The 115,343-nt window shown below is 42.2% G+C and carries 93 protein-coding genes (2 of these 93 running past the window's edge); 60 read left to right on the plus strand and 33 right to left on the minus strand.

All coding sequences use genetic code 11. The annotated features are described in order from the left end of the window. The 7 genes from ACSSVW_RS08910 to ACSSVW_RS08940 all read left to right on the plus strand — a co-directional run. Positions 1–270 carry the end of a cellulose synthase subunit BcsC-related outer membrane protein gene (locus ACSSVW_RS08910; protein WP_454179171.1) on the plus strand. Its footprint begins 3,549 nt before the window's first position, so 270 of the gene's 3,819 nt are visible here — the last part of the coding sequence; its start codon lies beyond the left edge, outside the window; the stop codon is at positions 268–270. 225 nt (positions 271–495) lie between these two features. Further along, positions 496–1,926: a peptide MFS transporter gene (locus ACSSVW_RS08915; protein WP_075593749.1), complete on the plus strand. Its 1,431-nt coding sequence runs from the start codon at positions 496–498 to the stop codon at positions 1,924–1,926. 113 nt (positions 1,927–2,039) lie between these two features. After that, complete coding sequence (locus ACSSVW_RS08920) at positions 2,040–4,760, plus strand: metallophosphoesterase (RefSeq protein ID WP_454179172.1); 2,721 nt, start codon at positions 2,040–2,042, stop codon at positions 4,758–4,760. A 313-nt stretch (positions 4,761–5,073) separates the two neighbouring features. Next, a complete protein-coding gene (gene hppD, locus ACSSVW_RS08925) occupies positions 5,074–6,120 on the plus strand; it encodes a 4-hydroxyphenylpyruvate dioxygenase (protein WP_036969124.1) in 1,047 nt (348 codons plus the stop codon). A 143-nt stretch (positions 6,121–6,263) separates the two neighbouring features. Continuing rightward, a complete protein-coding gene (fahA, locus tag ACSSVW_RS08930) occupies positions 6,264–7,577 on the plus strand; it encodes a fumarylacetoacetase (protein WP_454179173.1) in 1,314 nt (437 codons plus the stop codon). A 140-nt stretch (positions 7,578–7,717) separates the two neighbouring features. Further along, on the plus strand, positions 7,718–8,869 hold the full coding sequence (locus tag ACSSVW_RS08935) for a M23 family metallopeptidase (RefSeq protein ID WP_454179174.1): 1,152 nt from the start codon (positions 7,718–7,720) through the stop codon (positions 8,867–8,869). Beyond that, on the plus strand, positions 8,859–9,344 hold the full coding sequence (locus ACSSVW_RS08940) for a bactofilin family protein (protein WP_182395172.1): 486 nt from the start codon (positions 8,859–8,861) through the stop codon (positions 9,342–9,344). Before ACSSVW_RS08935 ends, ACSSVW_RS08940 begins: the two co-directional genes overlap by 11 nt. Here ACSSVW_RS08940 and ACSSVW_RS08945 read toward each other — a convergent pair. Further along, positions 9,341–9,817, minus strand: coding sequence for a hotdog fold domain-containing protein (locus ACSSVW_RS08945; RefSeq protein WP_036966946.1), 477 nt, complete (start codon positions 9,815–9,817; stop codon positions 9,341–9,343). The two genes, ACSSVW_RS08940 and ACSSVW_RS08945, sit on opposite strands and share 4 nt — an antisense overlap. Before the next feature lie 183 nt (positions 9,818–10,000). On the opposite strand from ACSSVW_RS08945, the gene ACSSVW_RS08950 reads away from it, so the two are divergent. The 4 genes from ACSSVW_RS08950 (at position 10,001) to ACSSVW_RS08965 (ending at position 14,437) form a co-directional block, all read left to right on the plus strand. Further along, the gene (locus tag ACSSVW_RS08950; RefSeq protein WP_182395174.1) at positions 10,001–11,173 is read left to right on the plus strand and encodes a multidrug effflux MFS transporter; all 1,173 of its coding nucleotides are present in this window, start codon (positions 10,001–10,003) and stop codon (positions 11,171–11,173) included. Between the two features lie 222 nt (positions 11,174–11,395). Beyond that, positions 11,396–13,234 carry a S8 family serine peptidase gene (locus ACSSVW_RS08955; protein WP_036966941.1) on the plus strand — a complete coding sequence of 613 codons (1,839 nt, stop codon included), beginning with the start codon at positions 11,396–11,398 and terminating at the stop codon, positions 13,232–13,234. Between the two features lie 97 nt (positions 13,235–13,331). Then, positions 13,332–13,964 carry a LysE family translocator gene (locus tag ACSSVW_RS08960; protein WP_036966939.1) on the plus strand — a complete coding sequence of 211 codons (633 nt, stop codon included), beginning with the start codon at positions 13,332–13,334 and terminating at the stop codon, positions 13,962–13,964. Positions 13,965–13,972: 8 nt separating this feature from the next. Beyond that, positions 13,973–14,437 (plus strand): methylglyoxal synthase, encoded by a 465-nt coding sequence (locus tag ACSSVW_RS08965; protein WP_036966937.1) that lies wholly within the window; start codon positions 13,973–13,975, stop codon positions 14,435–14,437. A 19-nt stretch (positions 14,438–14,456) separates the two neighbouring features. Here the strand turns inward: ACSSVW_RS08965 and yegD are convergent, their stop codons facing one another. From yegD to ACSSVW_RS08995, 6 genes are all read right to left on the minus strand, one after another. After that, on the minus strand, positions 14,457–15,824 hold the full coding sequence (yegD, locus tag ACSSVW_RS08970) for a molecular chaperone (protein ID WP_454179175.1): 1,368 nt from the start codon (positions 15,822–15,824) through the stop codon (positions 14,457–14,459). Positions 15,825–15,896: 72 nt separating this feature from the next. After that, positions 15,897–16,742 carry a DNA ligase gene (locus ACSSVW_RS08975; RefSeq protein WP_454179176.1) on the minus strand — a complete coding sequence of 282 codons (846 nt, stop codon included), beginning with the start codon at positions 16,740–16,742 and terminating at the stop codon, positions 15,897–15,899. A 63-nt stretch (positions 16,743–16,805) separates the two neighbouring features. Continuing rightward, entirely contained in the window at positions 16,806–17,462 is a 657-nt protein-coding gene (locus tag ACSSVW_RS08980; protein WP_182395181.1) for an HAD family hydrolase, read from the minus strand. A 65-nt stretch (positions 17,463–17,527) separates the two neighbouring features. Next, positions 17,528–17,827: a hypothetical protein gene (locus tag ACSSVW_RS08985; protein WP_036966929.1), complete on the minus strand. Its 300-nt coding sequence runs from the start codon at positions 17,825–17,827 to the stop codon at positions 17,528–17,530. 109 nt (positions 17,828–17,936) lie between these two features. After that, positions 17,937–20,198 carry a TonB-dependent receptor gene (locus ACSSVW_RS08990; RefSeq protein WP_182395184.1) on the minus strand — a complete coding sequence of 754 codons (2,262 nt, stop codon included), beginning with the start codon at positions 20,196–20,198 and terminating at the stop codon, positions 17,937–17,939. A 368-nt stretch (positions 20,199–20,566) separates the two neighbouring features. After that, on the minus strand, positions 20,567–22,258 hold the full coding sequence (locus ACSSVW_RS08995; RefSeq protein WP_259369853.1) for a mechanosensitive ion channel family protein: 1,692 nt from the start codon (positions 22,256–22,258) through the stop codon (positions 20,567–20,569). 156 nt (positions 22,259–22,414) lie between these two features. Between ACSSVW_RS08995 and ACSSVW_RS09000 the strand changes: the two genes are divergently transcribed. Further along, the gene (locus ACSSVW_RS09000; protein ID WP_036966921.1) at positions 22,415–22,963 is read left to right on the plus strand and encodes an HdeD family acid-resistance protein; all 549 of its coding nucleotides are present in this window, start codon (positions 22,415–22,417) and stop codon (positions 22,961–22,963) included. A 30-nt stretch (positions 22,964–22,993) separates the two neighbouring features. Here ACSSVW_RS09000 and ACSSVW_RS09005 read toward each other — a convergent pair whose 3' ends face one another. Next, positions 22,994–23,863, minus strand: coding sequence for a mechanosensitive ion channel family protein (locus ACSSVW_RS09005; RefSeq protein WP_036966919.1), 870 nt, complete (start codon positions 23,861–23,863; stop codon positions 22,994–22,996). A gap of 183 nt (positions 23,864–24,046) precedes the next feature. Between ACSSVW_RS09005 and ACSSVW_RS09010 the strand changes: the two genes are divergently transcribed. The 6 genes from ACSSVW_RS09010 (at position 24,047) to ACSSVW_RS09035 (ending at position 31,224) form a co-directional block, all read left to right on the plus strand. Further along, on the plus strand, positions 24,047–24,256 hold the full coding sequence (locus ACSSVW_RS09010) for a hypothetical protein (RefSeq protein WP_036966917.1): 210 nt from the start codon (positions 24,047–24,049) through the stop codon (positions 24,254–24,256). Between the two features lie 213 nt (positions 24,257–24,469). Then, positions 24,470–26,602 carry a M3 family metallopeptidase gene (locus tag ACSSVW_RS09015; RefSeq protein WP_454179177.1) on the plus strand — a complete coding sequence of 711 codons (2,133 nt, stop codon included), beginning with the start codon at positions 24,470–24,472 and terminating at the stop codon, positions 26,600–26,602. 147 nt (positions 26,603–26,749) lie between these two features. Continuing rightward, positions 26,750–28,177, plus strand: a complete 1,428-nt coding sequence (locus ACSSVW_RS09020) for an amidohydrolase family protein (RefSeq protein ID WP_454179178.1) — start codon at positions 26,750–26,752, stop codon at positions 28,175–28,177. A 99-nt stretch (positions 28,178–28,276) separates the two neighbouring features. Continuing rightward, entirely contained in the window at positions 28,277–29,131 is an 855-nt protein-coding gene (locus ACSSVW_RS09025; RefSeq protein ID WP_417699760.1) for a carboxylate/amino acid/amine transporter, read from the plus strand. A gap of 38 nt (positions 29,132–29,169) precedes the next feature. Beyond that, entirely contained in the window at positions 29,170–30,399 is a 1,230-nt protein-coding gene (locus ACSSVW_RS09030; RefSeq protein WP_454179179.1) for a glycerophosphodiester phosphodiesterase family protein, read from the plus strand. An 87-nt stretch (positions 30,400–30,486) separates the two neighbouring features. Continuing rightward, positions 30,487–31,224 carry a dienelactone hydrolase family protein gene (locus ACSSVW_RS09035; protein WP_118844481.1) on the plus strand — a complete coding sequence of 246 codons (738 nt, stop codon included), beginning with the start codon at positions 30,487–30,489 and terminating at the stop codon, positions 31,222–31,224. 10 nt (positions 31,225–31,234) lie between these two features. Here ACSSVW_RS09035 and ACSSVW_RS09040 read toward each other — a convergent pair whose 3' ends face one another. Next, positions 31,235–32,146: a LysR family transcriptional regulator gene (locus ACSSVW_RS09040; RefSeq protein ID WP_118844482.1), complete on the minus strand. Its 912-nt coding sequence runs from the start codon at positions 32,144–32,146 to the stop codon at positions 31,235–31,237. A gap of 136 nt (positions 32,147–32,282) precedes the next feature. Between ACSSVW_RS09040 and ACSSVW_RS09045 the strand changes: the two genes are divergently transcribed. Both ACSSVW_RS09045 and ACSSVW_RS09050 read left to right on the plus strand, forming a co-directional pair. Continuing rightward, entirely contained in the window at positions 32,283–32,969 is a 687-nt protein-coding gene (locus ACSSVW_RS09045) for a type 1 glutamine amidotransferase domain-containing protein (protein ID WP_454179180.1), read from the plus strand. A 104-nt stretch (positions 32,970–33,073) separates the two neighbouring features. After that, positions 33,074–33,658, plus strand: coding sequence for a rhomboid family intramembrane serine protease (locus tag ACSSVW_RS09050; RefSeq protein WP_065978581.1), 585 nt, complete (start codon positions 33,074–33,076; stop codon positions 33,656–33,658). 18 nt (positions 33,659–33,676) lie between these two features. Here ACSSVW_RS09050 and ACSSVW_RS09055 read toward each other — a convergent pair whose 3' ends face one another. Together ACSSVW_RS09055 and ACSSVW_RS09060 are read right to left on the minus strand one after the other, a co-directional pair. Beyond that, entirely contained in the window at positions 33,677–34,696 is a 1,020-nt protein-coding gene (locus ACSSVW_RS09055; RefSeq protein WP_454179181.1) for an endonuclease/exonuclease/phosphatase family protein, read from the minus strand. After that, complete coding sequence (locus ACSSVW_RS09060; protein ID WP_036966888.1) at positions 34,683–35,078, minus strand: SpoIIAA family protein; 396 nt, start codon at positions 35,076–35,078, stop codon at positions 34,683–34,685. Before ACSSVW_RS09060 ends, ACSSVW_RS09055 begins: the two co-directional genes overlap by 14 nt. A 178-nt stretch (positions 35,079–35,256) precedes the next feature. On the opposite strand from ACSSVW_RS09060, the gene yghU reads away from it, so the two are divergent. From yghU to ACSSVW_RS09075, 3 genes are read left to right on the plus strand one after another with little or no spacing between them, the layout of a single operon-like run. Further along, positions 35,257–36,096, plus strand: coding sequence for a glutathione-dependent disulfide-bond oxidoreductase (yghU, locus tag ACSSVW_RS09065; RefSeq protein ID WP_036966885.1), 840 nt, complete (start codon positions 35,257–35,259; stop codon positions 36,094–36,096). Positions 36,097–36,151: 55 nt separating this feature from the next. Then, complete coding sequence (locus ACSSVW_RS09070; protein WP_454179182.1) at positions 36,152–37,450, plus strand: MFS transporter; 1,299 nt, start codon at positions 36,152–36,154, stop codon at positions 37,448–37,450. A 59-nt stretch (positions 37,451–37,509) separates the two neighbouring features. Next, complete coding sequence (locus ACSSVW_RS09075) at positions 37,510–37,893, plus strand: putative periplasmic lipoprotein (RefSeq protein ID WP_036966879.1); 384 nt, start codon at positions 37,510–37,512, stop codon at positions 37,891–37,893. A 26-nt stretch (positions 37,894–37,919) separates the two neighbouring features. Here ACSSVW_RS09075 and ACSSVW_RS09080 read toward each other — a convergent pair whose 3' ends face one another. After that, positions 37,920–39,845: an alpha/beta hydrolase family protein gene (locus ACSSVW_RS09080; protein ID WP_074988975.1), complete on the minus strand. Its 1,926-nt coding sequence runs from the start codon at positions 39,843–39,845 to the stop codon at positions 37,920–37,922. Between the two features lie 186 nt (positions 39,846–40,031). Here ACSSVW_RS09080 and ACSSVW_RS09085 point away from each other — a divergent pair, with 186 nt between their 5' ends. The 5 genes from ACSSVW_RS09085 to ACSSVW_RS09105 all read left to right on the plus strand — a co-directional run bounded on the left by ACSSVW_RS09085 (position 40,032) and on the right by ACSSVW_RS09105 (position 44,485). Next, positions 40,032–40,631 (plus strand): FMN-dependent NADH-azoreductase, encoded by a 600-nt coding sequence (locus ACSSVW_RS09085; protein ID WP_036966872.1) that lies wholly within the window; start codon positions 40,032–40,034, stop codon positions 40,629–40,631. 156 nt (positions 40,632–40,787) lie between these two features. Further along, complete coding sequence (locus ACSSVW_RS09090; protein WP_454179183.1) at positions 40,788–42,284, plus strand: FAD-binding domain-containing protein; 1,497 nt, start codon at positions 40,788–40,790, stop codon at positions 42,282–42,284. Then, positions 42,274–42,420, plus strand: a complete 147-nt coding sequence (locus ACSSVW_RS09095) for a DUF2256 domain-containing protein (protein ID WP_074988977.1) — start codon at positions 42,274–42,276, stop codon at positions 42,418–42,420. Before ACSSVW_RS09090 ends, ACSSVW_RS09095 begins: the two co-directional genes overlap by 11 nt. Positions 42,421–42,673: 253 nt before the next feature. After that, positions 42,674–43,816 (plus strand): N(5)-(carboxyethyl)ornithine synthase, encoded by a 1,143-nt coding sequence (locus ACSSVW_RS09100; RefSeq protein WP_454179184.1) that lies wholly within the window; start codon positions 42,674–42,676, stop codon positions 43,814–43,816. A gap of 240 nt (positions 43,817–44,056) precedes the next feature. Beyond that, entirely contained in the window at positions 44,057–44,485 is a 429-nt protein-coding gene (locus ACSSVW_RS09105) for an OsmC family protein (protein WP_454179185.1), read from the plus strand. A gap of 51 nt (positions 44,486–44,536) precedes the next feature. Here ACSSVW_RS09105 and ACSSVW_RS09110 read toward each other — a convergent pair whose 3' ends face one another. After that, positions 44,537–45,970, minus strand: a complete 1,434-nt coding sequence (locus ACSSVW_RS09110) for a dipeptidase (protein WP_230235588.1) — start codon at positions 45,968–45,970, stop codon at positions 44,537–44,539. A gap of 214 nt (positions 45,971–46,184) precedes the next feature. On the opposite strand from ACSSVW_RS09110, the gene ACSSVW_RS09115 reads away from it, so the two are divergent. Together ACSSVW_RS09115 and ACSSVW_RS09120 are read left to right on the plus strand one after the other, a co-directional pair. Continuing rightward, a complete protein-coding gene (locus ACSSVW_RS09115; RefSeq protein ID WP_074988980.1) occupies positions 46,185–46,325 on the plus strand; it encodes a DUF2986 domain-containing protein in 141 nt (46 codons plus the stop codon). Between the two features lie 231 nt (positions 46,326–46,556). Then, a complete protein-coding gene (locus ACSSVW_RS09120; RefSeq protein WP_065978586.1) occupies positions 46,557–47,414 on the plus strand; it encodes an AraC family transcriptional regulator in 858 nt (285 codons plus the stop codon). Positions 47,415–47,479: 65 nt separating this feature from the next. Here the strand turns inward: ACSSVW_RS09120 and ACSSVW_RS09125 are convergent, their stop codons facing one another. Together ACSSVW_RS09125 and ACSSVW_RS09130 are read right to left on the minus strand one after the other, a co-directional pair. After that, positions 47,480–49,612 (minus strand): TonB-dependent receptor plug domain-containing protein, encoded by a 2,133-nt coding sequence (locus ACSSVW_RS09125; protein WP_454179186.1) that lies wholly within the window; start codon positions 49,610–49,612, stop codon positions 47,480–47,482. Between the two features lie 118 nt (positions 49,613–49,730). Then, entirely contained in the window at positions 49,731–50,582 is an 852-nt protein-coding gene (locus ACSSVW_RS09130) for a universal stress protein (RefSeq protein WP_065978588.1), read from the minus strand. A gap of 250 nt (positions 50,583–50,832) precedes the next feature. Between ACSSVW_RS09130 and ACSSVW_RS09135 the strand changes: the two genes are divergently transcribed. From ACSSVW_RS09135 to ACSSVW_RS09160, 6 genes are all read left to right on the plus strand, one after another. Then, the gene (locus ACSSVW_RS09135) at positions 50,833–52,023 is read left to right on the plus strand and encodes an MFS transporter (RefSeq protein WP_036966850.1); all 1,191 of its coding nucleotides are present in this window, start codon (positions 50,833–50,835) and stop codon (positions 52,021–52,023) included. A gap of 316 nt (positions 52,024–52,339) precedes the next feature. After that, on the plus strand, positions 52,340–55,588 hold the full coding sequence (locus tag ACSSVW_RS09140) for an nSTAND1 domain-containing NTPase (RefSeq protein ID WP_454179187.1): 3,249 nt from the start codon (positions 52,340–52,342) through the stop codon (positions 55,586–55,588). Positions 55,589–55,611: 23 nt separating this feature from the next. Then, on the plus strand, positions 55,612–55,983 hold the full coding sequence (locus ACSSVW_RS09145; protein ID WP_454179188.1) for a DP-EP family protein: 372 nt from the start codon (positions 55,612–55,614) through the stop codon (positions 55,981–55,983). A 156-nt stretch (positions 55,984–56,139) separates the two neighbouring features. Then, on the plus strand, positions 56,140–57,120 hold the full coding sequence (locus ACSSVW_RS09150) for a diguanylate cyclase (RefSeq protein WP_454179189.1): 981 nt from the start codon (positions 56,140–56,142) through the stop codon (positions 57,118–57,120). Between the two features lie 136 nt (positions 57,121–57,256). After that, entirely contained in the window at positions 57,257–59,776 is a 2,520-nt protein-coding gene (locus ACSSVW_RS09155; protein ID WP_454179190.1) for a TonB-dependent receptor plug domain-containing protein, read from the plus strand. A 139-nt stretch (positions 59,777–59,915) separates the two neighbouring features. Then, positions 59,916–60,464 carry a hypothetical protein gene (locus tag ACSSVW_RS09160; RefSeq protein ID WP_421418619.1) on the plus strand — a complete coding sequence of 183 codons (549 nt, stop codon included), beginning with the start codon at positions 59,916–59,918 and terminating at the stop codon, positions 60,462–60,464. A gap of 3 nt (positions 60,465–60,467) precedes the next feature. Here ACSSVW_RS09160 and ACSSVW_RS09165 read toward each other — a convergent pair whose 3' ends face one another. The 4 genes from ACSSVW_RS09165 to ACSSVW_RS09180 form a co-directional block, all read right to left on the minus strand. Beyond that, positions 60,468–61,370 carry a tetratricopeptide repeat protein gene (locus ACSSVW_RS09165; protein ID WP_075593761.1) on the minus strand — a complete coding sequence of 301 codons (903 nt, stop codon included), beginning with the start codon at positions 61,368–61,370 and terminating at the stop codon, positions 60,468–60,470. 285 nt (positions 61,371–61,655) lie between these two features. After that, entirely contained in the window at positions 61,656–63,008 is a 1,353-nt protein-coding gene (locus ACSSVW_RS09170) for a magnesium transporter (protein WP_421418622.1), read from the minus strand. Positions 63,009–63,163: 155 nt separating this feature from the next. Beyond that, positions 63,164–64,162 carry a helix-turn-helix transcriptional regulator gene (locus ACSSVW_RS09175; RefSeq protein WP_118844492.1) on the minus strand — a complete coding sequence of 333 codons (999 nt, stop codon included), beginning with the start codon at positions 64,160–64,162 and terminating at the stop codon, positions 63,164–63,166. Then, positions 64,146–65,063: a GGDEF domain-containing protein gene (locus ACSSVW_RS09180; RefSeq protein ID WP_036966826.1), complete on the minus strand. Its 918-nt coding sequence runs from the start codon at positions 65,061–65,063 to the stop codon at positions 64,146–64,148. Before ACSSVW_RS09180 ends, ACSSVW_RS09175 begins: the two co-directional genes overlap by 17 nt. Before the next feature lie 284 nt (positions 65,064–65,347). On the opposite strand from ACSSVW_RS09180, the gene ACSSVW_RS09185 reads away from it, so the two are divergent. Together ACSSVW_RS09185 and ACSSVW_RS09190 are read left to right on the plus strand one after the other, a co-directional pair. Then, positions 65,348–67,648: a TonB-dependent receptor plug domain-containing protein gene (locus ACSSVW_RS09185; protein ID WP_454179191.1), complete on the plus strand. Its 2,301-nt coding sequence runs from the start codon at positions 65,348–65,350 to the stop codon at positions 67,646–67,648. Positions 67,649–67,706: 58 nt separating this feature from the next. Next, positions 67,707–69,632 carry a phytase gene (locus tag ACSSVW_RS09190; RefSeq protein WP_454179192.1) on the plus strand — a complete coding sequence of 642 codons (1,926 nt, stop codon included), beginning with the start codon at positions 67,707–67,709 and terminating at the stop codon, positions 69,630–69,632. Between the two features lie 78 nt (positions 69,633–69,710). Here the strand turns inward: ACSSVW_RS09190 and ACSSVW_RS09195 are convergent, their stop codons facing one another. From ACSSVW_RS09195 to ACSSVW_RS09205, 3 genes are all read right to left on the minus strand, one after another. Beyond that, the gene (locus tag ACSSVW_RS09195) at positions 69,711–71,291 is read right to left on the minus strand and encodes an L-lactate permease (protein ID WP_454179193.1); all 1,581 of its coding nucleotides are present in this window, start codon (positions 71,289–71,291) and stop codon (positions 69,711–69,713) included. A 78-nt stretch (positions 71,292–71,369) separates the two neighbouring features. Then, a complete protein-coding gene (locus ACSSVW_RS09200; protein WP_454179221.1) occupies positions 71,370–71,954 on the minus strand; it encodes a YqaA family protein in 585 nt (194 codons plus the stop codon). Between the two features lie 59 nt (positions 71,955–72,013). After that, the gene (locus tag ACSSVW_RS09205; protein ID WP_162898042.1) at positions 72,014–72,922 is read right to left on the minus strand and encodes a GGDEF domain-containing protein; all 909 of its coding nucleotides are present in this window, start codon (positions 72,920–72,922) and stop codon (positions 72,014–72,016) included. A gap of 236 nt (positions 72,923–73,158) precedes the next feature. Between ACSSVW_RS09205 and ACSSVW_RS09210 the strand changes: the two genes are divergently transcribed. After that, positions 73,159–74,391, plus strand: coding sequence for a TMEM143 family protein (locus ACSSVW_RS09210; RefSeq protein WP_036966811.1), 1,233 nt, complete (start codon positions 73,159–73,161; stop codon positions 74,389–74,391). Between the two features lie 80 nt (positions 74,392–74,471). After that, positions 74,472–76,511 (plus strand): prolyl oligopeptidase family serine peptidase, encoded by a 2,040-nt coding sequence (locus tag ACSSVW_RS09215; protein ID WP_454179194.1) that lies wholly within the window; start codon positions 74,472–74,474, stop codon positions 76,509–76,511. A gap of 35 nt (positions 76,512–76,546) precedes the next feature. Here ACSSVW_RS09215 and ACSSVW_RS09220 read toward each other — a convergent pair whose 3' ends face one another. After that, on the minus strand, positions 76,547–77,677 hold the full coding sequence (locus ACSSVW_RS09220) for an ROK family transcriptional regulator (RefSeq protein WP_454179195.1): 1,131 nt from the start codon (positions 77,675–77,677) through the stop codon (positions 76,547–76,549). A gap of 153 nt (positions 77,678–77,830) precedes the next feature. Between ACSSVW_RS09220 and fucP the strand changes: the two genes are divergently transcribed. From fucP to ACSSVW_RS09245, 5 genes are all read left to right on the plus strand, one after another. After that, a complete protein-coding gene (gene fucP / locus ACSSVW_RS09225) occupies positions 77,831–79,111 on the plus strand; it encodes an L-fucose:H+ symporter permease (RefSeq protein WP_454179196.1) in 1,281 nt (426 codons plus the stop codon). Between the two features lie 247 nt (positions 79,112–79,358). Next, complete coding sequence (locus ACSSVW_RS09230) at positions 79,359–79,664, plus strand: hypothetical protein (protein WP_075593808.1); 306 nt, start codon at positions 79,359–79,361, stop codon at positions 79,662–79,664. Then, complete coding sequence (locus tag ACSSVW_RS09235; protein WP_075593768.1) at positions 79,661–80,041, plus strand: hypothetical protein; 381 nt, start codon at positions 79,661–79,663, stop codon at positions 80,039–80,041. Before ACSSVW_RS09230 ends, ACSSVW_RS09235 begins: the two co-directional genes overlap by 4 nt. A gap of 257 nt (positions 80,042–80,298) precedes the next feature. Continuing rightward, positions 80,299–82,203, plus strand: coding sequence for a propionyl-CoA synthetase (locus ACSSVW_RS09240; RefSeq protein ID WP_454179222.1), 1,905 nt, complete (start codon positions 80,299–80,301; stop codon positions 82,201–82,203). Between the two features lie 182 nt (positions 82,204–82,385). Further along, on the plus strand, positions 82,386–82,955 hold the full coding sequence (locus tag ACSSVW_RS09245; protein ID WP_083202730.1) for a DUF2799 domain-containing protein: 570 nt from the start codon (positions 82,386–82,388) through the stop codon (positions 82,953–82,955). Here the strand turns inward: ACSSVW_RS09245 and ACSSVW_RS09250 are convergent. The 4 genes from ACSSVW_RS09250 to ACSSVW_RS09265 form a co-directional block, all read right to left on the minus strand. Beyond that, a complete protein-coding gene (locus ACSSVW_RS09250; RefSeq protein WP_454179197.1) occupies positions 82,941–84,623 on the minus strand; it encodes a diguanylate cyclase domain-containing protein in 1,683 nt (560 codons plus the stop codon). The genes ACSSVW_RS09245 and ACSSVW_RS09250 overlap by 15 nt on opposite strands. Positions 84,624–84,735: 112 nt before the next feature. Beyond that, entirely contained in the window at positions 84,736–86,052 is a 1,317-nt protein-coding gene (locus ACSSVW_RS09255; RefSeq protein ID WP_454179198.1) for a DASH family cryptochrome, read from the minus strand. A gap of 68 nt (positions 86,053–86,120) precedes the next feature. Next, positions 86,121–86,594 (minus strand): VOC family protein, encoded by a 474-nt coding sequence (locus tag ACSSVW_RS09260; protein ID WP_074988999.1) that lies wholly within the window; start codon positions 86,592–86,594, stop codon positions 86,121–86,123. A 124-nt stretch (positions 86,595–86,718) separates the two neighbouring features. After that, entirely contained in the window at positions 86,719–90,279 is a 3,561-nt protein-coding gene (locus tag ACSSVW_RS09265; protein WP_454179199.1) for an ImpA family metalloprotease, read from the minus strand. A 223-nt stretch (positions 90,280–90,502) separates the two neighbouring features. Here ACSSVW_RS09265 and ACSSVW_RS09270 point away from each other — a divergent pair, with 223 nt between their 5' ends. From ACSSVW_RS09270 to ACSSVW_RS09280, 3 genes are all read left to right on the plus strand, one after another. Beyond that, positions 90,503–91,327: an alpha/beta hydrolase gene (locus ACSSVW_RS09270; RefSeq protein WP_454179200.1), complete on the plus strand. Its 825-nt coding sequence runs from the start codon at positions 90,503–90,505 to the stop codon at positions 91,325–91,327. 461 nt (positions 91,328–91,788) lie between these two features. Beyond that, positions 91,789–94,158 (plus strand): TonB-dependent receptor domain-containing protein, encoded by a 2,370-nt coding sequence (locus tag ACSSVW_RS09275; protein WP_454179201.1) that lies wholly within the window; start codon positions 91,789–91,791, stop codon positions 94,156–94,158. 131 nt (positions 94,159–94,289) lie between these two features. Next, a complete protein-coding gene (locus ACSSVW_RS09280; RefSeq protein WP_417699793.1) occupies positions 94,290–95,198 on the plus strand; it encodes an alpha/beta fold hydrolase in 909 nt (302 codons plus the stop codon). Between the two features lie 48 nt (positions 95,199–95,246). Here ACSSVW_RS09280 and ACSSVW_RS09285 read toward each other — a convergent pair whose 3' ends face one another. The 3 genes from ACSSVW_RS09285 to ACSSVW_RS09295 all read right to left on the minus strand — a co-directional run bounded on the left by ACSSVW_RS09285 (position 95,247) and on the right by ACSSVW_RS09295 (position 99,011). Beyond that, positions 95,247–96,614 carry an alkaline phosphatase PhoX gene (locus ACSSVW_RS09285; protein ID WP_454179202.1) on the minus strand — a complete coding sequence of 456 codons (1,368 nt, stop codon included), beginning with the start codon at positions 96,612–96,614 and terminating at the stop codon, positions 95,247–95,249. Positions 96,615–96,939: 325 nt separating this feature from the next. After that, positions 96,940–98,106 (minus strand): GGDEF domain-containing protein, encoded by a 1,167-nt coding sequence (locus tag ACSSVW_RS09290; RefSeq protein WP_065978609.1) that lies wholly within the window; start codon positions 98,104–98,106, stop codon positions 96,940–96,942. A 455-nt stretch (positions 98,107–98,561) separates the two neighbouring features. Next, a complete protein-coding gene (locus ACSSVW_RS09295; RefSeq protein ID WP_454179223.1) occupies positions 98,562–99,011 on the minus strand; it encodes an Lrp/AsnC family transcriptional regulator in 450 nt (149 codons plus the stop codon). A 99-nt stretch (positions 99,012–99,110) separates the two neighbouring features. Here ACSSVW_RS09295 and ACSSVW_RS09300 point away from each other — a divergent pair, with 99 nt between their 5' ends. Beyond that, complete coding sequence (locus tag ACSSVW_RS09300; protein ID WP_074989061.1) at positions 99,111–99,701, plus strand: LysE family translocator; 591 nt, start codon at positions 99,111–99,113, stop codon at positions 99,699–99,701. A 31-nt stretch (positions 99,702–99,732) separates the two neighbouring features. On the opposite strand, the gene ACSSVW_RS09305 is transcribed toward ACSSVW_RS09300, so the two are convergent. Further along, positions 99,733–100,914 carry a hypothetical protein gene (locus tag ACSSVW_RS09305; RefSeq protein ID WP_421418659.1) on the minus strand — a complete coding sequence of 394 codons (1,182 nt, stop codon included), beginning with the start codon at positions 100,912–100,914 and terminating at the stop codon, positions 99,733–99,735. A gap of 33 nt (positions 100,915–100,947) precedes the next feature. Next, positions 100,948–102,138 (minus strand): ROK family transcriptional regulator, encoded by a 1,191-nt coding sequence (locus ACSSVW_RS09310; RefSeq protein ID WP_074989007.1) that lies wholly within the window; start codon positions 102,136–102,138, stop codon positions 100,948–100,950. Positions 102,139–102,407: 269 nt separating this feature from the next. On the opposite strand from ACSSVW_RS09310, the gene ACSSVW_RS09315 reads away from it, so the two are divergent. The 7 genes from ACSSVW_RS09315 to ACSSVW_RS09345 all read left to right on the plus strand — a co-directional run bounded on the left by ACSSVW_RS09315 (position 102,408) and on the right by ACSSVW_RS09345 (position 111,511). Continuing rightward, complete coding sequence (locus ACSSVW_RS09315) at positions 102,408–103,508, plus strand: substrate-binding domain-containing protein (RefSeq protein ID WP_454179203.1); 1,101 nt, start codon at positions 102,408–102,410, stop codon at positions 103,506–103,508. Positions 103,509–103,516: 8 nt separating this feature from the next. Further along, positions 103,517–104,485: an ABC transporter permease gene (locus ACSSVW_RS09320; RefSeq protein WP_118844501.1), complete on the plus strand. Its 969-nt coding sequence runs from the start codon at positions 103,517–103,519 to the stop codon at positions 104,483–104,485. Beyond that, entirely contained in the window at positions 104,478–105,251 is a 774-nt protein-coding gene (locus ACSSVW_RS09325; protein ID WP_074989010.1) for an ATP-binding cassette domain-containing protein, read from the plus strand. The genes ACSSVW_RS09320 and ACSSVW_RS09325 overlap by 8 nt, the downstream gene beginning before the upstream one ends. Positions 105,252–105,263: 12 nt before the next feature. Then, positions 105,264–106,862, plus strand: coding sequence for a glycoside hydrolase family 3 protein (locus tag ACSSVW_RS09330; RefSeq protein ID WP_454179204.1), 1,599 nt, complete (start codon positions 105,264–105,266; stop codon positions 106,860–106,862). 110 nt (positions 106,863–106,972) lie between these two features. Beyond that, complete coding sequence (locus ACSSVW_RS09335) at positions 106,973–109,549, plus strand: TonB-dependent receptor (protein ID WP_454179205.1); 2,577 nt, start codon at positions 106,973–106,975, stop codon at positions 109,547–109,549. A 236-nt stretch (positions 109,550–109,785) separates the two neighbouring features. Continuing rightward, positions 109,786–110,547: a hypothetical protein gene (locus tag ACSSVW_RS09340; protein ID WP_454179206.1), complete on the plus strand. Its 762-nt coding sequence runs from the start codon at positions 109,786–109,788 to the stop codon at positions 110,545–110,547. Positions 110,548–110,596: 49 nt separating this feature from the next. After that, a complete protein-coding gene (locus ACSSVW_RS09345) occupies positions 110,597–111,511 on the plus strand; it encodes a hypothetical protein (protein ID WP_454179207.1) in 915 nt (304 codons plus the stop codon). Between the two features lie 3 nt (positions 111,512–111,514). Here the strand turns inward: ACSSVW_RS09345 and ACSSVW_RS09350 are convergent, their stop codons facing one another. Then, a complete protein-coding gene (locus ACSSVW_RS09350) occupies positions 111,515–112,804 on the minus strand; it encodes a S8 family serine peptidase (protein ID WP_421418671.1) in 1,290 nt (429 codons plus the stop codon). A gap of 174 nt (positions 112,805–112,978) precedes the next feature. On the opposite strand from ACSSVW_RS09350, the gene ACSSVW_RS09355 reads away from it, so the two are divergent. The 4 genes from ACSSVW_RS09355 to ACSSVW_RS09370 form a co-directional block, all read left to right on the plus strand. After that, positions 112,979–113,470: an RNA polymerase sigma factor gene (locus tag ACSSVW_RS09355; protein WP_065978614.1), complete on the plus strand. Its 492-nt coding sequence runs from the start codon at positions 112,979–112,981 to the stop codon at positions 113,468–113,470. Further along, positions 113,470–114,165, plus strand: a complete 696-nt coding sequence (locus ACSSVW_RS09360; protein WP_421418673.1) for a hypothetical protein — start codon at positions 113,470–113,472, stop codon at positions 114,163–114,165. The genes ACSSVW_RS09355 and ACSSVW_RS09360 overlap by 1 nt, the downstream gene beginning before the upstream one ends. Positions 114,166–114,176: 11 nt before the next feature. Beyond that, positions 114,177–114,653, plus strand: a complete 477-nt coding sequence (locus tag ACSSVW_RS09365; RefSeq protein WP_180311016.1) for a CC0125/CC1285 family lipoprotein — start codon at positions 114,177–114,179, stop codon at positions 114,651–114,653. A 76-nt stretch (positions 114,654–114,729) separates the two neighbouring features. Further along, positions 114,730–115,343 carry the 5' portion of a GGDEF domain-containing protein gene (locus tag ACSSVW_RS09370; RefSeq protein WP_454179208.1) on the plus strand. 526 nt of this gene lie beyond the right edge of the window, so only the first 614 of its 1,140 coding nucleotides appear in the window; the start codon lies at positions 114,730–114,732; its stop codon lies off the right edge, out of view.

The raw sequence follows: 115,343 nt of genomic DNA on the forward strand, positions 1-115,343 counted from the left end.
TTGCAGGCTCAAGCACACGCGCAAACAGACGTAACCGGAGTGACGCCTATTTTTGAAGATGATAAAAGTAATGGGCTTTCTTATAACTTAGGAGCCAGTTTTGAATACCGTTTTACACCCCATTGGTTTTTTGGCGGATATTTAAATTTAGATCGTGCAGATTTTTACGAACCAAACTATGCACAGTTCTATTTTAGGTACTACTTTAAGCCGGTTTATAGTGAACTGACCTTCCCTGGAAAGCCCGTTGTACCTTACCAAAGCTACTAAACACTGGCCTATAACCCTTCCCCTGAACTGAAGGTCTATGTATACTGTAGCGCGCATGTAGCTAGGATAAGGGTGTGTCTCTTACCCTCAAGTTCATAACTTGAACAACAAACCATTATCTTAGCTGCATCACACACATGGCCGCCCGTTCAACAATAAAATACACAGAACGACCAATGCAAAAATAACAAGGCCTCAACAAAAACTTAAAGTTAGGAAGTAAATATGAGTTCATTACCTAAAGCAGGTGACTTTTTAGGGCATCCTAAGGGGTTATTCCTGTTGTTCGGCACAGAAATGTGGGAACGATTTGGTTATTACGGCATGCGTGCCATTTTAGTGCTGTACTTAGTTGCACTTGTTCAAGAAGGTGGTTTTGGTTGGTCAAATGCTGATGCATTGAGCCTTTACGGTACCTTCACTATGGCTGTTTATATTACGCCATTACTTGGTGGTTGGTTAGCTGATAACGTGCTAGGTCAGCGTAAAGCAATTATCCTAGGTGGTTTATTAATGGCTGCTGGCCATTTTACCATGGGTATTCCTCACAGCTATTTAGCAGGCCAAGAAGAAAACGTTTTCTATCTTGGTTTAACACTACTGTGTTTAGGTAATGGTTTATTTAAGCCAAACATCTCAACAATGGTAGGTGATCTATATAAAGAAGGTGATCAACGTCGTGATGGCGCGTTCACTATTTTCTACATGGGTATCAACTTAGGGGGTGCACTTGGTCCACTTATCGCTGGCTATGCTGCTGCATCAATGGGCTGGCAATGGGGCTTTGTAGTGGCAGGTATCGGTATGGTGATCTCTGTACTAATGCAACTTGCACTGAGCAACAAATACCTAGGCGATATCGGTGTGGTTCCTTCTGCTAAGCTTTCACAAGCACAATCAGAATCAAACACGAAAGAGCCACTGACTAAAGTGGAAACTGACCGTATTAAAGTTATCTTCACAATGAGTGTATTCAGTATCATCTTCTGGATGGGGTTTGAGCAAGCAGGTGGTCTTATGAACCTATTTGCCAACGACTACACTAACCGTATGCTATTTGACTTTGAAGTACCTGCATCTTGGTTCCAATCGTTAAACTCTATTTTCATCATTGTATTTGCACCGCTCGTTGCCATTATTTGGTTAAAACTTGATAAGCGTGAGCCTAACTCACCAGTTAAGTTTGCTATTGCACTTATCTTCTTAGCACTTGGCTTTATCACCATGATTTTGGCACTAATGACGCAAGGTCAAGGCGATAACCTGCAAATCAGCATGATGTGGCTCGTGTTATTTTACTTATTCCATACACTAGGTGAGCTATGTTTATCACCAATTGGTTTATCAATGGTAAGTAAACTAGCACCACTGCGTTTAGCGTCAATGCTTATGGGTATTTGGTTCCTGTGTACAGCTGTTGCAAACAAGATTGCAGGTTTCGTAGGTTCTTTCCTAGGCGAAGGCGAAGCGGCTGTTGAAAATGCAATGGGTATCTTTATTGGTTTAGGTGCGACAGCAATCATCTCTGCTGTCATCATGTACTTATTAAGCGATAAACTTGTTAAGTGGATGCACGGTGCTGAAGGTCAGCATGTGCCTCACACACAAGAACACATTCTTGCAGAAGAGCTAGAAGTGACTGCTGAAAAGCAATAATACGTTTCCCCACAGCGCCTGCTGTGGGGATTTTCTTTCTAAAGGCTACTTCCCCGTCCTCAATACTGATACTATAATCCAACGTTAATCGGTATATCGGCAAGGACGTTACATTGCGCTTTTTAATTCAACTGTCAGTTTTTTTAACTATTTCATTACTCGCAGCCTGCGGGGGTGACAAAACAACAAAAGAAACAGCAGTCCCCCCTACTCAAACCGGGTTAATTATTTCTGCCGATAATGGCTTAACTGAGCAGTTTGATAATGGCAAAGTCATTCTCACAGCCCCAAAGAATACCGTCACAACAGACACAACGTTCACGTATACATCAACAGCTGCGACACCTACCGATACTGACCAAGGCATTGTCTCTGCGCGCTATACATTCAGACCGAATAATGTGGTTTTTTCAGACCCACTAACCTTAGCGATTAAGCTACCAGAGCAACAAGCTGATGTTGCTTTTAGCATCGTAATTTTAAAAAATGAGCAATGGCAGCCCCTTACTACAATAAAAAATGACGATGACTTTGCAGTCAGTCAAATCACTGAGTTTGGCACATTTGCTTTAAAGTCGCGCAATGTGCCTGCGGTCAGTAAAACGATTGGTGAACAATGTGATGATAACGCAACATCACAAACCGTCCGCTTTATCCATGTAGCCGACTTACATGCCCGCTTTGGGTTTAAAGAGCAGCTTTTTAGTCGTATCCGCAGTTATTACGACAATGCAAAGCAAGCGAACCCAAACACCCTCTTTACAAATGGTGGGGATGACTATGAAAAAGGCACGGTTGCTGAACAAACATCGCAAGGCTTAGCTACAGTTGAAGCCATTAAAGCAATGGCATTTGATGTGAGGGTTATTGGTAATCACGATTACGCCTGGGGTCCTGAGCAATTACTTGATTTTGCCGATGACGATAATGCCATTGTGCTTGCCAGCAACACGGAATACGACGGTAATGCCGACAGTGAATTTGCAGCGGTTGATTTTTCAGTGGTAAAGGTAGGCTGTCTGCGTATTGTTTTTTTTGGCATGACTTCAGTGCCATGGAATGAGCTTGATAATCCGATTGAAGATGATCCAATTCCAGATTTTATTGCTAACTTCAAAATGAACTGGCAATGGCAGGAAGTGGCAGAGCAAATCGTTAATCAATATCGACAAGACGTAGACTACATGGTGATGGTAAGCCACCTTGGGGAAGGCACTGATACGCGTATTGCTACCACTGTATCTGGCATTGACTTAGTGCTCGGTGGGCACACCCATGGCGGCGAAAATTATCAAACTCTCGAAAACGGCAGTCTTGTAATTCAGCCAAACTTTTTTGCCCAAGGTCTAACCGATTTAACCTTAACCTTCGACCTTAAAGATAAAAGTATCACCGATGTTGATTACAATACGGTATCGACCAGCGACATAATGACAGTTAGCACAGACACAAAAACAGCAATAGACGAAATTATGGGCCGCTATGCCCCCGACGCCAATACCGAAATTGCTGTGTCTGAAAACTACCCAAGCGCGGAGGAAGTAGCCCTGCTCACAGCGAAAGCAACAAAACAACAATTTGCAGCTATTGATGCAGCCCTTTTTGATGCAAGCCAAGTACAAGATCGCTGGTTGCCCGGCACACTCACACAAGAAGATTTTCATGCCGCGTTTAAAGTTGAGCGCCAACCCTCAAATACATCAGGCTTCAATGCAATTTACCAAGTCAATGTCACAGGCGCTGAGCTTAAAGCCATGGTACAAAGCCAACCTGAGTGGGTTTACTTAGCCCCCGCGAGTATTGACGATGCTGCACAGTATCAAGTGGCACTTTTTAAAGGCCCTGCCCTCAATAGCACCTTATTCTTCCCGACTGTGCCAGCATTAGAGGCAAATTTATTGGCCGAAAGTTGGTGGATACTGGATAACTATGCCCGTTTTCGTACCAGCCAGTGTTTATATTTAGACACTGAGAATACACTGAGTGCCTGCGAAAATGAGGATGTAGTCACTGTCTGGAATTTTAATGATCCGAGCCAAGGGTTTAAAAGTGACTTAGGTCCCGCAACTCTTAACTTCTTCGACCCAGAACAACGTAATTGGGGAGAAGAAAACAGCCAATTTTCAACGACCAGCGCATTACAAATTGCTGATTTAAAAGACGGTATCTCAGGGGTATTAGCGTTTTCTCGGCACAGTCCAAGTCAAGGCTTACTACTAACAGCAAATAGTGCTGCCAATGGCGACTTTACCAATGACGGATTGATTGCCGATTACACACTCGTCATGGATTTACTGTGGCCTGAACAAAGCAGTCAACAATGGCGCGCTCTGTTACAAACCGATATCACCAATATAAGCGATGCCGACTTATATACGAATAAAGCTAACGCGATAGGTATTGCTACAACTGAGAGTGGTTACTTTGGTAACCTAAACGCTGGTGAGTGGCATCGCCTTGCTTTTGTATTCTATGCAGCGCCGACTAACGGAGCACTAAAAATTTACCTAGATGGTAAGCTTATCGGTGTGAAAGACGAAGGCGAAATAAACCAGCGCTGGGCGATTGATAAAGCAACCTTACTGCTGACCGATAATGACTATGAAACGGAGCCTGGGTATTTAAATGCGCTGCTGTTTGCAGGCCGAGCCATGACAGACAATGAAATAGCCACCTTAGGCGCAGCAAAACAACAATTGAATTATGTCCGTTCAACACGCATCTTAAATCACGTTGTTGAACGTCATTACCAAACGGCACCACAAATAATGAATAATCCGTGGTTACAGCAACGCAGTAAGTTTTTTAACAAACAACGCCAAAGTGTAAACTAATTAATACACACAAGCTAAATAAAAAGGCCAATATTGGCCTTTTTAACTCCTTTAAAAGAAGCATTTAAAGCATTTAAATTCAAAAGCTTAATAACAAAAAACAGTGTGCATCATGCGTCCTATTAAGCCTTTCTATTTGCTTAAGCCTAGGGTGATTGTTGAAATTAAAATCATTGTCCCATTTAATTTACAAAACACACCGTCGCTAAATAAGCCTCAGATCTTCCCCTTATCGGTTTTCTGGTTAATCATCCGCTCATTACACAACAATAACTTTTTTAGCGCAGTGCTTATAATTGCGGGAGTAATGACAATGAGCGAAGTAAATAATCCGTTAGGTTTAGTGGGCATTGAATTCACTGAATACGCAACACCTGATGCAGATTACATGGACAAAGTATTTACTGATTTTGGTTTCTCGAAACTCAAAAAATTCAAAGGTAAAGACATTGTTTACTATAACCAGCACGACATTCATTTCTTACTAAACAATGAGCGTGAAGGTTTCTCGGCCGAATTTGCTAAAAGCCACGGCCCAGCAATCTGTTCAATGGGTTGGCGTGTAGAGAATGCTCAAAAAGCATTTGAAGTAGCGGTTGAACGTGGCGCAAAACCTGCCACTGATTCAGCACACAAAGACTTACCTTACCCTGCAATTTACGGTATTGGTGACAGCTTAATCTACTTCATCGAACAATTTGGTGACAAAGGTTCAATCTATGAGTCTGATTTCGAAGACTTAGAAGAGCAAAACGTTGTTGAAGACAAGGGCTTCCTTCGTATCGACCATTTAACAAATAACGTCTACAAAGGCACCATGGAAACATGGGCTAACTTCTATAAAAATGTATTTGGTTTTACTGAAGTTCGCTATTTCGACATTAAAGGTCAAAAAACAGCGTTATTATCTTATGCACTTAAATCACCGTGCGGAACCTTCTCTATTCCAATCAACGAAGGTAAAGATAACAACAACAACCAAATCGATGAGTATCTAAATGAGTACAATGGTCCGGGTGTACAACACTTAGCATTCCTAACGAATGACCTAGTAGGTTCACTTGATAAGCTAGACCAATCAACAATTGCAACGCTAGATATCATCCCTGAGTACTACGACACCATTTTTGACCGTGTACCTTGGGTTAAAGAAGACAAAGAAAAAATCCGTGAGCACCAAATTCTTGTCGATAGCCAGAGCGAAAACTGCTACTTGTTACAAATCTTCTCGAAGAACCTTTTTGGTCCTATCTTTATTGAGATGATCCAACGTGTAGACGACGGTGGTTTTGGTGAAGGTAATTTCCAAGCATTGTTTGAGTCTATTGAACGTGATCAAGAGCGTCGTGGTGTAATCTAAACCACACGTAACCAAAAAAGCAGCGTGTTTAACACGCTGCTTTTTGTCGTTTTGATTTCTGTTTTCAACGTAACTGTTTAAATTGCGCAGATTGCCTCCATATCACTATCTAACACATCAGCGCGAACTAATAAGGAAAGAGTATGAGCCTAATTAACGAAACCCATGATATTAATTTAAAAAGCTGGGTGAGTTCAGCAAACGAAGCGAACTGTGACTTCCCGATTCAAAACTTACCATTCGCAGAAGTTCGTCGTAAAAACTCAGACGAAGCGTTTCGTGGTGCCGTTGCTATTGGCGATCAAGTAATTGATTTAGCGAAAGTGAATGAACTTGGTATCTTCTCAGGTGATGCACAGGTTGCTGTTGCAGCGGCTAGCAAAGCAACGCTTAATGAGTTTATGGGTTTAGGTCAGCAATACTGGTCTGCACTGCGTCATGCATTATCAAACGCACTTCGCGAAGGCGCCAAAGAGCAAGCTCAGCTTACTGACGCCCTCATTGCACAGGCTGATATAGAATTTGCACTGCCATGTCGCATTGGTGATTACACAGACTTTTATACCTCTATCTACCATGCAACGGCTGTCGGCAGCTTATTCCGTCCTGATAATCCTTTACTGCCTAACTATAAATGGGTACCCATTGGCTATCATGGTCGTTCTTCATCGATTGATGTATCAGGTCAAACATTCCACCGTCCAAATGGTCAAACAAAAGCACCTGACGCTGAAGTACCTTCATTTGGCCCGTGTAAACGCCTAGATTACGAATTAGAGCTCGGTATTTACTTAGGTAAAGGTAACGAGCTGGGCGATGCAATTACCATCGAAAACGCTGAAAACCATGTATTTGGTTTCTGTGTATTCAATGACTGGTCAGCACGTGACTTGCAAGCATGGGAATACCAACCTTTAGGTCCATTCCTTGCGAAAAACTTTGCATCAACTGTCTCACCATGGATTGTAACAACAGAAGCACTTGCACCCTATAGAACACAGTGGACGCGCGATGAAAATGATCCGCAACCAATGGACTACTTAGAATCGACGCACAACCGTGAATTTGGTGCATTCGATATTAAGATGGATGTGCAAATTGAAACTGAAAAAATGCGTAAAGAAGGTCACGCTCCAACGCTAGTTTCTAAATCAAGCTTCAAGCACTCATACTGGACAGTGGCACAAATGGTCACACACCACACGGTAAACGGCTGTAACTTCCAACCTGGTGACATGCTTGGTTCGGGTACGCAATCTGGCCCAGAGCACGAAGAAGCGGGTTCTTTATTAGAGCTTTCACGTGGTGGTAAAGAAAAAATCACACTTGAGAACGGTGAACAACGTACTTTCTTAGAAGATGGTGACAACGTTATTATGCGTGGCTGGTGTGAAAAAGAAGGTTTTGCACGTATTGGCTTCGGCAGAGTTGAAGGCACCGTATTACCTGCTAAATAGAAATACTTATCTATTTTCATAAACTAAGGGCATTTTTTGCCCTTTTTTTTGTACTTTTTTTAACTGAGTTACAATTTTTTGCTAGCTTTTTTAGTTCAGATTGCTATCTTAGCTCGGTTATTAGCCGATTTATGTACGCCATGTTAGTTAAACTTAAGTCTTTTTATCGCACGTTTTTTCCAGCTCGACAGCTGCTGATCCGTCAAAACGGCGAAGTAAAACACCTTATATTAGCACCTTGGGTACAATTAACGACTTTACTCGTCGTTTTAACCGCTCTTGTTTGGTTGAGCGTGTCAACATTACAAATCATTTCACAAGCTGACAAAATGTCTCAAATAGAGCAAACCCAGCTTAGCAAACAACAAGAATGGCAAAAGCAATACCAACAACAGCAAGCCATTTACACAAAACAACTTGAACAATTGGCGGTGTTAGAGCAAAAACAAGCTTTACTGCAAAGCATGATTGAGTCTTTACCTGAGTCAATGAACAAACCAGCATTAAATAATGAGGCTGAACCTATCCTACTGCCGATTCAAGAGAACGCAGACGAGTTTCATGCCCCATTAGAAGACGAGCAACTACCTGCACAGGCAAAACAATACGAAAGCGCCTCAATGCGCATTACACGCCTTAATAAGAGCTATGACTACACCTTCAATTTTTTAGAACAGCAAATTAAGCAACGCCACGAAGAGATTATCGCAATGCTTGAAGGGGCAGGATTAGACAGCGCTCTTGCTCGCAGTTCTGTAGCTGAAGATACCGACACAGCACAAGGGGGTCCGTTAGACTTATTTGATGAGTCTAAAATACCCAGTCAATTTTTGGCCATTGCAGACAAACTCTTGGCATTAAACAATTTAGAAAATTTATTAAGTGAACTACCGCAAACACTGCCTGCAGCCGATTACTATATTTCAAGCAGTTACGGTTTACGTAAAGATCCAATGAATGGCCGTCGCGCTTTTCATAAAGGAGTAGACCTGGCAGGTTGGCACAAAACAGAAATTTTTGCGCCTGCGGATGGCACCGTACTTCGCGCAGGTCGCAATGGCGGCTATGGTAATTTTATCGAGCTACAACATAAAAATGGCTTCGTAACACGCTTTGGTCACTTAAATAAAATTAAGGTGAAAAAAGGCCAAACAGTCACTAAAGACGATGTAATTGGTTTAATGGGTAGCACTGGTCGAAGCACCAGCACGCACCTACATTACGAAGTTTTAGTGAATGGTAAACATGTCAATCCAGTTAAAATAACAAAGGCGCTTTCTCGTGTTCGGTAAGAAAAAACAAGCAGCAACCAGCAGTAGCTCATCTTTAAAAAGAACCAACCACACTCCCTCTATCATTGCAGAAGATATGCGTTTGACGGGCTCACTCACCAGCCAAGGTGAAGTTCAACTTGATGGTCGAATTGAAGGTGATTTGCGTGTAAAGCATTTAGTGATTGGCCTAACCGGTATGATTGAAGGCATGATCGAAGCTGATAGCGTGGTCGTTAAAGGTAAAATTATTGGTTCGTTGATTGCAAACAAAGTGATGATTGAAAGTAGTGCCGAAGTGCATGGTGATGTCTTTCACGACACTTTAAGCATTGAAGCAGGTGCAATGATAGAAGGCAGCCTAAAACATCGACACGAAGAAGACAACGTTGCCCCTATTAAACCTGAAGCGAGCGAAGAAAGTACATCCTCGCTGCTAGTCGATGATGACAACGACTTGTCATTTGTTAATAAACAAGCCGCTGACAAGTCTTAACGCTTTTTAGCCGTTATATACATTGTAATGTCTGCGGTGAATACCAATTCATCGCGGCTGTTATACACCTTAACGGGTACAACTAAATCTTCTTTATCTAGCCATTGCCGAGGGAAATCTATCTCAGCCACTGCGCGCATATCACTATCCACTTTTGCTAAATAATTAACCGTCATACTTTTTGGGATCCAACGGTGCGTTTTAGCAGGTACGGTGGCATCAACCATTAGCCCTGCACATAATTCAGCAATATTACACTGAGCAATGGCATGTATCGTACCAATATGATTATGTATCGCACGGCGATTTTTAACCGTTGCACTGCAATAGCCCAATTTCAATTCATTGACGACAGGCTTTATTGAAGCAAAGTAAGGCGCTTTAAAACACACGGCTTTACTAAAAAGCCATTTTCCTTTTGGCAAAGACTGGCACTTCGACCAAATTTTTAACAGATTCGATTGTGAGCTCACGACATCTATCCAATTTTTTTATTAGAAATAAAAACTAACACATCAGACCAGATAGCGAAATGAAAATTTAAAGTAACCATTACTCGCGCAAACATAATGACAACGTATGTATCACACAATAACCCGCATCAACGCTTTTCTTTTCTTTAAGGGGCACATAAAATACCGTTTTAAGGAGAGCGAATGCAGTCACGCCAGCACAAAAACCCCAGTTTACTATTCATCTTAGGCCTTCTGGTTATCTTTAGCCCGTTAGCTATTGATATTTATTTACCGGCTTTTCCAACTATTGCAGACCAGTTTCATGCATCGGAGAAACAAGTACAACAAACCGTCGCAATTTTTATGCTGACCGTAGGACTTGGGCAGTTAATCGCAGGTCCTTTAGCAGATAAGTTTGGCCGTAAACCTGTCGCCATTGCAGGAGTAACTTTATATGGTTTGGCTGCGTATGGCGCTTACCTATCTCCTGACTTTACCAGTCTTATGATCGCAAGAGCACTGCAAGGCTTGGGCGCCTGTGCAACCTTTGTCGTGGCATTTGCCATAGTTAGAGACAGATTTGGCAGTGAGCGCAGCGGTCAGATAATTACTTACCTCAATGGTATCGTGTGTTTTATCCCTGCCCTCGCCCCTATTTTAGGTGCATGGTTAACGGTGCAATTTGGCTGGCGTATGAACTTTTTATTTATGGCTGCCTTTGCCCTCGCAGGCTTACTTATTACGCTAATACTTTATAAAGAAACACGCCCTGCCGACAGTGTATACAGTGGTCACATTCTTGATTTACGGCGCTTTATTCCCATAATCAGCACCCCTCTGTTTTTATTTCATAGCTTAATTTGTTTAGTGACTATGTCAGCAATTTTGGTGTTTGTAACCTTAGCACCCGGCTGGCTTATTACTGAATTAGGCGGTAGCGTCAGCGATTTTACTTTTTGGTTTACCTGTAACGCCGTGCTTAGCATTCTAGCTAGTTTCATAATGCCTTTGTATATAAAGCGACAACCTAAACGCGCATTAAAAATTGGCCTTATGTTATTAGTGCTCTCTGGCGGTTTAATGCTCATTTTAAGCCAGCAGCGTAGCGCTATTGCCCTCATGTTCCCCATGTTTATAGCTGCATTTGGCTTTGCATTAACTTTAGGGTCATCAGCCGGTAGAGCGTTAAGCTTATACCCAAAACAAGCGGGGACTGCATCTGCACTTATTGGTTTAATGCAAATGAGTGGCGCAAGTTTACTGGTGTTTATAACACAGTATTTAAACTTAGCTACGCCCGTTTTAATCGGTGTGCACTTCTTAATGCTTATACCCTTTGCTTATTTACTCTTAAAACATAAACACTTGTCATAGAGTTTAGTTCACATTCGTTACCAAATACGGGTAAATGAGAATAGTTATATTCTATTTACCCGTTTAGACTTCTCAATATAACATTAGGTTATAAAAGACCTGTTTCTAGAATTTTTTGTTCCGTTTTTATGGATAATTTTACTTGTACCCACGGTTTTATTAAATTATTGTTTAACCAAATTAACATTTAGTTAACTCAATAACACGTTTGGGATACGAAATATGAAAAAGAATAAATTAGCTTTAGCGTTAATCATCAGTGGTCTGTGTGCAGCAGGAACTGCACACGCAGCGAACGACCGTTATATCATCCAAGTAGACAACAATAAAAAAGGCGTGGTGAAAGCCCTTGCTAAAAAACTGGGTGGTGATATCAAAGTTGATGGTAATGGCTTTATTGCAGCACAATTTACTGGTCACGATTTAGCAAGCGTTAAAGGCTTACTTAATAACCCACATATTAAACTCATTGAAGAAGATCATAAACGTGTACCCATGGCGGTATACAATGATGATGCTGGCAATGCAATGCAGCAACAGTTAACTCCCTATGCAGTTTATCAGTCACAAGCTGATCAAGTAACTTTTGATGCCAATGCCGGTATGAAAGTGTGTGTCATTGACTCAGGCCTTGATGCATCAAACCCTGATTTTGTGTGGGGTAATATCACAGGTGATAACGATAGTGGCACAGGCAACTGGTTTGACAACGGCGGTCCTCACGGTACTCACGTAGCAGGCACTATTGGTGCTGCTGACAACAACCTAGGTGTTGTTGGTATGGCTCCGGGTGTTGCTATGCACATCATCAAAGTATTTAACGCTGAGGGATGGGGTTACTCGTCTGATCTAGCTCATGCAGCTGATTTATGTTCTCAAGCAGGCGCTAATATTATCAGCATGAGCCTAGGCGGTGGTGGCTCAAACAGCACAGAATCAAATGCATTCGCAAACTTCACAAACGCTGGCGGCCTTGTTGTAGCAGCAGCGGGTAATGATGGAAACAGTGTTCGTTCATACCCTGCTGGTTACCCATCAGTAATGATGGTAGGTGCTAACGATGCAAACAATCAAATTGCTGATTTCTCACAATTCCCAAGCTGTACGTCGGGCCGTGGTAAAAATGTAACGACTGACGAAACAATCTGTGTAGAAGTTACTGCGGGTGGTGTTGATACCTTATCTACATACCCTGCTGGCATGGCAACGGCTGCAAGCTTAACCGCGGATAATACCGGCTATGCTACGTCTGCAATGGAAAACTCAGGAAATGCTGCGGGCACGGCTTATTATATGGGCACAGCAGAAAGCGTTGATACAGCAGCATCAGGCAAAGTATGTATGATTGACCGTGGTGTCATTTCGTTCTACGACAAAGTGGCAAACTGTGAAAACTCTGGCGGTATTGGTGCAGTTATCATCAATAACGAAGCGGGTATGTTATACGGTACGTTAGGCGATACAAACAACACAAGCATTCCAGCCGTAGGCGCAGCACTTGAAGACCGTGCAGCTTTACTTGCAAGCACGAACATTAGCATTAACATTGGTACTAGCGATTACGGCTACATGAGCGGCACTTCAATGGCAACCCCTGCAGTTTCAGGTGTGGCAGCGCTGGTTTGGTCAAATCATCCACAATGTACTGGTACTGAAATCCGTGCTGCACTTAAAGCAACAGCCGAAGACCAAGGCGCTGCGGGTCACGACGTTTACTTCGGCCACGGTATTGTTAAAGCGGCTGCGGCTGATGCCTACCTAACAGCTAATGGCTGTGCGGGTGGTAATAACGGTGGCGGTACGACACCGGGTGGTGACGAAATTAGCTTATCAACATCAGGTTATAAATCAAAAGGTGTTGCGTATGTTGATCTTAGCTGGAATGGCGCAGCAACCAGTAATGTAGATATTTACCGTAACGGCAGCAAAGTAACGTCTGTAGCAAATAACAACAGTTACACAGACACAATTACAGCGAAAGGCGGCGGTTCTTACACTTATCAAGTATGTGAAGCACAAAGCACAACTGTTTGCTCAAACAATAGCACAGTCGCGTTCTAATACTTTCCCCAACCTCGATGAGCGGGCAACATTGCCCGCTTTTTCTTTTCTTGAAAACTTGTTAACATCAAGCACCTAGCTTTATTCACCTGTGCCAATGATCAATCCTGAGTTTTTACTGTCGTTTTTAGGCGCCAGTTTTTTAATCGCTATTGCCCCCGGTCCTTCTAACGCTTTTTTAATGGCACAAACCTTTGCTAATGGAAGAGCGGCAGGCTTGCAAAGCGCATTTGGTTTTGCGTTAGGCGGGGTTGTGCATACCTTTTTTGCTGTTATAGGTTTAACCGCTATTTTAAAAGCCTCTACAGTTGCTTATACCACTGTTCAATATTTAGGTGCTGCCTACCTGTGTTATTTAGGATTAACGACGTTAAAAGCAACGGTTAGTCAGCCTAATCCACAATGCGAAGATAAGCCCCATGTAAGCACCAGTAAAAAGCAGAATGTCATGTTTCAAGCCATGATGACCGAAGTGCTTAACCCAAAAGTTGCGTTGTTTTTTATTGCTTTTATACCGCAGTTTGTCGACCCAAGCTTATCGTCAACCACATTTCAGTTAGCATTTTTTGGATTACTCTATCCTCTTTTTGCTTTTCCTATCGACTGCACGTATATTTATTTCGGCGATAAGATAGCCAGTTACTTTCGTGATCACCCGCAAACCCAACTTTGGATTGATAGAATCACAGGACTGGTCTTTATTGCACTGGCAATTAACCTTCTAATATAAGAGCACTTATGGAACAAAAACAACAAGCCTTACCCGCCAAAAAAAATATTGCCCTTGTTGCCCATGATGGTAAAAAAGCAGCACTGAAAGCATGGTGTGAAAAACACAAAGCGATATTAAGTAAACACACCTTATATGGCACAGGTACAACAGGCCATTTAATAGAGCGTACAACAGGTCTTGAGGTTATTAAGCTGTTAAGTGGCCCAATGGGTGGAGATCAGCAACTAGGGGCTAAAATCGCTGAACACGAAGTGCATATGCTGGTATTTTTCTGGGATCCACTGGCTTCTCAACCTCACGACCCCGATGTAAAGGCGTTACTGCGTTTAGCTGCAGTGTGGAACATACCTGTAGCGTGTAATGAAGTCAGTGCAGATATGCTATTAAGCTCACCAATGATGGAAAGTGAGCTCAATCGTACGCTACCTGATTACGAGAAGTACTTAGCTACGCGCCAAGTAGCATTGTAATTTTTATCAATGAGCACATTTAGCGATAAAGCGTATGTGCCCATTTAGTTAATCCGGCTGTTACGCTGCCAAAATGGTCACCATTGAGCATATCAATATTTCCCAGATGTGTTTTTAAGGCTGCTTTAATTAATGGCGACTGGGCACTGCCTCCCGTTAAATAAATTACGTCGGGTGAAGTGCCGGCCTCTTGTATCGCCTGTTTAGCCAGTGCCACAATTTGGTTTATTGAATCTTCTACCGCTAAAGCTAAATCATTGAGCGTTAAACATTGACTCAACTCTGAATCTAAAAAGCTCAAATCAGTATTGAATGTGTCTGTTGATGAAAGTGCTATTTTTGCAGCCTCACCTTGCTGGACCAACTGGTGACCTTGCTTATTTTGCTGTAAATGAATTAAGCGCTTAAATAAATCAGGTTGCTGCACTTCGCGCAATTGCGTAAGAAGTTCTCGATGATGAGCGTCACTATAAAATTGGCTTTGCAGGTTCACATCATTAATTTTGCACGCTTGCCAAAATGGCTGATTTGGTAAAGGTAAGCCCGACTTAAACTCAGTGCCTAAGCCTAATAATGGCATTAAGCCATGAAAGCTCAGGGCGATGTCTAAGTCATTGCCCCCTACTCGTTTACCACTGTGTGCTAAAAAGTCATTGTCGCGACATTGATTTTGACGAAAGCCTGGGCCCATCTGCACAAATGAGCAATCACTGGTGCCCCCACCAATATCAACTACCAGTACTTTTTTATCAGCCTGTAGCGACGTTTCATAATCAATCCCCGCCGCCAGTGGCTCATATAAAAATGATACCTCTTTAAAACCTGCACGTTTTGCTGCTCGTTCTAAAATTCCCAGTGCCTGTTGGTTTGACTCTTCCCCGCCCACTGACTGAAAGTTTACAGGCCGACCAATCACTGTTTCAGTTAAGTTTTGCTGTAAAGACTGCTCTGCACGTTGCTTAATTTTTAAGATCATCGCTGTGGCTATGTCTTCAAAAAAGTTAATTTGACCTTGCTTTAAGCCGACTGCGCCAAAAAATGACTTGGGTGATTTAACAAAATAACCTTCTTCTGGAAATTGAACATACTCGCTAATTGCTTCACGACCAATAAATAAGGTTTCATCGCCGGTTTGAATATCTAAATCAGACTTCACACGAGGTATGGTATTGAGTAGCGCTTGGCGCTGTGCCTTAAATTCAGCTTCTTGATCGCTCCCTGTCAAATGTTTCGCAACAAAATCAACAACAAGTGCACTATGGTGGGTATATAACGTTGATGGTAAATAGTGTTTGCCCTGCTCAAGCGGCACCAATGATACTTGCTGCTCATTATTCATCACACCTATTGCACAATTAGAGCTTCCGTAATCAAAGCCTGCAAACATTCTATCACCTATACATCAACAAAAAGGCCGCGAAATTTACCATAGTCGCGGCCATTTTTGAATGCTTAAACGTTACAGCGGTACTCGCTCATGTAAAAAGCTCGCGAAACGTGGCAAACCATTTTTAGTAAATCCATGATATTTATAAGTAATGGTGCTACCTATCGCAGGAGGAAATTGCCGTTGCTTATCAGAAAACCCCGAACCTATTTTAAATTCAACACCCTCGGCATTGCGCACCTTAAGTGCACCTAACATATTTTTATACTTACCTTTGCCTGGAAAGTGAGCAACCACGACCGCTTCTGCATCAAGATAAGGCTTAAGCTTTAACAAAGCATCACTGCGACCCGCTTTATGTGTAGCTAAAGCAAGGTGCAACATTACGCCTTCAGCGCCCTTCGCAACAAGCTCATCCATAAATAAGCTTAGCTGATGGTTATCGGTAAACCGTCTTTGTTTGACTGCTCTGATATGCTCTGCGTTAATTAGCGTTACTAAGCCTGCGTAATTCTGATACCGCTGACTAAATGGCAACGTAGCATCAGGCATATCAAATACCTGATAACTTACTGTGTGCCACTCACTATCGTTCGGTTGATGTGTGCGAACAATCCCGCTAAGGTTGGCAAAATCTTGGCGTTTCGTCCACAACTCACCATCGAGCCAAACATCAGGCAATGGGGCTGTAAACCAAACGGGTGCATGGATGAGGTGACCATTACGAGTGACAAGTTTACTTCCTGTCCAAATGGCTCTTATACCGTCATACTTTTCGCTCACTAAGTAATCATTAATATTTACCTTGTCTGCATCATAAACATTAGCAAGGAGAACATCTGGGGTGACTGCTGCGGTGGATGAAAAACTGATAACGAGTAAAAACACAGACAGGTGCTTTTTAATAAAGGTAATCATAATTGCTTCCTTGCAGTAATTAATAACAACGTGACCATAATCGAGTAGTCACGTTTTCCTTTACTATAGTTTAGTTTGTACCCATTTGAAAACTTCTTGAAGATTTGCCATAACCGCGGCTGCTTTTGAAAAATCGTGTTCAACGGTAAAGTGATTAGGCACTGCAAACACACTAACATCAGCGTTATTTGCTGCTGTAACACCGGTAAATGTATCTTCAACAGCGATAGCCTCATCGGCATTAATATTCAGGCTTTTAAGGGCGAGTTGATAGGGTTCACCTGCAGGTTTAGGGTTTTTAACATCGTCTTTCGTGACAATACAATCAAACCAATCAAATATGCCATATCCCTTTAAAATCGGATACGCTTCATCTTTAGCACTTCCTGTTACTAAGGCCATTTTTAAACCACTTTCTTTAACTTGCTCAAGCACGTCTTTTGCGTGTGGCATTAAAGCCGGTAAGTTTGCACTCACAAAATGACCAAATGCAGTGTATTTCGCGTCTGTAAGCGCCTGAGGCGAAATAGTTAATTGATAGTTTTCAACCACTTCTTTCGCTGCCTCAAGGGTTGGCCTGCCCGAAAATCGCTGGCAAAAAGTGGCTTCATCATAGTGAACGCCAAACGGCGCTAAAATGTCATTCCAGATATTAAAATGCACACTTTCAGAGTCGACAAGTGTGCCATCCATATCAAACAATACTGCTTTTAAAGTCATCCTCATTCCTTTTACAGTCTAAAAGATAAAAGGTGCCATTTGGCACCTTCGATAAATATAATATGTTACTCAGTTAAACCAGCAGGTGGCTCTGCAAAAGCTTCTTCACCCGTTTCAACATCAACCAACTCATAGCCACGCTGCTTTCTAACCACTTTCAATATAGGTTTTGAAAAAGCGGTTTTTAAACGGTCTGCATCGGCTTCTAGTTCTTCAACAGTATGACCAAACGGTGCGGCACCTGTTTCAGACCAATTGGTCACTTTGCCATTGAGATTATATTCAACTTCGTGAATTTGATATTGTGCAGCCTCATCTTTAGTCGCTTCACAAAAAATGACACGGTAATTCCAAAATCCAGCCATGATAGTTCTCTTATAAATTAAGTTATAACCCGTACTTTATCAGTAACAAGAAGGTTTATAAACGAAAAAACCCGCTATAAAGCGGGTTTTAAAAACGTAACGTTGAAGCTTAGAAGAAGCTTACTTTAAACTCAGCACCAATATAACGCTCTTCGTTAACCATTGCTGTGTTGTTATTGAAGTCGATAGCACCGATTGATTGTTGCTCGTCGAACATGTTACGAACGAATGCAGATACTTCATATTCGTTATCGCCTTGCGCCCAAGCATAACCAGCACGTAAACCCACTTCTGTTAATGGCTTGCCTTCAAACTCAACTGACTCATATAAGAAGTAGTTGATTTCGCTACGGTAAGACACGTCAGCATACGTAAAGAACTCACCATCAGCAACTTCGCGGCTATAACGTAATGTTACGTTAGAGATCCACTCTGGCGCGTGTGGTAAGCTGTTACCATCGAGGATAGCTTGACCTGCGCTGTTTAGTGAGTTTGTTACTGTACACTGCGCACATACTGCTACCGATAAGTCTTTATCTTTAAGCTCTGTATTGTTGTAGCTTAAGTTAAAGGTTGCATTTAGGTTGTCAGTTAATACCCACTCAGTATCTAATTCAAAACCATAGCCAGTTGTTTTATCTGCATTTAGCAAGCGGTTGAAGTTCGCACCACCGCCCACAGCAGTTAACTGTTGGTCATCCATCGTGTAATAGAACACAGTTGCGTTAACACGACCTTGGCCGTCAAGTACATCTGACTTGATACCTGTTTCGAATGATGTCACCGTTTCAGACTCTGCAACCGTAACTTCATCACCGAATAAGATACGACCCTGGATACTAGGAGCACGGAAACTATTTGCAACACGCGCATACCAGTTAACGTCATCGTTAATCTTGTAGTTAGCAGACAAATCCCAGCTTACGTGGTCATCGCTTGGGTTCTGTGTAAGGAATAATGCACCACCACCAGCAGGGCTTAAAGTACGGTTTGCTGAGAATTCTTTTTCGTCATCTGAGTAACGAAGACCCGCTGTCACTTTTAAGTCATCAGTGATTGTGTAATCTAATGAACCAAATACCGCCCATGCTTTAGTGTCTTGCTGCTGAATAACATAACCGTTTAACTCACCAGGTGTAGCACCATAGGTATCATAGCTAAAGTTTTCGATTGTTAACGCTTCGTCAAAGTAGAAAACACCCACTTGAAAGTTTACATCACCCGCATAGTTGCTCGATAAACGAAGCTCTTGCGTATATTGGTCTTGGTCTGGAATGCCGTCAGCACTTTCAGAGTAGAACGGAATAAAACCTGGGCCCATATCTGGTAAATAGCTTGCACCGTAACCACCGTCGATGTCAGCACGTGAATAGATTTCAGCACTTTCCCATGCAGAAATTGACGTAAGTGTTAAATCATTAATGTCCCACTCAAGCTTTAAACTCGCACCTTGTGACTCAACTTGTTGAGTCGCACGAGAAGCCGCATCATGGTAAACAACATCGTGCTCAAAGCCATCAACTAAATCGTTAGTACCTGCTTTAATTGCGTTACCACGGAATGCGATTGGTTTACCATCCATATCACGAACATGGTAGTTGAATAAACCGGTGAAATCATTACCTTCATACAAGAACTGTACACGGGCTGCTTTTTCAGTGTAGCCACCAAGTACATCATTTTGCTCAAAACCTGGCGCACGATTATCAATGTAATCGTCTTTTTCTTGCCAGAGTACAGAAACACGTGTTGATAGACGATCTGTTAGGCCACCGCCAACAGCACCTTCAAAATCAACTGCGCCACGGCTACCGTAAGAAACTGAGCCATAACCTTCAAATTCTTGAGTTGGTTTAACGGTATCAAATTTAACAAGACCCGCTGGCGTGTTGCGACCGAACAGCGTACCTTGTGGGCCACGTAATACTTCTACACGAGCCACGTCAAATACAGGGAAACCTTTTAAGATTGCGTTTTCTTGAACAACTTCATCAACAACAAGTGATACTGGTTGAGAAGCGTTTAGGTCAAAGTCAGTGTTACCTAGACCACGAACATAAAAGCGTGGGAAAGAACGACCAAACGAAGATTCGATTGATAAGCTTGGAATTTTCGCATTCATAAAGCGAATATCCATACCTGCTGAGCTATAAGCATCTAAGTTGTCACCTTGCAGTGCAGATACTGCAACAGGCACTTCCTGTGCATTCTCTACACGCTTACGCGCGGTGATTTGAATGACTTCTAATTGGTTGCTTTTTACTGCAGGTGTTTCGTCTGCAGCAAGAGTTGAAAATGAAGTACCTGCTACTGCAGAGAACAACGTCGCATTAATTAGGGTTGCTAACGTAGATCTTTTCATTGCTTTCATGTCGGGTTTTAACCTTTTTAATGCACTCTTATTCAACGGTGATGATGTTGCGTCAATTCATTTGACGGGTTCGGCCAATTTTTCGCGCCTTGTAATAAGCTGCGCGGACCTCTTAATCGAGAGTGCAAAACGAGGTAAAGAGGCTGAACGAACGCTGACAATTATAACACTTTATGACACTTTTACTGCATTAAAAATGATAAATAAACAAGTTTTTTACAACAGTTAGCGACAACATCGACACATTTAGAGGATTTTATGCAAATATTTTTTATTTTAGCGGACATATGTCCTGTTCAATTAAATGCAAGAATGTGTATACATTATGCGCAAATGATAACGACTGTCATTTAAGCGTTCATTGTCCACTAATCGGTTACTCGCGCAAATTCTGGGTTAGCAAGCTCACAATGATGCTCGTTCAACAACCCCAAAATAGCCAAGTTCAACTCCTCAATTACTTCCATATAAAATGCAAAATCAACAGTCTCTACGTAGCTTAGTACATCAACTTGCAAAGCCCAAGGTGTAAAGCCTTTAAAGCGTACTCGACATGGCTCAAACGCTATGTGTTGATGTTTCTCTAATAACTCTCTCACTGCCTGCATGAAGCTTTCTAAGTTCTGCTTGGGTGTGTTTGCACTAAGCATCAGCTTTGGCCGATACGAAATACGCTCTCGCTCAGAAATATTTTCCAGTTGCATATCAACAAATTTAGCATTGGCCACATAGATAACAGAGCGGTCTAATGTACGAATACGCGTGGCTCTAAGCCCTATCTCTTCAATTGTTCCAAGGTGGCTGCCAAATTTACATAAGCTACCAATTTTGACCGGTGCCGAGATATATAAGGTAATTGCGCCTATAATATTTTCGACCGTTTTTTGTGCTGCAAGCGCAATTGCTAAGCCACCTATTCCTAAACCAGCCAATAACGTCGTCGCATTAAACCCCAAATTCTCAAACCACATAAACAGCACAATAATGACGATGCTGGTTTTAAGTACATTGCTTACAGGACGTAATAAGAACACTCCCTGTGGTTTATCTTGCATAATGAAGCGATTACTTAGCCTATGCTTGGCGATATCAACCGCTCTTAAGCATACCCATGCCCAAGCTATTAATAACACCGTTGCGCCATGAAATAGAGCCAGTACGGCAATGGTCACATTAGATTGATCACTTAACGATCGCGACATTAATACGGCCAGTAATAAACAAACAGGCCCGTTAATAAACCGTACTACATCTTTTTCGACTGGGACCTTTAAATGCGCAAGCACAAAGGTCACTATGCGCGTTAAAATGACTGCAACCACTAAAAATAACAAAAATGTGAATGCAAAATAAATCCACTGCCAGAGCATTACCCCTAAAAATTCGACATCAGGCAAGCGCTTATATAACCATTCACCCACTCGATTATATCCATACTCTTTCGTCAGTAAGGGGATTTGACTTACCGTTGCATTTGAAATTTTCCAAATACGGTTGCCTGTTTTTTCATCTGGCACGATTTGCAATAAAATTTGCACCTTGCCCTGTGATGTCGTGATCTCACCCACTAAGTCACGATAACTCGGTACACTTTCTTTTTGCTTTCCTTTTGGCTTATTACTTAAGCTATCAACATCAACCCATAAGGTTCGGTCGAGGACCACAGATAAGTTTTCGGCAAGTTGTGCCTTACCAATAGCTTCAACATCTTTCGGCAGATTACGATAATCGAGGTAAAAACTGGCACGTTCAAAGTCACGAGCACGGGTTGCTTTTAAATAACCTTGCATTGAACTTCGCGGGGTCATCCGAGAAAAGGCATCGAACGGTAATTCATCAGTCGGTTCAACTAACTTAGGATCAGGTTGTGAGGTAACGGCTTGTTGAGTTTGGTTCTCGGGTTTTGTTTCGGTGTGCTCTTCTTTATTGTCTTTATCGATAAGCGACTTAACGGTCACTTCGGGAGTTGTCGTTGCAGTCACAGGCTGCGAAAACAGTACCATGCAACACAGTAATAACCCAACTAGCTCTAGCGTAAACTTCTTAGCTATACTCTTCACACTTCTTTCCTTGTCCGAAAAACTTTAAACCATAGAAAAATTTATCTTTTTAAATTAGAGCATGCTTTCATTAACTGTACAAAAAATAATTAAATTTCTTTGCAAGCTGTATCTGAAATGTTAGTTATAGAGAGACTTAAGCAAAGGAAAATTATCATGCACATTTCAAATTCGCTGGTTCCACATTGGTCCTCCTTATTCATTCACGGTGTTATCGCTATTATTTTTGGTTTATGCGGCTGGCTTGCGCCTGAAGCATCCCTCGCCGTATTGATGTTTATTTTTGCTGCATACTTTTTTGTTGATGGCTCGATTAGAGCCTGGTTAGCGTTTGCTTCTAAAAAAGATAACCCGCTATGGTGGATGCTCCTCATAGGCGGTCTAATTTCTATTGCAGCAGCTTTAGTGACCTTATTTGCCCCCAATGTCACTGCGATTCTAATGCTTTATTTTATTGCAGCTTGGGCTATCGCTATTGGTGTCATTGAAATTGTCATTGCAAGTAAGCTACGTAAAGAAATAAGCAATGAATGGCTTTTGATTGGCAGTGGGGTTATCTCAATTGTTTTTGGTGGCTACCTTATGTTTAATCCGGGTGCCGGTATCATTACATTACTATGGCTCGTTGCAAGCTATGCGATTGTGTTTGGACTCATCATGGTGCTTCTGTCGTTTAAACTTAAAAAACTGCATGAGGCAACGTAAAAAAAGCGGCAAATGCCGCTTTTCTTATTGTTATTTTGAATGTGTTCTTTTCAAGGCTATCTGCCCATCAATATGAATATCGCGCTGTGGGAAAGCTATCGTTACATTATGCTCAGCAAAAATTTTATAAATGCTAAAGCGTAATTCACTGCGTACCTGACGAAGCGGCGCTTCAGACTCAGCACACACCCAAAATATTGCACTAAACGTGAGTGAACTGTCAGCAAAGTCATCGAACAATACTGACGAGGCTGGTTTTTTTAAAATAGCAGGATGCTCATCTAGCACTTGCTTAATCAGCCTTTCAACTAACACCACATCAGAGCCATATGCAACACCCACGTTTACCGATGAACGCGCATTACGGTCAATCAACGTCCAGTTAGTGACTGTGTTTTCGAGCAATTGACTATTTGGTACCAACATATGCACGCCATCATTGCGACGAATACGAGTTGAACGGGTATTAATTGTCTCAACCACGCCTTTTGCATCACCCACTTCTAAGAAGTCACCGATTCTAATCGGGCGTTCCCACATGAGTATCCAGCCACTAATAAAGTTGTTAATGATATTTTGTGCACCAAAACCGACGCCAATGGCTATCGCACCAGAGACAAATGCAAATGCCGTTAACGGAATATTCAGTACCTCAAGTGAAGTAAACACAAGCACTGCGATGGTAACAACAAGGTAAATACGGGTGAATAAATGAACTGTGTCTGGCCCTAGGTTTTTTGCCAACAGTGCTTTTTTAATTAATCGACCTATCCATGTGACCACAAACCACATTAAAAACAGCACCAAAGGTACTTGAATAACTTTTAGCACAGTGATTTGTACATCGTTATATGTAAACAAAACAAACGATAATGCAGATTGCAAATCAGCAAGGGTCATAAATGAACATTCCTAGTAAAAAGTCGTGTTTGATTCAGTTGTCACTAAGTTTAACACGGCATAATAGATGAAATCTTAGTAAATTCTAAGATCTTTATGCGCAAAAAGCGCTATTTATTAACTCTTTTAGACCATAAGTGCTATATACATAGTGAAAGCTTTTAATAGCATGAGGAGAGCACAATGTCACAAATGACACTTACACAAAAACTTGCAACATTACAGCCACTCGTTGACTTAAACCTTTTTGAATCAAGTCTAGAGTATCGCAACCGCATTTTGAACTTACTTGCCGAACAAGAACACTCATTAGCATTAATTAACAAAGAGTTCGGCAACGCCATGCCAGAAAATTTTGGTTCAGAGAAAAAGTTTGTCTTAGGTTACAACTAACTTATGGCACGCTTTAAAGCATCCATCAATATGGGACAGCGTATACCACTTTTTATCTAGCGAGCCATCACACTAATTGATGGCTTTTTTAGCGCCACCCACACCAAATCGACTAATTATTTCTAAAAAACGAAAAATAAAAGATAAATATTATTATTTGGCATCAAAAATTTGATAGATTATGGAAAATTTATCCACATTATTGGAGCCATCATGCGTAAGACCCTAATAGCCACCACCGTTGCTAGTGTATTTTTATTATCAGCTTGTAGTCCAGAGCAAGCTAACACACAAAGTCAACCTATTGTTGAAACACAAAAAAAGAATACTGAGTCTATATTTTTCAAGCCGAGCCCTTTGCAATATATGGCTCCTGAGTTTGATAAAATATCAACAAACGACTACGAACCTGCATTTGAAGCAGGTATTGCCAAGCAAAAAGCTGAAATCTTAAAGATTGCCAATAACCCAGAGCCTGCAACATTTGAAAATACACTCGTTGCAATGGAGTTATCAGGTGAGCTATTAGATCGCGTATCCGATGCCTTTTTTAACTTATCTGGATTAATTTCTGACAGCGAGTACCAACGCATTGACGCTAAAATGGCGCCAATTTTATCTGCTCATACCGACGATATTTATCTAAACCAAGCGCTCTTCAATCGTGTGCAAGCTATCTACGACAATGCAGAAAACCTCAGTGCTGAAGACAAACATTTAGTCGATTTTTATTTTAAAAAGTTTATCAACGCGGGCGCTAAACTAAACGAAGCAGACAAAGTAAGAATGCGTGAAATCAACGCTGAACTTGCAAAACTTTCAACCGAGTTTTCACAAAATCTCTTAAAATCGTTCAAAGAAGATGTAATTTTAGTCACAGATAAAAGCGAACTTGCTGGTTTATCTGACGGTGAAATTGCAAGCCTTGCAGCCGCGGCTGACAAAGCGGGTAAAGAAGGTTATGTGATCACACTGGTGAACACCACTCGCCAACCTATTTTACAAAGCCTTGAAAATCGTAAACTGCGTGAAAAAATTTGGACTACATCTGCAAATCGTGCGCAAGCAACAAACGGCCCTATTATTCTCAAGGAAACCAAATTGCGCGCTGAAAAAGCGGCATTACTTGGTTTCAAAGATTGGGCTTCTTATGTATTGACGATGCGAATGGCGAAAACGCCAGAAAATGTATACGGTATTTTAGATGACTTAGCACCAAAGGCAGTTGCTAAAGCCGAAGCGGAAGCGGAGCAAATTCAACAGGTAATCAATAAATCAGGTGAAACGTTTGCTCTACAACCTTGGGATTGGGCATTTTATGCAGAAAAAGTACGTCAAGAAAAGTACGACTTAGACCCAGCTTTAGTTAAGCCTTACTTTGAAATGCAATCAGTGATCCACGATGGCTTGTTCTTTGCCATGAATAAACTCTATGGTATCACCTTTAAAGAGCGTAAAGATTTGCCTGTATATCACGAAGACGTCACGGTGTTCGAAGTATTCAATGAAGATGGCAGTGCCATTGGCCTATTTTACATGGATCCATATGCACGTGAAGGCAAACGAGGGGGTGCATGGATGAGTGCCTATGTAGGTCAAAGTGGTTTAAAAGGCACCAAGCCTGTCATCTACAACGCGCAAAATATCCCCAAACCTGCAGAAGGCCAACCAACACTGATGACCTTCTCTGAGGTGACAACTTTATTTCATGAGTTTGGTCACGCTGCTCATGGTTTATTCTCTGACGTAAAATACCCAAGTTTGGCGGGGACAAAAACGTCTCGTGACTTTGTCGAATTCCCATCACAAGCAAACGAAGACTGGAATGTTGAGCCGACAGTACTTGCGAACTATGCCAAGCACTACAAAACAGGTGAGCCAATTCCAAAAGAGTTACTTGCAAAAGTACTTGAGTCACAAAAGTTCAACCAAGGCTTCGATACAACTGAGTATTTAGCTGCGGCACTCCTTGATATGGAATGGCACTCATTCGGTGTTGATGCCGATATCACAGACGTACAAAAGTTTGAACATGATGCGTTAGACAAACATGGTATTGCGTACTACCCCGTGCCGCCGCGCTATAAATCTTGCTACTTCAGCCACACTTTTGCCGGTGGTTACTCAGCAGGTTACTACGCTTATCTTTGGACTGAAGTATTCGCTGCAGATGCATTCACTCATATGACTGAAAAAGGCGGCTTAACTCGCGAAAACGGTGATCACTTCCGTAAAGAGATTTTATCTAAAGGTAATAGCCGCGACTTAATGCAAAGCTACATTGAATTTCGTGGTCAAAAGCCAACAACCGACGCGTTATTAAAGCGTCGTGGCTTAGTTGAATAACCACAATGTTGTTTAGAGTATGAGGGGCACCCCTCATACTTTTTAAGTATTAATTGATTTTTCACCCCGCTTTTACTCCTATTCATCTCAAAGCAATTGTCAGTTAACTCGTTTTTGCTAATCTCAAAGAAAAACATAAGTTCACACATGAAAAACCCTTTACTTTTAGGACTTTGCTCAGCTTTAGCTGCATGCTCATCAATCCCAGATGAGCACGCCGACATTGTTATCGATAACGCTCAGATCATTGATATGCGCACTGGAGAAATCGCAGCAAACCAATCACTGGCTATTCGTGATGGCATTATCATACAACGCAGTAACCAGCCACTGAGTGCCCAATATCAAAGTTCAACGTTTATAGATGCAAAAGGTCAGTATGTCATGCCGGGTCTTTGGGATATGCATGTCCATTTTGGCGGTGGTGAAAAGCTCATAGAAGAAAACAAACAATTACTCCCCCTTTATTTAGCCCACGGCGTGACAACGGTGCGTGATGCTGCGGCTGATCTGAGTGAGTCAGTTCTCAGTTGGCGTGAACAAGTCAAACAAGGTCAGTTAGTCGGCCCAACTATTTTTACATCAGGCCCCAAACTTGAAGGAAAAGGCTCTATTTGGCCCGGCGACTTAGAAGTTGAGACGACTGAAGAAATGCACGCAGCAATGGATTTGCTAGACACCATGAATGTCGACTTTATCAAAATTACCGACAGTGCATTAACGCCTGAGCTTTATCTAAAGGCAGTAAAAGAGGTTAAAAAACGGGGTTACCAAATTTCAGGTCATATCCCGTTTTCGTTGTCTGTGACTGATGTCTCCAAGGCAGGTCTTGATGCCATCGAGCATATGACTTACATGCTAAAAGCAGCGGCTAAAAACGAAGCGGATATTTCAGCCAAAGTAGCCTCTAAAGAACTCACCTATCGCACCGCGCTGCCTATTATTACCGCTCAATTTGATGAATCTACAGCCAGAGAAAAGTTTACGGTACTCGCTAGCAACGACACAGCGGTTGTGCCTACTTTAATTGGTGGCAAGATCACCGCCTATCTCGATGAAGATAATCATCAGCAAGACGCTTTTTTAAATTACATTGGCAAGGGCTTAAAAGCGACCTACCAATGGCGTGTAGACAGAGCTAATAAAGATACCCCTGAACAAATCATTCAGCGAAAAGCTCGCTTCACAAAAACGGCACAATTGTTACCACTGGCACAACAAGCGGGTGTAAGCATTATTGCAGGCACCGATGCAGGCTTTTTAAATTCGTTTATCTATCCTGGGCTTTCTTTACACCAAGAGTTAGCAATCTTTACTGATTATGGTCTTACACCGTTGCAAACACTTCAATCAGCAACACTTGCAGGGCCTAAATTTTTAAATAAACAGAAACAGTATGGGGCACTTACCAAAGGTAAAGTGGCCGACATCATTTTGCTTTCACAAAATCCCCTAACAGATATTCGAAACACCAAAACGCTTAGCGGTGTGATCAGTCATAACACATTTTACGACCGTAATGCTTTGGATAGATTAAAACAGCAAGCAAAAGCGTTCGTGGCAAACCAACCCTAACCCCCCCCATTGCCCATGGCTGCGTATTATTGTCATGGGCAATTTTAATTCTTTGTTATCTCATATACACTGCCCCTTTTATAACAAAACTAAAACAACATGACTTACTTATTCGCTGTTACCCTTCTGTGGGCCTTTTCATTTAGTCTTATTGGCGTGTATTTAGCAGGGCAAGTAGATGCGTGGTTTAGTGTGTTAATGCGAATAGGCTTAGCAACGTGCGTGTTCTTACCCTTTTTACAATGGCGAAAAACCCCTAAAGCCTTAGCACTAAAGCTCATGGCAATAGGCGCGGTACAGCTTGGTGTCATGTACAGCTTTTATTACCATTCGTTTTTGTACCTCAGTGTGCCAGAGGTACTACTATTCACGGTAATGACGCCGCTTTACATCACCTTATTAAACGATTTGCTTGAAAAACGTTTTAATGCCAAATTTTTATTCGCCGCAATGCTGGCTATTTTGGGAGCCGTCGCCATACGTTACGAAGGCGTTGATGAGAACTACCTCATTGGTATGTTAATGGTTCAGGCTGCTAATATTTGCTTTGCTACCGGGCAAGTAACCTACAAACGTTTGATGCAAGATGAGCAACACCCTCACTCTCGGGTGTTTGCTTGGTTCTTTATTGGTGCCCTAATTGTTGCACTGATTTGTTACGGTTTGTTTGGCGATACCAGCAAGCTGCCCACCACAACGACACAATGGGGCGTACTCATTTACTTAGGCACGATTGCCTCTGGGCTTGGCTACTTTGCATGGAATAAAGGCGCAACTATTGTGAATGTTGGCGCGCTTGCGGTGATGAATAACCTACTGATCCCAGCAGGGATAATAGTTAACATTGTTATTTGGAATCGTGATGCCGATATCACCAAGCTTGCCATCGGCGCGGCGATTATCTTATTAGCACTTATTATAAATCAGAAACTTAATAAAACTGCCATGGAGTAATGATAAGCTAAACTCTATTCGATTAGAGGGATGCTGTTATGCGCGCATTTGTTTTATGTTGTTTAGTGTTCATTATTCAAGGCTGTAAGAATCTGCCTGTAGATCAGGTGGTACAAGTTGGCGCTAGGCCTTACTATTTAATCGACAATATGCCTGATGGGCCGTTAAAGCAGCAACTTGCTGCATGTGGCAATGGCCCTTTTTACAAAACTGATTTTGTCATTGGTCATCGCGGTGCCCCCATGCAGTTTCCTGAGCATAGTAAAGAGTCATATTTAGCCGCAGCAAGAATGGGGGCTGGCGTACTTGAATGTGACGTTGCCTTTACCAAAGATAAGCAACTCGTGTGTCGTCATTCACAATGTGATTTACACACCACTACCAACATTTTAGCTATTCCAGAACTCGCTGCAAAATGCAGCCAACCTTTTACCCCGGCCAAAGATGGCCAACCTGCTCAGGCTAAATGCTGTACCAGCGATATCACCCAAGCAGAATTCTTAACGTTAAAAGCAAAAATGGATGGCGCCAATCCAAACGCCAAAACGGTTGCAGAATATTTGCAAGGGACGCCAAACTGGCGCACTGATTTATATGCAAACAGTGGCACAGTAATGACCCATCAGCAAAGCATTGCGCTGTTTAAAGAACTCGGTGTGAAAATGACCCCTGAGCTAAAAAGCCCAGCAGTTAGCATGCCCTTTGATGGTTTTAGCCAGCAAGATTACGCGCAAAAAATGCTTGATGAATATCAGGCCTTAGGCGTGAATAGCCAAGATGTTTATCCGCAATCATTTAATCTTAACGATGTGAAGTATTGGCTAAACAATCACCCTGAATTTGCAAACAACAGTATTTACCTTGATGGCCGAGATGAGCAAGCACACTTTAATGCTATGGATGAAACAAGCTGGCAGCCATCGATGCAGGCTCTGTATGACGATGGAGTACGCATTATTGCACCGCCAATGTGGATGCTATTAAGTCTTGATCAGTCAGGTAAAATCGTGCCCTCGCTTTATGCTATTAAAGCTAAACAAGCCGGACTGAACATCATTACTTGGAGTTTAGAGCGCTCAGGCCCATTAAATAATGGTGGTGGATATTATTACCAGTCGATTGCCCCTGTGATTAAACAAGATGGGCAAATGATGACTGTGATAGACGTCCTTGCTAAGCAAGTGGGTGTGATGGCTATTTTCTCTGATTGGCCTGCTACTCTTACCTATTACGCAAGCTGTATGCAGTACCCTGCCTCAAAGAATTAACTGAGCATCAATAAATTTCAAGGGCTTTTACTCGTCCAAAAGGTGGGGCTGAGGTATTATTGCTTAAACCGTTTTTAGAGGATTAACATGATTATTCAACACCATAGCCACGACATAGATACCCCAACAGGTCTGATGCGAACCAGCATTTACCGCCCAGCTGTCGAAGGCCAATTCCCATGTATTATTTTCTACTCTGAAATTTTTCAAGAAACAGCCCCCATTGCACGCTCTGCCGCTATGCTCGCAGGCCATGGTTTTATCGTGTTAGTGCCTGAGGTTTTTCATGAGTTAAACCCACTCGGCACGGTGCTTGCCTACGATGATGAAGGCAAAGATAAAGGCAATGCCGACAAATGGGCTAAACCACTTGAAAGCCACGACACTGATACCACAGCCCTTATCGCATTTGCCCGCGCGCAAGCGTATTGCACAGGCTATGTGGGAGCGATGGGTGTATGTATTGGTGGTCACCTTGCTTATCGTGCCGCACTGAATCCTGATATCAAAGCCGCATTTTGTTTATATGCAACAGACATACACAGTGACACATTGCCCGCACAATCAGGCAATAACTCGTTTGAGCGCATGGCAGATATACAAGGAGAAATTCACTTTATTTGGGGCAAACAAGACCCACATGTACCAAAAGAAGGCCGCCTTAAAATTTATCAACAAGCCGTTGCTACCGGAATTAATTACCAGTGGCAAGAAGTTAACGCACAACATGCATTTATGCGCGATGAGGGAGATCGTTACGACCCAGCTCTCGCTTTAACTATGTACCAACAAGCTGTTGCATTGTTTAATCGTACTTTGCGTTAACCCTGTTTGCTTAAATACCCATCGTGGCAACTTGATTAGCAAAATAATCCTTTAAGTAATCAAGCAATACTCGCAATTTTTTGCTTCCCGCAGCCCCCGGCGGGAAGACACCATACAATTCAATATCAGCCGATTTATACTCATCAAGCACGGTACGTAAAAGCCCGGCTTTTACTTTAGGCCACGCGTCATAAACAGGGATTTTTGCAAGACCATGCCCCGCTTCAACAAATGCCGTGCGCGCTGCGGCATTATTAGTGCTAATCCCGCCTTTAAGGGGAACATCAAAGCGACGCTTATCTTTTTCTAGGCTCAGTGTGGCGCTACTTCGCTGATACACAACCCAAGTATGGTTCGCTAAATCATCTATGCTTTCGGGCACTGGGTGCTTGGCAAAATAATCAACAGAGCCACATATACACGTTTTCATTGTTGCCAGTTTAGTTGCTTGTAAACTTGAATCAGCAAGCGCAATACCTCGGATAGCTAAATCTATCCCCTCTTTAATAATGTCGACAACGTCATCGCTTAGTTGCAGATCTATATCGATTTTTGGATACAAGCGTTTAAATTGTGCAAGCGCAGGCACAATAAGCTGCAAACCAGCATTCACTGGGCAACTGAGTTTTATCACCCCGACAGGTTCATTTTTTAAGTTTTCTAGATGCAAATTAGCCGCTTGGGCATGTTCAGCAATTGCGTGACAACGCTCATAATAGACTTTACCCGCTTCTGTTAAGGTCATAGTACGCGTTGAGCGGTTTAATAAGGTAAGCTGTAATTGCTGCTCTAGTTTCTTTAAATGATAACTCACCACAGCGCGCGAAAGACCCAGTTGCTCGGCTGCCTTCGTTAAACTCCCCTGCTGCACAATATGTGCAAATACCACCATACTTTTTAACTGTTCAAACGATACATTCATGGCATTCTCCTAAAACCTCGCTCGATTGTATCAATAATTAAACCAATGAAGTCAATTTTATCTGCGTTGTTAAACTTAGCTTTAACCCCTATAGTGATATCAACGCTATTCATTAAACAATTAACGAGGATTAATTATGTCAGCGAAGAAAATCTTAATGGTACTTACTTCACACGATGAATTAGGTGACACGGGTCATAAAACAGGGTTTTGGGTAGAAGAATTTGCAGCCCCTTATTATGCCTTTATTGATGCAGGCATCGACGTTACATTAGCATCTGTGAAAGGGGGGCAACCGCCTGTAGATCCAAATAGTGCCGCTCCTGATGCTGCAACAGAGGCAACTAAACGCTTTGAAGAAGACAGCGCCGCAAAAACCTTAATGGCAAACAGCAAACCGTTGAGCGAAATGAATGCCGATGAATTCGACGCTGTATTTTACCCAGGCGGCCATGGTCCGCTGTGGGATTTAGTCGATAACCAAGACTCTATTCGTTTAATTGAACAGTTTTTAAATTCTAATAAGCCTGTTGGTGCGGTATGTCATGCCAGTGCCGTCTTATTAAATGCCAAAAATGCCGAGGGTAAGTCGGTAGTATTTGACAAAAAAGTGACGGGGTTCAGTAACTCTGAAGAAGAGGCTGTACAACTAACGAATGTTGTACCACTTCTTGTTGAAGATGAACTCATTAAACAAGGTGGTCAATACCAAAAAACCGATGACTGGGGCGTGCTGGCTATCGAAGATGGGTTATTGATCACCGGTCAAAACCCAGCAAGCTCAGAACTTGCAGCTAAAAAACTACTTACTAAACTTGGCTAAAAACACGAGATAACAACCAGTAAACACCTTGCAAAACAAGGTGTTTACCTTCACTCTTAATACGTTATACTGATTCAGTCGAATTGATTTAAGAGCCTTCAACCATGACTGAAAAATCAGCTACTAAACTTCCCCCTATCAGCAGTAAACGGTTCGCTATTCTGGGCATAATGCTACTGTGTCTTGTACTACAAATTATCAATACACTGCCCGGTATAAACCTTAATGGCTTAGGTATCTTGCCTCGCCAACTATCGGGCCTTTCAGGCATATTTTTTGCCCCCTTTTTACACGGTGGCTGGGCACACCTTTTTAGTAATTTAGTGCCCTTTGCGATTCTCGCATGGTTAGTATGCCAATACAGTGTAAAACGCTTTTGGCTGGTATTTGTCAGTACTGCATTGCTTGGAGGATTGTTAGTGTGGATATTTGGCCGCAGCAATATACATGTGGGCTTAAGTGGCGTAATTTATGGCTTGTGGGGCTACTTAATTTGCTATGGTATTATGCATCGCTCATTCAAAGCGATTCTCATCAGTATTGCTGTCGTCATACTTTATAGTGGCTTAATTTGGGGTGTATTCCCGCAGCGTATTCATATCTCGTTCGAAAGCCACTTGTTCGGCGCTATTAGCGGTGCATTTATCGGTTATCTCTTTGCAAAGCGAGACAAACAGCATCTTCGATAATTTTGAGGAGTTATGAATTTAACTCCTTAATGCTAATGTAACCATTACCACACCGTGGTCGGTGCTTTGATCATCGTAGGCAAATTGTGGATTGATTAAGTGCTGATCATAGGTGTGATAGTCAATGACTTCGTAGAAGCTACCTTGAAAGCCTGCATCAAATTCTCTGGAAAGCAAAATGTAATCAAACACCGAACTGCTGCTACCAAAGTAATGGGTTGCCTCTCTCTCATTGTCCGTTACAACATGGCGTTGATAAAGTTGCCAACTATCTTGCAGCGCATACTTGGCGGTAAACGCTTTGCTATGTCGACTAGCGGTGAATCGCAATGAGTCAGTGATTAAATGGTTCAGTACGCCATCATGCAGTTCATTATTAAAATCTCCCATCACAATAACAGGATTGTCTGTCTGTGATCTGCGATTGATAATTTCAATTAATAATAACGCCGCTTCACTGCCCCTTTGTATGCTTGATGCCCAGCGCCCTGCTACTTGGTCTTTTAGCTGCAAAAGCAGATTTTGCTCCTCGGTTTTGCTGTTATCTTCAACGCTATTAAGCAGGCTACGCTTTGATTTAAAATGCACAACATAACAATCGACATAACCAATATGTGGCACATCTATCGTGGCGCGAATAATCCGACGACTGTAACAAAACTCCCCAACAAGTCCCATTTGCTGTGCATAGTGAGGGTCGGGTTCAACCTCAGTTAAAGCCATAATTTTATAGCGAGAAGCAATTGCAACAACCGGGTCTCGATATATAAACTCATCGATAACGCTCGGCTCATCAACCACCGCAAAGTGCGCATAGCCTGCATCGTTCACTTGCTGTTTTAATGCATCAATACTAAACACTTCTTGAAAGCCAATAATATCCGGTTGCTGATTTTGAAGATAATCAGCCAACCAACGCTGCTTCTTAGCCCATTGCTCAGCACTATAAATACGCTGAAAATCATAAAACGCATCGGGGGGTGCTAAATAATTGTATAAATTAAATGTCGCTACCTTTAATTGATTAGTTGCTGTCACTGATTACCTTTTCGTGCAACCATTCGGTTGCAATTATTGCATCTTCAAAATACTTCACTTCACCCGTTGTGAACCAATTACCCACTTTGCTGGCTACTTTTTGCCACTTTTTATTACCCAGTACCGCAACACGACAAAATTCCTTGTTGTGTTTCAGCCCTAATTTAAAGTCATCCCAAGCCGCTTGTAATTCCCACCCTTCCAGTTCTGTAATATCTACATATGCTCTAATTTTTGCGCGAGGCACTGCTTTAAGTGCATTATCCACTAAAGGGGTGAGCGTTTCGTAATCAGCGTGGGTAAGCTTACCAACGACTTTAAAAGTTAGGTAAAAGGTACTACCTATGCGCTCTAAACCAATGGCCAAACCGTGTTTTTTCATCTCATGCTCCTTAACAGTCGTCGACTTCGGTATTAAATTACTTTCAATTTAATTACTTAGGTACTTATTACACTCAGTAATAATGCTATTTTCTAACTCTACTTCCCTTGACTAGGTTGATCAACTAGGATGGTAATCTCGTAACAACATTCATTAAAGCACAATTTAGGGAGTTTCAATGAGTAATACCGACAGTTATACGCCACCTAAAGTGTGGCAATGGGACGCTGAAAATGGGGGTGAATGGGCTAAAACAAACCGTCCTGTAGCGGGTGCAACCCATGAACAAGACTTACCTGTTGGTAAGCATGCTTTGCAGCTGTACTCACTTGCGACACCAAACGGTCAAAAAGTGACAATTATGCTCGAAGAGCTATTAGAGCTTGGTATCGACGACGCTGATTATGATGCGTTCTTAATTAAAATAGCGGATGGCGATCAATTCTCTTCTGGCTTTGTTAGTGTCAACCCGAATTCAAAAATTCCAGCCTTAATGGATCATAGCACCACGCCAGTTACCCGCGTATTTGAATCGGGCGCTATTTTACAGTACTTAGCAGAAAAGTTTGATGCGCTTATTCCCAGCGACCATACCAGTAAAACAGAGTGCCGTAATTGGTTATTTTGGCAAATGGGTTCAGCACCCTACTTAGGCGGTGGTTTTGGCCATTTTTACAGTTATGCACCGTTTAAAATGCAATACCCTATTGACCGTTTCACCATGGAAGTAAAGCGCCAGTTAGATGTATTAAATCGTCACTTAAGTGATCATGATTACATGGCTGGTAGCGAATACTCCATTGCCGATATTGCTATTTGGCCATGGTACGGCAGTTTGGTACTGGGTTATTTATACGACGCTGCTGAGTTTTTAGATGTTGAGTCATACAGCCATGTATTACGCTGGGCAAAACAAATTGAACGTCGCCCTGCGGTTAAACGAGGTCGCCGTGTAAATCGCACGTGGGGTGATGAAGCTGAGCAACTTGTAGAACGCCACAGTAAGAACGATTTTTAACAGTGGGGCTGCTAAGCAGCCCTTTGCTACATAAATTCCTCTATCCGATTCAAAGATGAAAAAGCTCAGTAAAGAAGACATCTATCAAAGACTCAGCAATACCGAAGACGCGCGCGCCTGCAAGGCCATTGATGAGGCCGCGTGTAAGGTTGTGCCAGGTAACTTTATTACCCTTTTAGTGAGTCAACTTTTTAGTAAATTTGCCGATGCTCTGCTCAACCCAAAAGTAACCTTGCCTTGGTTATTACACAGCATTAATGTGCCCAGCAGCTTCATTGCGTGGCTAGTTCCTATTAGAGAGTCTGGCTCGATGTTGCCGCAACTTGCTATTGCCAACGTTATCCGCCAACTTAAAGTACGCAAGTGGGTGTGGGTTGTCGGCGCCATTGTGCAAGCATTATGCATTGTAGCAATGCTCATTACCGCATTAACCCTAACAGGAAGTAGTGCCGGGTATGCCATTCTCACTCTTTTAGTTGTGTTTAGCCTTGCTCGGGGCTTTAACTCTATTGCCGCTAAAGATGTACTTGGAAAAGTGATTCCCAAACAGCAACGTGGCAACATTAGTGGTCTTGCCGCCAGTTTTGCAGGCTTTGCGATACTTACGTTTGGTTTAGGCTTATGGTATTTACAAACGTTAGGCTACGAAAATGGTGTTTATGTTGCGTTGATGCTGGCAGCCCTCATGTGGATATTTGCTGCCCTGAGCTACAGTCGCATCAAAGAATATGAAGGGGCGACTGAAGGGGCTAAAAATGGTTTATTGCATGCGTTTAAGAAACTAAAGCTACTGTACGAAGATAAACAATTTGCCCACTTCATTGTTACGCGTGCTTTATTGCTTTGCTCTGCACTTAGCGCTCCTTTTTATATTGTTTTAGCCAGCGAACAGGCTTTTGATTTTTCTTTGCTTGCTACTTTTATGGCCCTTTCTGGGCTTGCGAGTCTCGTGTCAGCACCCATTTGGGGTAGGTTGAGTGACCTATCAAGTCGACGCGTTTTAATTTTTGCAGCCATGTTAGTCACTCTCAATGGCTTAGCCGTTTATTTAATCGCACACTTTAGCCCTGCAACCCTCCGTGAGTTTTGGCTTCTCCCGTTATGTTATTTTTTGCTCACTGTTGCTCATCAGGGAGTTCGTCTTGGTCGTAAAACGTACTTGGTAGATATGGCTGAAGGCAACAAACGAACCGATTATGTATCGGTAAGCAATACGGTGATCGGTCTTATATTATTGGCACTTGGGAGTGTAGGCTTACTAAATGCGTATTTAAGCACCGCAGAGCTGATTCTATTTTACAGTGTGCTGGGTATTGCTGGCGCTATCAGTGCTTGGTTTTTACCTGATGCCTAGACCCCGCCTCAAAAAAAACGCATAATCATGCCGTTTTTATTACATAAAAAGGATTTATCATGAAAAAGCTCTGCTTAGTACTTGCGGCTACACTTGTTTTATCAGCGTGCAGTACAAGTGTACCTATTCGTAACTTCGACAGTAACCCTGTCCCACAAACCGCCAATAAAACACACACTGCTGACAGCGTTAAAACAAATATTCTCAAAGCATGTATGAAACTTGGCTGGACATGTCGCGCGAGCGAAGACGGTAAAATATTAGGAAAGCTTGATATTAGAAAGCACCAGCTGCGTGTTGATATTAACTACAACGCCACTGAGTACTCAATTGATTACAAAGACTCGATCAACTTAGATTATGATGGCGATAAAATTCACCGCCAATACATTAACTGGGTTTCAAACTTAGTCAGAAATATTGATGCAGAGTTAGCTTATTAATAAAAAGGCGACCTAAGTCGCCTTTTTTAGTCGCTTTTTAAATGTTCATCAAAGAAATCTAAAAACGCTTTTAATGTTGTAATACGATAAGGCTGATGTGACAGATAATGATCTCCCTCTTCGAGTTCAATATACGTGACATTTTTTCCTTCATCGCTCAGCTCATCTTCCATTTCACGGCTATGATAAACAGGCACAACGTTATCGTCTGAACCATGCACGAGCAAAACTGGACGGTTAATTTGCTTTGCAAAATTAACCGGTGAGTATTTTGCCAACTCATCGTCGTCGGTACCAAATTGCTTACGCACAATTTCTTTATTTGTAAAGTAACGCGCTTTACTCACAATGCGTTCTAAATCGGTGACACCCGCAAAACTCGCGGCACATGTAAATGTTTCAGGATGCTTAACAACAGCCATCAACGCGGCGTAACCACCATAACTTGCGCCGCCGATGCAAATTTTATCTTTATTAGCGATACCTTGTGAAACTAACCAAAGAGCGGCATCTTGCAAATCATCTTGCATTTTTTTACCAAACCCTTGCACTGCAGCCATTTCAAATTCATGACCATACCCACTTGAGCCTCTAAAATTCGGTTGTAAAACGGCATACCCATTGTATGCAAGTAAAGCAGTCCAATAATCAAAACCTGAGTAGTCACGCGCCATAGGTCCCCCATGAGGGAATATAATTGTTGGTAACGTATCCCCTTCTTTATAGCCCACGGGCAAGGTTAAGTACCCTTCAATCGTTAAACCATCACGTGCCTTATAACTAATTTTTTCTTTCCCTGAATAAACACTGTCATCAATGTCTGGGTACGCGCTGGCGAACACGGTGAGTTCATTGGTGTCACGGTTACCAAGCATATATGTTCCCGTGCTTCCATCACCTGTCAGGTAAAGTACATATTGGCGCTGGTTTTCACTGGTATCGATTATATCAATATCAAACTTATCAGCCGGTAATACCGCACGCAGTGATGTATACAGCTTATTTAAATCGTCATCCCAATAACGGATCCCTTCTTCAATATTTGAATGAGTAAACCCTGCAACTTCGCCCGTCAGAGGAGAGTAAAAAATCCCTCCATCAAAGTCGTAATTATCATCACTAAAAACGAGCTCTTGCTTTTTCGTGGTTAAATCCATTTTAAATAATGCGTCATAGCCATTTTGAAGCGCTTTAAAATAGATAATATTGGGGTCTTTATCAAAGCCTAATATTGTCACACTCTCTTGGCTAAATGCTTTAAATTTGAATAATGAGCGGCGGTCTAATGAACCTTCGTCATACAGGAAATATTCAAATTCATCTTCATCCATTTTTCGAGCAATACGCACATTACCTTGACGGTCAGCTATCCAATCGGTCACTTTGCTGCGCTCGCGTTGAACTCTTTTCTTTCTCAGCGTGTTAAGATCGAGCTCATAGACTCCTGGTGTATTTGCTATTTCAAAGTCGCCTTGAATCAAGATTTTATCTTTTTTGTCAGGTAAAAAACTTATAACTTGATCAGCAAACTGGGGTTGGCGCTCATCACGTCCATAGTTAGGCTTAATGGCAAGCTTTGCTTTGCCTTTATCATTAATATTGTACGCATAAAGGCGAGTAGATGAATATTTAGGGCCGCCAATTTGACGTTGTATATAGCGTGCACCGAGAAGTAATACCTCATCGTTTGCCCACGTATACCAATCAAAGAAAATCGTATGATTATCAGCGCGAATAATGGGAACAGCTTCTTGTGTTTTGCGGTTGTACACCATTAACACCAGCTCACCTTTTATATTACGAATAAAGGATAAGTGCGTGCCACTTGGTGACAATTTAACCTGGCTGGTAGATCTTAATGAAGCAAATGATTCAACAGACAGTGACGGCTTTTCTTCTGCGCGAGCAGTCAAGCACAGTACTACAAAAATACTTAGCATTAAGTATTTCATATAAAAGTCCTTTTTTTAAAATTGTTAAATGAGCATAACATTAAGCATTTAAAAAATGCGAACAGAAATTATAGCAGCGTTGCAACCGTTCTATTAAAGCGAACGTATCACTCAATTTTTACCATTATTATTTCATTCATACCCTCATTATAATCGTAACATCAATTCAGTTTCTTAGGTGACATGATGAAAAAAGTACTTGTGTTAAATTCATCTTTAAATGGTGAACAAGGTAATTCGACTAAACTTAGCCAGCTATTTGTTGAGCAACTATCAAGCAAACAACAAATTGCTGTCACCACTCGCGATTTAAGCAACGATGCTATTGCTCACTTAACGCAAACAGAAATGGCAGCATGGATGACTGACGCTAACGAACGTAGCGACGAGCAAAAAGCACTGGCGGCTATCTCTGACGAGTTAATTGCAGAACTTACTGATAACGAATTAATTGTTATTGGTATGCCTATGTATAACTTTGGTATTCCATCAACATTCAAAGCATGGATTGACCGTATCGCACGCGCTGGTATTACGTTTAAATACACAGAGCAAGGCGCTGTCGGTTTGCTTGAAAACAAAAAAGTCGTTGTACTCGCTGCTCGTGGCGGTATATACCAAGGCACCGACATGGATACACAAACTAAATACTTAAAAGATGTACTTGGTTTTGTGGGTATCTCAGATATTAACTTTATCTATGCCGAAGGCTTAGCAATGCCTGGGGCAGAGCAAAGCTTGCAAGCTGCAGAGCAACAAATTAGTTCATTTACAGATAACCTGTAAAAAATGGAGCGGCCACGATGACAGTGGCCGCTTTTACTTTTAGTAAAAGCCATTCAATCGTACGCCTCCTCATAATCAACTATTTCTCTCCTTGAATAATCATATCTGCGTTCTCATACGTATCAATCACGTGTTCAAGCAATTAACTATCAAGCTATGCCCACTGCAGGGAAACAAAAAATCAATATAGTATGGTTTAAACGTGATTTACGGCTTTCTGATCATGCACCACTCGCACAGGCCGCCGATTCACCTTTACCCTGTTTGCTTATCTATAATTTTGAGCCAATTTTGTTAGATGATCCTCATTATAGCCACCGCCACTGGCGATTTGTTTATCAGTCATTATGTGATCTCAATGCACAGCTAAAAAAACAACAAGCCGAAATTGCAATTTACAATCAAGACATGATCTCCTTGCTTGAATCTTTATCTAATGAGTTTGATATTAAGGCCATATACAGTCATCAAGAAATTGGCTTACTCAATACCTTTGAACGTGATAAAGCAGTGCATAAATGGCTCAAAGAAAAAGCTATTGTTTGGCATGAAACGCCCTTAGGCGCAGTTGTAAGGGCACGACCAGCACAATTTGATTGGCAGCAGCATTGGCAAACCGTGATGCAGCAACCTTTAATCACGCCTAACTGGCATTCTTTTAATGCTATTTTACCTTCGGGCTACAGTGCTTGCGAGCATGTAAAACAGTATCAAACAAATGATGAGCAGTTTCAGTACGGAGGACCCCACGCAGCCAGAGCCGTATTAAAAAGCTTTATAGAGACAAGAGCTCAGAGCTATCAACAAGGTATTTCGAGCCCATCAAAAAGCAAAGAGTCGTGCTCACGTCTTTCACCCTATTTAGCATGGGGAAACTTAAGTCTTCGTCAAGTGTATCAAACTCTTAGATACTACTTACCCAAACGCCCTTCGAGTTGGCGCCGTTCGCTGCATGCATTCGAATCACGATTGCATTGGCACTGTCATTTTATGCAAAAGTTTGAAACTCAATGCAGCATGGAGTTCGCACCGCAAAATCCTGCGTATCAACACTACCCCTATCGAAATGACGACAAGGTTAGCGAGCACCTATCACGGTTTGAACACGGCAACACAGGCATCCCGCTTATTGACGCCTGCATGCGATGTCTTGCAGCTACAGGCTATATTAACTTTAGAATGCGGGCGATGTTAGTCAGCTTTATGACCCATCATTTAAATATTCACTGGCATTGTGTCAGTCTTACATTGTCGCGCTACTTTTTAGATTTTGAGCCCGGGATTCACTATCCTCAAATACAAATGCAAGCCTCTGTCACTGGCACTAATACGATTCGACTGTACAACCCCATAAAACAATCTGAAGATAAAGACGCAGACGGCATATTTATTAAAACATGGTGCCCAGAGCTTAGTAATTTACCTATCGAATATATCCACCAGCCATGGCAACAGCCACCAATGGAAGCGTTATTTAATAATTTTAAATTGGGTGAAGATTACCCTGAGCCCATGGTGGATTTAACGCAAGCAGCAAAGGAAGCCCGCGAAAGGTTGTGGGCGTTTAGAGAGCGTGATGATGTAAAACATGGTGCCAGAGCGGTACTCAAAAAGCACATCCTCAGTTTACAAAGGCAACACAATGGCACATAAAAAAGTGAACTTACCGACAAAAATATGCCCTGTATGCCAGCGCCCTTTTGCATGGCGTAAAAAATGGCAACGAGACTGGCAACACGTTAAATACTGCTCAGAACGTTGTAAATACACTAAAAACAAAGCGGAATAAAACAATTTAAAAGGAGACTTAAAGCTCACAAAGCAGACAGTTATCCTGTTATACTCACGGTGTGCGCACACTACAGCACAACCAACGTGTTACTCATAGCACGTTAAAATCCTGATCTATCACTGCTTAACATTCAGCACTTATTAACACCTTTTACTATGCATCACTTTACAGCGTAGGCTTTCGCTTGCCTGTGAATCCTTTTCAAGTTTATTAACACATGCGTTAATAAACATATAATCAAGGTTGTAGCATGAATAAATTAAAGATCGGCGTCATTGGCACTTCACGCAAAACAGATGAACGACGTTACCCTATTCACCCAGAGCACTTAAAACGGATTCCTGAAGAACACAGAAAGCAGCTTATTTTTGAACAAGGCTACGGAAAAGACTTTAATATAACAGATGATGAAATCGCAGCGCTTACAGGCGGTATCGCCTCTCGCAGTGCACTTTTAAAAGACCTTGGTACAGTGATTATCGCTAAACCCGTTCTTGCCGATTTAAACGAATTAAAAGAAGGCGGAACTCTGTGGGGGTATGCTCACTGTGTTCAACAACGCGATATTACCCAAGCAGCATTAGATAGAAAATTAACCTTAATAGCCTTTGAAGATATGTTTGTTTGGTCACCAAATGGGCATGCGGGTCGTCACACTTTTTATAAAAACAACGAAATGGCTGGTTACTGCGCCGTTATCCATGCATTGCAATTAAAAGGGGTTGACGGTCATTACGGAAATCAACGCAAAACCGTTATTTTTAGTTTTGGTGCTGTTAGTCGTGGGGCAATTTATGCGTTACAAGCTCATGGTTTTAGAGACATTACAATTTGTATTCAACACCCTGATCATGAAGTTCGTGAAGAGGTTTTAAACTGTCATTACGTTAAAGTACGTCAAGGCTCTGAGGGAGAAGCCCGGATGATGGTCGTAGAACACGACGGAACACACAGACCCTTAATAGACCTCATTAGTGAAGCCGATATTATTGTTAATGGCACTTTTCAAGAAACAGCGAACCCAGTGCATTTTGTGATTGAGTCAGAGGCTGATTGCCTTAAACCGAATAGCTTAATTATAGATGTAAGTTGCGATGAAGGTATGGGGTTCTTTTTTGCTAAACCCACGTCATTTGCCGAACCAATGTTTCGTTATAAAACCATTGATTATTACGCTGTTGACCACACGCCTAGCTATTTATGGGAAAGTGCAACACGTTCAATCTCTGCTGCGGTAATTGTTTATTTACCCAGCGTGTTAGCGGGAAGAGCGCAATGGCAAAAAGATGAAACAATTCGACGCGCCATCAATATTGAAAACGGAATAGTAAAAAATAAGGCTATTTTGTCATTCCAAAACCGCCAGTTAACATCGCCCTATCAGGTCCTCTAAATTTACAAAATAAATCGACGTTATTTTTATGTGGTGTTAATTGTCCCAAGTTAGGGTGAACGCAAACAGAAAATAACGTCTTACCAATCAGCTAACGCCATACTAACTTGTTCATAGCGAACGGTTTGTGCACAGTCACCTTGGCCTTTAAGTTGCAACGTATCGTGTAAGTGACACTTTTTTCGGCGAAAACCATGAAAGCATTTCACACTCGCCGAAATAATTACAAAGGAGATGACTATGACGATTAAAAAAACCGCACATTCAAGCTGGTCTGGCGACATTAAATCAGGTAAAGGAAGTATTAGTACCCAAAGCGGTGCTTTAGATAAACAACCGTATGGGTTTAATACCCGCTTTGAGGGCAAGACTGGTACGAACCCCGAAGAATTAGTTGCAGCAGCACACAGTAGTTGCTTCAGTATGGCACTGTCGCTGGCATTAACAGAAGCAGGGTTTACTGCCGATGACATTACAACCAAAGCCACCGTCAGTCTTGATGAAGTCGATGATGGTTTTGAGGTCAGCCACATCGCTCTTGAGGTAACAGCAAAAATAGCTGATATCTCTGAAGAGACGTTTAACGAGCTGTGCCAGCAAACTAAACAAGGTTGCCCTATATCAAAACTGATGAATGCAGAAATTTCCCTTAGCCAAAAATTAAATTAACTAAACAAAAACGCCACTTCATTGAAGTGGCGTTTTTACGTTTGCAAATGATTACATATTTCCGAGCTTTATCATCATCGCGGTGTACATTTTTAAATTCAGCGCTAATTGCTGCTCAGTAATAAACTCATGTTCTGAGTGACCCGTGTATTTTTTACCTGGCATTGATGGCCCAAACGATACAGCATTATCAAACAGCTTTGCATTTGTGCCCCCGCCAATCGACACAAACCCCGCGTCTTCATCACCAGTAAAGTGCTTAAAAATATCCAATAAAGCTTGTGCATGCGGTGCGCTGTCTAACAGCATAGGCGTGCCAATAACGATATCAGTGTCTTTTAATGTCACGTTATTACGTGTTTGCCACGCAGTCAGCGCATTATTAATTTGCTGCTTTAATACGTCTTCTTGCTTTCCGACAGGGCGACGCATATTAACCGACAGCTTAATTTCATTCCCATCACGTGATAACAATGTTGGCGACACAGTCATAGGCCCCATAAAATCATGTTGATAAGCAATTTCACCAAACTGAGCGCCATATAAGTCAAGGCCAATTAACTGGTTAATAAACTCGATTGCTTGACCGTCGCTGTTGTTTTCAAGGTCTAGTCCTTTAAATATTTCAGCAAGATGCGCTATGGCATTTTCGCCCGACTCCGGCTCAGACGAGTGAGCTGAGGTCCCTTTTACTTGCACCAATAAACCTTCTTCTTGTTCTTTTATCGCCACTTTCACGTTTTTAAGTTTACCAACGTTATCGTGTAATTTTGCCACAGTCGCGGCATCCGCATTATGCACTAACACACTGGCATCTTCTGGTATTTGACTTACAAAAGCACCGCCTTTTAAATCAGTGACATATAAGCCTGTTTGCGCTGAAGTGGCTGAAAATGTTGGCGCAATTAAACTCCAGCCTTTTTCTGCCACTACGACCGGATACGACGCATCAATCGTCACCGCATACTTAGGTTGCTGGTAGGTTTTCATAAACTCTTTAAGTGGCGCCCAATCCGACTCTTCAGCAAGGTATACCATCAGTTCAATACGGTTATTTAGAGTAACCCCTTTATCTTTAATGGCTTTCATTGCATGGAGTGCTGTGGCAATTGCGCCTTTATCATCCTCAGTACCACGGGCAATCAGCTTTCCAGGTTCAGAGGTTTTATCCATTTTAAACGGGCTTTGTTGCCATTTACTGGCATCAGCAGGTTGAACATCCCCGTGCGTAACAATCGTTACTTTCTCAGCTTGGTTGCCCATGCCTATTAATACCGTGTAGCCTAAATCTTGATAATCAAAACCAAACTGCGCCGCTTTCATTTTTAAAAATGATTTAAAGCCAATAAAGTCTGGATTATCCGGCGTAGCTAGGCCCTCTTTATTGACCGTTGGATACGAAACTAGATTTTCGAGGGTATGAATTTGTGCTTGTTGATAGCGCTCGACCGCATAGTTAGCCAGTTGTTCACTTTGTTCAGCGATGGCAGCCTGACCAGAAAAGGCACTAAATAAGAATGCAGCAAGTAATGAATGTTTCAAGATAAGCTCCAGAGTTTTAGAAGGTTTTCGCAAGTAGACCTTGATTGTAACGGTTATAATCGCGACATGATATCTCTTGTGCGACGAAAACTGCTCGGCTTCTGAGCAATTGCTCTGTACAATACTGACTGGCCTATCCCATAACTTACAAAGTACCATGAACCGTAGAAAAAAGATCTTCACTAAACTGAAACAAAAAGACAAACGCGCCAATGCTAAATTACACAAAAGCAGTAAGCCTGCGTATGTTTCAAAAGCTGAGCGTGAAAAACTAGCGCAACAAGAAAATGAGATGTAGCCGCGATTTTACATCACATAATTTTTTAGCATAAACCTGGGGCACATCTCATCCCCGCTATTTTTAGGTCGTGCTTTAGCGCGTCTTTATTTTGCCCTAAAGCAACACCTGCTAGCACGCTACCTATTTACTCAATATCAATTAAACTCAAAATGCGCAATTTCAATCAGGTAACCATTTAAGGGCCATGACACACTTAACACACTTCTGAATAAGCATTAACGAGTCATCATGAAAACGAAGCAACAACAACGTATTGAGCATGTTTGTGATTATATTAGTCAGCATCTCAATGACTCTTTATCACTCGACACTTTGAGTGATGTAGCCTGTTGTTCAAAATATCATTTTCACCGTTTATTTGCCGCTTCAGTGGGAGTCAGTGTGACTAAGTACACGCAACTTGCTCGCTTAAAACGTGCATCATTTCGACTAGCATTTGAGCATCAAGTTAAAGTGATTGATATTGCACTCGAAGCACAGTTTGATAGCCCAGAGGCATTTAGCCGCGCCTTTAAACGCACTTTTACACAGTCTCCTAGTGAATTCAGAAGCAAACCAAACTGGCCTAACTGGCACTCTCAGTTTGAATTTTCTTTACCTGATAAAAAGGACTGTTTTATGAATGTAAACATTGTCGACTTAAAAGCCCAGCCCGTCGCTTTATTAACCCATCAAGGTGCTGCAAATACCCTTATGAATACCGCCGCACATTTTATTGATTGGCGAAAAAGCTCAGGATTATCACCGGTTAAAACCAGCAACACCTATGGTATTCCATACAGTGACCCTGCAACAACTGAAGATCATGCCTTTCGTTTTGACTTTGCCGGCAGCATTACAAAGCCAATTCCTGATAACCCACAAGGAGTCAGAAATGGCGAGATCCCAGCGGGACGCTGTGCCGTAGTGCGCCATAATGGTTCACACGATACGATTAGCGATACAGTGTATTATTTATACCGCGAGTGGCTACCACAAAGTGGTGAAGAAGTGCGTGATTTTCCGTGTTTCTTTCATTACCTCAATTTAATTCATGAGGTGGATGAATGTGATTTGCAAACTGATATTTATTTGCCGATTAAGTGACACGAAGCGTGTAAGCAGGTGTAGGCGCGATTTGACATCGCGCCTACAAATACAAAACCCCTTGCCTAAAACCGATAACTGATACTGGCATTATAGGAGCGACCTTGTCCTGCTAGCTGCTCAAAGCCAGTGCGCATATCGTGCTTGTAGTTAGCAATATTCACTCCGCCAAGTGGCTGCTGATAATACGCATCAAGTAAGTTGGTAATTGCTAACTTAAAGGTTAAAGTTTGCCATGTTTTTTTACTTGAGATAGCTAATAAATTGTAGCTATCGGTTTGATTTTCTAATCGGCGCTCATCCACCTTGTCTTTACTGTCAACCCATTGCCAACTCAAGGTGCTTTCCCAGCCTTTATACGCGTGTTCAATGCTTAGTTCTGTGTGCCATGGCATAATTTGATATAAATCTTCGTGGCTGTCATCGCGCTCGCCATAATTGCTGGTAAACGCTCCTTTTAACTGCCATTTACCTGCTTGCTTCGAATTATACAGCTCAATAAGGCCTGCTAATTTTAGCCCATACAACGTCGCATCTAAATTAGTAAAAGTAAGAATATGTCGCTTGGTATGAGCACTATCAGTGCGGTTAAAGCTTTGCGTCACTTCAGCATCAATATAGTCATTTACCTGCGTGTACCAGGCATTCGCCGTTATTTGCCAGCTATCATCTTTTGCCAGCTTAGTGTAGCTAGCGCTTAGCGTATGAGCGGTTTCAGCTTTTAAATCAGGATTACCAATGTAGCCATTACCATCACCAAACCAGCCAATCATGGTACTTGCCATAGTGCCAACACCCCAGCTGTAACGCTCATATAAATTTGGGGCTCGGTTTTTACGGGCAAAACCAAATTGCAGCTCATCATTGCGACTTATTTGGTAGCGTGCAAGCAGACTAATATCAACTAAAGTATCGTCACGTTTGCGATCCCGCTGATTAAATTCCATCGCAGCCTGTGCATCGGTTTTTGACGTGTCCATCATTGAGTTCATATGACCCACACCGCCCATAGTCCCTTTGTTATAGGCTTGTACGTCGCCTGTATTTGTTGTTACCTGTTCAATACGCATGCCTGCCGACAGCCACCATGCTTGATTAACTTGACTTTCATACTCTGCGAATGCACCCAGACGATTACGTTTACCATCATTAATATTTACGTATTCGTTCGGCCCCATCATCATTGACCCTTCAACAGCAGGCCACCAATCATCGATACGATAACTGTAATATTCGTGCCCAAACAAAAGTGACGATTCTGCAGATAAGTCTAAACGCCAGTGCAACTGATAACTGTAGTCTTGTGCGTCGGTATTCATAGGCATCATGCCGGGTTTCTCTGTACTAAAAAAACCCATTTCGTGCTTCACGTCGTGGGCATTTACTTGTACATGTAATGCGCCCTCTTCAAGATCACGTTGGTACTGTGCCACCATCCCAAAGCTTGTGTTATCCGTCATATCCATGTATTGATTTGGAAAACCCTGATAGGGAATTTTTTGATGGCTAAATTTTACTATAACCTGCTGTTTATCATCACGAATAGCACCTGTTAATGCATGATTTTGCACACGATATAACGTGTCGAGTACGCGCTCCCCATGACCATCGTTATAACTGTTAGCCTCTTCAAAGCTGCCTTGATAAGACACGCTTACATTGTTGCTCGCAATACCCATACCTAGCCCATAGGCTTGGCTGTCGCTAACGCTTTTATATTGTGCGGTGGTATAACCTGAGCGCCAAGTGAGCTGCTCCGAATCGCTAAACTCAGGCGCAATAGTATTCACACGAATAACCCCAGCAATATTATCGCCCCCGCTGCTAACCGGTGATACCCCCGCAACAACACTGTACGATGTTACTTGATTAGCTGAGACATAGGACAAGGGTGGGTTCATTTGATTAGCGCACGCCGCAGTGACATCCGCACCATCCACTAATACTTTAACCCTGTCTCCCATCATGCCATTTAATACAGGTAAGCTTGATACACCACCCGCCGCTGAAAAATCAACGCCTAAATCAGATAACAGTGAATCGGCAGAGCCAAGCAATTGATGACTATTTTGGGCATGACCTTGCACTTCGATCACTTCGATAGAATCATCAGCAACAGCAGAGACACTTAAAATAGCGCAAATCAATGCAGCAACTTTAGTAACTAAAAAACGAGGGGGAGTTAAATGCGTGTTCATAAGTCTATAAAATAAAAAGTTAATTTATAAACCGATTATAAAACGCATTAATTTGGCTGAACACGTGACATATTGTCGCACCCGCTGCGCAGCCAAAACTTACAGAACACAAAAAATACTAGCGTAATACCACCAACGGAATACGGCTATCTTCAAGCATTTTTAATGTGGTGCTGCCCAAAAAGAATTGTCGCCATTTAGAGTGACCAAATGCCCCCATCACCATAAGATCAACGGCATGGTCGCTTTTGTAACGCCATAACGCCTCATATACATCGCCATCGAGCATGCGTGCTCTCACATTAAACCCATGCTCTGCTAAGCGTGCCGATGCGGTGTCCAGCTTATCTTGGCAATGACCATCATGCTTATCGACCATGACTAAATGACAACCTAAGCCTTTTAAAATCCCCCCTTTAATAATTTGGCTTATTGCTTGGTCAGTACTGTCACTGCCATCGTAAGCCAGCATAAAATTAGTGGGAGCATGAAACTGCGGCGGCACAATTGCCACAGGAGTATGAACTTGACGAATTAAGGTTTCGATATGCGACCCTAGCATCTTAAAATTATCACCGTGTCCTTTTCCTGCACGGCCAATAATCATTACTCTGGCACTGTCTTCATGTGTCAGTAACGCATCGACTAAACTCATTGAAAGCTGTTGTTTTTCAACAGCGGTCAGCCCTGCATGCTCAGCTTTCTTTACAGCTTCCTCTAACAGTAAATGGCCATGTTGAGCAGCGACTTTATTGCGCTCTTGTTCAAGTTTGGCAAGCTGTTCAAGTAATGATGTTTGCGAACCTAAGCCAATAATCGCCGTTAGGTCATCACTACCCTGTTGCAAAGGAGGCTCTAGCGCATGTAAAAAACGTATGGGGTGCGAAGTACGTTTGGCTATCCAAATAGCAGCCTCTGTCACTGCACTGGTGATAGTTGAACCATCAATACAGGCGAATATCTTTTCCATTGCCACTCCCTCCAAAGCCAAGTCTATATACACAGTATAGTTGGGATTTATATTTGTATTTATTTTGAAATGCTCAGCCTTAAGAAGTTCAACTTTATTCGTTATAGCAAACTAATATAGAACGTTCCAAAAAGTGCTGGTTTACTCTATTTTATTTGTATTACAATAGCGCATAGCACCTCTTATCATCAGAACGCAACATGGTTCTGGCATTTTCTATTTCTCTTAAAACATGTTTTAAAGGAGTTACATGACTAACGTCACCAAAACTCAAGGCCGCGAAAGCACCTTTACAATCTTAATCGTATTAGCCTTAGGAACATTTATTCTTGGCCTCTCTGAGTTTTCAATGATGCCAATGCTGCCGCTTATTAGCGAAACATTTTCATCAACTCCGGCACAAAGTGGGTATGCCATTAGCGCCTATGCTATTGGTGTGGTGGTGGGTGCACCACTTTTTATGATCACCACAGCCAATATGCGAAAACGTAATGCCCTACTTATGTTTGTTACTATGATGTTTTTATTCAATGGCTTAAGTGCTTTTTCACATTCTCTTGAGCAATTGATTTTATTTCGCTTTTTAAGTGGCTTGCCCCATGGAGCCTATTTTGCCGCCGCTATTTTACTGGCCGCCGACATTGCCCCTGCCGACAAACGAGCCAGCTTTATGTCAAAAGTATTTATGGGCTTAACCGTGGCGACCATCGTGGGTGTACCAATGGTGACGTTAGTGGGACAGAACTTTAGTTGGCGCTATTGTTTAGCTGGCACCGCAGTGCTTGCTCTTGTTGCTTTAGTGCTAATTGTAAAATACGTACCAAACGTTAAGAACTCATCACCCACTTCAATTCTAGATGAATTAAGTGTGCTGAAAAACAAGCTAGTATGGACTATTTTAGGCATCATTATTATTGGTTTTGGCGGCGTATTTTGTGTTTACACTTACATTGCCGACACTATTTTAATTGTGACTCATACGCCCGCTTACACGATATCAATCGCTATGATCATGTTTGGTATTGGCTGCACCTTAGGCAACTATGTGTTAGGAAAGGCAGCCGACCATTCACCACTAAAAACCACAGGGGCAGCACTTATAGGTGCCGTCGTATTTGCAGCAAGTTATGTCAGTGCCAGCCACAATATTTGGCTACTTTATACGGTGATTTTCTTTATTGGTTTTAGTGTTGGTTTGGGTACTGTTATTCAATCACTATTAATGGATGTATCACCACAAGGCCATGCCATGATAGGTGCACTCGTACAATGCGCATTTAATACAGCCAATGCCATTGGCCCTTGGCTTGGTGGTATGGCCATTGCCCAAGGTGCATTGCCCAGTCAAACGGGTTATGTCTCGGCAGCCCTCTTTTTAGGCGGCTTTATGATGTGGTCATTAAGCGCAATACAAATGAAAAAATTACGCGTTGAAAGTTAACCAGTTAGTCAAATTTGTAGCCGCGATTCCATATCGCGTAGAAGGAGTGGCGTTTAACCAAGAATGGCTTACCATTCGGCGTTAAAACGCCTCCTTCAACTTGCTACTCTCTTTTTATTGATCCCGAAATACCTCTTCGATTCTTACGTTAAATACACTTTATAAAAACGTATATACACTCGATATGTTGACTTTTTTGTTTCAAAAAAGGCAACGCACTTGCCGTCAATCTCATAATATAGTATTAATCAAGAGTGTGCGTGGCATGAACAAAATCGGTCCAGGCGATTAATTTTAATAAAAAGAAGATAACACTATGAGTACGGCGCTGTTTTTCGTTGGTGAGTGGCAAGTTACCCCCAGCACAAATTCAATACGACGTGGCGAGCAAGTAAAACACATCGAGCCAAAAGCAATGGATGTATTATTGCTGCTATGCGAAAAACAAGGTGAACTGTTAACCAGCGATGAAATTATCAATCACTGTTGGCCAAATGTAGCGCTTGGCGATAACCCGCTACATAAAGTCATCACGCAGCTACGCAAAGCATTTGACGATAAAGCCAGTAACCCGCATTACATCGAGACCATTCGTAAACGCGGTTACCGCGTTATTGCCGAAATCAACTTTGTGCTCAACGAAGAACAAAAAGCCAGCCAAACCAGTTGGCAAGGTGACTCACCTTTTGTTGGCTTAAGTGCGTTTGCACCTGAGCAAGCCGATGTGTTTTTTGGCCGTAACAAACAAATTGCCACCTTGTTACAGCGAGTGTCAGCTCAAATTGAGTTTGGTCGCGCATTTTGCTTAATTTTAGGCGCCAGTGGTTCAGGTAAATCGTCGTTAGTTAACGCAGGTGTATTGCCCGCTTTAATGTCGAGTAATGGCTACGATGGCATTAGAGTACACAGTTACTGCCAACTCGACTTTGCCGATGTCAGCAAAGAGCGCTTACTGCTTGATTTAGCCTCAACCTTGCTCGATTTAGAAATAAACGACGCACCTGTACTTCGCGATATAAGCGCCGATACACTGGCTGAATTGTTATTAACAGATCCAGAACAGGTTATTACCCGCTGTAAAGTAGCCCTTGCAACGCTAAATACAGAGCACACTACGCCCTATTTATTTTTATTTATCGACCGGCTCGAAGTGCTATTGTCATCACCGGTGTTTAGCGACGACGAACGCAGTCAGTTTTTAAAACTCATAGAATGCTTAGCGACAAGTGGCTGCATGATCATTTTTAGTGCCTGTCGTAATGACTTTTACCCGCAAGTAGTGAGCCAACCAAGTTTAATGGCAGGTAAAGCCAATGGCGCACACTTTGATTTATTAGCGCCAACGCGTTCTGAGCTTAAGCAAATGATCCGTTTGCCAGCACTGGCAGCAGGCTTAAGTTGGCAACATCACCCAGAGCATCACACACCGCTTGATGAACAACTTTGTAACGATACTGCCAATAACCCAGATGCATTGCCAATGCTGCAATACACCTTGCAGCAACTTTACTTGCAGCGCAGCCCAGACAACGAATTATTGTTTTCTGAATACCAAGCGCTTGGCACCATCGAAGGAGCCATCGGCCAAAAAGCCGAACAGGTATTTTGCCAATTACCCAAAGACCAACAAACTGAACTTGCCGCAGTACTTTCTAAACTGATCACCTTAAACCCAGATGGCGAAACACTCACCAGCCGCGCTGCGCGTTGGAGCGAATTAACCTGCCCTGCTGCAACCAAGCTTGTTCAGGCTATGGTCGATAGCCGTTTGTTTGTATCGCACCTTAAAAATGAACAAGCCTGTTTTAGCCTTGCCCACGAAGCGCTGCTGCGCCATTGGCAGCGCGCTATCGACTGGGTAGCTGTGCATCAACAAAGCTTAGCGATAAAAAGCCGCGTGCAACTAGCTACCGAGCGTTGGTTGCTTGAACAAAAACACACCGACTTTCTACTAGCCCAAGGCAAACCGCTGCAAGAAGCACACAGCCTAGTTAAAAACCCTATGTTTAGCTTATCAAGCGACGAACAAGCGTTAATTAAAGCTTCTAGCAATAAAGCGAAACGTAAAAAACGCGTGTTACAAATAACGGTGGCTGCACTTGTTTGCTTAACCTTTATTGCTACATTTATGAGCGTGCGCAGCTACCATGCAGAGCAAGTAGCAAAACAAAAACGCCAAGAAGCTGAGAGTTTATTGGGTTTTATGGTCGGTGAATTTGCCGACAAACTCAGAAGCGTTAAGCGTATGGATTTACTGGATGGTATTAGCAATAAGGCTCTTGAATATTTTTCCAATCAAGACGAAGAAGCTGCCTCGTTGTTTGACTTTAGCGATAAACAAGCTCAGTTTAATAACCGCTTTCAATACGCTCAAACCTTAGAGGCCATGGGCGAAGTCGCCTACTCTCGCGGCAAAACCGACGAGGCCTTCACCGCCTTTGAAAATGCACGAACGCGCCTAGAATCTTTACTAAAAGTTCAACCTAATAACCTAGATGTTTTAATGCTTGCAGGGGCCAATGCCTTCTGGCTTGGGCAATTAAACTTTTATAGCAGTGACTACAATGCCGCCGAGCCTTGGCTAAAACGCTACCAAGAGTACAGTGAAAAAATGTACACATTAGCACCCAATGACTTTAACTCGATTGTAGAGCTATCTTATTCACACAATTCACTTGGCTCGCTGTATTTAAAACAGTTTAATTACGCACTTGCAAAACAAAGCTTTACTGAGTCTTTAAAACTTAAAAACCAAGCCCTTGAGCTTAAACCTAATAACAAAAATTTATTACGCGATAAAACAGACACCATTAGCTGGATTGCAAGCACAGAAGAAAGGCTAGGAAATTTAAGCGAAGCATTGACCATGCTTGAGCAAGCTATTAATCAATTAGATTCTGTCCTAAAAATAAGACCTGATGATGCCAGTCTTCTTAGCGACATTTTTAATATTTATATGCAACAAAGCTATCTTTTAAGTTACTTTCCAGATAAACAAGATGCTTATAGGAAAGTAGAAAAAGCATTGTTTGCAATAAACAAAGCACGTTTACAAGATCCTGAAAATGAAAATTTCAAACGCAAATATTACAGGGCTCTTTCATTTCAATTAATGCTATCAGAAGAAAGTAAAACAAACATCGATGAAATAGTTAACTACACTGATAGCAATGGCTTTGAAAAATCTCAAATTATTGAAATCCAATTAAATATTATAAATTACTTAATAAACGTAAAAAACTTCTCCCAAGCAGAGAGCCTCTTACTAAAACTTGAAAATAATACTGACTATAAGGAAAGAGAAAGTAATAAAGAAAAAATAGAAAGTAACATTGATTTTATAAAAGTAAGTTTAATAAAAGCAAAACTATCAAAAGATAAACTAGTTAAAAGTTCTATTTGCCGAGATATCATTAATTCAATAAATGAAAACCACTACCGCAGTAAAAGCATAAGAATAACTCACCCCCTTATACAAGCTTACACATGTTTGAATAAAGAAAGTGAAGTCAACACAATTAAAAGTAAACTAATAGAGTTAGGTATTACTAACTTTGATCTATAAAAAACAACTAGAAGGTAATAACAATGAGCGAAAGTCAAACTTACAACTTTACAGTGAATGTTACACTTAACACTGAAAATGAAGCTGTATTTACATACTTCCAAAACGGTCAGCAAGTTTCTGGTGGCGGTACTGTCAACGAAAGAAACAGCCTAGGTATTTATACACTTGATGACGCAACATCTGAAGCGGGCTTTCAGTTTACAGGTGCTAAATTTGCAAACCTTGAAGGTGATTGCGAGCAAGACTTTAGCTTTAAAGTCACTAATGATGGCCAAACAATTGAAATAGCCGATACTGATGAAAATAACGGTACTGCGTGTATGATTTTCATCGTTGAGTACAATGGCACAAGCTATGAAAGTGCCGACCCGCAAATAAAAAATGAAGACTAAAACTAAAAAAACTTCATAAAAAGCTCCTTTCAAGGAGCTTTTTTACATTTAAAAACAAGCAATTAAAACCAGAAGATTACCGAAAGGTTAATTTGCACTTTTTTAAGTAACTTTATAGACACCAAAATCGTTTGCATCAGCAAAAAGGAAACGAACGTGTCTACTAACAAAAATGAACAACCAAGCACTGCTAAATCAGAAGCGAAAAATGCACTTGCGCAGTCCATCAATTCAGAGCAACTTGCACTAATTGCACAAATGTTTCAGAACATTCCTGAGGGAGTGTTTATCATTAATGGTCAAGGCACATTTGAATTTGCAAACCCGATGGCGGCACAACTTTTAGGTGATAACCAAGAAGCGTTAATCGGTCAAAACCTGTTACATTACCTACACGACACCGACCGTGACAAATACATGTATACCCTACTCAGTTGGTTAGATCATAAAGACTCGCCCATTAGCCTTGGGCCAAACGAAGTTAAAATTAACCGTGCCGATAGTAAAACCCTTGAAGCGGATTTATGTATTTCAAGCTTGCCAAAAAATATAGCTATTGCAGAAAACTTATTTATTTGTGTATTACATGATTTATCATCACACAAAGAGCAATATAATCGCTTAGTTAAACAAGCCACCACTGACCATTTAACCGGTCTTGCAAACCGCCTTACATTAGAAGAGTCATTAAAAAAACATTGGCAAGAAAGCGTACAAACTAATCAAGCGATTAGTACTATATTAATCGACATTGATTATTTTAAATTATTTAATGACCGATTCGGTCATGTTAAAGGCGATAAATGCTTACAAAAAGTCGCGAGTATAATTGCCGAATCATTGCCTTCTCGCGATTGTTTAGCTGCGCGTTATGGTGGCGAAGAATTCGCCATTATATTACCTCGCTGCCAAAAAGACACCGCAGAGGCCATCGCTAAACATATTCAAATTAAAATAAATAATACGCTATTTACCGACATTGGTTTACCGAGCGACTTTAGAATAAGTGTAAGCCAAGGTATTGCATGTGAATATAATAATCAATATCGCACATCAGAAGCGCTAATTTGTGCAGCCGACACCGCGTTATATCGTGCAAAGACAGAAGGCAGAAATAAAATTAGCACGAGCCTATAAACACTTAATTAACAAACTAAAAATCTAGTTAACAAGTCGTATTAGTTACGCATATACTATACTTTAATATTATTTGTTTGTTCCCACTTTGCATTTTACACTGCGCTAAAATAGATAAGTCAGATGGGAATCAACAATGGCATTATTCAACAAATTACCTTTGCAACTTGCAATTGCAAGTACGCTTGCTGCATCAGTGACTGCAATCGCTGCTGAGCAACCTGCTGAAAATACAGCAAAAGACATTGAAGTTATTTCAGTGACGGGCACACGTCGTAGTTTACGTAGCCTGTCTGAAAGTACAGTACCGGTTGATTTATTAACAAGCCGCGACTTAGCAAGCACAGGTCAGCTTGAAATTAGCCAAGTACTTGCCTCTCAATTACCAAGCTTCAACTACCCAAGTGCGACCCTTGCTGATGGTACAGACCACGCTAAACCTGCTGTATTACGTGGCCTCGCTCCTGATCACACCTTAGTACTTGTTAACGGCAAACGCCGTCATGCAGGTGCGCTATTAAATTTAGGTGGCACAGTGGGTCGTGGTTCAACGGCAGTTGATTTAAATAATATTCCTACCTCTGCGATTAAGCGCGTAGAAGTACTGCGTGATGGCGCAGCGGCACAGTATGGCTCCGATGCCATTGCTGGTGTAATTAACATTGTACTAAAAGATGCCGATGAAGGCGGTAGTGTAAGCTACACCTATGGTGAGTACGACACGCAAATGGCAGGCTCGCCACAGTTATTAAGCACAGGCACAGACAGCGAAGGCAACTTAAGCTTTGCAAAAGGCGCTGACCGTAAATTAAACGATGGTATTTCACGCACCGCAAGCGCTAATGCGGGTTTTTCATTTGCAGATAATGGCTTTATTAATATTTCAATTGAATCACGTAATAACGAGCCAACCAACCGCTCAGGTATTGACCAGCGTGAGCAATATAGCCGCGATGTAAACGGTAACCTAGACCCACGTGAATTCGACTTTGACCGTTATAACCACCGTTTTGGTAAAGCTGATATCGAAGATATTGCTGTGTTTTATAACCTAGGTTACGAGTTTGATAACTCGCTATCACTTTACTCATTTGCCAGTTACTCAAACCGTAAAGGTAACTCAGCGGGTTTTTATCGTCGTGCCAAAGACTCTCGTAACTTAACTGAGGTTTACCCAGACGGTTTCTTACCAGAAATTGATACCGATGTAGATGACTACTCATTTGCTATTGGCCTTAACGGCGAAACCAATGACTGGGCATGGGATATAAGCAGCAATTATGGTCGTAATGACTTTGCGTTAGGGGTAAGCAATAGCTTGAACACCTCAATGGGTGTAAATAGCCCAACTGAGTTTGATAACGGTGCGCTTGTCTACGAGCAATACCTCGTTAACATGGATGCCAGCAATACCCTTGATTTAGGTTTACCCGACGATGTATTTGTGACAATTGGCGCAGAGTATCGCCACGAAAACTACCAAATCAAAGCAGGTGAAAAAGCCTCTTACATCACTGTACTTGATGAAGAAGGCAACCCTGTTGCGGCGGGTGGCGCACAAGTTTTAGCGGGCTTTTCACCAGAAAGTGCCACCGACAAGAGCCGCCATAATGTCGCGGTATTTGCTGAGTTTGATACGTACCTAACAACCGACTGGAATGTGGTTCTTGCGGGTCGCTTTGAAGATTACAGTGACTTTGGCAGTACCTTTACATCGAAACTGGCTTCGCGTTACAGCATTAATGAATCACTGTCGCTACGCGGTGCAATCAGCACAGGATTTAGAGCACCATCACTTGCACAAACGTCTTACAAATCGGTAAGCACAGTGTTTGAAAATGGTATTCCAAGTGAAGTTGGTTTGTTCCCTGTTGATGAACCTGCCGCAAAAGCACTGGGTGCTCGTGACCTTGATGCAGAAGAATCAGTCAACATGACTGCAGGCTTTATCTTTACGCAAGGCGGTTTTAGTTTAACACTTGATGCGTATCGCATTGACATTGATGACCGTATCGTCTTGTCTGAAAACTTAAGCGGCCCAGAAGTAGAAGCTATTTTAGCCGAAGCAGGCGAAGTTAATACTCAAAGTGTTCGCTACTTTACCAATGCCATTGATTCACGTACGCAAGGTGTTGATATTGTTGCAACCTATTCATTAGGCTTAGAAAGCTACGGCGATTTACGCTTAAGTGCGGCTGTTAACTTTAATGATACTGAAGTGACTCATGTCAAAGAAAACCCCACTGAGCTGGAAGCGCTTGGTGACAGCTACGAGTACTTTGCACGCCGTGAAATCACCCGCTTTGAAGATGGTACGCCAGCAGATAAGTGGAACTTGTCGGCAACCTGGGACTTTGAAAACTTTCAAACAACATTACGTGCTACGCGTTATGGTGAAGTTGTGGATACATCAAGCACACCAGAAGGTGATGAAGTCATTGATGCAAAATGGATCACGGACTTAGAAGTCGCGTACCGCCCATCTGAACAGTGGAAATTTGCTGTTGGCGCAAACAACTTATTTGATCAGTATCCACAAGATACTGTTAGCAATATAGGCTACAGCGACTTTAATCAAATTTTCACCTACAGTGCATTCACACCTTATAGCTTAGATGGCCGTTTTATCTACGGAAACATCACCTATAGCTTCTAAAAATAAGCGGTGCTGGCTTAGGCTGGCACCGCGTCCTACTTTGTAAGTAAAGCCCGCGAGTAAAAATATCTCGCTTGTAACCAACTTTTTTCAGACCTGCTGCGACTAACTTAATAACTTAACCCATTAGGACAGCATCATGAATTTAGTACGCATTACGACATCAGCTCTATTAGCCGCAGCCACCACAGCCTGTATTGGCCTTTCAAGCGCAAGCACGACTATTGACGATAACAACTACCGTGTTATCACGTTTAAAGACTGTAAAAAAGTTCATGAAGGCACGTTAAACAACGAGCAAATTGCCGCCTATCAACAATTAAAACGTGAACAAGAAAAGCTTGAATCACTGGAGTTGCCACTAAGCGACATGGAAGAGCAAGTCACGGCCTATTCACAGCAAATAGAAGCGATTACAAAAAAAGCTGTGGTCGAAGATGAAAACCACCTTAGAATAAATAAAAGTCTGTTAAAAGAACAAGATAAACTAACTAAACAGCTTGATGAATTAATCGCCTCGCATGATGCCGATTTCAAAGCGTTAGATGAACAAGCTAAGCACATGGAAAAAGCTGCCACGTTATTTGATGAGGCTATGAAACCAATGATGGAGCAAAATGAGACGACCCATTTGCAAATTTTAGCGCCGGGTGAAACTGAAAAACCGGGGTGTTTTTACACTATATAAAGCCTAAAGCTGCGTTTTGAGCTGTGTATAAAGTTTGGCATGAGATGGGCGAATGTCTTCTTTATGCACTTGCTTAAACCAATGTGCAGCTTGAGCTCGGTTACCCGCTTGCCAGTGAATTTGTGCCAAACGAAGTTTATAGATTGCTATTACAAGTCGGTCTGACTTCGCGTCCATGTAGTTTAGCGACTCGACATAAAAGTGATTTGCTTTATCGTATTGTGACAATAATTGATGAGTGCGGGCTAGATTCCCCATTGCCACTGATATTTTTCGGCTATGGTCAGTTTTCAAAATCCATTCAACCGCAGAAACCCGACTAACCAAAGCGCGCTCAATATCGCCTAACGAATGGAACACATTTGCTTTGTTTGACGCCAACTCAAAATGAAAAATAGGATCTTTACTTTTACCAAAACGACGCTCAGCTCTATCAAGAATATGCAAAGCAGTTTCTTTGTTGCCAAAGACATGCTGTAAGTTAGCCAATTCGACCATACGCATAGGGTTACCAAACGAGTCATAAATGGCTTGCAGTTTATCAAAGGCTTTCGTTGCGTATTTACGGCCTGTTTCATAGTCACCTAAATAGTGCATTGATTTAGCATAGTAAAAATACACTTGAACTTGAAATACGATGGGTAAATCGGATTTTTCAATAAAAGGTTCGGTACTGTCTTTTAACGTTTGATAAGCCAGTTTGTCGTAATAATAATCAAATTGGTATGACTTTATCTCATACCATTTATCAGAATAAAGCTGCGCACTGGCTAATTGCTGCTCAATGAAGTCTAAGCAGCTTACCTGCGACTGCTGAGCGCAATATACCTCGTGATCGCTAAAATTTTCAGACGCGGCCGCATAAAAACAGCCGAAGCCTAACAATAAGGTTAACGTTTTCTTCATTCACTAACATCTCAGTGAGAACACAACCAAAAAATAACAAAAAGTAATACTTTATGACAGTTCTTTTTGACGTGTTTGATAATTTTAACGTGCAATCGCGTGTTTATTATACCAATTAGCTAAATTGCGTATTATTGTAGACTGCTCTAACCCTAAGCATCCGTTTTATATACAAAAATTATTAGTATCAATTTTTAGTTTTACACAAGATAAGTAAACAACGTATCCACTGATACCGTTAAATAGAAGCCAATAAGTATGAAGAACTATTGGCTTCACTGTGATTTATAGTAGCAACAGGCTTCCTAACCCGAGAAAGGTCACAAAACCAACAATATCTGTCACCGTGGTTAAAATTACAGAACCAGACAATGCAGGATCAATTTTAAGCTTATCTAGAATAGACGGGATCACAACGCCAGACAGCGAGGCAGCCACTAAATTAAGTAAAATAGCAATAGTGATAGTCACACTTAACATCCCGTCGTTAAACCAAAAATAAGTGAGTACACCAATCACCAATGCCCATACACAGCCATTTAATGCCCCTACCCTAAGCTCCTTTTGCAATAAAGCTCTGCGGTTAGAGTCGGTAACCTGTCCAAGCGCTAAACCGCGCACAATCACGGTCAATGTTTGGCTACCTGCAATGCCTCCCATCGACGCAACCACTGGCATCAATACCGCAAGTGCCACGACTTGCTCAATGGTGGCACCAAACAAACCAATAAACCAAGATGCTAAAAATGCAGTCGCTAAGTTAATGCCTAACCAAATACCGCGGTTTTTCGCTGATTTAGTGACACTTGAGAACAGGTCCTCGTCTTCACGTAGACCACCCGCTTTCGCAGCGGCTTCGTCGGTCACTTCTTGGCGTAATTCATAGGCCGATGACACCGCTAGACGCCCTAACAACTTATTATCGGCATTCACCACTGGCATCGCCATTTTTTCACTGTGGATCACCACCTCTGCCGCTTCATATAAGTCATCATCAGCATGTAATGCTGAGATATCTAGGTTCGCATGCTCTAATAAGGTATCGGCATCATTGGCTTTAAATAAGGCATTTACAGGGACTTCACCAATCAATGTGCCTTTACGACTTACCAAATAAATTACTTCAGTGTATTGCGGCAAGCCTTTTTGCAAAATTTTACGAGCGCCCGCCACCGTCTGCTTTTCTGACACTTTTAACGCATCAAAGTCTAACCAGTGTCCTAGTTGCTCAGGGTTATACTGCTGAGCAAGTTCGTAACGCTTTGTTTGTACTTCATCAAGCTGGCGACGCGCATAATCAACAAAACGCTCTGGAATAATTTCTTCAAGTTCGAGTAGCTCTTCTACGCTCACTTCATCAAGTAATTTAAACCCTTGCGCTTCGTCTAAACTTTGTAATAACCACCGACAGCTGTCTCCCCCCAAATTAATGAAGATTTCATGCTGTGTGTCTTCGTCAAGCAGTTGCCAAATTTCTAATCGTTGTTCTTTGGGTAATGCTTCAAACAGCAGCGAGAGATGTTCTGTCGACAGTTTTTCTTTGGCGTCGGCAAGTAACTTATTTTTTCGCGTTGTGGTGTCACACTGAAGCAACTCATCAATGAGTTGTGGAAGTTGATCAACAGGATACTCAATCATCTAAGAGCTCGGTTAAATACATCAATAACAACAGTCTAACGCAGCTTTATTAAAATAACTGCCCCATCATTGATTTATTTTTCCTTGTATCATCTCAGTCATGTGCATTAACTTTTCGCTGTATACCTTATTAATCTTTATAACGAAATACCGGCTTATACCTTCAACTGACTTGGGGTAAGTCCAGTCCAGCGCTTAAACGCGCGCCTGAAATTAGCAATATCATAAAACGATAAGCGCATTGCGACCTGCTCATTACATTGTTCACGCATAGCCAGTAAGTATATGGCTTTGCGTTTACTTTGTTCTTCATACAACGCTGAAAAACGTACACCGTGAGCTTTTAACTTTCGCTTAAATGTCGCTGAGCTCATAGCAAACTGGCTTGCGACTTGTTCTAAATTAAGCGCTGGGTTTTGATAAATGACTCTGCTCACCGCTTCAACAAAGGTGCTGTTTGCTGTGTTTAATGTTGCCAATTGAGAGTTAACTTGTGAAAAGCGAAAACTACTAAAGGTAGGGTTTGTAAGCCTTAATGCTTGTTTGCTTAATACCCAGCGAGTAATGGGCTGTTCAAACGCAACGTTTAGCCCTAAATGTTGCTCATACTCTTGGCTGTGCCTTGCCCGTTTATAAGCGAAATCAAACTGACAAGGCACCCGCTCGCCAGCCACTTTTTTAAGCGTTTGATAAAATGCAGCACTGTAAATTTCGAGCACATATTGGCTCATTTCATCATCAAGACCCACAGCATTTTGCAACTCAATATAATACTGCTCGTTATGCACATAACTGTGGCTAAATAACAGCGGTGCAAGTTGCATACGCAAGGCGTTTAGTTGCTTAAGAGCTTGACCAATGCTCAAACTTTGCAAAACACCTTGCGCCACAACCGAGGTGTCATTAGCAAGTTGACTACCTAACAAAAAGCCACTGTCGGCCGATTTCATTAACAGCTTAAACTGCATCAATAAACGCAATTGCTGAGAGAGACTAAACTGATGCTGTACACTCATTAAGTCTTGCTCAAATACCCCTGTGCCTCTGAGTAATTTATGTAAACCAATACCGCGACTTAGAGCAAGCTCTACCAGAGTCGTAATCAGACCTTGCGCGGTTAAATACTTATCATCTTGATTAAGATACTGCTTCACAATGGCTGACTCTGTGTTGTTTTTGTTGTTGTAATGCGGCGTGTAAACGCGCGCTCAAACAGTGCGCTGTATCTCCTTGCTCACTGCCCACTAACGCAACGGTTGCATGCTGAAACTTCGCGTGTTTTTCGCCCTCAACCTTAAATGCGCAGTGACTCAGTGCCGAAGATATTTGTGCCACCAGCTCTTTGCCTTGTAACGCGGTGGTGTTTGGCATTAGCACCATAAAACAATCACCCGCATAGCGACACACCACATCAGTAAGACGACAATTCATTATCATAAGCTCACTGACTTCTCGCAGTAACCTGTCACCTTCGATAAAACCAAACTCGGCATTAAAATCGGCAAATCCACGAATATCAATGGCCGCAAGTTGCAACGGCTGCGACTCATTCAACTGCTCTTTTAACACCGTTTGTAAGTAATCGGCTTTATAAAGCCCAGTAATTGAGCACACTAATTCATGCTCACGGTGCATTGCTTCACGGCGCTTTAACTGACGATTAAGCACAAACTGCTCTTGGTGCCATTGATACAAACCTAGGCTTGTGAAAACCATACCTATGGGGGCAGGTAAAGACTCAATCAGACTTAGCCACGTATTCGTTGGCTGATGTAACCATTCATCAAATAAGTCCAGCGAGGCCGAAAACATAAAAAGACCAAGCCCTAACACTAAAAAGCAGGTGACTTTTCCGGGGGGTCTCGAAATGAGCAGTGCAAATATCCATGTTAGCGTCATCATCACAATGCCGCCCTCGCCGACAATATCCAGCCATGATATGTCGGCCAGCGCTTTTCGCTCTCCGTCATATGCACTGAGGATAAAAGCGCTCACAAATAGCGCTATAACCGCATTTGTTAAAAACCGATGATGAATAAAAGGATTAAATCGCATGAAAGACACCTAACTATGAATCGTGCTGCCATGCTAACCCGTTCGCATTTTTAGCAGCAGGGTCATATTAGCTCAATGATGTGACAGCAAAACGACACTCCCCCCTTTTTGATGACTTTAATCGCTGTATTTACCTTGATTAAGCGGGGTGATTACAGCTCAAAATGCTTTATAAACGCCTCTAATAGCTTGTTTTTAAAGGCTGCCAGCGGTTTTCTGTCACATTTGCGTCATTTAAGCTGGGTACTTTGCTCACCAAACCAAGGACAAGTAGGAGCAAATCCATGAAACAGTTTAAAACGAAGGCACTTGTAAGCGCCCTCGCCTTATGTCAATTCGGTGCCTTTGCACAAGAGTCAGACACCAACAATGAAAAGAAAGTAAAAGTATCAGAAGAGCTCGTTGTGTATGGTGAAATAGGTTATCGCAACCGTTCACAAGAGCTGGCCCCAACCCTTGAATACTCACAAGAGTATTTTCAACGTTTTGAGCCACTTACCGCTGGTGATGCTTTAAAACGTGTTCCTAGTGTGACATTTTTATCTGACGTATTAGAGTCAGATGGCGCCCGTATGCGTGGCTTGAGCCCTGCTTACACTAAAGTACTTATTAATGGTGAAGAAGTACCAGGGGCAGGCGCTGATCGCTCATTCTTTGTTGACCGCATTCCTGCTGAACTGATCGAGCGTGTAGAAATCATTCGCGCTTCGAGTGCTAATCGTTCTGCCGATGCAATTGCAGGAACCCTTAATATTGTTCTGCGTGATGGCTACAGCTTAGACGGTGGTTATATTCGTGCTGGCGGCCTGCGTTACGACGACGGCGAATTAAAAGAAAGCTTTGCAGGTGTGTACGGTACTGAATTTGCCGGTGGGCGTTTGTTACTTGGCGCAAACTTACAAGGACGCTATAACCCAAAACAAAAATCTAGCTTGCGGTATGGCGACAGCCCTGAAAACAACGAAAATTACAAAACTGAAGAATTTGATAACCGCGAAGATCAATCTGATATTCGCGATGGCGACGACACGTCACTGAATGCCAGTTACGAAATTGCCTTTGATAATGGCAGCAAGTTTGACATCAGTGCCATTTGGGTTGATACCGACCGGACTGAAGATGAACGCTCATTTGAATACGATGACCCAACAGCAACAAGTAACGCAATTGTAGAAGGCGGGAATCTCGAAACCGATAACGCCAATGTGTCTTTCATTGATCAAACTAACTACAACATTAACTCTGCGTACGAGTTACCGCTATTTGGTGGCACCAGTAAATTTAAAGTAGGTTATGCCCGCTTCGAAGAGTCGGTCTACGAGCAAGAGGTCGAAATTGATACCTCAGAACTCCCAATGGTGTTCGAAGAAGAGGAAGAAACCGTTGATATCGACGATAAAGAGTGGTCACTGCAATGGCAACATAGCCTATTTGCTGGTGAAAATAAAACCATTCAGTTTGGTGCATTTGTGCAAGGTAAAGAGCGTGATACAGCGGTTTATCAAGCAGAAGATGAAAATGAGCAAAGTTTTGCAAGTTGGGATCAATTTAGTCAAAACCCACTGTCGCTTGCCGGCTTTAACAATGAATTTGAAGCCGCCGCGGGGGGTGTAAATAAGCTTAAAGAAGACCGTCTAGATGTATTCGCACTCATCAAACACGAAGACCAAGATTTCTCGTGGGAAATGGGGGTACGCTACGAAACAACCGACTCAACCATCACGGATAATGTCAATGATGTGACGGCGAAGAATGATTACGATTTTTTCTTACCATCGGCCCACTTACGCTACAACGTTTCTGAAAACGGCCGTGTTAGCGCCTCTGTGGCTCGTAGCTTACGTCGCCCAGATTTTGACTACATTACCCCTGCTCTGCTTGAAAAAGAGCTGGGTGATAACGACTTTTTAGGTAATCCAGACCTACAACCCGAATCATCGTGGGGGATGGATCTTGGCTACGAATACCGGTTAGGTAAAAGCGGTGTAGTGGGTGTTAACGTGTTCTACCGTGATGTAAGTGACTTAATTGAAATTGCCAATACCAGCCAACAAGGTTCTGAAGGCGAAGGCACCTATATTTTGCAACCGCGCAACACCGGTGATGGTAATGTAAAAGGGATTGAGCTTGATTTATCAACACCTTTAACAGCCTTAAGTATGCCTAATACAGGGATTTTCTTTAACTATTCATGGCTTGACTCTGACGTTAATGACAATTTTGGTTCACGTAAGTTTAATGACCAATCTGACTACGTATTTAACGTTGGCTTTATTCAAGACTTACCAGATCTGGGCGCTTCATTTGGTGCCACATACCGTAAACAAGGCGATGCGTATGGCCGCATAGTGGGTGAAGAAGTAACAACACACTACGGAGCCGACCTTGAGGTATTCGTAGAAAAACGCTGGCAAGACATCACCCTACGATTAGTCGGCTCAAATTTGCTCGATGCAAGCAAAGACGAAACGTTCAACAAATTCGATACGCTTGATGATCAAGTCAACCGTGACTTTGACGAGTATGAGCTGGAGTCTGAAGAAGCAGGGCCTGTTATTCAATTAATGCTGCGTTACGCATTTTAATTTTAATAGACCGTTTTAAGGCAGCTCATTGCTGCCTTGTTTTATCTTGGGAAATCACATGAATATCACACAATCATTTAACCTTATCGCCAGTGCTATTTTGCTCAGTACAGTGGCGGCTTGTAGCCAAACGAACGCCCCTGTCGACAGTGCTAATCAGGTTCGCGCATTTGGACCCACTGAAAATGTACAAGGTTCACAAGCAGCAGCACTCACCAATAACACATGGTTAATAAGCTCAGAAAGCCAAGGGTTACAACTCATTGATGAAATGGGCAACAGCCATACTTTACAAAGCGGTAACTTTGAAACCTTGTCGGTGAAGGCGCTTGATAACGGCCACTACCTTGTCGCAAGTATTGACAATGAAACAGACCAAGCCGTTATATTTAAACTTCAAAAAGATGCCCAATGGCAATTAAAAACGTTAAGCAGAATTACGCCACCAAAAGCGAAACCCGAAGCGGTGTGTTTATTTTCAAACTCTACCACACTCGCGGTGTCGGCGTTTGTGAGTGATGCGCGCGGCCTTATTCGCGAAACCTTGGTTTATGATGTCAAAAACAATCACCCTTTAAACCTTGAATTACGTGAATTTGCAGGAATAAGTGACACATCTGGCTGTGCGGTCGACGATCACAATAAAACCCTTTACTTAAGTGAGGGAGAAGTGGGTATTTGGCGAATTAATGCCGATGCCGAGTCGCGCGCAGATAAAACGCCTGTCGCACTTATGGCCCCATTTGGCAACTTGGTTCCTGAGATTGGCGGCTTAAGCACGACAAGCGATGGCAGCCTGTGGTTTACAACCACTGAAGATAACACGCTACATCGCTATGAGAGCAAAGATAAACGCTTCAGCAGCTGGCAATTTACAGGTGACTTAGCACTCGAATCAGCAGCGGTCCACTTTAACAACACCAAAGCTGATATTGTTTTTTACGATGATGAATCGGGGCATTATGTAAAAGGCTTCATCAACACGCCGTATCAAGAACAGGTAAAACCTACCAAACAGGCGGTCACTTACATTACCGCACAAGCGCAAACAGATGCTGTGCGAGCTTTTGGAGACGCCGCTGACGATCCTGCAATATGGATCAACACACATGATAAAGCGCATAGCTTAATTCTTGGCACTGATAAACGCCGCGGTTTAATGGTGTATAACCTTGCAGGGAATGAGCTTCAAGCATTAGAAACGGGCCGTTTAAATAACGTTGATGTACGCCAGAATAATAGCATTGATAACCCAGCCCATACGTGGATCACCGGCAGTAACCGCACTCATAACAGTATCAGTGTGTATACCGTTGATACACAAAACAAGGTGCAACACTTAGCCGAATTGCCCACCACACTGACTGAGATTTACGGTATGTGTATGTATTCATCATCCACGGGTAACTACGTGTTCATGAATGATAAATCGGGGCTATTTCAACAGTACAAATTAATCGGTAACGCCACCTCAGTTAATGCCAAGCTGGTGCGAGAATTTAATGTACCGAGCCAACCAGAGGGTTGCAGCGCGGATGATAAAACCGGTGAACTCTTTTTAGGTGAAGAAGACGAAGGTATTTGGTTTATTGGCGCTGAACCAACAGCAGGCACACAGCCCGTGATGTTACAAACAATCAACGACATGTTGGTTGATGACATAGAAGGCATGGAAATTTATCACGCCACAGATACGCGTTATTTAGTCGTGTCTAGTCAAGGAGATAACAGCTATGTGCTGTATAAAATCATCGACGGCAACGTGCCAAGCCTTGAATTTGCTGGTAAATTCGCAATTAGTAATAACCTTGAACGTGCCATTGACGGCGTTTCAGAAACCGACGGATTAACGGTCACAGCAACCCCACTGCCGGGCTATCCTGAAGGAGTGTTAATTGTGCAAGATGGCTATAACCGTATGCCACAAGCACCGCAAAACTTTAAGATTATTGACTGGCGTGAAGTGAAAAAAGCGCTGAAATAACCGCTAAAGTGACTCCGTTAAGGTGTTGGGCTTATCTCAACACCTTTTTTATTGAGTTAGGCGACCTGTGGCATTACCTTAGCGATAAAACAGGTAACTAAAACAGCCCACCAGCGCCCCATAAATCAGCATAGGGAAAAAGGTTTTTTTAAGCACGGGGCCTTCTTGATTGTTCACCCCAACAATACTGGCCACAGCAATAATGTTGCTGATACAAATCATGTTGCCCATTGCCGCTCCTGTCGATTGAAGAGCCAGCACTAAGGTTTCTGATAACCCAACCTGTTGGGCAATACCATATTGAATCCCCCCAAAAGTAAGATTAGAAACTGTCGCAGACCCCGAAAAAAACGTACCTAGCGCACCAAGATATGATGCAAATAACACCCAATGCTCACCGGTTAAATGAGCAAACGTATTGGCGATATAAAATATCGGCGCATTATGCCCCCCTTGCATTAACACATTCACCATCACTAACGCGCCAATCAATGCCACACAAGGCAATGCAATTCGGCTTAAGGTGTCATGAACCATGTGCGACACCTGCTTTTTATTCATCTTAAGCAGCGGAACACTCACCAATACCACCAACACAAACGGGATCAGTGCTGGCACAAACAAGGTTTTATATGACCAACTAACGGCTGTACCGAACAGCTCATGCAACGATATTATCAGTGCTTTACTGAGCTCAAATTGGGCAAATCCTAAATGAATACTCAACCAAACGGTTTCATCATTTAAAAGTGCTTTAATACCTAACTGATGAATACGCGTCAGCACAAGCAGCAAAATCAATAACACAAGCGGAAAAAAAGCCAAGAATAACGCCTTGCCATCTATGGGCTTATTAGAGACGGGGGGCTGTTGTGACTTAACCAGTCCAATGCCCTTTTTTGCCAAAAATATAGTCACAAATAACCCCACTGCTCCGCCAATGAGTGATGGAAACTCGTAATTCCACTGCGCAAACAACCAATAAGGTAAAACACATGACAGCACACTTAAATAAACAAAAACGCTGTTTTTGCGCATCGTGTGAAAAGGCAATACTAAACACAGCGCAATCATGGGTATCACCAAAGCAGCAACCACATGACACAGCGCTGTCCACTGAGAGATAGCCAACACCTGTTGCTCGTTTAACGAAAGTGCCGAAAAACCAAACCACGTTGGCGTTCCCACAGCCCCAAACGACACAGGAATCGAGTTTAAAATAAGCGTAAACACAATCACTTTAAAAGGCGAAAAGCCAAGCCCGACTAAAATAGGTGCCGCAATTGCCGCGGGGGTGCCAAACCCCGACGCGCCTTCGAGCATAAATGCAAACGCCCACCCTATAATCATTAACTGCGCAACGTGATTACCGCTAATCGACTCTAACCAATGCTTAATCGTGGTTTCACCACCCGACACCGCTAACATTCGATTAAGTAAAATTGCCCCGGCGATAATTGAAATAGGAGTCAGTACCGACAACATGCCCATAAAGGAGTTGGCGAGGAGTAAACGAGGATCGGCTTGAAAATAAAATAACTGAAGCAGCACACCAGCCAATGCCGACACAGGAAGTGCAACATAAGAAGGCACGGGACTGCGCTTAACCATCATCCATATGAGTAAAAAAATGGGCAACGCAGCCACAAAGGTATTCATGATATATCCTGTCTATAATTAGCGTCCATTACCCGCTAAGTATAGACAGAATAACTAAATTTATAGGCACGAAATAAATTAAATCAGCGTACTTAACCACCAAAGTAGTAACACTATAATCGACAGCCCTACCAATGCTTTGGTTTTATGCTTTTGAATAATGCGTTCAGCATGATTACCTGCGTAATACACCACAAGCGCTAAACCAAAATATCGAATAGAGCGTGCTATCACGGTCGCAAGTAAAAACAGCACCAACGAAAACTTCGTTGCCCCCGCGGCTAACATCGCAATTTGAAACGGAATGGGGATAATGCCAAGACTCAACACAAACCAAAATCCTTGTCCTTGCATCTTTTGTTTTACTTGCTCGAATTGCTCAGGGTTTGAAAAGGTATTGATAACCCAATCCCCAACTACATCAAATAAGTAATACCCTAACGCATAGCCAAATACAGCACCGATAATACACCCGACTGTCGCCATCAGCGCAATTAACCACAACTTTTCGCGGCGCGCTTGCATAAGTGGCACAAGCACCGCTTCTAGAGGTATGGGCACAATAGTCGATTCTAAAAACGAGGCGATCGTGATTGATCTCAGCATATGTTTAGAATCAACAAACTGCCGTGTTTTTTGCTTAAGCTTTTTTGCTATACCCATCATTTATCCTTAACAATCGTGTTGCTTTTAAGGTTACAGCAAAAATGATTAACCGTCGCTTACGGTGCGTGGATATAGCGGCTACGTCCTTGATTTTTAGCTTGATACAACGCCTGATCGGCTCGTTTCATGGTGCTGCTAAAGGTTTCGGTTGCTCTTTTTATCGCTGATCCCGCACTGACACTGAGCGTTTTACCGGGTGAAATCATCACATTATTTGCTAAACCTAATAACTGCTCACATATCGTTTGCACCACATTTAGATCATCTGTGGGAATATAAAGCGCAAACTCTTCTCCCCCTATGCGGGCAAATAAAATACTCGGATCAAGCTGTTGTCGGCACTGATAAACAAAGTCGATCAAGACTTGATCGCCCACATCATGACCGTGTTCATCATTAATTGCTTTAAAGTGATCAATATCGATAATAACTAAGCTGTGTGTTTTGGTTTGGTTTAACTGAACAAAATGGTAAAAATAGCGGCGGTTATAGGCTTTGGTGAGTACATCTGTTTTAAGCTCTTCGGCTAAGTTTTTGTGCGCTTTTGCTAAGTCTGACAAAGCCAAAAACAACCCAAAGCTGGTGACTAACATGCCAATTGTTCTAAACATGTCTTCGATATAAATACCAATCCATACCGGTTGATAAACCAGCTCATCAAGAAAGTCGAAGGTTAAGCCAATACTCCATAAATAGATCCCACTGCTCAAAAATAAGTAACTTAACTTAGCAACCGCCGACGTTTGTACAAATGAAAAGATAAAAATTAGGATCAATAAATTAATCACATCAGAGAGTACGCCATTTATATAAATATTGACTTCTAGACGATTAAAAATTGATAAATAACCCACCACAATACACAACAGAGTTACAATAAAGAAGCTAATAAATAATTGCTTCAAAAGTATCGGGGCAGGAGCAGAATTAGCACTCCCCTCAAGAGGAATCATCGTCTCATTCATAGGCATAACTACAATTTACAGCAAGTGAACAAACAGTATCAAAGGGTAAATAGATGTACAGAAAATTACACTCTGTTCACCTAAAAACCAGCATTTGGGCTGGAGTAATTAATCTAAAAACAAGACATAAGGGGTAATAAAATTACCCAAATTAGTACCATAGGATATAATGTGTCGCATTCAAGCCGATATTTTCTTATTATCTGTGCCATCACTAACGACTCATACCCAATGTAATGACTAACGCACGTTTTATTCCCTTTCGAAAGCACGACATTATCACCCTATGCAATGATTATTTAGATGCGCAACACCGTGCCTCATTTCTAGAGTTTTGCAGCTTATTGCAAAGTGTTATTCATTATCAGTATCACGGCTTGCTTGAGTCATTAAAAAATAGCTATGCGCCATTTGATCCTAACTCAGACACTCGCTCACTCACGTCGATTAATGAAGAGGCGCGCAGAAAGTACCAAAACGAATTTGCTAAGCACTTTGCCACAGTGCTCAATGCCGCTAATTTTGAAACCATCACGACTCAAGACTTACAAGAGGCATTAACCGAAGAGTCTTTGTTTAAAGTGCGTTTAGAAGTCGAGTTTGATGACTTCGCTGAAGTGGTGTTTTATCGCAGAGGCGAATCACAAAAAACCGAAACGTTACGTACCTGGTGGGGGCTGAAAAAAAAGCATATATCGTTTACTAATTACGATCGGGTTGCGGTTTTTATCCGCTTTAAAGACCAACAATACTTTATCGATAAAGGCCGCATGCCGGTGGGTTTTGAGCCTAGTTCAACAATCGTCAAATTGTTTCAAAACGTCCCCAAAGCCGATTTAGAAATGCTGTTTCCAAACAGCGAAGTAAAAATGCGCCCCATTGATAAACTCATTATTGGCTCATCAGCCCTTATCGGGGGAGCGGTGGTGCTTGTTACTAAGCTTGGCGCATCAATTTTACTGTTAATTGCCATGCTTGCATTTTGGGGAGGCTGGCGCAGCGAAGAAGTGCATATGAGCCAGCAGCACTTTATCACCTTTGCCATTGGTATGGGGGTGTTCGGCAGTTTTATCTTTAAAGAGTGGAGTAAATTTAAAAACCGTAAAATTCGCTTTATGAAAGCCTTAGCCGATAACCTGTACTTTAAAAACCTCGATAATAATGCAGGCGTGTTTCATACCTTGGTCGATGCGGCCGAAGAAGAAGACGTAAAAGAAGCACTCCTAGCCTACACCTTTTTACTGCACGCAAACGCAGCCATGACTGCCAAGCAACTCGATGACACCATTGAAACTTGGTTTAGCAACAATCACCACTGCACTGTTGATTTTGAAATAGACGATGCAATTAATAAACTGGTCAATCTTGAATTGGTCAGTGAAAACAAGGGTCAATACCTTGCCGTTGATTTAAAAACAGCAAAACAACGCTTAGATAAACGCTGGGATGCGTTTTTCAACTTCAGTTAGTGCTGCTTTATCTCATTGTCCTTGCGTGATTTATGGTCAGCTTTTAGGATGAAATTTTACGGCTAAAAAAAGACGCTAACATGCAATTAAAAAAACACATCATTATTGGGGCCAGTTTGCTGTGTGCTGCAACAACAGCGCAGGTTTACGCGAACGACAAATTTGTTTCTGAGGATATTTTCCAACTTGAATACGCGGGCGACCCGCAAATAAGCCCTGACGGTAAAAAAATCGTTTATGTGCGAAGTGGCTACGACATCATGAAAGATGGTAACAAACGCAGCTTTTGGCTTTACGATTTAAAATCAGGGCAACACACTCCACTTTTTTCTGATGAGCACAATTACAGTCAGCCAACGTGGTCGCCAGACAGCCAAAAAATTGCGTTCACCAGTAATAAAAGTGGCTCAAACCAATTACACGTTTACTGGTTAGCACAAGACAAACAAGCACTGTTAACGCAATTACCAAAATCAGTAGGCGACTTAACGTGGTCACATGACGCTGAGCACATTGCTTTTACAATGAGCATTCCTGAAGGTAAATCGGCGTTTGCGAAATCGGTTAAGTTACCAAAAAAACCGAAAGGTGCCGATTGGTCAAAACCGGTCAAAGTCATTGAAAAAGCGCGTTACCAAGCCGACGGTGCCGGTTTCTTAGAACCCGCTTATCGCCATGTATTTGTGATTCCTGTTTCGGGTGGCACACCCCGCCAATTAACGTCGGGCAATTACCAACACCGCGGTCCATTAGCATGGGATCCAACCAATACCAAAGTCGTCTTTTCTTCAGACCGCCATGACGAGTGGGAGTACCGCACCACTGAATCTGATTTATACGAAATAAATGTAAAAACGGGTGAACTTACGCAATTAACAGACCTTCCTGGTCGTGAAAGTAACCCTCATTACGCTAAAGATGCAGACGAGCTGGCCTTCATTGCCCGTGATAACGCACCCGTGCCTTATATAAACTCGACACTGTCGGTGCTTGACTTAGAAGATAAGTCAGTAAAACACCTAACAGAAAAGCTGGATCGTTCAGTGGCTGACTTCAAATGGTTTGGTGATGGCGATTTTGTTATTCAGTATGATGACTTCGGTAAGCGCAAGCTTGCTAAAGTATCAAGCCGCGGTAAAGTCACCGATTTAACCGACACGGTCTCAGGCACCTCAATAGGTCGCCCGTATGTCAGTGGTAGCTTTAGCATGGCACGCAATGGTGCCATTGCCTACACGACCGGCAGTGAATACCGTCCTGCTGATTTAGGTTACTTGTACAAAGGCAAAAACAAAACGTTAACCTCATTAAACGAAGACGTTTTAGGCCACAAAAAACTGGGCAAAGTGCACGAACTGAATGTGAAATCACAATTTGATGGTCAAGCAATTCAAGGCTGGTACATCACACCGCCCGACTTTGACGAAAGCAAACAGTACCCACTGATGGTTGAAATTCACGGTGGTCCTCATTTAGCCTACGGCCCAAGTTTTACAGCCGAACTGCAACGCTATGCTGCTGAAGGTTATGTGGTTGTGTATGTAAATTACCGTGGTTCAACTAGTTACGGTAAAGACTTTGCCTTACTTCTTGATGGTAAATACAGCTCAAAAGAAGACTTTGCCGATCATAATACCGCCGTGGACGCCATGATTGAAAAAGGCTTTATTGATAAAGACAACTTGTTCATTGCTGGTGGTTCAGCAGGCGGCATTGCAACGGCGTATGCGGTGGGTTTAACAAATCGCTTTAATGCGGCTGCTATCACAAAACCGGTTATCAACTGGTTAAGTAAAACGCTAACAGCCGACAGCTACATTGGTCAAATTCGTAACCAATTCCCTGGAATGCCGTGGGATAATGTTGAACACTATTGGCAACGCTCGCCTCTGTCTTTAGTGGGAAATGTGACAACACCTTCACTGATCATGACTGGCGAAGAAGACCGCCGTACACCGATTTCTGAATCGGAGCAATTCTATCAAGCTTTAAAACTACGCAAGGTCGATACTGTGCTAATACGTGTTCCGGGTTCACCGCATGGTATTGCGGGTCGTCCATCACGCATGATTTCTAAAATTGAATACACGCTCGCGTGGTTTAATCAATATAAGAAATAATCATTTTGAGCAGTAATGGGGTGACTCATTGCTGCTCAAAAATAATGATGACTAAGCGCAAGTTGAGCACTGCCTATTGACTGCGCTTTTTCACCACAGACCCCAACACTAACGTCACAAAGACGCAGCCCTCTGCTGTCTAAGCGTGCAAATGCTTCAAGTGTTAATTGCCTTACAACATCCAATGCGTCTTTTGGTAACGGTGAGTCGATAACAACAGCCTGCATATCTAATAAACTTAAACTGTGATGCATTGCCACACTTATCGCCTCAGCCGCCTTTTTAAGCCAAGGTAGTATCAGGGCATAATGTTCTTTAAATTGACTATTTGTAAGCTGATACACCGATAAATTTAACTGTGCAGCGTCAAACTGTTTTTGTAATTCTAGCAACGAGCATAACGTAAGCAACTGTTCATGCTGAGCATTTAACATTGAACCGATTGCGCCCGCGTTGCCACTTTTACCCTCAAGAAGCTGGCGGTTAATCACGACCGCGCCACCTAAAAACGCACCCAAATAAACATATAAAAAATCACTGTAATTTTGACGATTACCTAGGCTGAGCTCTGCGCAGCACGCTGCATTATTGTCATTACTGATGTAAACAGGTAGCTCAAATTCAGTTTCTAGATACGTTTTTAAATCGAAATGTTGCCATTCAAGTAATTGCGCTTGTTGCTCAGGATTTTCAGCATGCCAATGCCAAATATCAAAAGGCATTGCCACTCCTAAACCACATACTCGCGTGTTTAAGTCACAGCCTAACTCTCGCAATAGCCGTGGGATATTGGTTTTCAAAAAAGCCTTAAGTTCGTCAATGTTAGGCACATTGACCTCAACGGATACACTGGCTCTTTGCGTGCTTTGTAAATCAATTAGAATCAAATCAAAACGTCGGCGTCCAATCTTTAAACCAAAGCTAAAAGCGCCATCAGGATTCAGCCGAAAAGGCACACTTGGCTGCCCTACTCGCCCTTTTACAGGGGCATCACGAAGCAATAATTTATCTTCTTCCAACTTATTAATATTCACCGTAGCAGCTTGTGCAGATAACGAGAGCGCTTTCGCTATTTGTGCTTTGGGCAGCGTTTCACATTGCCTAATCAAGCTCAAAATAGCTCGTTCATTATTACTTCGCCTTGTCGGCAATAAACTACGCTTCATAGCATCCTTCTTAATACGGTTAAAGACCCACCTATTAGACCTTTTTGCCATACTATCCGCTAGTTAAAATAATAAATCAACTATGTTGATTTATTATCTGGAGTCGTGAATACTATCGGCCACAACAATATGAACACAACAATCTGGTGATCTATGCCAACACAATCAGCTATTGTATCGCGCCAAATGCTATGGCCATTTATCTTGCTCGCCACCTGTTTCGCTGCATGGGGTACAGCAGCAAACATGACCGATCCTTTAGTAAAGGTTTTCAGTAAAACGTTTTCGATGAGTGCGCTGCAATCAGCATTGGTGCAATTTAGTTACTATGGCGCTTATTTTTGCTTAGCGTTGCCTGCGGCTCTAATTAATCGTCGTTTTAATTACAAAACAGGTCTGCTGTTTGGTTTAGCCATGGCCGCATGTGGCGCGTTGTTGTTTTATCCGGCGAGCCAAACAATGCTATACAGCCACTTTTTACTTGCTTTATTTATTCTGGCTGGCGGGTTATCTATTTTAGAAACCTCTGCAAATCCTTATGTAATGCAGCTAGGGTGCGAAAAATCGGCCACTCGCCGCCTAAATTTGGCGCAAGCATTCAACCCAGTGGGCACCAATATCGGTGTATTTCTGGCCGCCACGTTAATTTTACCCAGTTTAAATCAGGCCGATAACGCACACCGAGCACTCATGAGTGAAAGCCAATTAAAGGCGATTGTGAGCAGTGAGCTCAGTGCAGTGATGGTGCCTTACGTGGGGATGGCGGGTTGTTTAATCTTATTATGGCTGTGTATCTTTTTTAGTAAATCTCCTAAAACAATAACGCACTCCCACACCCCATCACGTAATTTAACAAGCGCTTTTAAAACCTTATATCAAAATAAGCATTATCGTTTTGGTGTTGTTGCGCAGTTTTTTAACGTTGGAGCGCAAACATGTGTCTGGACCTACACTATCGGTTACACCATGGAGGCACTCACAACGAATGAAGTCACTGGGGGTCAAGTGCTACAGTACTCGATGCTCGTCTTTTTAATTTCTAGGTTTATTATGACGTGGCTCATGCGTTTTTTGAGTGGTGCTAAATTACTGCGGATTATGGCCTTAGTCGCAGCTGCACTGTGTGTTTTGGTTATCACTCAAGTTAATTTACTGGGAGTGGTGGCACTTGTGAGTATTTCTGGCTGCTTATCGCTTATGTTTCCGACTATTTATGGCACGGCACTCGAGGGACTCGGCGATGATGCAAAAATTGGCGCTGCAGGATTAGTAATGGCGATTCTAGGGGGTGCATTTTTACCGTTACTCCAAGCAACATTAATTGATACATTGGATACGGCCAGCTCATTTATTATTCCTCTTCTGTGCTTTTTAATTGTCTCTCTTTATGGCCACCATACTCGGGGCACCAAAAATACACGTAAACACGAATAAGTAGTAACAATACGATATAAAAAATAAGGCGCTGAGCGTAAATCAGCGCCTTATCGTATTGTACTTTATGAGTATAAAATGTGAAAATTAGCGCCTTTATAACTACCTAAAAGTAAGTATGAAATCGCTTAAGTCCGCTTTACAACCCCACATGTCTAAACTGTGCACTCAGCGCATTTCATATCATTTCAGCTTTTTTTTAGTTAAGTATATTTGTTTCTTTTGTGGCTGCTTTTTAAGCTTCATTTTGCACGATAAATTCAATGTTCCCATTGTAGTGGCCGCAGCTGGCACTGGGTTAATTGGCACCTTTATTCCTTTTTCACGCGTGTATAAATCTCACCCCTATGCAGCTATTTATGCGGGCAGCTTTGCAGGTATGTGCTCATCAAGTTTAATTAATAATTACTGGGAACTGGGTTTAATTTCATTTTTTGGTGCGAGCTTATATGTCATGACAATGAATCTTTTTGCTGGTTTTGGTGGTCGCTTAGGCAGTGTCGCATTTGCCAGTGTGGCTCTTTACATGTTTACGAAAAGTGCGTTTTTATGAACCTCGCGATTACTTTACTGTCAATATTTGCCGCATTTGGCACCTATCTTCTTGCACAACAAAATCGCTTTGACGGCATCCGCGCCTCGGCCTCGTTAACAATTATTGCTTACTGTGTGATGGTTTATATCACCCCTCACGCTGATTTATACAGTGTGGCGTTTTTTGGCGGCACTTTTATTGGCATGAGTGCCCCTAAACGCTTTGGTATTTTTACCATTACCATTGCAGCCTTACTTTTTTCTCTTCTTTTTGAGTATCTTGTGCCACTTTTAAATGGCTATGGTGGGGCTTTGGGGATCAGTGCATTTCTCGCCGTGTGTCTATGCCATATTGGTATATTGCTGGGTGCTCCACGCAGTAAAAAACCACATTAGTTTTTCACTTTATGCTGCAACAAGCACGCTTATTCTTACACGCATTCACACCAACACTTTAACCTTATTAATTAAAAAATTATTAAGATTAAAACACTGCTAACAACCCTGTTATCGCCTCTCAGGCCTTGATTAAGTGCAGACCAAGGTCGCATATTATTTAACCAAAAAAGCGCCTACATTTTAAATATCCACGCTCCCACGTGATAGCACTTAACATTGCATCTTTAAGGGGAGCGGATATAAATCTCTCACAAATAAAGTATAGGAGCCTCTTTATGTCGGGCGAATATCAACAACAATATCAACAGTTTCAGCGCGATCCCGGTCAGTTTTGGCTTGAGCAAAGTAAACGTATTGCGTGGTTTAAAGCCCCCAGCGCACCGTATCAAAACGATGAAAACAATTTTTATCATTGGTTTGCCGATGGCACGCTTAATACCTGTTATTTAGCACTTGATCAGCATGTAGATGCCGGTTTCGGCGAACAAACAGCATTAATTTACGACTCACCCGTTACAAACACAAAACAAAAAATCAGCTACTCAGAATTGCAAAATCGCGTTGCAACATTTGCAGGCCTAATGCATTCATTGGGCGTTAGTAAGGGCGATCGCGTGGTTATTTATATGCCGATGATCCCCGAAGCGGTTATTGGCATGTTAGCGTGTGCACGACTAGGGGCTATTCACTCGGTGGTTTTTGGTGGTTTTGCACCCCACGAACTTGCCGTGCGTATCGATGATGCAAAGCCTAAACTTGTGCTTAGCGCATCATGTGGGGTCGAAATCAATCATGTCATTGAATATAAGCCACTGCTTGATGAAGCCCTTGAAACCGCAAAGCATCACGTTGAACACTGCATTATTTACCAGCGTAAACAAGCAAAAGCCGATATGCAAGCAGGTCGCGATATTGACTGGCAATCGGCCAGCGATGCAGCCGCTCCTATAGAGCCTGTCGCAGTAAATGGGGATGACCCACTTTATATCCTTTATACCTCAGGTACCACAGGCACGCCAAAAGGCGTGGTGAGAGAAAACGGGGGGCATGCAGTTGCAATGCATTACAGCATGGAGACGGTTTATGGCATGAAGCCGGGCGAGGTCTTTTGGGCGGCTTCCGATATCGGGTGGGTAGTCGGTCATTCATACATCGTCTATGCACCTCTTATTTATCGCTGTACCACCGTTTTATATGAAGGCAAACCCATAAGAACGCCCGATGCCAGCGCATTTTGGCGGGTGGTAGAAGAGCACAAGGTAACCGCGTTATTCAGTGCACCTACCGCATTTAGGGCTATCAAAAAAGAAGATCCGACAGCCGAAGGCTTTAAAAAATACGATACCTCCTCGTTAGAACGCTTATTTTTAGCCGGTGAACGCCTTGACCCTCCGACGTATGAGTGGCTTAAAGAGCACACGGGATTACCGGTGCTAGATCATTGGTGGCAAACAGAAACAGGCTGGGCCATTGCTTGTAATCCAATTGGCATTGAGCAGCTAGGCACAAAACCTGGCAGTTCAACGGTGCCCACACCGGGCTTCGATGTGCAAATTTTAGATATGAATGGTGAGCGTTGCGCACCAAATGAAAACGGCGCGGTTGTAATAAAACTGCCTTTACCTCCGGGTTGTTTACCCACTATCTGGCAAAATGACGCGCGTTTTAAAGCGGGTTACTTGAGTGAGTACCCTGGTTATTACCTCTCTGGTGATGGGGGTTATATTGATGACGATGGCTATTTATTCATTATGGGCCGAACCGATGATGTCATTAATGTTGCGGGTCATCGCCTATCCACGGGGGAAATGGAAGAAATTGTCGCGGCTCACCCTGCCGTTGCTGAATGTGCCGTTTTTGGTGTGAGTGATTCACTAAAAGGGCAATTGCCAATGGCGATGATCGTTCTAAAAGATGATTACCTCGGTGATAGCAAAGAGGTTGAAAAAGAGTTAATCCACGCTGTTAGACATCAAATTGGCGCAATCGCCTGTTTGAAAAATATTCTGCATGTTGAACGATTACCTAAAACACGTTCAGGGAAAATTCTTAGAAAAAACCTTCGTCAATTAGTCGATGGGGAAGAATTAAACATTCCATCTACGATTGATGACGCCTCTATTTTTGACGAGATCAACCAACAACTAAACAATCGCTAAATGCTTTTGTAATGTTACCAAAGGCCTTTTAATAAGGCCTTTATACTCTATTAAAAGCCACGCTATGTATTATTTACCCTACCGGCAATAAGCTGCTTTAAAATAAAACTAAACGTACCCAAAAAACGAATAACACGCTAAACTTATTGAACTTATTTCGTATTTTTATGAGCCTTAAACACATGAAAAAATGGCTTTACCCTCTTTTGCCTTTGGTTGTTTTAACGGGTTGTACATCACTGAGTAAAGATGAATGTTTGCAAGCAAATTGGTATGGCATTGGCTATCAACATGGTGTTAATGGCACCCAATACCAAGATGGCGTAAATGCGTTAGCACAATGCAGTGAGTTTGGCGTACGTGCAGACATAAGCGAATATAAATCGGGTTATGATCAAGGTCTCAATGTGTATTGTGAACCCGAAAACGGCTTTACGTTGGCCATGCAAGGCATGCCTTATAACGGCGTGTGTAACAGCACTGCGTTTCGTAAAGCATGGCAAGAAGGTAACGACCGCTACCAAGTACAGCAACGGCTTATTGATATCGATGATCGTATAGAAGAAATTGATCGTCGGCTACATACTATTCGTGCTGAACTAAACAGTAATCAGCTCGATAATCAACAGCGTAAAAACCTGTACCATGAGCGTAAAAGTTTAGAAGATGAACGTAATGACTTGCGCAAAGAACGGGCGCTATTGCCGCTACTCAATAAACTGCCCAGTGTTGAAATATCAACCGAATGGTAACGATTTTGGTATCGATTTCATCTTATACATTTGCTTATCAGCCATGGTAAGCAACTCTTTCACATTTTTGCCATGATGCGGATACAGCGCAATACCAAAACTTGCGCTGACAGGCTGGGCAGTGGCATAGTTTTTTGCAATTACTTCCACCGCTTTTTGACAACGCAATGCAATTTCTTCGCATACTTCAGGCTTTGCTAAACTAGGTAGTACAATCACAAATTCATCACCTCCTATGCGTGCAAGAATATCTTGCTCACGTAGCTGTAACGCTATCTGCTGGCTAATCGTAAGCAATAAACTATCGCCTTGTTCATGCCCAAAGGTGTCGTTAACCAATTTAAAATTATCAAGATCAAGGTAAATTAACGCAAACTTAGGGTTATTTGCCGTTGTACTTTGCGTGATTGCACGTAACTGAATATCTAACCCTCGTCGATTAAGTAACTTAGTAAGCGGGTCTTGATTAACCAGCTCAGTTAATAATTGACGTTTTTCTACTGCCAGCGAAATGTCATCAAAAGCACCTATGTAATGACTTACACATCCTTTTTCATCATATAAAGCATCGATAGAAAGCAGCTCTGGGAAAATTTCGCCCGATTTACGCTTGTTCCACACCTCCCCCTGCCAGCGACCTTTACTCAGTAGTGTTGCCCACATTTGTTGGTACACTTCTTTTCCTTGTTTTTTAGCTGAAAGTATCGCTGGACTTTGGCCTACCACTTCAGATTTACTGTATCCGGTTATTTGTTCAAATGCGGGGTTAACATCGACAATGCGTGGCTCTGGGGTTGTAATTAAAATTCCTCGACTGGTGGTTGAAAAGACGGCGGTTAACAATTTTATTTTTTCATTACTCGTCACTTCTTCACTGACATCTTCTAAGTAACCATTCCACTCAAAACAACCATCATGGCGCGCAATAGGCGACGATTTACCTTCAACCCATATGAGCCCTTTTTTTGGGTGATTTACCCGATAGATTTGATGCCAGTCACATAATTCAACTCGCGAGCGCTCAATACTTGTCAGCACACGAGGCAGATCATCGGGGTGTATTACCTGCATGGCAAAAGCATCAGACTCTTTCAATTGATCTGACGTACAACCATAAATTTCTATTACTTTTGATGTTGTGAAAGGAAATGAACCGTGACCTTTTTTATCTATTACATACTGAAAAACAAGGCCCGGTAAGTTATCAGTAAATTTTTGCAGTTTGTTATGTAAAGACTCTATTTCGCACTCTTTTCGCCACTGATTGGTTATATCTATGTGAACGCCAAACATCCATTCAGGCTCCCCCTCTTCATCCCATGTTTGCACTTGGCCTTTGTCGAGTACTTTAATCCAGTGCCCTTTTTTGTGCTTCATTCTGACTTCGCATATATAGCGCTCAGTTTCGCCACTAAAATGGGCTTGAAGGTGTCGATGCGATTTTTCGAGATCATCAGGGTGTGCATGCACAAGCCACGTATCAATAGATACCGGCTGTAAGTCAGCTAAACTATAACCAATAATTGCCGCCCATTTTTCATTAAAAATGGTTTCACCTGTTTTTATATTCCATAGCCATATCCCCGCATCGCTACTATCAAGTATAAGCTGGGCGATGTCTATTCCGAGCTTCGACTGGATCCCCTCGTATCCTTTACTAAATGCCATAGTTAACCTTTTGAGTTGGATCACGGTGAAAAAGTAAGCCTTTATTTCTATTTTAGATAACAAAATAAAAAAAGACTAAAAATGACATTTAGATTTTTGATTTAAATTAAAATTACTCATTTAAGGGCCAATCTGCAGCATCGTATATATCAACAACACGACTCACTGTTTTATCACCTTGCCATTTGCGAATATAACACCCTGTTGGGTCATATAATGCCGTTTGCTTATTAATGTGGAAATGACGCCCACCTCGCGGATCCACGCCAACTCCTGCAATATATTGCCAGTTACCCCAATTCGCAGCGACATCATAGTCAATGAGCTGTTGCTCAAAGTAAGCCGCTCCAAAACGCCAGTCAACCGCTAACTCATTGACCAAACAACTGGCTGCAATTTGCCGCGAACGATTCGAAATATAGCCCGTCTCATTGAGCTCATGCATTATTGCATTTACCAGTGGAAAAGGAGTGGTTCCTTGGCACCAAGATGCAAAACGTTGACTATTAAATGTTGTTAGCGGCGCCGTTTTTTTCTGCCCTTTAAAGCGATATAGCTGTCTGCCAACATGCTTTGCATGCCACTTAAAATACTCACGCCAGAGTAATTCAAATTTAATCCAATACGTTGACTCATTCGCACCATTTATATGCTCATAATGTTCAACCTCAGCATACACTTGTTTTGCACTAATAGACCCACCCGCAAGCCACAAACTAAACTTAGTCGTGTTACTGAAGCCGTCTAATTCATTACGTGTTTCTTTGTAGCAGGCCGGTGCGGGCGATGAAAAATAGTGCTGGCAATGTTGTTGAGCAGCAAACAAGCCACCAGACACACTTTCAGGCTCTGTCACTGCATCTGGGATTGGTTGAGCTGGGCAAAGCTGCACTGGGTGTGGCAAACGCGAAACCGCATCACGCGGTGCAGCAATAGCCGCAGGTTCTGCTTCAACTTTTTTACGAAAAGCCGTGAAATTTTTTGGTAAATCGGCAACTGAGAACGGTAAATCAGGTGCTGTAAATAAAGTGTCTTGCTGGTAGGTTTTAACGTCAAGTTCTGGGCATAACTCAGTTATTTTATTAAGCTGTTTTTGCTCGTAATAGCCCACTTGCTCTGTACAGACAAGCGTTGAAATACCGTGCTTTTTTATACGCTCGTGAATAACCACTTCGGGCTCACCTGTGACCACATGTAAGGTTTGCCCAAGCGCCTCCACAGCGTTAGAAAAAGCCTGTAGGCTCTGTATTAAAAAACAATATCGATGCTTACCAACAGGCCGTTGCTGATAATTGCTTTGTTTAAACCACCTAGGCTCAATCACATAAACAAGGTCAAGTTCACCTTTAAAGTGTTCAAGTTCAGATAGTATGACGTTATCACTAATTCTTAAGTCATTTTGCAGCCAATATAAAACACGCTTTTTCATCACTTCCCCTACGATTTTATTAATAATACGCAGAAAAGTGTTGTTCAGATTGCTTGCGCTAATTAATTCTAAGCATCCTGCTCTTTACTCATCAACTCGCTCATACGCTGCATCAACTCTTGCTCAGTGAGATCTTCTTTGTGTGTGCCTATGGTCCAAATATGACCAAAAGGGTCTTCTAAGGTCCCAGCTCTGTCGCCATAAAACTGATCGTGAACTGGGCGCAGCTCTTTTGCACCCAGCGACAACGCGTTGGCAAATACAGCATCAACGTCTTCAACATACAGCATAATACTCACAGGTGTACCACCAAGCTGATGTGGAGACTTAAACTGCACATCGGGGCACATATCTGAAAGCATGATGTGGGAATCGGCAATTTTAATTTCGGCATGTGCCACGCCACCGTCTGGTAAAGGCATTTGCATCACCAGTTCAGCAGCAAACGCTTGCTTATAGAACTCTATTGCCTTCGTGGCACCTTCAATAATCAAATAAGGCGTTACCGCATGGTAACCTTTAGGTATTGCAGATATAGCCATATTGAACCTCGTGTTGGAACGTGTCTTCTCTAAAGGTAGCAGTTGTTCACAAAATCACTAGCTTATGTACAAAAACGCCCACGAACATTCATGATCGCAGGCGTTTTTTAGCAAGGTTTATTGGTTATTCAGGCCAGCTTTGCTCCCCGTCAACGGTAAGCATAGGATGACTAAGCGTTGTGCAATAGCCTGTCGCAGAAGAAGCAAAATAAACATCGCCCAACACCGTGTAGCCTTTGGATTTCACTTGCTGCCGTGCTTTATCTGAGGTTGCCATGCCCCACATGCTGAAGTAGTCGCTCAAATCGAGCTCTGTTACTTCTGACAACGCTATTAATAGCCAATCATTGTTACCTATGCTCTGTGCCTCCGACAGACTGTAGTTCGAAAAACCAAGCCCATCTTTTTGTGCCTGCCAATTAGCATCACTGTTATCAGCTAGATTAAAAGCCCGTTCAATAATGTGTAAACGCGGATATAAATGCCAGCCGTTTTCAAGCGTATTGTATGCCTGTGCCGCCATCATAATTTGTAAGTAAATTGCATGGCTTTGTGACCACTCTGACATTGCCAACTCTTGCATATAAGCATAGGGGTTAGCCGTTTGCTGACTGGCCTGTAAGTGATTAAATAAACCTTCAAATGGCAAGTTTTGACACGACGCCGAGAATCCCGTTTCATCTTCAAATTTAGACTTACTGTAATAAGAGTAAAAATTGGTATTGGAGTGACCACCAAAGCCTTCGATACGGAATCGGTCTTTTTCAAGACCATGGCCTAACTCATGAATATCGCCATGCCCAGTCGGATTAAAATTCCACCCTGCGTCATACGGGTTACCCGAGCAGCCCCAGCCGCATGTGGGTTGGTCGGCATTCATGTGCTTAACAATATCAATGGTCTGTATTTCAAGGTTGCGTGCGCTGGCAAAGTCATGAATTTCGGTAACTACATCAATACCAGGGCCTTTAAAACCCGCTAATACATGCGGGTAGTTATGAGTATAACGCTCCACGGCATGGGCAAAGTCAGAGGCAATTGGCCAGTAACCTTCGTTGATCGAAATACGCATTTTCTCAAGCTTTGAGTGTACTTCAAAACCGCCAGTTGCTACTTCGGCCCAATCGTAGTCGCCTTTTTCAAGTAGCTCAGCAAAACGTGTATCATCGCTGCTGCTTCGCCAATACGGATGCTCACCAACATTGTTAAATTCAAAGCTGACGTCTAAATCATTTTGATCGAACGCAATTTGAATTGGCCCACCATAGGGTGAGGTAAAGTACACGGTTTCATTGCTTGTCACTGGCACATGCACCGACTGCAATTTAGCAGGACGATTATACCCATTACTGCTCATATAGTGCGTTGCGCCATCACGTAAGGTATTTACAAACACCTTGGTGTTAACGGCTTGGTTGTCGGTGCGCTTTATCGAGAATGTTTGCCCGGGCAGCGCATACACACCTGTTGAGCGAAAATGCGCTTTACTTTGCATGTTTACTGTCACGCTTTTTGGCGTTACATGGCTAAAGTCACTGCGGCTAAAATTTCCCATATCACTTTGGGTTGGGTTCACTTTACGCACATTTAATACCGCATGATCAGCAAATAACGAGCGAAAAAAGGCATTATTATCAGTACTGATCTTATCCATCGGAAAACGCACATCTTGGCGATAATGATCGCCAAGCAGCGCTAATAATTGATAAAAGCGATAGCCTTGCTCTGCAAAAATATCGGTTTTTGCTTGGTCAAAGCCTCTAAATAATGAGTTCACTTTAGTGGCTGCATCGCTGAATTGTTGCTGGTATTGACTATCACTCGGACAACTACGGTTATCACAGGTGCTTAAATCTACAGTGAATTCACCTGTTTTAAAGCGGTTCAATAGGGCTTTAATGGTGAGCACATCACTCGGTAGGCTGTTGCTGATTACACTTGGGTTCCATTCTGCGAGTTCTAATCGGTGCCAATAGTTATCACCAGCAACACTGACATGGAATAACTCAAACAAGGCGTTACCCAACGCTGTTTGACTACCATCGCGCTGAACATAAATCACGGCAATATCATTCGCTAGCGCCTGCTTTACTGCTGCAACCACATTATCAATATTTAATCCTTCGCGTTCATGCTGAGAGATAATTAATATATCGGTGTCATCAGTTAAACACCCCGCTAAGGCATCGTTATCACAGCTGGCTTTCTCGTTATACCGAACTCGGTCCTTGTAATGCGTATCGAACCATTCTCTAGTGAGAATGCGGTCTTGAAAATAATAGCTCTGATCAAGCTGTGCCATTACAAGGTTAAGAGGCTGCTCTTCAGTTGCTTCTCTGCCTGCAAGCCAGCTATGGCTGTTTTTCAAAAAGCTGAGCATTTGCTCATTAATCGTGTTGCGATACGGGTTACTGCCGAATACGAGGTAGCGGCCGCGCTGTGCATCACTGCTACCCACCACGGCGAGGTTTCTTACTTTTGCTTCATAACCTTCTTGCCAACTATTATTGGTTAACAGTACGGGCTCATTAAATGGGTAAGTGGCTCTTAACAGCGTTGCATCCCATGTTGGATACCAGCTTAGTGCATCCAAGGGTGACTGTGTGTCTAAACCAAATAAACGATTTTTAATCGTTTGAAAGCGCGCTTTGTGAGTGTCAATTTCATTCAGTGCCGCATCAAGTAATAAATCACTGTTTGGCACATCAAGGGCGTTTCCCGATGCAAGAGCTTGTGCCACATAACTTTGCACTATGTTTAACACAAATTCATAGTTCGCGTGTTCACGTGAGTCACTGGCTGTGATAGTGAACCGAAGTTCACCTACATCCTCATCGCTAGGCGTGCCCGATAAGGTATTTGTTTGCGCATTAAAGCTAAGCCATGCAGGTAAACCTGCCACCGTTAGGCTTACCTCATCATTGTCAGTGTCATTATGGGTAAGCGTTAAACTAAATGCGTTTTCTGCACGCGCCTCTGCAGCGAGTGGGCTAATGTTAGGCAATGAATTAGCGCGAGGAGTCACAGTAAATATTTGCTCAGCAAGCTGCGATACTTCGCCATCTGAATAACGAAAACGAATGAGCTGCTCGCCACGGTCAGTAAATGCAGGCGTTCCCGAAAAGCGCTGAGTGTTATTATCAAAAATTAACCAATCAGGCTGTGCAACGTCACTCACTATAATCATATCGTTTTGTGCGTCGCTAAATGTGAGCTGATAAGCGTAGGCTTGGCCTTCATTCGCATTAGCTGGCGTTGAAGTAAGCGTTGGCGATGTGTTTTCTTCCCGCGCTTTCTCCACCTTAATATCAATCAACAGCTGTGCTGATAACTGCCCATCCGATACACTAAACTCTATGTTTGAAAACACGCCTGCCTGCTCAGGTATACCGCTTATCGCCCCCGTTGCTTTATCAAAATTGACCCAATTAGGTAAGTTGCTCACCGAAATTGTGAGTGGATCATTATCTGGATCAGACACTTGTGGGTTAAAGTTTAGCGTATCGCCGACCTTTAACGTTTGTGACTGCCCACTGATTTGAGGTGCTTGATTTTGCGGTGTTTCAGTGACCAGAGGTGTAACGGGCGTTTCTTGTGGCTCTGAACCACCGCCACACGCCGTTACTAAAGCGAGTATTACTGTGCTTAAAAGCGCATGCTGGTATGAAGAAAAAGGTTTGCTCATTAATCTTATAATCGATGTATACATTTTTTTAACATTATAAGCGGATGAGCCACACTATTAACTCGCACGAAAGACGTAAATTGACAACGCTATCAAAACATTTTCAAAAAATAGCCGGCTCAAATAAGTTCTGAATTTTCTGAGTGTGCGTCATGTATTAAAATAACCTTACTAGGGCTAGTATTAATGAAGGAATAAACGAGCAATTTGAATTTGGAAAACCATGAAATCTATTAGCGTTATATGTATCACTTTATTCTTTTTAATAACCAGCTATCCCACAAAAGCTGACATTGCTATAAACGCCACCCCTTTTGACTTTGCCACAACCCTAAGCTTTAACTCTGAAGTGTTGCATCAAGTTCGCTCTATAAATGTGTATTTGCCGCAAAGCTATGAAAAAAATACAGACAAACATTATCCGGTCATTTACTTATTAGATGGTTCTAAAAATGAAGACTTTATTCATATAGCGGGTCTGGTGCAATTTGCGAATTTTTCATGGATCAAAATGATCCCCGACACCATTGTTGTCGGGATAAGTAATATTGATAGAAAGCACGACTTCACCACAAAAAGTAACAACCACTTTGACCAACAAGAACTTCCAAGCCATGGGGGAGCTGAACAATTTATCCATTTTTTACAACATGAATTAAAACCATTAATCGCCAAAGAGTACCGTACTAACGGCACAGAGACCCTAATAGGTCAATCTTTAGGGGGCTTGCTTGCAACTGAAATATTGTATAATCACAGTGCGTTATTCGATCATTACCTAATCATAAGCCCAAGCTTGTGGTGGGACGATGAGGCGTTATTAAAAAGCCAATTTAAACCAAATCACCCTCCTAAATCGGTGTACATTGCAGTTGGCAAAGAAGGCCATGTAATGGAGCGAGTTGCGAAAGAATTATACAAACAACTTGCTCTTTCACTTAAAGACAAAAGCCAAGTGAAATTCCAGTTTTTCTCCGAACATGAGCACGGCGACACATTGCATTTAGCGGTTTATGATGCCTTCAAAGACATCGACTACGCGCGTTGAGTCATCGCTATAATCAGCAATAATACCTAACCACTTGAACTTATAATTTAAGCCACTTAAAACAAAGCGGCTAAAAGCATTACCGTGCAAATATGGCTATCGGTTGTTCGTGTAAGCGCAAGCACGTGCCGAGTTCAGTATGTTTTTGGCAGGCTTTGGCATCCCATGTTTTTATAAAACAGTTATAAAGGTATTTATAACTCATTAAAATTTAAACGTTTAAACAGCGTTTCGTAAGCTTATTCCCCCACTTCACTTTTTCAATTCCTTTTCTGCCATTCCTTTTCTGCAATAAAAGTAATGATAGTTAATTACCCGCTATCAGCCCCTTTTTTAATAAGCGCCGTGGAAAGCTGGCTTTAAAACAAACACTCAAATGCGAATTATTCTTGATCTTATTTGTGTTTTATATACTATAACCGCCATCTTATATGGACTAACAAAAAAAATTGGGATCAACAATGAAATCAATAAGACTTAGCTTATTAACTCTGGCAATTACCGCACAATTTTCAGCAATAGCAGATGATGCAAAGCCTAAGCAAGACATGGAACATTTAGTTATTACCGCCACTGGTTTTGAGCAAAAAGTAACTGAAGCACCTGCAAGTATTTCAATTATCACAAATGAAGATATTAAATCTCACGCCTTTACTTCGGTGCTCGATGCAGTGCAGTATTTAGAAGGCATCGACATTGGTACAACCCGCGACAAAACAGGCCAAGGCAGTGTGAGTATGCGTGGTTTAACAGGTGAATACACCCTGCTATTGATCGATGGTAAACGTCAAAACAACCACGGTGATATATACCCTAATAACTTTGGTGGTAACGCCTTTAATCACGTGCCGCCGGTTGACGCTATTGAACGTGTTGAGGTTATTCGCGGCCCTGCATCGACACTTTATGGAGCAGACGCACTTGGTGGTGTTATTAATATCATCACTAAAAAGCACACTGATAACTGGAGCGGTGCAGTGTCATTTAGCCGTTCATTACAGCAAAACGACGACTTTGGTGATGACATTACCACCGACTTTAGCGTGATGGGTCCGCTTATCAAAGATGTTTTAAGCTTAGGTGTGCGCGGCAGTATTTATGAGCAACAAGCCTCCTCGCCAACATTTGAACCTGCGGTCGATCCTAATGGCGTAGTCCATACTCGCTCACTTGGCTTTGGTAGTGGTGGTCGTACTGTTGATAATACCAACGAACAATACGGCTTTACTTTAACTTACACACCTTTTGATTCTCATCATTTACGGTTTGATTATGACAACTCAAGCCAAGTGTATGACAACACGCCAAGCTACGATATTGAATCAGGCACTATCACTTACCCTTTAGGCACTAAAGATAATATTGAATCTATTTGGCAAGATAGACGTGGTCAGGTTAATCCACGTGCAGGTTATGCCGCCGATCAAGAGTTTGACCGTGAGTGGTGGTCATTTAGTTATGATGGTGAGCTTGAATGGGCCACCATTAAAGCGTCGGTATCGTATGTTGATACGCAAAATAACGGCCGCACTTTGCCTCTAAGCGTTAGTGAGCGTATAGAACTGCAAGCTATGTACGATGGCACTGGCGAATATGAAGGTATGGATGAGCAAGCACGAAAAGATTTAGCCGAAGACACCTTCTTACCCCGCCCAGCTCGCCCACTCGAAAGCAGTCAGTACACGTATGATTTACGCTTTGATATTCCAATCACTGGCGGTTTTGGCAGCCACAATTTAGCAATTGGTGGTCAGTTAATTGATGGTGAGTTAAAAGATGGTGTATTTGGTCTTGAAAGTGACCAAGCCGGTCAAGTTCAAGAACAAAACATGTACTCGGTATTTGCCGAAGATAACTGGATGGCAACCGATAACTTTACTTTCACTTTGGGTGCCCGTTACGACGACCATGATGTATTTGGCAGCCAAGTATCACCCCGCGTGTACGCTGTGTACAACTTATCTGACACTTGGACTTTAAAAGGCGGTGTTAGCACAGGTTATAAAACCCCACAAACAACCGACCTATACGACGGTATTACTGGTTTTGGTGGTCAAGGCACCAGCCCATTTGCTGGTAACCCAGACTTAGAACCAGAAACCAGTGTTAACTCAGAAATCGCGCTTTATTGGACATCACTTGAAGGTGATCACAACATCAATGTCACTTATTACAACACCAAGTTCGAAGATAAAATAGCCCGCGGAGATACCATTTTAAGCTGTGAGCAAACCAATGGTGTGCGCCCGTGTGTTAACTTAGGCCAATACGATCAACTTGGCTATGACAGCTACAGCCAAAAAATTAATATTGATGAAGTTGATCTACAAGGTGTTGAAATTGCTGGCCAATATACACTAACCAACACGGTGTCAATCAATGGTAACTACACATGGACTGACAGCGAACAAAAGAGCGGACCAGAACAAGGCAAACCATTAACTAACAGTGCTGAGCACATGGCCAACTTAACGCTAAACTGGGAAGCCACCGACTCAATCAACCTTTATTTACAAGGTGTGTATCGCTCAGATCGTTACCGTGGCTGGGATAACGTGCACGATAAAGCGCTGTATTACAAAAACTACAACCTACTTAATCTAGGTGCACAGTTCTATGTTAATGAGTACGTGCAAATTAACGCTCGCGTAAACAACCTACTCGACGAAGATTTCACCTCTTATAGTACGAGCTATACCGACTTAAATGGGGATGGAGAGTACGAGTACCTAACAGGTCGTGGCGTAGTGAGTGAAGTCACTTTCACTGATGACTACAACGTAAAAGATAAAAGCCGTAATTTCTGGATTGGCGTTACCGCTTACTTCTAATATTTTTCTCCCTGAATATAGGCAGCACTCACTGTTGTGCTGCCTACTTCGAGCAGGTCATCCGACTGTCACTAAACTGCCAACAATGCCATTTATACTTCATTAACCTGCGTAAGCCTGTTAGTTAAAGAATGGAAAATATTCTCACAGCCAGCGGTATATCTATTAGTTACCAAGATAAAGGTGACCTTGATGCACCTGTGATCATATTGATTATTGGCTTAGGCGCACAATTTACCGTGTGGCCAGAGGCCTTGTATAGTGGTTTAGTAGAAAAAGGGTTTAGAGTAATTCGCTTTGATAATCGCGATGCAGGGCTGTCATCATCGCTCGATGAATTAGGCAAACCAAGCCTTATTAAACATTGGCTGAGCCGCCGTTTACCGCTACGCACCCACCTCCCCTACTCATTAGATGACATGGCCCGTGATGTAAAAGAGTTGATGAATGCACTTTCTATCAAACAAGCGCATTTAGTGGGGGCATCAATGGGGGGCATGATTGCACAAATAGCTGCAGCAAAGTACAAAAAGCGCGTACTCAGTTTAACCACCATTATGTCGAGTAGTTCACCTTGGTCGTTTTCAGGCTCGAACATTAATTTACTCATAAAACTAGCTAAAATACAGCCACGAAACCGAACTAAAGAAGCCGAAATAAAATACAACGTACGCCTTAATCAATTAATTGGCAGCCCTGCTTACCCGCAAGATGAATGCGCTTTGTATGAAAACGCAAACCGTTATAGTAAGCGTGCCGCTCATAATCAACAGGGTTTCAAACGCCAACTAGCAGCCATTGCAGCAACCCCTTATCGCGAAAAACTATTGAAAAAAATTAAAGCCCCGACCTTGATTATTCACGGCAGTGCCGACCCTGTCATCCCTCTTGAAGCTGGCATTAATACCGCACTTATAATCAAACGCAGTAAATTAAAAGTGGTGCCCGGCATGGGGCATGATTTTCCACCCGCTTTAATGAAAAAGATGACTAAATGGATAGCAAAGCATGCCCGTAGAGCATCAAAAAAGCCCCGTTAAATAACGCATACTCATTACGAATGAAAAACGTTATGAGCAGCGCTTTAATCAACCACTAAACTGATGCCAAGGACCTGTTATGGCGAGTGTTTTTGCTGGTGAGTAAACATTTACAAACAAGGTACTGCCATCGGGCGAAAAACAGGCTCCGGCAAGTTCTGTTTGCGCAACCAAACGCGCAAAATTATAAACCTGTCCTTCAGGAGTCACACCACGCAAGTGATTATCAACCACATCGGTGTATTGATCTTCACAAACAATTAAATGGCCATTTGGTGACACTGTTAAGTTATCGCCAAAGTTATAGAGTGTTTTGCTGGTACTCTCAACAAACAACGATATCTTGCCAGGTTGCTCAGCTTCTTTATTAGTGCCTTCAAATTCTGATGGCTGGTATTTCATTACCTGACCAAGTTGCTTTTTACCGCCATTAGTACAACAAAAATAAAGCTCTTTATCACCCCAGTGAATGCCTTCACCTCGCGCAAATAAAGCAGCGCCTTGCTTAAAGCCACGTAAGCGTAAGTCATCTTTCGGGCTTTCAGGGTTATCTAAGTCAATCCACTCAACATCCAACTCTTGATGCAGTGGCATGGTCTTACTATGCCAGTTACGGCTATCGAACTGTGGTTTCCCTTTAACGACCATTGCTTGTAATTGGCCGCCTTTGTGCAGCTTGCCATATTCGTTAGGAATGAAACGGTAAAAAACGCTGTCACCCTTATCTTCGGTTAAATACACAATACCAGTGCGAGGGTCGACAGCGGCCGCTTCATGATTAAAGCGTCCCATGGCTTTCAATGGCTCAGGTTTAATGAGGCCTTTACTATTGGCAGGCACCTCAAAAATATAACCATGATCTTGATTGAATCCATCGGCTTTGGTGTCGGTTGTTTCTTCACAAGTCAGCCACGAGCCCCAAGGCGTAATACCACCAGAACAGTTACGAATAGTGCCCACTAACGAAAGATACTCTTGCTCTTTTTGATGGGTTTTTAAATTATAAATAATGTGGCTGGTGCCACCAGGAAGTGCGACACCTTCGCGGTTAGTATCGAAGGCGAATGGTGTTTTATGCTGTGCGATACTGGCTTCGGCTTTAGTTAAATCTGTTGGTTTTAATTCGTGGTTGCGCACCAAAGCAACACGGTCATTACCAATAGCAAGACAGCCCATACCATCGGCTTTGTCGGGAACAGTGAAGCCATCTGACATTTTCTCACCTAAGCTCGAAATAATCTGATAACTAAAACCTGCGGGTAAATCTAATAGCGCATCAGGGTCAGGCAATAAAGGACCAAACCCTTTGATCGTTGTTTGCAAATCATTAAGCGACACTTTGCCAATGGCACTTTTTGATAACCCTAAAAAGGCTAACGTACCCGCCCCTACCAAAAATTCTCGACGTGAAACCATGCTAACTCCAAGCTGAAACCAGCTTTATCATACAAATAAAAAGAGCATTATAAAGCAAAGAAATCATAAAAAGTTACAGTATCACAATCTTCACGAAAATGTCATAAAGCACCTAATAACGACGCTTTAACCACTGCGAGTTGTTGATTCGGCACAATAAAACTAAATAACGGTGATATTCCAAACGGCAAAACTAACCATTCACAAAACCGGACTAGCCATTTTATGAATGCGCTTAAAAGTCATCATCACAGTATTGTGAAAAGTTAATGTTCTCTCTAGTGGAGTGTTTCAAACTCGGAATAAGCAATTATTTTCGAGATGCTTATATTTTTGCTAAGTCGCCACAACTCGTTACTTGATTACGACCTTGATGCTTTGAACGATACAACGCATCATCTGCACGTTTTAGTACTGTTTGCCAACTTGTTTCTTGTGGGTTCAACATTGCAACTCCGACACTTACTGTCAGATACACAGTTTCATCGTCTAAAATAAGCGGTGTTTTTGCAACTGATTTTCGAATACGCTGTGCCAATAATTCAACGTCTTGGCCGCTTATGTGGCTCACTAACACAGCAAACTCTTCGCCTCCTAAGCGAAAATATTGGTCATATTCCCTGAGTTGCTGTTTAGCAATTGCGGTTACATGTGCGATAGCTTTATCGCCAAGTATATGTCCAAACTGATCGTTCACTGATTTAAAGTGGTCAATATCAAACACTATAAATGCTAACTGGGTGTCATTGCGTATACATCGCTTTAGCTCTTTATTAGCAAATACCTCAAGCGCTTTACGGTTATACCACCCTGTTAAATGATCCGTTAAAGAATACTCTCTTAACGCGAGTTCTTTACGCCAAGTCACCACAACAGAAAATGCTATCGTCAGTAAAAAGTAAAAAGCGATAACCGCTAAACTACCTATGTTTAAAAGTTGATGCTTTTCAATCCATGGCGTATTTTCAATACCTGTCAGTAACAAATAGCCTCTAAATAACTGTTGCGCCGAGAAAATAAACAACAAAATAATGAGCAAGTAATACGCTTTGCCCGCCTCTTCTTTTCGGTGCTTCCAAAGTGCTAGCATCGCCGAAATATCAAGTGCAGCAATCATCGGATACAAAACAACAATACGCAGTTCAATTGACTCATTCATTGCTGGCACAAAATGCATAACAAAAATGCCAACAAAAACGATCAGCACAACCCCCCACATCGAACGATTATATAAGCATTTAGATACGCCACTGAAAAGCGCTGCATGCCCAGCTAAATAGCAAGCATTCGCAAAAGCAGGATGGAAAAACGAAGGAAAATCGACATTAGTCGCGAGAATACCCGATAAATTGGAAGCGAAAAATAATGCACCACACACCAGCCAATCAATTAAATAACTTTCGTTACGACTCGCAATGTACAAAGCAGCCATTGTTAACATCATTATAAAGCTAACCAGTGCCGTACAAACGAGCAATGTGTGGAGATCCATTCTTATTATTATCCCTTAATTAGAATTAGGGGGTGGATAATAAACCAACAATTAAGGCAAGTTCAATAGCCAAACTTAGAATATAATCCTCGAATTGACTATTATTTGTTCTATAGCGTAAAGATATAAAATTTAATATATTTTTCCATAACTTAAAAATGACTCGCTATTTTTATCTATAGACAAAAACCCTCCCATAAAAACCGCCTCTATAAAAACAGCAACTTTACATTTAACACGTTGAAAAAAATGAGTTTAGAAAGTAACGCCATGCTGTATCGGCCAAAAAATACCTAACAAAACAGGGGATTTCTGGACTTTATAAGTAACCTTATTTAACAGGTACATTCTCAACGTATTGATTAAACGTATGAGCAGTCTGCTGTATTCATAGAGTGATTAACATGATTATTAAAATGCTTAAGAGTCATTTATCACTCTTTTAATCTCTCCTATTATGCTCGCTCATCTTTAGGAGACCCCATCACCACATGTGACGTAATGGTTCTTACCTGAGGAATTGAACCGAGCACATCAGCATGAAATGCTTTATATGATTTTAAATCTGCCGTTTCTACCCGCAGTAAATATTCAAACGCACCGGTCACGTTATGACACTCTTTAACTTCATCAATAAACGCGAGTGCTTGCTCAAATGCGAGCTGCGAGCTTGTTGAGTGGTCGTTTAAACCCACGCCTACATAAGCGATAAAACCTAAACCAACAGCGTGATGATTAATCACTGCGCGGTACCCCGAAATCACCCCGAGCCGCTCAAGTTCTTGAACCCTTCTTAGGCATGCCGATGGCGACAACCCCACTTTCTCTGCCAGCTCAGTATTTGCTAAACGGCCATCACGCCTTAACTCATGCAATATTCTGCCGTTAATTCTATCTTTCTTCATTTTAAATTGTGATTTCAAACTACCAAAAACAACATTAAGCGCGATAATTGCGTGCATTTCAATCTATAATTGCAACTTAACAAACAGGGAGAGACTATGATGAGTTTTGAGATGATGACAGCACTGGCGTTATTCGCCCTCGTTTCGTCAATTACCCCTGGGCCCAATAACTTAATGTTGATGAGCTCAGGTGCCAATTTTGGTTTTAAAAGGACCACACCGCATATGTTTGGGGTAACGTTAGGCTTTATGTTGATGCTCTTTTTAGTTGGCCTCGGCATTATGCAGCTGTTTGACTTATTTCCGCTAAGCTACCTCATTCTAAAAGTGTTTTGTGTTGTTTATTTGTTATATCTCGCTTATAAAATAGCCACCAGCAACGGACAACAACACACACAAAATAAAGGTAAGCCTTTTACTTTTATTCAAGCGGCCCTTTTCCAATGGGTGAACCCTAAAGCATGGGCAATGGCGCTTAGTGCGATAAGCTTATACGCTCCGAACAAAAACGTATCAGCGGTATTAATCGTCAGTGCCGTATTTGGTTTAATTAATTTACCTTGCGTGAGCTCGTGGACCTTAGTAGGCGAAAAACTACAACACTGGCTTTCAAGCCCCACTCGTTTAAAACTATTTAACTACTTAATGGCACTACTTTTAGTCGTGTCGGTCTTGTTTAGTTTGCTTTAGTAACGGGCCTTATTTAAAAATGAGACCAAGATTACAGAAATTGAAACTGTTCTACTTGTGTAAGTTTTAACTTTTCAATTTCTTTTTTAGCGTTTTTACAATGGCGACGTAACTTAGATGGCACATCTTTATTGTCAATAATGCTTTTAAGCAGTGATTGATATCGTGCAGTTTGAGCATTGGCAAAAATTTTACAATAGTAAGCGATACCATCGAGCATATTACCATCTGTAGTTTGCTTATTGAGCCATAGTTTACTGGCTAAAGCATCTAAATATTGCTCATCATAGACACCTATCCTGTCATATTTCCGACCAATACGTTGCGTATCCATTCCATCGGCTTGGTTAACCACATCAATAAACTGATAATGCTCTTGACTACTTACGTTATGAGTACGTCTAGAGTAAAACTGCTGGTCTGTCTGTGACTTAACCATTTCAACAGCCCCAATATCTTTATAATGATATAACTGTATTTCGGGGCTATTATTAAAAAAGCCTTTTTCAATTACACGGATATGATCAGGCTTTCCTAACTTTGTAACTACAGCATCGACACTCAACCCTCTCTCTAGAAAAAATAATGGGTTATCAAATGGTTGATTGGTAATTAAGATTGACTTTTTAGGTGCAGCTTGATTTTTTTCAGGCTCTGGTAATTTGACTTCCCCATCAGATAACATCGCAATTTTTGTTTTACTTTCGTCAGGGTCACCTTCAAGTACAATGGCATCTGAAACTTGCTTTCCTGACATATTTTCAATCCATACAGATGAAAAATCGGGGCTTAAATACCCTTTGACAACATAATGTTGATTAGCTTCGGGTGTAAAAGACACATCACCAGACACAATAAAATTGCTTCCCGCATTGAACATATAATTGATGGGGGCGGCATGGTGTACTTGTGCAACTAAAGTTAATGTCATTGGCTCTGTCGGTACTTCACGGCTAAATCCAACCGGAGTAAGTAGCATTCCTTGCCCATATGATGCCTGATGCGTAGCCCGAATAGAATTATTAACCTGTTTTCCATCAACTTTGCTTAAATAAAAAAACTGCCCAGAACTCGTGCTCCCCACCTTGTAAGTATCATCAAGTTTAGCCGTGTTGCCTTGGTAGTTTTTAGGGATCGGGTTGTATGTTGCTACACAGCCAACAAGTGATGAAGCCAGCATAATGATGGCAAAAAAGCTTGCTATTTTTCTCATTTTTAAACCTAACTAACTATTTTAATTATTATTTTAGCTTTCAGAAGCATACACTAAGTGTTGAATTTGGGAGCATTGAAGCTCAAGTGGCATGTAAAGCGTTTGCATATTCTTACGACTCAATGCGGCATGAAGTGGTAAAGTGGCTAGCCCCTTAATGGTGATGTTGGCAACATCAGGGGTTTTAATTAACCTAACAACCTCTCTGTCACCATATTGAGAGATAGAAGGTATAAAAGGCCGTAATTGCTTAATTAGTTTCTCTAATAAAATATCACTGACATCACCACCAATGATGATTGTTTGCGTATTCAAAAGTGACTCAAGCGTATGAATAGCAATGCGCAGAGGCTCGGCGGCTTGGTCTACCCACCTATCTAAATGTTTACTTACAGCTGATTGGGTAATAACTTCTTCTTGCGTTAAATCATTTAAATTAAGCATCGCTTTTAAGGATGTTATCGATGCAAAGTCGTTTAACCGTCCTAATTCGGCTGTGCTTTCATCTGTTTCTGGTGTTACAAAAATATCACCTAACGCGCCTGTTAGGCCATTTTGACCAAGCAAAATTTGCCTATCATACACCACCGCTGATTCAACTCTTGAGCCTAGGTGTACAAAAATAAAGTTGTGAAGTTGCTGTGCTTCTCCAAATAACATTTGAAAAGCAGCACACGCCGAAGCTGAGGTTTCAAGCGCCACGGGTAATTGCAGCTTATTGGCTAAACGTTGCTGCCATTGCTTGTTAAATGTAAAACGATTAATCGCCGTATCATCACTGACTTCGAGTGATAACCCAACGCCTAAAATTAATGACTTATCAATATTATCGATTTGCACTAGCGTGTCGACTAAATACGCTGCTTTATCTAACAGCGCATCAGGTTCAACCAAGGTATGCAGTCGGTTTATTTGCTCACCATTTAAGTAGAAAAGTCCCACTTCTAGTTCGTTATTCAACACTCTTATCGCAATGCTATAGGCTGCTTTCTTATTTAAAACGAGCATTTTAGACGGTTTTCCTGCACCTTCTGCTTTTTTAATCCCGACTTCTTCTACTAGTTTTGCCGCTAGCAGCTCTTCAACCATATTGGTGATTGTTTGCTTTGTAAGCTGAGTATTTCGCGCAATTTCCACACGCGAAACAGGGCCTTGAGTAACAATTTGCGAGAGTACAAGACGCAAATTTATCGCTTTATTTTGCTTTGCGTTAGATCCTTTCACTGTAAGCCCACCTTTTTTACATCTTTCTTCGTTTACAACGTCTTACGCAGTTTAAGCTATCGTAACAGGAAACCGAACAAAAATTAATTAGTAAAAACATTTGACATATTTATACTCATGCATAAATATGATTATAAATAAAACAACTTAGAAACGTTACTTTTACTTTAATTTCACATTACAAAACAAGCTTACCTATAAATTACAATTAGTTACAGTAGGCTATGATAATTAAGTCAAAGTACGTGCATTAAACAGGATTGTTTAACATGTCATCGACTAAAAAAAACAGCAAGCAAAGCATACTCAAATCAGCAAACCGCTACTTTTTACACGTATTATGCTCGTTATGCTTTTACAGCTTTGCTTTATCGGCACAAGATAGCCAAACAATAGACTGGTCAAAAGCAGCGAATGCCAGCGACATAGCGCTCTCTTCAGAACAAATAAAGACTATAAAAAATAAACACCTTACCGCAGCACTCGCTTGGCATGGCGCAAGCCCGTGGATCAATGCCGTTAGCCGCGGAGCAGGAGATGAGTTTAAAAAGCTTGGTATCAAAGTGATTGCACAAACCGATGCGCAATACGACCCTGCAAAACAAGTGGCTGATTTAGAGAATATTTCAACTCTAGAACCCGACCTCGTTTTATCTCTGAGCATTGATGGCATAAGCACTAAATTAAGCTATCAAAAAATACTTGCCGTCGGCGCCAGACTGGTTTTATTAAGTAACCCGATTCCAGGATTTAAACATAACCAAGACTATGTCGGTATTGTGACTGATGACATGTTTGGTATGGGAGAAGCAGCCGCAGAATTAGTCGCGCAAGCATCAAATAATGCGGGCAAAGTAGGGCTTATTTTCCATGACGCTAACTATTTTATTACCAATAATCGCGATCAGGCTTTTCGAAAAGCCTTAGCACGCTACAGCAATATTAAAGTGATCAGCGAAAAAGGCTTCGTAAAAGAACATGAAACAAGCAATATCGCTGCAGCAATGCTCTTACAACACCCTGAAATAGATACTCTTTATGTATCATGGGATGCCGCAGCAGAAGGCGTTATTGAAACGCTACGCTCGATTGGCCGTAAAGATATAAAAGTTATTACCCATGATTTAGGAGTAAATAACCTGCTTGATATGGCGATGAATGGCAATGTATACGGCACCATTTCAGACAGACCCTACGACATTGGTAAAACCATGGCTCGCATTGCAGCTGGGGCTGAAATAGGTATTCAAGCACCTGAATTTACACTGGTCCCTTTCGACTCAGTGACCCACGAAAATATTGCCCCTATTTGGCAAAAAGCATTTAAAGCACCGCTGCCTAAATTACTTGATTTAGCATTAAAACAATAAGGAACGACATGAGCATAAATCAACTAACACTAAACCAAATAAAGGGGATCGCGTTGAAGCGAGAGTTCTTTATTTACTATATTTTTCTGACCGTGATGCTGCTATTTACCATTACGCTCCATGACAGTGGCTTCTTTAGCCTCACCAATTTCATGAATATCGTAAGACAAACAGCGCCCGTCACTATTATGGCTATTGGACTTACGTTTGCATTAGCCGTTGGGCATATTGACTTGTCAATTGGTGCCGTTGTTGCACTTTCGGCGTTAGTCGGCGCGATTTTGCTACAGCATGTAGGCATTCCTCTTGCTGTTGTTGGCGCCTTGAGCGTGGGACTCATTGTGGGCCTTATTAACGGCTTACTAATCGAGCGCTTGCAAGTGTCTTCATTGCTTATCACCTTAGGTACAATGGGCGTAATTACTGGCGTTGCACGACAAATTACTAATTTAGAATCTGTGCCAATTATCGATCAAACTTTCACTGCTTTTTTTGGAGCGGGCGAGCTTTTTGGTGTGCCTTCCTTACTTATTTGGACTGTTGTGGTAGCAGCAATTGCCTACATTGTTCTAACAAAGCTTGCTTTTGGCCGTCATCTACTCGCCGTGGGAGGCAGTCCAAAAGCAGCCCTCGCCATGGGCATTAAAGTGACACGCATTAGACTTTATGCATTGGTTATTTCTTCTTTAGCAGCGGCGCTTGCAGGCTTGTTATATGCCGGTCGTTTACATGGTGCACGATACACACTCGGCGAAGCAGACTTATTAACAGTGATTGCGGCTGTTGCCATTGGTGGAACCAGTCTTTTTGGTGGTCGCGCTTGCATTATTGGCGCAATTTTAGGCTCGTGGTTAATGGGTATGATCAATAACGGGTTAATCCTTTCTGGTTTTTCCACCAATGAACAAATGATTGCGCGCGGTGTAATTTTAGTGATTGCCGTTGCTATTGGTGTCAAGGAGTTAAAAAATGGTTAGAACAGCACTCGACCAAGTGGCCTTAGAAGTCCGAAATATACAAAAAAGTTTTGGCGGTGTTCACGCACTTCAAGGGGTTAACTTTACCATTAACAAAGGCGAAGTTGTTGGCTTACTAGGCGACAATGGCGCTGGGAAATCAACCTTAGTTCGCTGTGTTTCAGGCATTCATAGCCCAGACGAAGGCGAAATAATCGTGAATGGTCAAGTGGTCAATATTGACTCCCCTTTAGATGCACGCAATGTTGGAATCGAAACAGTTTTTCAAGACCTCGCCATGGTGCCAGAGTTCAACATTACAGAAAATTTATTTCTGAACCGTGAAATAAAACACAAAAACCCTATTCTTCGTCGACTAGGCTGGCTTGATAAAAAAGCCATGGAGAAAAAAGCCAAAAAAGCATTAAACCGACTTAACAGCCGTATTCCTAGTTTTGAAGAACAGATTTACCGTTTATCGGGCGGACAGCGCCAAGCTGTGGCCATTGCCCGCGCTGTAAACTGGGGAGCTGATATCGTTATTATGGACGAACCAACAGCCGCTTTAGGTGTTGAGCAAAGTGCCCAAGTCAATGAGCTTATCAACCTTATCAGCTCTCAAGGCGTTGCCGTATTATTGATCAGCCATAATATGCAGCATGTCGTAGAAACATGCGACAGAGCGGTTGTACTTTACCAAGGTAGATCGGTTGCCGATGTTGCTGTATCCGAGGTAAGCAAAGAAGACTTAGTTAGCCTCATCACAGGCGCTAAAACAGCAGCATAAGGAAGTATAATCATGAGCATAGAAAAAAAAGTAGCCCAATTAATCGACACCTTGCCCTTAGCCGAAAAAGTGGGTCAACTGTTCTTACTCGCTTTTGCAGGTAATGATTACGAATACGCAAAAGCATTAGTTAAATACTATCATGTGGGTGGTTTTTATATCACAGATGACAACGCTGCCAATCCTAAAGAGGCAACGAATTTGGCGACTATGCTACAACAGGAAGCCGCTTTAAGAGCATGTGATGTCCCTTTATTACTCGCAGTAGATCAAGAAGGCGCTTGGGGAATACTCACACACCATACCGATTTAGGTCCCGGTAATCTGGCGCTGGGCCAAGCAAATGATCGCGCACTTACCGCAGACATGTACCAAGTTTATGGTGAGCAAATGCAGCAAATTGGTTACAACACCCTGCTTTCGCCTTGTGCTGATGTCAACGCAAACCCTAATAACCCGATTATTGGCTTACGTGCTTTTGGTGAAGAAACGGTTGGAGTTGCCCATCATGTCAGTGCTGCAGTCGAGGGAGCAAATAAGTCGGGAAACCTGTGTTGTGCAAAACATTTTCCTGGTCATGGTGATACACAGAGTGATTCACATCAAACCCTCCCCATTGTAGATAAATCTTTTACCGCACTCATGCAACAAGATTTAGTTCCGTTTAAAGCCGCTATTGAGCAAGGCGTAGGGCTTATTATGACAAGCCACATTTGCTATCCGCAAATAGACCCTAAAAACCCCGCAACTCTATCGAAGATCATATTGCAGGACATTTTACAAAAACAATTGGGTTTTAAAGGGCTTATTATTACCGACAGCATGAATATGTGGTCAATGAGGCATAATTATGAGCCTGCCGAAGCCGCTATTAAAGCGCTTGAAGCAGGTGCTCATATTGTCATGTTAAGTGAGGAGCATTACGAAAACAGCACAACCCCCTACAAAGAAATTCAAGCGGCGACTATTCTAGGGGTTATCGACGCTGTAAAAAATAACGTTCTGGATGAAAAAGTCATTAATGACCGGCTTCAACAGGTACTCGTGTTCAAATATAGGCACTTTGCAGATTCGCCGACACCAACGAACAGTCTGCTTAATAAAGCCCCTGACATTGCAAAACTTGCAGCAGAGAAAGCCATAAAAGTATTAAGAAATGAACAAGGACTTTGGCCACTCAACACTCGTCCATTTACCTTAGCATTTGCTGCAAACCCGCAAGGTTACGAAAAAATAACTAACGACAGAGGCATAGGCCCCAATGATCCTTTATCGGCTCAACATGTCATTGTAAGTACGCTGCAACAACGCAATACGCCCCACACACTGCTTAGCTATCAGCAACTGTTAGCGGCTCTAAACAGCGACGACTTCGAACTCAACACCCCCCTTGTGCTAGTAACCGAAGATTACCCTTTGCCCGGCGAGTCATTTGATGTTTCTGAGCAACAAAAAATACTCAAAAAGGCAATCGATAAATGGCCCGATCAGCTTATCGTTATTGCCATGCGCTCTGACTACGAACTCGAAAACCACCCGCAGTTAAAAACGTATATTTGCGCCTACTCAAGCAGAGCGATTAGTGCAGAAGTTATAGCAAAGCTGTTATAGAGCGTTCATAAAACAACCAAATTAAACTTGATAATTAGTCAAAATGATTTAATAAATAATTAGTAAATCAATTTTATTAATTATAACGATAACAAAAAAAGGATAACCTAATGAAAACAACCGCTGCTTTAAAAACCCATTATTTAACGCTATGCATAATGACAGCGCTATCAAGCGTATCGCTGTCAACTTATGCTCAGCAAAGTGAATCACAGGCACAAGAAAACAAGGAAATGGAGACCATTGAAGTGCGTGGTATTCGTCGCAGCCTGACCGAAGCATTAAACACTAAGCGCTTTGCAGATTCTGTTGTTGATTCTATTTCAGCTGAAGATATTGGCAAATTCCCAGACAAAAATATCGGTGATGCCATGCAACGTATTCCTGGTGTGACTGTCGTACGTACATTTGGCGAAGTAGCGGGTGTAACCGTACGTGGCACAGCACCAGAACAAAGCATGGTATTACTGAATGGCCAAAACGTTGCCAGTGTCGGTTGGTTTGATTTAGGTGGAATGAATCGAAGTTTTAATTTTGAAATGCTGGCAGCAGAACAAATTTCTGGAATGGATTTATACAAATCAGCCGAGGCCGATATCAACGAAGGCGCAATGGGAGGCACAGTTAACCTCAGAACAAGAAAACCACTTAACTTAGAAAGTGGCACCGTTTACGCTTCTGTTGAAAACAGCTATCACGCCAATGCTAAAACATGGTCACCCGCTTACTCAGGCCTTGTAAGTTGGAAAAACGACGATGAAAACTTTGGTGTTTTAGTTGCCTACTCTAATGAAGAGTCAAAAGTATACCGCGAAACGCTATCAAACTTTGGTCCCGCTGGTAACACCACATTTGTCGATACAAATGGTGTAGAGCGCCAATCATATGGTGCAATGTCATCCATTTTATTTGATGAAGACAGAGAGCGAAGCAGCTCACAAATCACGCTACAATACGCACCTAGCGACGCCTTAAGCATGGATTTAAACTACAACTTATTTGAACTTGAAAATAGCCATGTAAACTCAGCACAATTTGCGATTGTCGGCTTTGGGCAAATGCAAGGTGACTCTGTTGTTGTCAATGATCAAGGTATTGTCACAGCTGCAACATCACTTGCGTCGGGTCCTGGGCTTGCTCCCCTTTTCAATAATACCGTATTACGAACACCCAAAATGCAAACCGATGCACTGAATTTTTCGCTTAATTACAATGCAGACACATGGTCAGCAGACTTTGTAGTTGGTCGCTCTAATGCCGAAGGCCGTACTTTACAGTCAAGTACGTGGTGGGGTGATATTACCGACACTGCAAACTCAAGCTTTAGTTTTGACGTTGCAGGACCTTTGGAGTTAATTCCAACAAACCCTGATTATATGAGCGATCACAGTAACTTTGCGCTATTTCAAGAGTTCACATTTATTAACTACAAACGCGATAATACGATTGATTACGCCCAAGCTGATTTTACTTTCCAGCTCGAGTCAGGCTTATTTACATCGATACAAGCAGGCTTGAAAGTGCAAGAGCAAGTTTTTTCATCACAAGGTGATTTCCAAGATTTAGATGTCGCGGCAGCTCAAGCAGATAACTTAACCCTCGCCGATTTCAATGGTGGCTTTGTATCAGGCTTACACAGTGCTGAAGGTCGTGCAGGCAGTTTGTCAGCATTCCCTGTTGCAAGCACCGCAATATGGGATTACGCACACAAAAATAAGCCTTCTGAAATCACCGTAAAAGATGCTTTTTCGATTGAAGAAGATATCACTGCTGCCTACGTGAAAAGTAATTTTTCGGGTGAAGGCTTTAGAGGTAACATCGGCTTACGCTATGTCGACACTGATATTCTCTCAACCGGCAGCATTAATGGCGAGCCAGATAAAATCAACAAAAGTTACAGTAACTACTTACCAAGCTTTAACTTAGCTGTTGATTTATCTGAAGAGATGATTTTTCGTTTCGCCGCTGGTTCTGCAATTTCACGCCCTGATTATGACGATATGAAAGTGGCAGATATCATCTCAGAAAGCTTTCAAACAGCCAATGTCGGTAGCCCCGAGCTTGACCCCTATAAGTCAGACCAATATGACATGGGTATAGAGTGGTATTTCAGCCCATCATCTATTATCGGTGCTACATTCTTTATTAAGAACATTAGCGACTACATTGAGCAAACCACCGTTAAAGAAAACTACCCTGGTTGCGGTCCTGAATGTCTTGTAACACGTTCAAGAAACGTCGGTACAGCCGATGTACGAGGCCTTGAATTACAATACCAACAAGACTTTGATAATGGCTTTGGTATTCAAGCAAACTACACCTACACAGACAGCAGCCGCACAAATTCAGCGGGCGAAGAAGTTCCGATTGAAGAAGTATCACAAAACTCATTTAACCTATCTGGTTACTATGAAAATGAAATTTTCAGTGCACGACTAGCCTATAACTACCGCGATGACTGGGTTCGCCAGTATAACGGAAGTAGTTTAGACAGCATGAACGACCCGTATGATCAATTAGATGCATCGATTGTTTGGCATGCGACTGATTATCTAGATATCACCCTTGAGGCAGCTAACTTATTGAACGAAGCCCTCGTCTTACGCCAACCAAAAGCAGGCAACATTGTGCACAGCGTAGATGAATTTGGCACCCGTTACTTTGTTGGTGCAAGTATACGATTCTAGACACCTAATTATGCATATTTTTGCATAATTGTAAGCAGCCATCGGCTGCTTGCACAACAGGTAAGGCTTACGTTTTTCCTTATCTAGCTCTTTTAGCTAACACAGAGCTCCATGCTCTACCATAAGGCAAGTTGCCCAGCTTGCCTTACTTTCACACCTGCTTATAAAAAAATTGGGAATAAATATCTCGTCTGTTCGTTACCTCTATGTCAATTCGTAAAAAAGAGGACGAGACAATGACTCACTTTAAACAAACTTTAATCGCAATGTGTGTAGTAACTTCAGCAGGTTTAACAACGGCGAGCTATGCAGCAGATGTGCAATTATCGGTATCAACCGACCAACAAGCTTCAAGTAATATGCAAACATCTCTTGCACCGGCTAATGCAAGTCAAACAAGCACGACATCATTGATGCAAAATAGCCAAGTTTCAGGCTCTGCGACAACTCAAAACTCAGCCACAGAAACAAACACGACTACGAGCAACAGTGCACAAACCAATACTGAAACAAACACAACAAACACGGCTCAAAATGCTGAACAAACGCCTACTGCAACTACCGCAAGCTCACTTAATAGCATTAATGAGTCTGCAAACTCAGTGAGTGTAACAGCGATATCAAACCAAGCAGGTGCAACTATTGATAACAGCGTATCGATGGTTAATGCAATGACCACAAGTAATGCAATTAACCCTACTGCACTGACCTTGCAAAACCAGCTAGATCAGCAAACAAGTGCATTAACTCAAGCAAACATAACCGAGCTCCCACTGCTTGATGTGAACCAAGTATCTGCCATTAGCAACAACCTACAATCAAGCCTGTCAGGGAATGTGCAACAAGCCGCTATCAACTCTGTGCAAAGTAGTGTTGAGCAAACGGTAACTTCTACAGTGAGTAATAGTGTCAGCCAACAAGTTGCTGACCAAGTCACCGCGACCACAACAACAGAAGTGGTTAACAGTATCCAAAATAGCCTTAATTTAGGCCTTTAAAGTCGTGTTGTGCCGGGTTATTACCCGGCGCACTTTTAAGGAGGTCGCTATGCGTACACTAACAACACTTTCTGTAATGAGTGCAATGACGTTAAGCATTCATGCAACCGCAGCCGATGCAACGTTTAATGCACATGCTCAGATTGGTTTAACGAGTAACTCAGATTTAGCAATAAAAGAGCTCGATGTCATTTCATCACAAAGTGACACTGGCACCTTGCTGTCTGCGGGTCTAAGTGCAGAATTTAAAGCAACCGATGCGCTCAAGTTCACACCCAGTTATCGTTATGAAAACACCAATTACCATACCTTGGATCAATACGACTTATCGCTCCATCAATACGGGTTAGACACAAATTATAAGCTAACACACACTGACATTGGCTTTCGTTATGATGGTGCAACAGCCCAAGTGGCTAACAAAACATTTTTAACGCTCGACCAAGGAAGTCTTTACATAGGCCACTTTGTCAATAACACCACATATTTAAGAGCAGCATTGAAAGCGGGTGAAAAACAATTTACCACTCAACCTGCACGTGATGCACAAAGCCTTGGCCTTGACACCAGTCTTTTTTATTTTATAAATCAAGGTAATACCATGTTGCTACTGGGTGCAAGTCTCGACAAAGAAGATGCAACTGAGCAACAATATGACTTTTCTGGCTGGACTTTAAATACGCGCGTTTCACACACGTTCACCGCTTTCGGCAACACAAATAAAGCGAGCATTGGTTGGCGATATCAAGATAAAGACTATCAAGAGAATCCAAACGATATGCTCACTGAGCCAACCCCATCACGTGATGAAAGCCGCCATATTTTAACCGCGCATTGGCAACTATCGCTGCTTGATTCGTTAAGTTTAATTACCGAGGCTGAGTATGGGGATTATCAATCTCAGTTAGAGGCAAATACATACACACAAAGCATTGCGTCCATTTCTTTGCGTGCTGAATTTTAAGCCTTAATAAGTGATTGAGCCATGCCCAAACACGCTATCTTTTCCGGGTTTTCCTTTATCGACTGCACGCTCAACTAACTTATTATAGATAGAATGGGGTGTGTAATCGGGATTCGCCGCCAAACATGCCGCAGCCGCAGTCACCTGCGGCGCCGCCATTGAAGTCCCTGATTCAACCCCTAAACCACCGCCCGAGTTTAGTGTTAATACGTTGACACCTAAGGCTGCAAAATCAATGTAGTCACCTTTATTTGACCAACGGTATATTTGCCCATTTTTATCAACCGCACTCACTGCAATAACATTTTCATACGCCGCGGGATAAAGCGGCAATGCAGCGGGGCCATCATTACCGGCTGCTGCAACAAGAGTCACTTGCTGCGCAATTGTCGCCTTAATTGCTGCCGCTAAAATAGCATTATCTGGCCCAGTAAAACTCAGGTTAATCACTGGAACTTGCGCAGCCACCAGCCAATTTAAGGCATCAACAATAGCAGCCAATGTGGCACCCTGCGACAAGTCTGATTGACGATAAAAAACCGCCGCGCTGTATAACGTTGCTTGGTTTAATAATGGCGATAACTTGGCCGTTTTACCAATCATAACACCGGCGACCGCAGTGCCATGTAAGTCAGGTGATGCCACGGAATTGGGCAGAAATGACCGAGTCTCAATGGTGCTCCCCACAAAACCAGGGTGCGCCAAGTTAAGTGCGCTGTCGATCATGCCTACCCGCACAGGCAAGTCGCAAACGGGCAGGCTTTTATGTGTGTTAACACCTTGCAAAGGACCTTGCTGCGCTTGATAAATGTGATTACGTCCTAATAAGGCCGCATCATCTATCGACAAAAGACGTTGTAATTGAGCTTTTGAATCAAACTGTTCAGGCACCACAAATCGTAATAAAACCATTCCCAAAGCATCGTATGATTGACGACTGACTATCTGTGCACCAATGTGCTCTAGCTTCGCTCTATGCTGTTCATTGGCTAACAAAATCCATTGCCGTTCGACGGCTCTAAAACCCTGCTCTGTTTCGATTTCTATGAATGCTGGTTTTCCTACCGTATTCAAAATAGCCAACCGGCTGGGTAATGCGCTTATATCAGTCGCAAGTTGTTGAATAGAATCAATGCTAGGCAATGCGCGACGTGGAATATCGAGCCTATCTTCAATACGTTCAATGGCTGGGTCTATCTGCTCTATAATAGGGCTGATCGGTTTTATAACCGCGGCATATAAATTACTCGACATGAGCAATAACGTGCCAAGGGCAACATCTTTTATTTTCATGTTACAGTCACTTCTCTTTTGACTAAGGTTAAAGGTATAACGTTTGAAATAAAAATAAATTGCATATTTAGGGAATAAAAACAGTTTCTACTCGTTATAGTAGTGCGTGTAGGCTGAATCATTCATGAGTCACTTAATTTATAAGGCCGCACGCCCTAACAAATAAGGGAAAACATGACTAATACACTAACCAGTTTATTACCTGCACTTAGGCGTTTTGCATTTTCGCTAACCGGCAACCAAGCTGATGCAGATGACGTTGTGCAAATTACCATCGAAAAGCTGTTGGTAAAAGGAATTCCTGACGATATTGAGCCACTAAAGTGGGCGTTTAAAGTATGCCGTAATGTATGGATTGATGAATATCGCTCGCAAAAAGTAAGGTTAAAAGCGGTTCAAAATACCGATTTACAAGAACCCACATGCGATGATGGGCAGCAACACCTGGCAACCTCGCAAACTCTTAAACGCGTCAACCACGCTTTAACTACCCTGCCCGATGAGCAGCGTGCAATCATCTCGTTAGTTGCAGTGCAAGGCATGGCTTATAAAGACGTTGCACACACGCTAGATATTCCTGTTGGAACCGTTATGAGTAAGTTATCGCGAGCTCGAAGTGCCTTGTATCAATTAATAAAGCCTGATTTCACTAAGGAAAACGCCTAATGATTGACGACCAAACTCTCAGTGCCTTTTTAGACAATGAATTATCAGCGCAAGAAATGGAGCGAGTTCGCAGCGCCATAGCGCAAAATGAAGACCTTGCCATGCGCCTTGCCGAATTAAGCGAAGTTGATTTACTAGTGAAGCAACATGCTGAGCAAATTGATGCAATGCCACTGTCTAAATCGCTAGAAAAAACCCTTGGCAAGCAAACTAACGACACGGTTGTTTCACTGTCGAAGTGGCAAAAAATAAAACAAGCCAGCCGTAAGCAACTCGCTGTCGCAGCAGGTATTGCTGTGCTATTTACTGTGGGCGTTGCCAGTTTAACGCAACAACAGCAATTAAATATTGAACAGCCCATAGCAAATGCATTAGAGCAGCAACTAAGCGGTGACAAAACAAATATAGATAGTGCACGCTCACTTACAGCACAATTAAGTTTTATTAATTCGGCGGGGGACTTTTGTCGACAGTACACCCTTTACCAACAACAAACACAGCAGTCTCATATTGCCTGTAAAGAACACGGTACTTGGCAACTTAAAGTCTCTACTGAGCAAAAGCCCTATGATCAACAAACATATAGCCTCGCGAGTAACACGTCAGCGCTCGACACCTTTATCGATAATACAATTAAGGGGCAGCCGCTCGACCGCACTCTAGAACAGCAAGCACGCGAGAATAAGTGGCAATAGGTAAAATAACCATGAAGTTTTTAATCACACTATTAATAACGCTTATTCTCAGTGGCTGCAGCAGCACAGATCAGCATAATGACATTGATAATCATGTTGGACTGACAATTAAGCCGCTCGCAGAAAACCAATATGTGCTTCGCTATAAAAGTAATAGGCTATCAAAGCAAGGCGTGCTTGATGCTAGTTTGCATCACGCCGCCAAACTAACTCTAAAACAAGGTTACGACTGGTTCGTTGTCACCACGCAAGATACACACATATCGCACAACAATACAGCGCTTAACTCGCACAGACAAACTGCAACTTATACAACACGCTGTGGTTTACTTACCTGTTCAAGGCAAGCTTCACCTTACCCTAGTGAGTCGCCACCCCACATTGCAAAGCGTGAAATTACAACACAGTTAATCATTGTTTTGGGAAAGGGGATCAAACCCAGTATTGATGCAATAGATGCTTATTCACATATTCATCACCCTGAATAATCAGGGATATATCTCTTTCTCGCGGGGAGACTTTCTGTGCTACTCTTTACTAATACAGCGCATTTCAGTGTGACTCATGACTGGTAGCATCGAGAACTATTTTTATCACGGGTTCTATATTTTCTTAATGATCACCGTTATTACCTGCTCGGTTATTGCCACGAAATTAATGACCAGTGGGTTTAACAGTCGATCAATCTCACTATTTAACCTGTATTTCTATTTAGGAATGGCGGGCTTTTCGTGGTTATGGATACAGAATATTTTTGAGCTCACACCTGACTTTCGCTCAGGTGTCGCCATGTACGTGCTCTCTATTATGTTGCTTCAGTTAGCTATTTTTAATTACGACGAAAAGTCTCGCTTCAACCTGCAAGTAATAGCCTTTAGTCTCGTATGCGCCGTGTTTATATTTTTTATGAAAACCATAAACCAATTAGCTATCGCGCAGCTAAGTTATACATTTATAACTCTGCCCGTTCTTATTTATGTCAGTTTCAAACGCGCCATACTAAAAAGTAATATAGGCAATGGGGTACTCGCCGTTGCCCTGTGTATTTTATTGATCATCGCAATAAGCCAATTAGCCATTGTAGTCTCTGGGAACCTAACTGTTGCGGTGCTTTATTCGCTAACGGTTGTTGGGCATGCCACTGTGTTTGTGATGATAGGACTAGGCCTCATAACAAC

It is taken from the genome of Pseudoalteromonas sp. MBR-15, assembly GCF_053628915.1.

Bases quoted from the DNA above. Each gene is read 5' to 3' on its own strand.
- ACSSVW_RS08915 (WP_075593749.1), top strand. From the start codon at position 496: ATGAGTTCATTACCTAAAGCAGGTGACTTTTTAGGGCATCCTAAGGGG.
- hppD (WP_036969124.1), top strand. From the start codon at position 5,074: ATGAGCGAAGTAAATAATCCGTTAGGTTTAGTGGGCATTGAATTCACT.
- fahA (WP_454179173.1), top strand. From the start codon at position 6,264: ATGAGCCTAATTAACGAAACCCATGATATTAATTTAAAAAGCTGGGTG.
- ACSSVW_RS08935 (WP_454179174.1), top strand. From the start codon at position 7,718: ATGTTAGTTAAACTTAAGTCTTTTTATCGCACGTTTTTTCCAGCTCGA.
- ACSSVW_RS08950 (WP_182395174.1), top strand. From the start codon at position 10,001: ATGCAGTCACGCCAGCACAAAAACCCCAGTTTACTATTCATCTTAGGC.
- ACSSVW_RS08955 (WP_036966941.1), top strand. From the start codon at position 11,396: ATGAAAAAGAATAAATTAGCTTTAGCGTTAATCATCAGTGGTCTGTGT.
- ACSSVW_RS08960 (WP_036966939.1), top strand. From the start codon at position 13,332: ATGATCAATCCTGAGTTTTTACTGTCGTTTTTAGGCGCCAGTTTTTTA.
- ACSSVW_RS08965 (WP_036966937.1), top strand. From the start codon at position 13,973: ATGGAACAAAAACAACAAGCCTTACCCGCCAAAAAAAATATTGCCCTT.
- yegD (WP_454179175.1), bottom strand. From the start codon at position 15,824: ATGTTTGCAGGCTTTGATTACGGAAGCTCTAATTGTGCAATAGGTGTG.
- ACSSVW_RS08975 (WP_454179176.1), bottom strand. From the start codon at position 16,742: ATGATTACCTTTATTAAAAAGCACCTGTCTGTGTTTTTACTCGTTATC.
- ACSSVW_RS08980 (WP_182395181.1), bottom strand. From the start codon at position 17,462: ATGACTTTAAAAGCAGTATTGTTTGATATGGATGGCACACTTGTCGAC.
- ACSSVW_RS08985 (WP_036966929.1), bottom strand. From the start codon at position 17,827: ATGGCTGGATTTTGGAATTACCGTGTCATTTTTTGTGAAGCGACTAAA.
- ACSSVW_RS08990 (WP_182395184.1), bottom strand. From the start codon at position 20,198: ATGAAAGCAATGAAAAGATCTACGTTAGCAACCCTAATTAATGCGACG.
- ACSSVW_RS09000 (WP_036966921.1), top strand. From the start codon at position 22,415: ATGCACATTTCAAATTCGCTGGTTCCACATTGGTCCTCCTTATTCATT.
- ACSSVW_RS09005 (WP_036966919.1), bottom strand. From the start codon at position 23,863: ATGACCCTTGCTGATTTGCAATCTGCATTATCGTTTGTTTTGTTTACA.
- ACSSVW_RS09010 (WP_036966917.1), top strand. From the start codon at position 24,047: ATGTCACAAATGACACTTACACAAAAACTTGCAACATTACAGCCACTC.
- ACSSVW_RS09015 (WP_454179177.1), top strand. From the start codon at position 24,470: ATGCGTAAGACCCTAATAGCCACCACCGTTGCTAGTGTATTTTTATTA.
- ACSSVW_RS09020 (WP_454179178.1), top strand. From the start codon at position 26,750: ATGAAAAACCCTTTACTTTTAGGACTTTGCTCAGCTTTAGCTGCATGC.
- ACSSVW_RS09025 (WP_417699760.1), top strand. From the start codon at position 28,277: ATGACTTACTTATTCGCTGTTACCCTTCTGTGGGCCTTTTCATTTAGT.
- ACSSVW_RS09030 (WP_454179179.1), top strand. From the start codon at position 29,170: ATGCGCGCATTTGTTTTATGTTGTTTAGTGTTCATTATTCAAGGCTGT.
- ACSSVW_RS09035 (WP_118844481.1), top strand. From the start codon at position 30,487: ATGATTATTCAACACCATAGCCACGACATAGATACCCCAACAGGTCTG.
- ACSSVW_RS09040 (WP_118844482.1), bottom strand. From the start codon at position 32,146: ATGAATGTATCGTTTGAACAGTTAAAAAGTATGGTGGTATTTGCACAT.
- ACSSVW_RS09045 (WP_454179180.1), top strand. From the start codon at position 32,283: ATGTCAGCGAAGAAAATCTTAATGGTACTTACTTCACACGATGAATTA.
- ACSSVW_RS09050 (WP_065978581.1), top strand. From the start codon at position 33,074: ATGACTGAAAAATCAGCTACTAAACTTCCCCCTATCAGCAGTAAACGG.
- ACSSVW_RS09060 (WP_036966888.1), bottom strand. From the start codon at position 35,078: ATGAAAAAACACGGTTTGGCCATTGGTTTAGAGCGCATAGGTAGTACC.
- yghU (WP_036966885.1), top strand. From the start codon at position 35,257: ATGAGTAATACCGACAGTTATACGCCACCTAAAGTGTGGCAATGGGAC.
- ACSSVW_RS09070 (WP_454179182.1), top strand. From the start codon at position 36,152: ATGAAAAAGCTCAGTAAAGAAGACATCTATCAAAGACTCAGCAATACC.
- ACSSVW_RS09075 (WP_036966879.1), top strand. From the start codon at position 37,510: ATGAAAAAGCTCTGCTTAGTACTTGCGGCTACACTTGTTTTATCAGCG.
- ACSSVW_RS09080 (WP_074988975.1), bottom strand. From the start codon at position 39,845: ATGAAATACTTAATGCTAAGTATTTTTGTAGTACTGTGCTTGACTGCT.
- ACSSVW_RS09085 (WP_036966872.1), top strand. From the start codon at position 40,032: ATGAAAAAAGTACTTGTGTTAAATTCATCTTTAAATGGTGAACAAGGT.
- ACSSVW_RS09090 (WP_454179183.1), top strand. From the start codon at position 40,788: ATGCCCACTGCAGGGAAACAAAAAATCAATATAGTATGGTTTAAACGT.
- ACSSVW_RS09095 (WP_074988977.1), top strand. From the start codon at position 42,274: ATGGCACATAAAAAAGTGAACTTACCGACAAAAATATGCCCTGTATGC.
- ACSSVW_RS09100 (WP_454179184.1), top strand. From the start codon at position 42,674: ATGAATAAATTAAAGATCGGCGTCATTGGCACTTCACGCAAAACAGAT.
- ACSSVW_RS09105 (WP_454179185.1), top strand. From the start codon at position 44,057: ATGACGATTAAAAAAACCGCACATTCAAGCTGGTCTGGCGACATTAAA.
- ACSSVW_RS09115 (WP_074988980.1), top strand. From the start codon at position 46,185: ATGAACCGTAGAAAAAAGATCTTCACTAAACTGAAACAAAAAGACAAA.
- ACSSVW_RS09120 (WP_065978586.1), top strand. From the start codon at position 46,557: ATGAAAACGAAGCAACAACAACGTATTGAGCATGTTTGTGATTATATT.
- ACSSVW_RS09125 (WP_454179186.1), bottom strand. From the start codon at position 49,612: ATGAACACGCATTTAACTCCCCCTCGTTTTTTAGTTACTAAAGTTGCT.
- ACSSVW_RS09130 (WP_065978588.1), bottom strand. From the start codon at position 50,582: ATGGAAAAGATATTCGCCTGTATTGATGGTTCAACTATCACCAGTGCA.
- ACSSVW_RS09135 (WP_036966850.1), top strand. From the start codon at position 50,833: ATGACTAACGTCACCAAAACTCAAGGCCGCGAAAGCACCTTTACAATC.
- ACSSVW_RS09140 (WP_454179187.1), top strand. From the start codon at position 52,340: ATGAGTACGGCGCTGTTTTTCGTTGGTGAGTGGCAAGTTACCCCCAGC.
- ACSSVW_RS09145 (WP_454179188.1), top strand. From the start codon at position 55,612: ATGAGCGAAAGTCAAACTTACAACTTTACAGTGAATGTTACACTTAAC.
- ACSSVW_RS09155 (WP_454179190.1), top strand. From the start codon at position 57,257: ATGGCATTATTCAACAAATTACCTTTGCAACTTGCAATTGCAAGTACG.
- ACSSVW_RS09160 (WP_421418619.1), top strand. From the start codon at position 59,916: ATGAATTTAGTACGCATTACGACATCAGCTCTATTAGCCGCAGCCACC.
- ACSSVW_RS09165 (WP_075593761.1), bottom strand. From the start codon at position 61,370: ATGAAGAAAACGTTAACCTTATTGTTAGGCTTCGGCTGTTTTTATGCG.
- ACSSVW_RS09170 (WP_421418622.1), bottom strand. From the start codon at position 63,008: ATGATTGAGTATCCTGTTGATCAACTTCCACAACTCATTGATGAGTTG.
- ACSSVW_RS09180 (WP_036966826.1), bottom strand. From the start codon at position 65,063: ATGCGATTTAATCCTTTTATTCATCATCGGTTTTTAACAAATGCGGTT.
- ACSSVW_RS09185 (WP_454179191.1), top strand. From the start codon at position 65,348: ATGAAACAGTTTAAAACGAAGGCACTTGTAAGCGCCCTCGCCTTATGT.
- ACSSVW_RS09190 (WP_454179192.1), top strand. From the start codon at position 67,707: ATGAATATCACACAATCATTTAACCTTATCGCCAGTGCTATTTTGCTC.
- ACSSVW_RS09195 (WP_454179193.1), bottom strand. From the start codon at position 71,291: ATGAATACCTTTGTGGCTGCGTTGCCCATTTTTTTACTCATATGGATG.
- ACSSVW_RS09200 (WP_454179221.1), bottom strand. From the start codon at position 71,954: ATGGGTATAGCAAAAAAGCTTAAGCAAAAAACACGGCAGTTTGTTGAT.
- ACSSVW_RS09205 (WP_162898042.1), bottom strand. From the start codon at position 72,922: ATGAATGAGACGATGATTCCTCTTGAGGGGAGTGCTAATTCTGCTCCT.
- ACSSVW_RS09210 (WP_036966811.1), top strand. From the start codon at position 73,159: ATGACTAACGCACGTTTTATTCCCTTTCGAAAGCACGACATTATCACC.
- ACSSVW_RS09215 (WP_454179194.1), top strand. From the start codon at position 74,472: ATGCAATTAAAAAAACACATCATTATTGGGGCCAGTTTGCTGTGTGCT.
- ACSSVW_RS09220 (WP_454179195.1), bottom strand. From the start codon at position 77,677: ATGAAGCGTAGTTTATTGCCGACAAGGCGAAGTAATAATGAACGAGCT.
- fucP (WP_454179196.1), top strand. From the start codon at position 77,831: ATGCCAACACAATCAGCTATTGTATCGCGCCAAATGCTATGGCCATTT.
- ACSSVW_RS09235 (WP_075593768.1), top strand. From the start codon at position 79,661: ATGAACCTCGCGATTACTTTACTGTCAATATTTGCCGCATTTGGCACC.
- ACSSVW_RS09245 (WP_083202730.1), top strand. From the start codon at position 82,386: ATGAAAAAATGGCTTTACCCTCTTTTGCCTTTGGTTGTTTTAACGGGT.
- ACSSVW_RS09250 (WP_454179197.1), bottom strand. From the start codon at position 84,623: ATGGCATTTAGTAAAGGATACGAGGGGATCCAGTCGAAGCTCGGAATA.
- ACSSVW_RS09255 (WP_454179198.1), bottom strand. From the start codon at position 86,052: ATGAAAAAGCGTGTTTTATATTGGCTGCAAAATGACTTAAGAATTAGT.
- ACSSVW_RS09260 (WP_074988999.1), bottom strand. From the start codon at position 86,594: ATGGCTATATCTGCAATACCTAAAGGTTACCATGCGGTAACGCCTTAT.
- ACSSVW_RS09265 (WP_454179199.1), bottom strand. From the start codon at position 90,279: ATGAGCAAACCTTTTTCTTCATACCAGCATGCGCTTTTAAGCACAGTA.
- ACSSVW_RS09270 (WP_454179200.1), top strand. From the start codon at position 90,503: ATGAAATCTATTAGCGTTATATGTATCACTTTATTCTTTTTAATAACC.
- ACSSVW_RS09275 (WP_454179201.1), top strand. From the start codon at position 91,789: ATGAAATCAATAAGACTTAGCTTATTAACTCTGGCAATTACCGCACAA.
- ACSSVW_RS09280 (WP_417699793.1), top strand. From the start codon at position 94,290: ATGGAAAATATTCTCACAGCCAGCGGTATATCTATTAGTTACCAAGAT.
- ACSSVW_RS09285 (WP_454179202.1), bottom strand. From the start codon at position 96,614: ATGGTTTCACGTCGAGAATTTTTGGTAGGGGCGGGTACGTTAGCCTTT.
- ACSSVW_RS09290 (WP_065978609.1), bottom strand. From the start codon at position 98,106: ATGGATCTCCACACATTGCTCGTTTGTACGGCACTGGTTAGCTTTATA.
- ACSSVW_RS09295 (WP_454179223.1), bottom strand. From the start codon at position 99,011: ATGAAGAAAGATAGAATTAACGGCAGAATATTGCATGAGTTAAGGCGT.
- ACSSVW_RS09300 (WP_074989061.1), top strand. From the start codon at position 99,111: ATGAGTTTTGAGATGATGACAGCACTGGCGTTATTCGCCCTCGTTTCG.
- ACSSVW_RS09305 (WP_421418659.1), bottom strand. From the start codon at position 100,914: ATGAGAAAAATAGCAAGCTTTTTTGCCATCATTATGCTGGCTTCATCA.
- ACSSVW_RS09315 (WP_454179203.1), top strand. From the start codon at position 102,408: ATGTCATCGACTAAAAAAAACAGCAAGCAAAGCATACTCAAATCAGCA.
- ACSSVW_RS09320 (WP_118844501.1), top strand. From the start codon at position 103,517: ATGAGCATAAATCAACTAACACTAAACCAAATAAAGGGGATCGCGTTG.
- ACSSVW_RS09325 (WP_074989010.1), top strand. From the start codon at position 104,478: ATGGTTAGAACAGCACTCGACCAAGTGGCCTTAGAAGTCCGAAATATA.
- ACSSVW_RS09330 (WP_454179204.1), top strand. From the start codon at position 105,264: ATGAGCATAGAAAAAAAAGTAGCCCAATTAATCGACACCTTGCCCTTA.
- ACSSVW_RS09335 (WP_454179205.1), top strand. From the start codon at position 106,973: ATGAAAACAACCGCTGCTTTAAAAACCCATTATTTAACGCTATGCATA.
- ACSSVW_RS09340 (WP_454179206.1), top strand. From the start codon at position 109,786: ATGACTCACTTTAAACAAACTTTAATCGCAATGTGTGTAGTAACTTCA.
- ACSSVW_RS09345 (WP_454179207.1), top strand. From the start codon at position 110,597: ATGCGTACACTAACAACACTTTCTGTAATGAGTGCAATGACGTTAAGC.
- ACSSVW_RS09350 (WP_421418671.1), bottom strand. From the start codon at position 112,804: ATGAAAATAAAAGATGTTGCCCTTGGCACGTTATTGCTCATGTCGAGT.
- ACSSVW_RS09355 (WP_065978614.1), top strand. From the start codon at position 112,979: ATGACTAATACACTAACCAGTTTATTACCTGCACTTAGGCGTTTTGCA.
- ACSSVW_RS09360 (WP_421418673.1), top strand. From the start codon at position 113,470: ATGATTGACGACCAAACTCTCAGTGCCTTTTTAGACAATGAATTATCA.
- ACSSVW_RS09365 (WP_180311016.1), top strand. From the start codon at position 114,177: ATGAAGTTTTTAATCACACTATTAATAACGCTTATTCTCAGTGGCTGC.